The sequence below is a fragment of the Bordetella sp. genome (assembly GCF_057362025.1).
Genome location: NZ_JBMQQZ010000002.1, coordinates 55,713 through 169,588, shown reverse-complemented (window position 1 = coordinate 169,588; position 113,876 = coordinate 55,713). Strand labels below are relative to the sequence as shown.

Genomic DNA, 113,876 nt, shown 5'->3' with positions numbered 1-113,876 from the left:
CGCGTGCCGCGGCGATGCCGGCACCGGAGGTGAACGCATGGCCCAGGTCCGCGAGAACGCTTTCCAGGTGCGTCAGGTCGGTCAGAATCGTGTCATCGTCGAAGTCTCCCATCGTGCCGATGCGGATAACCCGACCGGACAATCGGTTCCGCGAGCCGGCGATCACCGTTCGATGGCGTTCGTACAGCGCCTTGACGATCGCCGCGCCATCCAATGCCTGCGGCACCGAAAGCGCGACAACGGTGCTGGACAGGTTGCGGCCCGTCCCGAAGATGGGAAGGTCGATGGCGGCCGCGCCATCGCGCAGGGCTGTCGACAGGCGGCGGTGACGGGCCAGTACCTGGGGCAGCCCTTCGGCGTGAATCATGTCCAGGGCCTCGAGCAGTCCATAGACGACGGGTACGGCGGGCGTGAACGGCGTTTCGCCTTTTTCCAGCGACGCCAGCGCGCGCTTGAAGCTCCAATAGAAAGCGGGAAGGTGGTCGCCGCGATCGATGACGTCCCAGGCCTTGGTACTGACGCTGGCCAGGCCCAGGCCGGGGGGGCACATCAAGGCTTTCTGCGATGCCGACACGACGACGTCGACGCCCCATTCATCCTGCTTCATCTCGGTACCGGCCAGCCCGCTGACCGAATCCGTGACGAGCAGCGTCGGCGTATCGCGCACGAGGGCGCCGAGCCGCGCGAGGTCGGCGGTAATGGCGGTCGAGCTTTCATTGTGGATGACGAATACGGCGCGGTAGGTCTTTTCGCGCAGGCGCTGCGCCACCGCGTCGATGTCGATGTCGCTGCCCCATGGCATATCCAGCCGATCGAAGCGAGCGCCGATTTCCTGCGCGATCGTGGCAAAGCGTTCGCCGAACTGACCATGCGAAACGAACAGCAGTTCCGTGCCGGCGCTGGCGATATTGACGACCGCCGCTTCCATCATCCCGCTGCCGGAGGCGGCGAAAAAAAGAATGCGGTTGCGCGTGCCGAAGATGGGCTTGAGGCGTTCCTCGGCATCGGCGAGCATCGCCCGGAACTCCGGGCCGCGATGGTTGACGATGGGGCGTGCGGTAGCCTGCCGGATGCGTTCTGGTACGAAGGTTGGGCCGGGCAGGCGCAAGCGGTATTCCTCGGGAATCGCTACGGCCCGATTTGCAGCATGAGACACCCTGTGGAACCTCCCCTTGTCGCTCCACTGCATCCAATCATACAGTCGTACAGTGGCGCAAAGCATGTACGGTTTGCTGTTAATAGTCAATCCGGTGTATCGCGGTCGAAACAAAGCCCGGTCGCGAATCATTACGCCGAGCTGAAGCGGTCGCGCGGCAGCGCGATTGTCGCGATGTCGCGGCCAACGTCGGCCAAAGCACGCCGTGCCGGCGGTAAATGATCATGATGGCGCCGCTTTTGCCGATTGACGCGGGTACGGCTATTGCGTCGCGCGGGGAATAAAATCGCCCGTTTCGTCTACGACCCTGGCCGGCATCCCCATGACAGATACTTCCCGAATCCCCGATCGCGTCTCGCTTCCCGAATTGACCGTTCGCGGCGTCATACTCGGCGCGCTCATCACGGTGGTGTTCACGGCGTCGAACGTCTATCTGGGATTGAAAGTCGGCCTGACATTCTCTTCCGCCATCCCCGCCGCCGTGATCTCCATGTCGGTCCTGCGCCTGTTCCGCGATGCCAACATCCTGGAAAACAATATGGTGCAGACGCAGGCCTCGGCGGCGGGCACGTTGTCGTCCGTGATTTTCATCCTGCCCGCGCTGGTCATGATGGGCCACTGGCAAGGGTTCCCGTTCTGGCTCACCCTTGCGGTGTGCGCGGCGGGTGGCATGCTGGGTGTCATGTTCACGATCCCGCTGCGGCGCGTGATGGTGGTGCAGAGCGATCTGCCCTATCCCGAAGGCGTGGCGGCCGCGGAGATTCTGCGCGTGGGCGCGGCTGCATCGGCGGACACCCAGGCCAATGCCGGCGAAGCGGCCGCCGGCACGCCCGGTTCGCTGCGCGCGTCCGGCACCGGCATGGCGGACATCGCCACCGGCGGGGTGGTGGCCGCGGCGGTCAGTTTCGCCGCCGGCGGGCTACGTGTGCTGGGTGATGGGGTGAGCATCTGGTTCTCGGCCGGCGCGGCAATCTTCCGCATTCCCATGGGGTTCTCCACCGCCTTGCTGGGCGCGGGCTATTTGATCGGCATTGTCGCGGGGCTGGCGATGCTGACGGGGCTGATCATCGCCTGGGGAATCTCCGTGCCCGTATTGACGGCGCTGCATCCCATGCCGGCCGACGCCTCGGCGGCAAGCTACGCCACCAGCCTGTGGTCGTCGCAGGTGCGCTTCATCGGCGCCGGCGTGATCGGCGTGGGTGCCGTCTGGACGCTCGCTACGCTGGCCGCGCCGATGGCGCGCGGTCTGAAAGCGACCTTCTCCAGCCTGGGTGCGGCGGGAGCGCACGGCGTCGGACCGGCGCCACGCACGGACCGGGACCTGCCCGGCTTCTGGATCGCGGCGATCAGCCTGATCATGGTGGTGGTACTGCTGTTGACCTTTCATGCCTTCCTGTCTGGCGCGCCGCTGGTGGCCGGGCTGACGTGGCGGCTGGTGATCTACGCCGTTATCTTCGCCTTTGTCTTCGGCTTGCTGGTCGCGGCCGCCTGCGGTTATATGGCCGGGCTGGTGGGGTCGTCGACCAGTCCCATTTCGGGCGTCGGCATCGTGGCCATCGTGCTGGTGTCGCTGCTGATATTGGCCATCGGCAACCGCGATGGCTTGCTTGCGACCGAGTCGGGCCGGCAGCTTGCCATCGCCGTGGCTATTTTCACGACTTCGGCGGTGATCGCGGTGGCCTCGATTTCGAACGACAACCTGCAGGATCTGAAGACGGGCTGGCTGGTGGGTGCCACGCCCTGGCGGCAGCAAGTCGCGTTGCTGATCGGCTGCGTGGCCGGCGCCGTCGTGATCTCGCCGGTGCTTGAACTGCTGTACAACGCCTATGGCTTCGCCGATGCCCTGCCGCGCGCCGGCATGGACCCTTCGCAGGTCCTGTCCGCCCCCCAGGCCACGCTTATGCTGGCCATCGTGCGAGGCATATTCACGCACCAGTTGAACTGGGGCATGATCGTGATCGGCATGGGCATCGGCATCGCCCTGATCGTCGTGGACAGCATTCTGAAACGCACCTGCAAGGTGGCGCGCATGCCGGTCCTGGCCGTGGGTATCGGCATCTACCTGCCGCCCACCGTCAGCGCGCCGCTGGTGCTGGGCGCCGTGCTCGCGTGGCTGGTCGGCCGCGCGCTGCAGCGCCGCCGGGCCGCCGGGCGGGCGGACGATCAAGCCATTGCCGCCGCCGAACGCCGCGGCGTGCTGATCGCCTCGGGGTTGATTGTCGGCGAAAGCCTGATAGGCGTCGTCATGGCGGTGGTGATCGGCGCCAGCGGCAAGGAGGCGCCGCTGGCCATCGTCGGCGCGGGTTTTGCGCCCATCGCTTCATGGCTGGGCCTGGCCGTGTTCCTGGCCGTGGCGTGGCTGTTCGCACGACGTGTCGTGGCGGCCGTGTAGCCATCCGGTCCGTCTTGTGCGGACAGCGTCACGGTGCGGCGCGATAAGGCCGCCCCGCGGCCATGCGCGGCTAATCGTGATAGGCCAGGCGCAAGGGCAAGGCCTCGCGCTCTGCGAGCCTGCGATTGGCCTCTTCCACCAGTTCATTCTCGGCGGCGCGCAGGGCGGCGACACCCGTCAGCCCGGTGCCGCGCTCCACCCGTCGCAGGGCCTCGGCCGCGCAGAGGCACGCCACATAACGATGGCCGGTTTCCAGCCAGAACGTGGCACCGCCATCGACCATCGATATTTCCCAGATCGCCCCCATCGTGTCCTCCCGAGGTCCAGGGGTTAACATTGGACCCCGCACGCATCCGGTCCAAGGCATATGGGCTATCCGACAGCCCGATCCAGCGTTAGCAGGCCTTAGTCTAGGTGGCGTCATCCGGTGCCGGTATCCGGTCGATGCGCTAAGGCTCCCGCAGGATGATGCCGATGCCGTACGCCGCATGGCGCACGGCCCGCGTGGGCCGATATGCACGGCTGAACCTTATCCGATCCATGCGGACTAAGGCTCACGTCGGTTTTTATCTTTACTTCGTGGAATTTATGAAGAAGCTTATTGTCGTTTTGTGGTCCGTTCTCGCCGTTTGCACGATGGGCGCTGCCTGGGCGGCCGCTCCTGCCGCCACGCCCGCCGCGGGTTCCGCCGCCGCGACGCAGCCCGCCGCCGCCGGACAGGGCGCAGCGACTCCCGCACCGCCGGCGCCGGAAGCGCCGACACCCGATGCCAAGTCGTGGCTGCTTCTGGACGCCACCAGCGGCCAGATCATCGCATCGCAGAATCCGGACGAACGCGTAGAGCCCGCTTCGCTGACCAAGATCATGACGTCCTATCTGATCTTCCAGGCGCTGCGCGACAAGACGCTGGATCTCAAGCAGCAGGTGACCATTTCCACGAACGCATGGAAGGTCGCGCCGGGCAGCTCCAAGATGTTCCTGGAACCGGGTATGCATGTCAGCATCGACGACTTGCTGTCGGGCCTGCTGATTCAGTCGGGCAACGATGCGGCCGTTGCGCTGGCCGAGGCCGCCGCGGGGTCTGAAGGCGCCTTCGTTCAGCGCATGAACGAAATGGCCGAACGCATGGGGCTGAAATCCACTCATTTCAACAGCCCCCACGGTCTGCCCGATCCACAGACATATTCCACCGCGCGCGATCTCGCAACGCTGACCGCCCGCGTGATCCGCGACTTCCCCGATCTTTACGTGCGCTACGATCACGTGAAGTCGTTCCGATTCAACAACATCACGCAGCCCAATCGCAACCGCCTGCTATGGAGCGATCCATCGGTGGATGGCGGCAAGACCGGCCATACCGAGGCGGCGGGCTATTGCATGATCGCTTCGGCCGTACGTCCCGGTGCCACCGGCCAGCGGCGGCTCATCGCCGTCGTCATGGGCACACCCTCCGACAAGGCCCGCACGACAACGACAGGGATGCTCTTGAACTGGGGGTTCCAGAACTACGAAACCGTCAAGCTTTACGCCAAGGGGCAGTCGGTCGGCAATCCGAGGGTCTGGAAAGGCCAGCAATCGCAGGTGCTGGCGGGCTTCGACCGCGACATCTACGCCACGGTTCCTCGCGCCTGGGTGCCGCGCCTGCGGAAAGTCATCACGCAGCAGGGGCCGCTGGTGGCGCCGCTTGCGCTGGACAGCCAGATCGGCACCGTCGACCTGCAGGTCGATGGCCGAACCATCCAGAGCTATCCCATCCTGGCCCTGCGGCCGGTGGAGCGAGGCGGCATGCTGTCGCGCGGCTGGGACAGCATGCGGCTGTGGGTGTATGGATTGATGAACGAGCAACCCCCGGCGTGACGCCGCCCGCCTGCGGTTGACGTTATGCCAGAAGTTCTTGGCACAACGTCAGCCCATGCGACATGTATGAGCATCTTGCTGGCTTTTCGTTAGCCTCGCTCCCGATCATGATTCTCTTCTTTACAGGCACAAAAGAGAGAACCATGACAAGAATGATCGATGTTCCGGCGATGGCCACCCTGATGCGCAAGGTCGGCGTCGCCCCGTTCATGCGCGAACTCGCGCATCGCATACGCGCGGACTATCTGCGCTGGACGGAATTCGAAAAATCCGCGCGGCTGGCGTCGCATTCCGCGGTGGGCGTGATCGAGCTGATGCCGGTTTCCCACGCCGCGCGCTATGCCTTCAAGTACGTTAACGGGCATCCCGGCAACACTGCGCTGGGCTTGCCCACGGTCATGGCGTTCGGCGTGTTGGCCGACGTGGCGACCGGTTATCCCCTGCTGATGTCGGAGCTGACCCTGACCACGGCAATGCGTACCGCAGCCACGTCGGTCGTCGCCGCGGCCGCGCTGGCGCGCCCGCAAGCACGCGTCATGGCGCTGATAGGGAACGGCGCGCAGAGCGAATTCCAGGCGATTGCCTTTCACGACATGCTGGGGATCGAAGAGGTCCGCCTGTTTGACATCGATGGCCGGGCCACCGCCAAGTTGCAGCGCAACCTGGCGCATGCCGCGCCTGCCATGCATGTCGTCGTAGCCCCGAGCACGGCCGCGGCGGTGCGCGGTGCCGATATCGTAACAACGGCAACGGCGGACAAGGCCTACGCGACCATCCTGACGCCGGACATGATAGGGCCGGGCATGCACCTGAATGCCGTGGGAGGGGATTGTCCCGGCAAGACGGAAATACATCCCGACATCCTGCGGCAAGCGCGCGTCGTCGTCGAATACGAGCCGCAATCTCGCATCGAAGGCGATATCCAGCAGCTGCCCGCGGATTTTCCGGTCACCGAACTGTGGCGGGTGCTCAATGGAGAGCAGCCTGGGCGCGAGTCGCCGGATCAGGTCACTCTCTTTGACTCCGTGGGCTTCGCTTTGGAAGACTACTCCGCGCTGTGCCTCGTCGCTGACCTGGCGCAACGGCACGGCGTGGGCGTCGATCAGCCCTTGATCCCATCGGGCGGAGATCCCAAGGACCTGTATGCGCTGGCGCTGGGCGAAGGCGACGCGGCCTTGCGTACCGCGGCATAGCGCGCCACTCTCGGGGCCCGCGCGTCCCGGGGCGGTGCGCAGCCCCGCGGCAAGGCGGCCGGAAGGGTCGCTTATCGGCAGTCCGGGTATTTATTTGTACACGGCCAGCAGCAGATTCGTTTCCGAGTTCGCGATGCCCTTGACGCGGCGAAGATCGCGCAGCACGCGGTCGAACGTTGCCAGGTCCTGGACCCGGATCTCCGCCACCAGATCCCAGCGTCCACTGGTCGAATGCACCTGCACGATCTCCGGCAGGCGACGCAGTGCCGACAACACGGCGTCGGTTTCATTTCCCCGCACTTCGATCAAGGTCATGGCCCGCACGCCGTCGTTCTCGGTTTCGCTGCGCAGGCGAACCGTGAATCCCAGGATCGTCCCGCCTCGTACGAGCCGGTCTATGCGGTTATGGATCGTCCCGCGCGACACCGACAGTTTCTTGGCCAGCGTGGCGGTGGTCAGCCGGCCATTGTCGCGCAGCAGGGCGATGAGACGGCGGTCCAGATCGTCTAGGGCTTCTTGCATGGGGAAGGGCGGGAATGTTGCCGTTGGGGGGCTGCGCTACTGTAGCACCGCAATGTTCGTTCGACCTTTCGCCGCGATCGCGCTAGAATCGTTGATAGATCAATTATTGATACGTCCACGAAATGGCCCCCCGCGCTCCTTCTACTCCCCATTCCGCAGGCCAGGTATTGCCGTTCCGCCAATCCCTGATGGCCATGCTGGGCATGTGCTTCGTCGTCATGATGGTTGCCATCGACCAGACGGTCGTAGGCACCGCCTTGCCTACCGTCGTTGCCGAGTTGAAGGGCTTCGACCTGTATGCCTGGGTCGCTACCTCGTACCTGCTGACCTCCGTCATCACGGTGCCCATCTTCGGGCGCCTGGGGGATTACTACGGACGCAAGCCTTTCGTCGTGTCGGCCATCGTCGTCTTCACGGCGGCATCGGCCTTGTGCGGCGCGGCCGACAGCATGCTCTTCCTGGTTGTTGCCCGCGCGCTGCAGGGCATCGGCGGCGGCATGCTCGTCGGTACCGCCTTCGCCTGCATTCCGGATCTGTTCCCGGATTCCTATGTACGTCTGCGCTGGCAAGTCATGTTCAGTTCCGCCTTTGGCATCGCCAACGCCGTCGGCCCTTCGCTGGGCGGTTTCCTGACCGAATACTACGGCTGGCGTTCGGTGTTTTACGTCAACATTCCGGTGGGGCTGTTGGGCCTGTGGTTCGTGTGCCGCCATCTGCCGCACCTGCGGCACAGCGATCCCACCAGGAAAATCCGCCTGGACTGGCCGGGCGCGCTGCTTATCGCGCTGGCGCTGGGCGGGCTGCAATTGCTGGTGGAGCTGCTGCCCGGCAAGGGCATCGATAGCTTCACCATCGGCCTGGCCATCGCCAGCGTCATTGCCTTCGGTGTCCTGTATTGGTGGGAACGGCGCTGCGAGCAGCCCTTGCTTCCTTTCGACATGTTCCGCAATGCCAGCCTGGCGCCGTTGTTCATGCTGGCCTTGCTGGTCGGCGTGTCGATGTTCTCGCTGCTGTTCTACGCGCCCCTCCTGCTGCAGGGCGGCTTCGGGCTGTCGCCCAAGGATGCCGGGCTCCTTATCACCCCCATGGTGGTCTGCATTACCGTCGGCAGCATTACGAACGGCCGCATCGTTACCCGCATCAAGAACCCGAACAACATGCTCTATGTCGGTTTCCTGCTGATGTGCCTGGCTACGGCGGGCATCATTTCCACGCACAACTACACGCCGGGCTGGCTGATCGCTACGTATATGCTGGCGGCTGGCCTGGGCCTGGGTTTCATCATGCCGAACCTGACGGTGTTCGCGCAGGAAACCGCCGGACGCGAGCACCTGGGTATCGCCACCGCCCTGCTGCAATCGTTGCGCATGGTGGGCGGCATGGTGGGCACGGCGGTGGTGGGAACCATGGTCAACCACAGCTACATCAGCGGCGTGCGGGCATCCCTGGATAGCAGCCAGGCGCTGCGTTGGCTGGATATCCTGGACGACCCGCAGATACTGGTCAACCCCGCCGCGCAGGCGCAGTTTCTCCAGCAGGTAGCCGCGATCGGCCGCGATGGCGCATCGTATCTGGAAGCTGCGCGCGTTTCGTTGGTCGGTGCGATCCACGACGGGCAGATCATCGTGTTGGCGATCGCCATCCTATCGCTATGGTTCGTCCGGCGTGTGCCGCCGGTGCGGCTTACCCGTCGAAGCAAAGTGGCCAGCGCGCCCGCGGAGTAAGCCATGCCCAAGGAGCAACAAGGCCTGCATACCGTGCAGATGCTGGGGCAGGCCTATCGCACCATGATGGCGGCGTTCGAGGCCAATGTAGGCCACGCATTGCCGCGCTGGCGCATCCTGCTCGCGCTGCACGAGGCGGGCGGCCTGTCGCAGAAGGTGCTGGCGGAGCGCTGCCGGCTGGATCCCGCCTCGCTGACGCGACAACTCCAGGCGATGGAAAGCCTGGGCTGGATCAGCCGCGCCATCGACGAACAGGACAACCGTCTCATCAACGCGATGCTGACGCCGCAGGGCAAGCGCGTGGTCGCCGAGGCGCTGCCGCGCCGCGCGGCCTTTTTCGACCACGCCATGCAAGGCCTGTCGGCGGAGCAGATCAAGGTCTGCCACGAGGTGCTGGCGGTTCTCGAGGAAAATTTCAAGGCGGCACAGCAGCGCGTCGCCAGCTGAATGGCCGCGGTTCGAGGGGGGCGGTGCGCGTCTCGCGGTGCAGGACGTCCCGAGAGCCGTCGGCCGGGTCGCATGGGCCGGCGGGCCGCATGGGCCGCGCGCAGCAGTTGTGCGGCCGGCTCGCGCAGCCCATGCGTCCCGCCGGCCCGTGGACGGCCCTGCCGCCGCACGCTTATACCGTGGCCACCGGAGTGACGGGAGAGCCCACCGCACCGGGCAGTCGCAGCGGTGGCGCGGTCAACAGGAAGCGCGAGCGTCCATGCGCGCGTAGCCACTCCGCCAATTCTTCCAGGTACCAGAGCTCCGCCAGCGGAACGCCCAGCTTGAACAGGCAGTGATGGTGCAGCGGCAGGATGGAGCGGCCCGGTCCGGCGGTGCGCGCGGGGTGGGCTTCCACCGCATAGTTGTCCGCGCAGATTGCCGCGATGCCGGATGCGCCGATCCAGTCCAGCAGGGCGGTATCCGCGCCATCCAGCACGGCGCCGGCCTGTTCCAGCGCCGCCTGATCCGGTTTGCCGGCCATGCGCACGATGGCTCCGGCAAATCCCGTGCGCAGCACCAGCATATCGCCCGGTTCCACCGACACTTCCTGTTCACGCATGACTTCCTGCAGCACCGTGTTGTCCACCAGCGTGCGTCTGCGGCCCAGCGCATGGGCCAGGTCCACCATGACGCCGCGGCCCTGCATGCCCTTGCGCGCATAGGTATCAATCGCCAGGCGGCGCGCGCAAGAGCCGCCTGGCGGGCAGCAATCGCGTACCGCCGCGGGATCGTCCCCGCCGAGGATGTCGACGCCCGCCTCGAAACCGTTGTAATAGACCAGGCGCTCGTTGCCGTCTCCCTGGGTATCGAACAGCGCGCCGACATGGCTCAAGCCATCCCATTGCGTCGAATACTGCAGCGTCAACATCACCCGGTCGTCGTTCAGCACGTCAACGGCGGTCGCGTCCTCGCGCCGCACGGCAAAGTTCATGTTGGGGTGTCCATTCCTGTCCGTGGGGGATAGCACCGGCGGGTGACGGCGGGGATTCAGCACATTGCCGCCCGGCAGATCGAGCGGCAGCGACAGGCAGAATACTTTGCCGACGCGTACTTCCCGTACGGCCTGTAATACCTTTTCCTCGGTCAGAAGATTCAGGCGGCCGAGCTCGTCGTCAGCGCCATAGTCGCCCCAGGTAGAACCGGCGGGCCTGCGATTCCAACGTTGCATATGCGTTGTCTCCTCGCGCTGTTTTATCGTTATAGGCTCGTACTATAGTACGCATTTGCGCCCATTTTCGTACGCATTTGCGTCCATTTCAGGGCTCGGGCACGCGCGCCGGCAACTGCGGCCGCACGGTCGGCATAGGGCGTGAAGCTGTCCTATGCCTCTCCGCGCATAGGGCCGTCGGTATATTCGACCGGCGCCTGTTTCGAGTCGGTTCGAAGCGGGGCTGACGGGCATGACCGGCACCTGGGCGCTGCAGCTTGTCCGCGCGCTTTCAGGGTTCCATGGCCCTGTGAGTGAGTGACCGCGGCGTCTCCTTCTTCGCCGTCGCGCGCGTCTCCCATATATTGAAAAAATATAAAAAAACGCCGGGCTTCGGGCCTGCGTCGGCCCCAACCGCAGGTTCAACCGGTAGGTGCGGTTCGTCGGAAGCGCGCGGCGTTTTCTCCTGTCTCCAGGACGGCGCTATATGGCGCCCACCAGCAAAAGAACAATGACGATGATCAATACCAGCCCCAGCCCGCCGCTGGGATAGTAGCCCCAGGCCCGGCTGTGGGGCCAGGTCGGCAGCGCTCCGATCAGGAGCAGGATCAGAATGATCAACAGTATGGTTCCCAGGGTCATGTCATTCTCCTTATTCGCTTGGGTGGCCAACCAACCCGTGTGGCAATGCGCCATTCGCATCACGGTTGAGTAAGGAGCAAAAATCGGACCCGATCCCGGGAACATCAAGCACGGGGCCCTAAGCACTATCCGTCAAGAAAGCAAATCATCCATTCGCCCGGTGTTGCCCAAATACGTCGCTACGCCAAAGTCGTTACACACTGACATATGGTGCTTCGATACGATAAGTGGACCTTGCACGGAGATCGACATGACATACGATAACAACGCATTCAACGATCGGGCCGCGCATGTGATCTGGTTCGAAACCTCAGCCGGGGCGCGCAGGATCAAGGCGGGCGTTTCCTGGGAAGTGCTGCGCGACCGTTTCGGCGCGGGTGCCGAGGAAGAAGATCTATTGATTGCCTATCGCGGAAACAGCCGCATGCTGCATGCTCTGGCGCAGCGCAAATTCCTGGAAAGCCACCCCTTGCCCGTCATGCTGGGACAGTCGGACTTTTCGGGCGAGGGTTGGCGCGGCCGCTAGCGAGAGGGCGGCCGCGCTGCCGCGTGCCTAATGCTTGCTGCCCACTATGCGCCCGAGGGTTCGTATCGCCGTCTGAAAATCGCTGTTCATGGGGTGGGCGCAGCTGATACGCAAAAAGTGCTCGTAGCGGTCCGAATTGGAAAACATGCGGCCCGGCGCCACCCGGATGCCGTCTTCCAGGGCCAGCTCGAAGACGTCTTTCGACGAGCGTCCATCCGGCATTTCCACCCATAGCAGCATGCCACCGCGCGGCACGCTCAAACGCGTACCGCGCGGGAAATGCTCCGCGATGGCGCGGGCCATGCCCTCGCGCTGGCTTTTCAGCCGGCGTCGTAGACGCATCAGATGGCGGTCGTAGCCTTTGGACTGCAACACCTCCGCGATGGCGATCTGCGAGGTCGCGGTATTCGGCCGGCTTTGCACGAACTTCAGCATGGCCAGCCGTGCCTTCCAACGGCCGCCGATCATCCAGCCCATGCGCGATCCGGGTGCCAGCGTTTTTTGCATGGACGCGCAGTAGATGACATTGCCATCGCGGTCCCACGCCTTGGCCGCGCGCAACGGTTCGTCGCCATCGGCCAGCGCGCCATAGGTGTCGTCTTCGATCAGCGGAATGGCTTGCCGTTCGCAAAGCGCCACCAGGCGTGCTTTGTCTTCATCGGGCATGATGCTGCCCAAGGGGTTGTGCAAGTTCGGCACCACGACGACCGCCTTGATGTCCGCATGGGTCTGGAAGGCCAGGTCCAGCGCTTCGATCGACAGTCCGCGTTGCGGGCTGGTGGGAATTTCCAGTGCGCGCATTCCAAGGCTGCCGATTACTTGCAGCAAGCCGAAGTACGCCGGCGACTCCACGGCGATGGTATCGCCGGGGCCCGCCACCGCCCTCAGTGCGATATTGAGCGCCTCGATACAGCCATTGGTCACGATGATGTCGTCCGGACTGGCGCTGATTCCCGCATCCAGAGCCCGCCGTGCCAAAGTCGCGCGCAGATAGGGATGGCCCTGTTGCGGCGGAGGTCGGGTCATCGCTTCCGGATACCGCCGCACTGCACGCAGCATTGCCTGCTTCAGGGCGTCTACCGGATAGGCGTCAGGCGGTGCCACGGAATTGGCCAGGTCGATCCGCGGTGGATGCATCGCGCTCTTGGCGATGAAGTCCGATACGCGGTCATGAATGCCGACATAGGAAGCGGCATCCAGTACTTGGCGCGTGTCCGGTTCATCGACGGGTAACAGCTTGCCTCGTTGGTTTTTGAGTACGAAATAGCCTGACCGGGGGCGGGCTTCGATCAGCCCGTCATCCTCCAGGCTGCGGCAAGCCTGCAATGCCGTGCTGATACTTACCTGGTGTAGCCGGACCAGCGTTCGCACGGATGGCATGCGCGTCGAGGGGGCGAGAACTCCAGAATAGATGGCTTGCCGGTAATGTTCGGCCAAACGTTGATACAGAGGCTGTTCCATTGCGCAATCATTGCGTATGCCAGCCGGGACGGAATAGGCACAGTTGAGGTGGAATCCGACAGTAACAGAAATGCTTGATGTCAGCTGCTGCCATATACAAATACCGGCCCTGTGTCTGGGAGGCCTTGCAGGCGAGGTCTAAGCTGCACAACGTTCTGCTACACATGTTGGAGATAATCGTGAAAATGGACCGGTCGGCCTGGGATATTTCGCTTTCATGCGGTGAAACACGCGTGGTTTATATGCCACCGCGGGCGTTGATTCTGGGTGTCAAAGGACAGGCGACAGTCGTCGAGCGCGTGGACGGATTGGGCGATGCCAGTTTCAGCCTGTGCATCCCGCTGCGCGGAGGCGAAACTCATGTCCTGGCATATGGCGGTCAGATATTGGTGCGCGCCACGCAGTCGTCCAGCCTGCGGGTGCTGCCACCCCAGCCTTATTTCGCGGCCTGGTGGACGCGTTGCGCCCGGCTGGCGAAGGTGCTGCAGCACAGTGCTGCAGCGTTGAACCGCCGCTTGCACGGCGTCTAGTGCCTCAGGCGCCGGAGCTTTCGACAATATCCCGGGCCACGGCTTCCGCCACTTCGATGCCGTCGATGGCCGCGGAATAAATGCCGCCGGCGTAGCCCGCCCCTTCGCCCGCCGGGTACAGTCCGACGGTATTGATGCTCTGGTAGTCGTCGTCCTTGCGCTTGATGCGCAGTGGCGAAGACGTCCGCGTTTCAACGCCCGTCAGCACGGCGTCGGCCATTGCGTATCCCTTGATCTTCCGGTCGAACGCCGGAAGCGCTTCGCGGATCGCTTCGATGGCATAGTCGGGGAGTGCGGTCGATAGGTCAGTGGGTGTGACGCCCGGCGTATAGGAGGGCAGTACCTTGCCAAGCCCGGTCGACGGCCGGCGTGCGAGGAAGTCTTCCACCCGCTGGGCCGGCGCCAGATACCCACCGCCACCCAATTCGAACGCGCGCGATTCCCAATGCCGCTGGAAGTCGATGCCGGCCAGCGGCCCGCCGGGATAATCTTCCGGCGCGATGCCGACCACGATGCCCGCATTGGCATTGCGTTCGGCTCGGGAGTATTGGCTCATGCCGTTGGTGACGACGCGGTTGGGCTCGGAAGTGGCCGCGACCACGGTGCCGCCTGGGCACATGCAGAAGCTGTACACCGATCGGCCATTGCGGCAGTGATGCACGAGTTTGTAGTCCGCCGCGCCCAGCACCGGGTGGCGCACGTACTTGCCGAAGCGGCTGCGATCGATAAGGCTTTGAGGATGCTCGATGCGGAATCCGATGGAAAAGGGCTTGGCTTCCACGTAGACGCCGCGCTGGTGCAGCATCTGGAAGGTGTCCCGCGCGCTGTGCCCGATCGCCAGCACCAGATGCGTACAGGGCAGATACTCACCGCCCGCCAGTTTCAGTCCGCGCACGCGACCGCCATCCAGGTCCAGGTCTTCCACACGACTCTGGAAGCGGATCTCGCCGCCCAGGGCCTCGATGGAAGCCCGCATTTTTTCCACCATGCTGACCAGGCGGAAGGTGCCGATATGCGGTTTGCTGACGTAGAGGATTTCCTCGGGCGCGCCGGCGAGCACGAATTCGTCCAGCACCTTGCGGCCCAGATAGCGCGGATCCTTGATCTGGCTATAGAGCTTGCCGTCCGAAAAGGTGCCCGCGCCTCCTTCGCCAAATTGCACATTGGATTCGGGGTTCAGCACCTGCTTGCGCCACAGTCCGAAGGTGTCCTTGGTCCTTTCCCGAACCGACTTTCCTCTTTCCAGGATGATCGGACGAAAGCCCATTTGCGCCAGGATCAGTCCGGCAAACAGTCCGCAGGGTCCCATGCCCACCACCACCGGGCGTGCCGCCTGCGGCGCCATGCGCGCATCGGCCACGAATCTGTACCGCATATCAGGCGTCGGGACGACATGCGGATCGCCGGCAAAGCGCGTACGCACGGCCGCTTCATCGTGCACTTCCACGTCGACCGTATACACCAGCTGGATATTGTCCCGTTTACGCGCGTCGTAGCCGCGGCGGTAGACGTGGAAGGAAATCAGGTCGGCGGGTGGGATGTCCAGGCGGGCGGCGAGGGCCTGGGAGAGTGCCGCTTCGGGATGGTCCAGCGGCAGCTTGACTTCAGAGATACGTAGCATGATGGGGCAATCCGGCGCCGCTTATGGCGCATCGATGCGATCGCCCGGCTGGGCGCGCAGGCGGCAGTTTAGCAAGCTGCCTGGCGCCCTCGCTTGTCGCGCTTGCCTATGCCGGGGGCGGCGTCTTCGCCTGGGGCGCCGGCGGGGAGTCGGGCGGGTCCCCAGGTGTGGGCGGTTCGTGCGGCAGCGGTGGCTCGCCGGGGGCCGGTTCACGATGAGGCGCATCGGCCATGTGCTCGGTAAGTTCCTCGGCGATGTTGGAGGAACTCGGGGTGCGAGGGTTCAGTGTGTTGGGCGCGACGGACATGGCGATTCCCCTGGGACAAAGGATTTGCGGAGGTGCAAGCGGCATACCCATCCGGCCAGGGCCGTAATCGGACAGCCGAAAGGGATGGGCACGTCAATTGCTGGGCAGGGCCGTCCGGGCGGCGCGCGTCGTCGGGGAACCGGAAATTTTCATTCAATCCGACCCATAAAAGGAAAGACCGATGAAGAACAAAGTCATTCTCGCCATGCTTCTCGCCATTGCCACCTTGTCGGCCGGTTGCAATACCGTTTCCGGTGCCGGCAAGGATATCGAGCGGGGAGGCGAAAAGATCCAGGGTGCCGCGGACCGGCATAACAATTGATCGACGCATATATCACGCCACCCATACGCCGCGCGCCGTCGGGGGCGCGGCCCCATCGTTTTGATTCAAGGCCAACTGGAGGCAACAATAATGTTCAAAAGCATGCCCTCGCTGACCCCGGACCAATTCCGCTGGCTGAAAGAACTGCGTTCCCGCGCCTCGCTGGTGGGGTTCGAAGTGCCGGAGCCCGTACGGGGACAACTGGAGGCGCTGAACTACATCGAGGAGCGTGACGGCAAGTCGACCGTGACCCGCCCCGGCGCGGCGGCCCTGGGCGCATACCGGGAGCCGCTCCGTTCCTGAAGGTTTGGGGCGGTGATGCATAATCCTGAGGTTGAGCAGCACAACCTGGAGTGGGTATGCCCCGATGCCGTCTTTCCTTGCTTGCCGCGCTGATTTGCCTGGGCGGATGTGCCTCGGGTATCGAGCCCGGCGGTAATTTCCCCAGTGTGACCTTCGATGTCACCACGCCTTACGACGCGGCGTATCGACGCGCCGCCGAATTCGCCCGCGTCTGCCATACGGCGCCCGAACACCCCTACGGCGTCGAATACCGGGCCAGCGAAACGCTGGACGACAAGTTCGCCGTGGGCCGGATCGTCGTTTTCAAGGTGCCGGAACCGCGGGTGCATCTGGAGGAGATCGCGACCAAGCCCATGGCCAAAACAAATTCCACGGTGACTGTCACCGTGCTCGGACAAGCGCCGTGGGACTCGGGCGAACTGGCCGCCGCCAAGCAATCCATCCAGAGCGCCACACCGGTCTGTCGTGCCGCCGGCAAGGGGTGACGGGATGGGTGGCGGGCGCTAGCGCGATGTATCCTCCGGGCGCTTTTCCGACAGGTCGGCGGGATCGTTCCCGTATACGTCGTCTTCGGGGCGCGGGATACCGGGATCTCCAGGGTCGGAGAGGGCCCGTCCGTCGCGCGGCATGCCGGCGACGGTGGGAGATTTGTCGGGCACCGGCAGGATGCGGGTACCCAGGCGGGCTTTTTCGTCCGCGTCGGGGGGCGTAGACCGGACATCCGTTCCGGTTGGGCGTGCTTCAGGCATGGTGGGGCTCCGGCATGGGCTGGCGACGATGCAAACTTTGCTTGCCGATGCGGCAAATTTTGCAGGGCGCCGACTCAGAAAATATTCGAATCGCGGACGCGCTTTTTGTAGGGGGCGGGCTTGGTGTTATCCGCCCAGCTCGAGCCGCTGGCGGTATCTTCGACGGGCTGGCTGGCATTGCGCGCTTCGTCGGCGGCAGGGTCCTGGCGAGGGCGCGGCAGGTTCGGGACATCGACCGGTGAGTCCGGCGGAAACACCTTGGCCTGGGAACCGGCCTGCGCCCGGCGCGGCGTACCGCTTTCCGCCGCTCGGCGTGGAAACGACTTTTCCATGTTGCGCTCCTGATGATGTAAACCTCCGGCTGCAAGACGCGTTCCCGCCGCGGAAAATCCCCGCTATGCTTGCGTCTGCTGTCGTTTACCGCATGGAACCATGGATCACATAGATCAGCCGCGCTCTTCCAACGCCTATCAGGCACTCACTTTCCATGCGTTGTCGGGTTTCCGCTTCCTGGGATGGATCAACGGCATCGCCGCATTGCTGCTGCTGGCCTTTTCGCTGGGGATCGTCGGTGGCGATGTGGATCCGCCCGATCTGCGGCAACCGATATCCGCGTATGCGCTGGGTTTGGCTGCCTGCGCGACCGGCGTGCTGTTTTCCTACCTCGCGCACTTCAGCGTATTCCGCCAGATTGCGGCGGGGCGGGTGGGCAAGGGGCATTGGCTTCCCATGATCCTGTCCGCGCTGGCTTACTTCGCCAGCGTCGCGGCTTTCGTCATGGGATGCTGGGGCGCGGCGACCGCTGCCGCCAATGCACCGCAGAATGATGTGTCCTATCGCGCCGACGCCGCGGTGGCCGTGCCATCGCTGACCCTGCGCGGCCAGCCTCATTCGGGCAGATAGCCGGCGATCAGTTTTTCGGCGGCGTCGGTCAACGCTGCCGACGGCCCATCGTTATCGCCCGCGAAAATCTGGGCCGACACGAAGCAGCCTTCCAGCAGCAGCAGCAGGGCATCGCCCAGCGTGTCTGCGTCCTTGGCGCCCGCCGAGGCGGCCAATTCCCGCAGGCGGGCCCGCAATGCCCGCTTGTTGGCTTCGGCGATGGCGCGGCCGGGATGCACGGCCGCGTCGCCGGGATACTCCACGACGGCATTGGTCAGTGCGCAACCCCGGTAGCCGGGTGTCTTGACGCGCTGAGCGACATGACGAAAGTAAGCCAGCAACTGCGCCCGCGGATTGCCGGCGTAGGGCTCGATCGCATTGTCGAAGCGCTGAAAGAACGCCGCGTCGTAGTCCTTCAGGTAGGAAGCTGCCAGATCATCCTTGGAGCCGAAACTGCGGTATAGCGTGGGTTTGGTCGCGCCTGCGCGCGTGACGATTTCATCCACGCCGACCGCGCGGATGCCCTCGCGATAGAACAGTTCGCGCGCGGAACGGCGGATGCGTTCGGCCGCGCGCGGCTGCTTGCCGCCGATGGCGGCTTCTTCGGGCGCGGGCACAGGACGGGTGGGGAGAGTCATAGTAAATCTGCTTGACAATGTTACCGAGCGGTACGTAAGATTCGGCACTCAGAAACGTACCGGTAAGTAACATGACTATAGCTCGTTCCCGGCCTTTTGGACAGAAGTATGCGTTCGTCGTGGTCGCCATGGCCTTTGTCGCCCTGTTGGTGGGCGCCGGCCAGCGGGCGGCCCCCGGCGTTCTGATCGTGCCCCTGGAGCAGGCGTTCGGCTGGGGGCGGGACGTGACCTCGCTGTCGGCCGCGATCGGCATCTTCCTTTACGGGCTGGTCGGTCCCTTCGCCGCCGCGCTGATGCAGAGTTTCGGCGTGCGGCGCACCCTGATCTGCGCGTTGGTGCTGATGTCCGCGGCCAGCGGCGCCAGCGTGTGGATGACCGAGCCCTGGCACCTGGTGCTGTCCTGGGGCGTGGTGTCCGGCCTGGCCACGGGATGCGTGGCGGTCGTGTTCGGGGCCACGGTGATCAATCGCTGGTTCGTCAAGCATCGGGGCCTGATGATGGGCATCCTGACGGCCAGCACCGCGACGGGCACACTGATTTTCCTGCCCGGTATGGCGGCACTGGCCGAAGCCGGCGGGTGGCAGCCGGTTGTCATTACGATCGCGGCAGTATGCCTGGCGCTGGTACCCCTGGCGTGGTGGCTGATGCCGGAGCGGCCCTCCGATATCGGCCTGGTCCCTTACGGTGCGGACCCGGACCATGTGGCGCCTCCCGCCGTGAACGCCAATCCGCTGAAAGCCGCTTTCGGCGCATTGAACCGCGCAGTCGGTAACCGGAATTTCTGGTTCCTCTTCGCCACCTTCTTTATTTGCGGATTCACGACCAACGGTCTGATCGGTACCCATTTCATCGCGCTGTGCAGCGACCAGGGCATTGCCGAAGTGCGGGCGGCGGGGCTGCTGGCGATGATGGGGCTGTTCGATCTGGTCGGGACGACGGCATCGGGCTGGTTGACGGACCGCTACGACCCACGCAAGCTGTTGTTCATGTACTACGGCCTGCGCGGCATTTCCCTGATCTTCCTGCCGTTCTCCGACTTCTCCATATACAGCCTGGGTATTTTCGCGGTGTTCTACGGGCTGGACTGGATCGCCACCGTGCCGCCGACCCTGAAGCTGGCGGTGGAAAGCTTCGGCGAGCGGGATGCGCCCATCGTATTCGGCTGGATCGTCGCCGGGCACCAACTGGGGGCCGCCAGCGCCGCCTTCATGGCGGGGGCATTGCGCCAGGCGCAAGGAAGCTACTTCCTGGCGTTCATCATTTCCGGGGCCACGGGGATCGTGGCTGCGGTTATCGCTTTGCAGGTACGTAAAACCAGAGCACCGGCCGTCGTCGCGCCGGTTTGATATACGCAAAAGGTCTGGACGAGGGCGGGCTGTGTGCGTAATATACGCAAAGCGTATATATGCGAGGTCGTCATGTCCATTTCCCAGCAAGCTTTTCTGCGCGATGCGATGCGTCGCCTCAACTTGACCCGCGACGTGTTCGCCGCCCGGATAGGGGTCAAGCGGCGTGCCTTGGACACCTGGTTGCTGCCGGAGGGGTCCCAGGAATTCCGGGCAATGCCCGAGGTCGTCGAGCGATTCGTGACGGAGATCGTACAGAACGGCGATTTGCGCGAAAAGTATACGCAAAGCACCCAGAACGGACCGTTGCGCGACCGCATCAGCGTCGAAGGCAAGCATCAACTGTTATCCGTGGACCAGTTTTCGCGCGAATCCGTGGAGGACCTGTTCCGTATCGCCGACATGATGCAACCCATTGCGCGCCGGCAAAAGGTATCTCGCGTGCTGGAAGGCGCTGTGCTCGGCAATCTGTTTTTCGAGGCCAGTACCCGCACACGGGTCAGTTTCGGCTCGGCATTCTGCCGGCTGGGCGGCTCGGTGTGCGATACGACGGGCTTCACATTTTCGTCCATGGCCAAGGGCGAATCGATCTACGATACCAGCCGCGTGATGAGCGGCTACGTCGATGCAATGGTTATCCGCCATCCCGAAAAGGGCTCGGTGGCGGAGTTTGCCCGCGCGACAAATATCCCGGTCGTCAATGGCGGTGACGGCCCCGGCGAGCATCCCAGCCAGGCCCTGCTGGACCTGTACACCATCCTGACCGAGTTCTCGCGCCTGGGGAAATTGCTGGACGGCGCCCATATCGCGATGGTGGGCGACCTCAAGTACGGGCGTACCGTGCATTCGCTCATCAAGCTGCTGGCCCTGTACCGCGGCGTGAAGTTCACCCTGATTTCGCCGCCCGGGCTGGAAATGCCGGGCTACATTATCGAGCAGGCGGCCAAGCACGATAACGTCATCGAACAAAAGCAGTCGTTGGCGGAGGGGCTGCCCGGCGCGGATGTGATCTACGCGACGCGGGTGCAGAAGGAGCGCTTCGCCGATGAAGCGCAGGAAGGCTACGCGCCGGATTTCCAGATCAACCGCGCCATCATCGACACGTATTGCGGACCCGAAACGATCGTGATGCATCCGCTGCCGCGCGATAGCCGCCCCGGCGCCAATGACCTCAGCGTGGACCTGAATCATGACCCCCGTCTGGCGATCTTCCGCCAGACGGACAACGGCATTCCGATCCGTATGGCGATATTCGCGGTGCTGCTGGGCGTGGAGGGACTGGTCCAGCATTCCCTGCGCGACGTCACGTGGCGGCATCCCTCCCATGTCGGGCCGGACGATTCGGCCTTCCACGGACTGGATTGATTTCCGGCGCCCGGGGCACCCCGGGCGCGGCGGCGGTCAGTCGCGTTTTTCGCCGCCCAGGGCGTCCACGAGTTCGGTCATCAGCTTGGCAAGTTCGCCTGTCATCAGTGCCATGTCGCTGTCGAATTTCTCGTCATCGTTCTGGGCCATGCTATCGCTGTTTTCCTTCAGCACGTCCAACGGAGCGATGCGCTTGACGTCCAGCGATTCGGTCAGTACGAAAGAGACACGGTCGGCCCAGGTCATTGCCAGCCGGGTGCATTGCTTGCCGGACTGGATGTGCCGTCGCACGTCGTCGGCATCGATGGTGTGCTTGACATAGCGGATGGCGGCGCGGCTTTCACCCGAGGCGCGCAGTTCCGTATCCTGGTCGATGCTGAAATTGGCGGGGGCTTCGTCTTCCGCCAGCCATCCCGTCATTGCCGCCGCCGGCGATTGCACGACGTACAGGCTTTCCAGCGGAAATGGGTCGATCGACTTGGCCAGCAGGCCCAGCACTTCGTCCGCCTTGGCCGAGGCAGCCGCATCGATCACCAGCCAGCGGTTGGCCGGATCGATCCAGACGCGCGTATCGCGGTAGATGCTGAAGGCTTTGGGCAGGAGTTCGTCGGTGACCCGCTCCTTGATTTCCTTCATTTGCTTGCGGCCCGGCTTGTAGCCCTGCTGCTCTTCGATTTCCTGGGCCCGCGCCTTCGCGACCTGATTGACGACGGTGGCGGGCAGCAGCTTCTTTTCGGCGCGCAGGGTCAGCAGCATCTGGCCGTTGACGGTATGCACCAGCCCGCCGTTTTCACGTGTCGGTATCCAACCCAGGCTTTGCATTTCCAGCGTATTGCTGCCCTGGTAGGCGAACTTGGCCAGGGCTTGCTCCAGCGGGTCGTCCTTCAGGGCCCAGGACGGGGAAAGGCGGTAGATCTTTAGATTCTTGAACCACATGAGCGTCGGGCAAAAGCGACGATTCTATACGACCCGCCCATCCAGGGGGGCTACGCGCGGGAGCGACACGTTCTGTCACGGACAGTCGCCGTGCTCTGGAGTATCGTCCGCCGCAGCGCAAGCAAGAGGTTGCGATAACACATCGTGGGAGACCTATGAAACCTGTCACTTTCATCGGCGCCATCCTGGTCGTCTTGGGCGTGGTTGCGCTCGTATACCAGGGGTTCAGCTATAAATCCGAGGACACCATCGTGCAGATCGGGTCCGTGAAGGCCACGGCCGAGACCACCAAGTCGGTACCGATACCGCAATGGGCGGGCATCGCGGCGATCGTGGTGGGCGTTGTGGCGATCGGCGTGGGGATGCGGCGCTAGGCCTGTCATGCTCGGCTGGCATGCCGTTTGCGGTTTTCACGGGTCTTTACGCCGGCAAGGGGATTTCCCATGGCAGAACTCGTGGCATCAGGCACATCCGGCAAGCGCCCGGCAAAGCGGGCGCGGCGCCGGGCTACCGTGAGCGCGCGGGGCGCCGCAACGCAGGCGGCGCACAAGGCGCAAGTCCTGGGTATCGATATCACGCATCCCGATCGCGAGCTTTTCAACGATCCCGTGGTAACCAAGCTCGATCTGGCGCAGTATTACGAGTCGGTCGCCACATCCATCATGCCGCATCTGGCGGACCGGCGCGTTGCCCTGTTGCGCTGTCCGGATGGGGCGGCGGGCGAATGCTTCTTCCAGAAGCATATGGGCGAACACCTGCCGGCTGGCGTCGAACACGATGGCGACATGCTGGTCATCCGGGACATCGCCGGGGTGATCGGGCTGGTGCAGCGCGGCGTGATCGAATTCCATACCTGGGGCGCCCAGGCGCCTGGCTCGGACAAACCGGACAGATTGACGTTCGACCTCGACCCGGATCCGGGCATGGGGTGGCGCCAGGTCGCCGACGCGACGCGCATGCTGCGCGGAGTGCTGCGCGACCTGGGCCTGCAACCTTTCTTGAAAACAACCGGCGGCAAGGGCCTGCATGTGGTGGTGCCGGTGCGGGCGACGCTGGGCTGGGATGAGGTGCGGGGCTTCTGTAAAGGAATCGCCCAGCAGCTCGAGGACATGCAGCCGGAGATTTTCGTTGCCAGTATGTCCAAGGCCAAGCGGGCCGATCGCATCTTCGTCGACTATCTGCGCAATAGCGATGGCGCAACCGCGGTCGCGGCGTTTTCCGCGCGTGCTCGCCTGGGCGCGCCGGTGTCCATGCCCATCCCCTGGGACGCCCTCGATGCGTCCGGCGATCCGCGCGGCGATACGTTCAACGTGCGCAATGTGCCGGCCCGGATACGGGCCTGGGGAGACGATCCCTGGACGGGTTACGACGGTGCGCGCAAGGCACTGACGCGGGCGATGCGCGAGAAGTTCACCCCGGCGGCGTAGCGGGGCATGCACAGCCGAAAAAAAGGCCCGACTGTGGAAGTCGGGCCGGTACGGGAGCACACGATGTCGCGCTGTTTAAGGCTCGCGGGGAGCGCGGCATCGGTGTCAGAAGGCGACCCTGCAATCGCCAGACAGGGGGATCGATCGTCCGGAGATCGCGCGCAAGGCCGTGATCTGAGCGGCCAGTCTAGTCTTCGGGCTCTGACATCGTCCTGAATCTGGAACGTCTCCGCGCGCGTGGCGCGGCAGGGCATTCTCCGCGCATTTCCGCCCGCGCATCCGGGGCGCGCCGGCGTGCGAGGATTGGTGCCTCGCAGTATGCGCGGCTTCATCTGCAGAACTGCGACTCCTTTCAAAAAAAAGCCCCCGATGAGGGAGCTTTGTGAAAGGCCGGTCGGGTGCAGCGTCCCGGCCGGCAGGGGCTGGGCGGACTACATGTCCTTGTTCAGATCGACGTCCTTGGTTTCGCGTACGAACAGCGTGCCAATGACCAGAGTCATCGCCGCGATGATGATCGGATACCAGAGGCCGTCATAGATGTTCCCGGTGGCGGCCACGATCGCGAAGGCCAGGGGCGGCAGGAATCCGCCGAACCAGCCGTTGCCGATGTGGTACGGCAGGCTCATCGACGTATAGCGGATCCGCGTCGGGAACATCTCGACGAGCATTGCCGCGATCGGGCCGTAGACCATGGTGACGTAGATTACAAGTATGGTCAGAAGCACGACCACCATGACGTCGTTGGATTGCGCGCGATCCGCGGCCGCGGGATAGCCGTGGCCGCGAATGGCCGCCGTCAGCGATTTGTCGAGTTCGGCCGCCCGCGCCTTGAAGTCGGCCGGCGGCATCGTCTTGCCGTCGAAGGACTGGAACTCGTCCGTACCGATACGAACCTTGGCGACCGCGCCCGCCGGCGCCGCCTCGTTCTTGTAGTTCACTGAATTGCGCGCCAGGAAGGATTTGACGATGTCGCAACTGCTCGTGAACGACGTGGTGCCGACCGGGTTGAACTGGAACGAGCACGTGGCCGGATCGGCGATTACCGTCACCGGCGCGGAGGCCTGCGCTTTTTCAAGGGCGGGGTTGGCGAAGTGCGTCAGGCCCTGGAAGATCGGGAAGTATGTCACCGCCGCGATCAGGCATCCCGCCATGATGATCGGTTTGCGGCCGATGCGGTCGGACAGGGCGCCGAAGATCACGAAGAAGGGCGTGCCGATCAGCAACGCCACGGCGATCATAATGTTGGCGGTATTGGCATCCACCTTCAGCGTTTGCGTCAGGAAGAACAGCGCATAGAACTGGCCGGTGTACCAGACCACGGCCTGGCCGGCGGTCAGGCCCAGCAGCGCCAGGATCACGATCTTCAGGTTCTTCCATTGTCCGAACGATTCGCTGATGGGGGCCTTGGATCCCTTGCCCTCCGCCTTCATCCGCTGGAAGGTGGGCGATTCGCTGAGTTGCAAGCGTATCCACACCGAAATCGCCAGCAGTACGAAAGAGAGCAGGAAGGGCGCGCGCCACCAGCCCCACGCATCGCGGAAGGCGGTTTCTCCGGAGTAGGATCGTACGCCCAGGATCACCAGCAGCGACAGGAACAGACCGAGCGTCGCGGTGGTCTGGATCCAACTGGTGTAGAAGCCCCGGCGTCCCATCGGCGCGTGCTCGGCCACATAGGTGGCCGCGCCTCCGTATTCGCCACCCAGCGCCAGGCCTTGCAGCAGGCGCAGGATGATCAGCAGTGCGGGTGCCGCGATACCGATCGAGCCGTAGGTGGGCAACACGCCAACCAGGAAGGTCGACAGGCCCATGATGACGATCGTGACGAGGAAGGTGTACTTGCGGCCGACCAGATCGCCCAGGCGGCCGAATACCAGCGCGCCGAAGGGCCGGACGGCGAAGCCGGCGGCGAAGGCGAGGAGGGCGAAAATGAATCCGGCCGTGGGATTGACGCCGGAAAAGAAGTGCATGGCAATGATCGGTGCCAGCGAGCCATAGAGATAGAAGTCATACCATTCGAAAACGGTGCCCAGCGACGAGGCGAAAATCACCTTGCGTTCGTTGCGGGTCATCGGAGTCGTGGCCGTGACGGCGCCCGGGCGCGGCATGGAAGCTGTGCTCATGATTGTCTCCTCAGGGATGGCCGGCGGTTGTCCCGCCGTGCTCGGTATGTGCAGGCCCGCCCGCGGTAGCGGAGCGGCTGACCGCCACGGTAGGCAAGAACGCTGACGGGGGTCTGACGTTTTCCTGACGCAGACCGCGATTTATGTTTCTAATTGTAAATTCTTGGGGAACCGCACACTGATTCTCAGTCCCCGCTGGCTGCTGCCCGGCGAAGGGTTGTCGGCGAGTTCCAGTGTCGCGCCATGCTTTTGCGCGATTTCCCGCACGATGGCCAGGCCCAGGCCGCTGCCCTCGGCCGGCGTGCCCAATACCCGGTAGAAGCGGTCGAAAACGCGTTCCCGCTCGTCCGGCGGGATGCCCGGGCCGGAATCCTCGACCTCCAGCAGTGCGGCGGCGGGCAAGGCGCGCACCCGCACGGTTACCCGACCGCCGCGCGGTGTGTAGCGCAACGCATTGTCCACCAGATTGTTCAGCAGCTCGGCCAGCAGGATCGCGTTGCCCGCGATGGGCACCGGCCGGCCCGCCTCCTCGAATCCCAGGTCAATGCCGATCGCCAGGGCCTGCGGCGCCCACACGATGGTTTGCTCCCTCGCAAGGCCGTTCAGGTCGGTCGCCGTCATGCCTATTGTTGCCGGGTTTTCGGCCCGCGCGAGCAGCAGCAGCTGGTTGACCAGGCGCGTGGCGCGTTCGGACCCTACCACCAACTGGCGCAGGCTGGTCTGCATTTCGTCCGGGCTGGCATCGCGCAGGGCCAGTTCCGCCTGCGTCCGCAGGCCCGCCAGCGGTGTCTTCAACTGGTGCGCCGCGTCGGCAACGAAGCGGCGCTGCGTCTGAACGGTCGCCGACAGGCGTTCCAGCAAATCGTTGATCGCCGCTACCAGGGGTGCGATTTCGCTTGGCGTCGCACGTTCATCGATGGGCGATAGATCGTCGGGCCTGCGTGCCCGCAGGCGTTGTTGCAGGGCATTCAGGGGCGCCACCCCGCGCGAGAGCCCGAACCATACCAGCAGGACCGCGATGGGCAGCACGATGAATTGCGGAATGATGACGCCTTTGATGATGTCGTTGGCCAACTGCGCGCGCCGTTCGGCGGTTTCCGCGACGATAAGCAGGAGCGGGGTGTCCCTCGCCGCACCCGCGTCGACCCGGGTATAGGCCAGGCGGATGGCGAAGCCGCGCAGCGTGCTGTCCTCGTAGCGCACGGCGCCGGGCGCCGCGACGTCCACGCCCTTGGGCCGCGGTAGCTCGCGGTCGCCGCCCAGATAGCGGCCGTGCCCGTCCAGCGCGAGCCAGAAAACGCTGTCCGTGTCGTTGCCGCGCAGCATGCCGCGCACCGGGTCCGTCATGTCCAGCACCGTTTTGCCGTCGACGGTATGGACCTGTCGCGCGAGTACGCGCAAGTGGCCGGCAAGCGCGCGGTCATAGGGCACATCGGCGATATTCTGTGCGACCACGTAGGTGATCGCCACGCTCATGGGCCATAGCAGGAACAACGGCGCCAGCATCCAATCGAGGATCTCGCCCAGCAGCGAGCGCCGGGGCAGAGCGAAGGACGGGCCGCGCGTGCCATTGCGGAGGATATCCAGCGCCTCCTGATTCAATGGCGGGACGCGGGGTGTTTCAGTGTGCGAGTTCGCCCGCGCCATGATCCCGTTCCAGGCAATAGCCCAGGCCACGCACGGTCATGATCCGGACGCCGGTCGGCTCCAGTTTCTTGCGCAAGCGGTGCACGTAGACTTCGATGGCGTTGGTGCTGACTTCGTCGCCCCATTCGCACAGATGGTCCACCAGCTGATTCTTGCTTACCATCCGTCCGCTGCGCATGAGCAGGATTTCGAGCAGGCCGACTTCGCGGGCGGACAGGTCCAGCGGCTGATCGTCCACCGAGGCCACCCGGCCCGCCTGGTCGAAGACCAGCCGGCCGTGGCGGATCAGGCTGGCGCCGCCGCCCGCGCCGCGGCGCGTCAGCGCCCGCACGCGGGCCTCCAGCTCGGACAGGGCGAATGGCTTGGCCATGTAGTCGTCCGCCCCCAGGTCCAGCCCCTTGACGCGCTGCTCGATGCTATCGGCGGCGGTTAGAATAAGCACCGGAAGTTGGGCGTTGCGCGCGCGCAGCCGTCTCAGGACTTCCAGCCCGGCCAGTTGCGGCAATCCCAGGTCCAGAATCAGCAGGTCGAAGGCCTGGGCGGCCAGTGCCAGGTCGGCGGCCATGCCGTCGCGGACGGCATCGACGGCATAGCCGTTGTGTCGCAGCGAACGGGATAGTCCGTCGGCAAGAATGCTGTCGTCTTCGGCGATAAGTATGCGCATGGGACCAGGCTCTCTCGTGGATCGTTATGGTTTCTTGAGCTGAGCGCGTCCGTTCGTGCCGGGTTGCGGCCGTGACGGTTTTCCGTTGTGGTGTTCTGGTATGCCGGATGGTTTCCGGACTGTCTCCGCTCTCCTGGGCCGATTCTGTCACGCCCGTTCGCGCTTGCCCACACGGGATAACGCGGAAAAATTTGTCATACTGTTTTTTTGTACAGTATAATCCGATGCCATAATCCGGCCGATATGGTTAACGCACATGGCAAACCAGGCGTCGATCGCAAGACACTGGCCACCATATTTTCCATTCGCTAGAAACCGCCAGACAGGACATTTCATGGACGACAAAACCAGCAAGGCAGCCGCCTCGGAAAAAGCCAAGGCGCTCGCCGCGGCCCTATCGCAGATCGAAAAGCAGTTCGGCAAGGGTTCGATCATGCGGTATGGCGACAACGAGGTCGAGCATGACATCCAGGTGGTGTCCACGGGGTCGCTGGGCCTGGATATCGCCCTGGGCGTGGGTGGACTGCCGCGCGGCCGGGTAATCGAGATCTACGGGCCGGAATCGTCGGGCAAGACCACGCTGACGCTGCAGGTCATCGCCGAAATGCAAAAAATCGGCGGCACGTGCGCGTTCGTCGATGCCGAACACGCGCTGGACGTGCAATACGCCGCCAAGCTCGGCGTCAACCTGACCGACCTGCTCATCTCCCAACCGGACACGGGCGAGCAGGCCCTCGAAATCACCGATGCACTGGTCCGTTCGGGCTCGGTCGACCTCATTGTCATCGACTCGGTCGCCGCGCTCGTGCCCAAGGCCGAAATCGAAGGCGAAATGGGCGATTCGTTGCCCGGCCTGCAAGCCCGCCTGATGAGCCAGGCGCTGCGCAAGCTGACCGCCACCATCAAGCGTACGAACTGCATGGTCATCTTCATCAACCAGATCCGGATGAAGATTGGCGTGATGTTCGGCAATCCGGAAACCACCACCGGCGGCAATGCGTTGAAGTTCTATTCCTCCGTGCGGCTGGATATCCGCCGCATCGGCTCGATCAAGAAAGGGGAAGAGGTCGTCGGCAACGAAACGCGCGTCAAGGTCGTCAAGAACAAAGTGTCCCCGCCCTTCAAGCAGGCGGAATTCGACATCATGTACGGCAGCGGCATTTCACGCGAAGGTGAAATCATCGACCTGGGTGTGCAGGCCGGCATCGTGGACAAATCCGGCGCGTGGTACAGCTACAAGGGCGACCGCATCGGCCAGGGTAAGGACAACGTTCGCGAATACCTGAAAGAACATCGCGAAATGGCCCTGGAGATCGAAAATCGCATACGCGAGAACCAGGGCATTGTCAGCCGCGCCAATACCTTTGCCGAAAGCGGGGCCGAAGAGGACTAACCGCTGATGATTTCCGGTCGCCGCGGCGCGAGGTTCGGCAATCTCTCTTCCGACGGTTCCGCGGACGATCCCTTCCGTGTCGGCGACCGGGCCGAGCAAAAGCGCGGGCCCACGCTGAAAGCTCGTGCGGTGGGCTATCTATCCCGCCGTGAATACGCGCGCAGCGAGCTGGCGCGCAAGCTCAGCCCGTATGCGGATGACGCCGCTGCCTTGGATGCCTTGCTGGACGAGCTGGAACGGGAAGGCTGGCTATCCACCCGGCGTTTTGCCGAAAGCCTGGTGCATCGCCGCGCCGAACGTCAGGGCTCGGCGCGCATTGTGCAGGAATTGCGCCAGCACGGCGTCGACGAAACCCAGATAGGCGAGCTTCGAGACGGCCTGCGCGCGACGGAATACGACCGCGCCGTGGCAGTATGGAACAAGCGTTTCGGCGAGCGGCCGGCCGATCGTGCCGCGTACGCCAAGCAGGCGCGTTTTCTTGCGGCGCGTGGCTTTGCGCACGATGTCATCCGTCGGGTACTGGGCGACGACCAGGACGAATGACAGGCGCCTGCCGGGGCATGCCGGCTGTCTTCACCGGTGGTTTCCCCGAATAGCCACGGATCAGGGGGCGTCGACCCCGCGACTACGCATGGCGCAGGTCTGGGCTGTGTCGCTATTCTGCGCGCGTTTCGCCCGCCCATGCTCCAGCCGCTTTGATTCCGGTCAGGGTACGGAAACTCACATCCCTGGCGATAGTCAGGAAATCCTTGATGAACGGGGCATCCGCATCCTCGTTTCGGATTGCGGCGTACAGCGTTCGCCATACGCCTTGCGGGCCCAAGCGACACACCCGTAGCCAGCCCTTGTCCAGATACTCGGTCAAGGCCCAATTCGGCAGCGCCGCAACCCCGCGGTTGCTGGCAATCAATTGGGCGATGATGGGTGTCAGTTCCGCCTTGCGCACGGCCGCGGGTTCCACGTCGGCAGGGTCAAGGAAGGCCGTGAAGACGTCCAGGCGCTGGCGATCGACAGGATAGGTGATCAAGGTCTGGTCGGCCAACTGTTCCGGCCGGATATAGCGCTGCGATGCCAGGGGATGGGCTTCGGACACGGCCAGTACCAGTTCGTAGCCGAACAGCGGGACATAATCGATGGCGTCCAGCGCCTGGGGATCCGAGGTAATCACCAGATCCAGGTCGCCACGCAGCAGCGCGGGCAAGGGCGCGAAGGAAAACGCGGCGGACAGATCCAGTGCCACTTCGGGCCATTGCGCCCGGAATGCATCGAGGGCCGGCATCAGCCACTGGAAACAGGAGTGGCATTCGATCGCCAGGTGCAGGCGGCCGGTCCTGCCGGCGGCCAGGCGTTGCAGTTCCCGTTCCGTGGCGCGCAGCCGCGGCAGGATATCGTCGGCCAGTGCCAGTACGCGCAGGCCCGCCGTGGTCAGGCGAGCTGGTCGCGTCCTGCGGTTCAACAGGGGGGTGCCGAGCCGGGACTCCAGTTCGCGCAACTGATGAGACAGGGCGGACTGCGTGAGGTGCAGCCGGTCGGCGGCTTCCTGAAGACTGCCCCCGTCGCGGATTGCGGCAAGGGTTTCCAGATGGCGGATTTCGAGCATGTCGGGGCCGAAGAGAGGCAAACGCGTGCGTGGCGTTCAATGAAAATCGATGGGGCCGTGGTAACCGGCACTATGGGATCCTTGGCCCAAGCAACCATTCTATATGAATTTTTTTCATGAAATCGATGCAAACATTGATTTTGATTCAAAGTTAAACGCGCGCACAATGCCCGGACTTGAACATTCTTTGTTGGATTCCGGATTTCCATGACTATCATTCATAATCTTGGCTTCCCTCGTATCGGGGCCCAGCGCGAATTGAAACGCGCGGTCGAGTCCTATTGGGCCGGCAAGTCGTCGCTGGAGAGCCTGCAGGAAATCGGGCGCGAATTACGCGCCCGGCATTGGAAGGCGCAGGCCGATGCGGGCGTGGATCTGATTCCGGTCGGCGACTTCGCGTGGTACGACCACGTGCTGGAATGGACCACATTGCTGGGTGCGGTTCCGGCGCGCTTCGGGCAGCCAGCCGATGCACCGGTCGGCCTGGATACATTGTTTCGCATGGGGCGCGGCCGCGCGCCCACCGGTACCCCCGCCGCGGCTTGCGAGATGACGAAGTGGTTCGATACCAACTACCACTACATCGTCCCTGAACTGACGCCGGGACAGTCGTTCCGCGTCGCGCGCGAGTCGCTGTTCGACCAGATACGCGAAGCCCTGGAGTCGGGCTATCGGGTCAAGCCCGTGATTCCCGGTCCTTTGACCTGGTTGTGGCTGGGCAAGGGGGATGCCTATGCCGGCCCGGGCGATGCCGCGAAGCTGGACCTGCTGGCGGCCCTGCTACCCGTCTACACCCAGGTCCTGCGGAAGATCGCCGAGCTGGGTGTCGAGTGGGTACAGATCGACGAGCCCATCCTGGCGCTGGATTTGCCCGCGGCATGGCGCGCAGCCTATGCCGAGACCTATACGCGGTTGTCCGGCGCCCCGGTGAAAGTGTTGGTGGCGACTTACTTCGACGGCTTGCGGAACAACCTGGCCACCGCGGCCGGCTTGCCGGTGGCGGGGCTGCACGTGGACCTCGTTCGCGCTCCGGAGCAGCTTGTGCCGCTGCTGCAGGTCATCGGTTCGAAGGTACTGTCGGCCGGTATCGTCAATGGCCGCAATATCTGGCGCACGGATCTGGACGCGGCGTTGCGCGCATTGGCGCCCGCCAAGGCCGCACTGGGCGACCGGCTCTGGGTCGCTCCGTCCTGCTCGCTGCTGCACGTGCCGGTGGACCTGGGTTTCGAGACCGAGCTCGATGACGAGCTCAAGAGCTGGCTGTCTTTCGCGGTGCAGAAGCTGGACGAAGTGCGTACATTGGCGCGCGCGCTGGATGACGCTCGGGATCCTGTGGTACAGGAAGCACTGCGGACGCAGCGCGCCGCGCTGGCCAACCGCGCCCAATCCCCGCGCATCCACAATCCCGCCGTCGCGCGCCGCATGGCAGCTGCCGACGACGTGCGGCGCGACCGTGCGCCGTTCGTGCAACGCATCGCCCATCAGCAGGAGAAGCTTCGCCTGCCCGCATTTCCCACCACGACGATAGGCTCTTTCCCGCAGACGGCGGAGATCCGGGCTCTGCGGCGGGATTGGAAGGCCGGCGCGATCAGCGATTCGGCCTATGAAACCGCGATCCGGAAGGAAATCGAGTCGGTCATCCGCTTCCAGGAAAATGTTGGCCTGGACGTCCTGGTGCATGGAGAGCCGGAACGCAACGATATGGTCGAGTATTTCGGCGAACTGCTGGCCGGCTTTGCCTTCACGCGCAACGGCTGGGTGCAGAGCTATGGCTCGCGTTGCGTCAAACCGCCCGTGATCTTCGGCGACGTGGCGCGCCCCGCGCCGATGACGGTGGGGTGGTCCTCGTACGCGCAATCCCTGACGGACAAGCCCGTGAAGGGCATGCTGACGGGGCCGGTGACGATCCTGCAATGGTCTTTCGTCCGCGACGACCAGCCGCGAGAACAAACCTGCCGTCAATTGGCGCTGGCATTGCGCGACGAAGTCGTCGACCTGGAAAAAGCGGGCATCCGCGTGATCCAGATCGACGAACCGGCCATCCGCGAGGGCCTGCCGCTGCGCCGCGCCGACTGGCCGGCCTACCTGGGCTGGGCGGTGGATTGCTTCCGCCTGTCGACCGGAGGCGTGCAGGAGGATACACAGATCCATACCCATATGTGTTATGCGGAGTTCAACGACATCATCGAATCGATCGCCGCGATGGATGCCGACGTCATCACCATCGAGACCTCCCGGTCGAACATGGAGCTGCTCAAGGCTTTCGAGGATTTCCGCTATCCCAACGACATCGGGCCGGGCGTATACGACATCCATTCGCCCAACGTCCCGGACGTGGAATGGATGGTGCAATTGATGGAAAAGGCCGCGGGCCGCCTGCCCAAAGAGCGCCTTTGGGTGAATCCGGACTGCGGCCTGAAGACGCGGGCATGGCCGGAAACCGAAGCCGCGCTGGTCAGCATGGTCGACGCTGCGCGCCAACTGCGCGCCCAGGTCTGACCGGCCCTGCGGGCGTGGTGGGGCCGGTCTCCCCCCGGGAACCGGCCCCGGTTTTTTGATAATGGGCCGTGCGCTATACTTTGAAGGTTTTGTTGCCTTGCAGCAACCTTAGCTGACCACGCATGCCCCTGCCGCCACCGGAAGTCTCCCGTACCCCCCTGCATACGCGCTCGATACGCGTGCAGGGCTATGTGCGCGAGGACGGTCTGTGGGACATCGAGGCCGAGCTCATCGATGTCAAGGCCTACGACTTCGTCAAGCACGAAGGCGATACGTTGCATGCCGGCCAGCCGGTGCATCATATGCATCTGCGTATCACCATCGATTCCGACTACACGATCGTGGCGGCGCAGGCGGTCTACGATGCCGCGCCCTATGGCGGGCACTGCACGAGTATCGAGGACGCCTATCGGGACTTGGTCGGCATGAACCTGGTCCGGGGCTTTCGCCAGCAGGTCAAGACGCGTTTCGGACGTGTGGCCGGCTGTACGCACATGAGCGAACTCGCGCTGGTGCTGCCCACGGCCGCGGTGCAAACCATGGCCGGACGGCGCCGTGAAAACCCCGATCCCAGCAAGCGGCCCTTCCAGCTGGATGGCTGCCATGCGCTCAGTACCGACGGACCCGTGGTCCTCAAGTACTACCCCAAGTGGCATACCGGGGCAGTCCCGGACGAGGATGCCGCTTCTGATTCCTCTCTTTTTTCTCATACGACCTGACAGGTAACACATGAAAATCCACGAGTATCAAGGCAAGGAACTGCTGAAGAAATTTGGCGTGACCGTGCCGCGCGGTATTCCCGCCTTCACCGTTGACGAAGCCGTAAGCGCGGCGGAAAAACTGGGCGGACCTGTCTGGGTCGTGAAGGCGCAGATCCACGCCGGTGGCCGCGGCAAGGGTGGCGGCGTGAAGCTGGCCCGCTCGATCGAAGAGGTCCGCAAGCTCTCCAGCGAAATCCTCGGCATGCAGCTGGTCACGCACCAGACCGGTCCGCAGGGTCAGAAGGTGAACCGCCTGTACATCGAAGAAGGCGCGGATATCCAGAAGGAATACTACGTTTCGCTGGTGACCGACCGCGCGACCCAGAAAGTCGCCTTGATCGCGTCGAGCGAAGGCGGCATGGACATCGAGGAAGTCGCGCATTCGTCGCCCGAGAAAATCGTCACCGAATACATCGATCCGCTGGTCGGCCTGACCGCCGAGCAGGGCAAGAAGGTGGCCGATGCCATCGGCATGCCCGCCGATTCGACCGCCCAGACGGTGGACCTGTTCCAGAAGCTCTACAAGTGCTACATGGAAACGGACGCGTCCCTGGTCGAAATCAATCCCCTGAACCGCGACAGCAAAGGCAACATCATCGCCCTGGACGCCAAGTTCAACTTCGACTCGAACGCGTTGTTCCGTCATCCTGAAATCGTCGCCTACCGCGACCTGGATGAAGAAGATCCGGCCGAAATCGAAGCCAGCAAGTTCGACCTGGCCTACATCCAGCTGGACGGCAACATCGGCTGCCTGGTGAACGGCGCTGGCCTGGCGATGGCCACGATGGACACCATCAAGCTGTTCGGCGGCGAGCCGGCCAACTTCCTGGACGTCGGCGGCGGCGCCACGGCGGAAAAAGTGACCGAAGCGTTCAAGATCATGCTCAAGAACAAGAGCGTGAAGGCCATCCTGGTCAATATCTTCGGCGGCATCATGCGCTGCGACGTGATCGCCGAGGGCGTGATCACCGCGTGCAAGGCCGTCAATCTGAACGTTCCGTTGGTGGTCCGCATGAAGGGCACCAACGAAGAACTCGGCAAGAAGATGCTGGCCGATTCCGGACTGCCCATTATCAGCGCCGACACCATGGCCGAAGCGGCCACCAAGGTCGTTGCCGCCGTCAAATAAGAAGTTATTGCCAAGGATTCACAAATGTCGATCTTGATCAACAAGGACACTAAAGTCATCACCCAAGGCATCACGGGCAAGACGGGTCAGTTCCATACCCGTATGTGCCGCGACTACGCCAACGGCAAAGCCGCCTTCGTGGCTGGCGTGAACCCCAAGAAGGCGGGCGAGGACTTCGAAGGCATTCCCATCTACGCTTCGGTCAAGGACGCCAAGGCGGCCACTGGCGCGACCGTGTCGGTCATCTACGTGCCGCCCGCGGGCGCTGCGGCCGCGATCTGGGAAGCCGTGGAAGCCGAACTGGACCTGGCGATCTGCATCACCGAGGGCATCCCGGTTCGCGACATGCTGGAAGTGCGCAACCGCATGAAGCAAAAGGGCAGCAAGACCTTGCTGCTGGGACCCAACTGCCCCGGCCTGATCACGCCCGATGAAATCAAAATCGGCATCATGCCCGGACACATCCACCGTAAAGGCCGTGTCGGCATCGTCAGCCGTTCCGGCACGCTCACCTACGAAGCCGTCGCCCAGGTGACGGAACTCGGGCTGGGGCAGTCCAGCGCCGTCGGCATCGGTGGCGACCCGATCAACGGCCTGAAGCATATCGACGTGTTGAAGCTGTTCAATGACGATCCCGACACCGACGCCGTCATCATGATTGGCGAAATCGGCGGTCCGGACGAAGTCGCCGCTGCCGAGTGGGCCAAGGACAACATGAAGAAGCCGGTGGTTGGCTTCATCGCGGGTGTCACGGCACCTCCCGGAAAGCGCATGGGCCACGCCGGCGCGCTGATTTCCGGCGGAGCCGATACGGCCGACGCGAAGCTGGAAGTCATGGAAGCCTGCGGCATCCGGACGACGCGCAATCCGTCCGAGATGGGCAAGCTGCTGAAGTCGGTGCTGTAATCGCCTCCCGGCCATAGCGCCGGGGCGCGCATCGGCGCCGCACCCCGGCGCCGGATGCAGTCAGAAGCCCGCCCTATGGCGGGCTTTTTCACGCCAGCCTTTTTTATTGCGCTTCGCTCGCCACCGTACGGAGGGATATTCGGTTCAGGGCTCGGACAATGTTCAGTTAACGGTCAGTTTTAATTCAGTTTTAATTCAGCTTTATTTCAGTTTAAAGTCAGCATACAGCTTCGTTTCGGTGCCCAGTATCGGTTAATGCTCGAAAGAAGAATGGGCGCGCTTCCCGCCAGTATTCAGAAATTAGTCAGATAAAAGAAAGCTATATGAAAGATTGTCGGTTTTCAGCTCAGCTGTATGTCATCAAGCTGACAAAAAACCTGCGGTTTTCCCTCAGAAATCCAACAAACAGCTGAACGTTTTGTCTATGCCTCGATATAATGTTCGACGTCCCCCGCGATAAATAAACTTAGCGCCACGCGATTTTCCCGATCGCTGCGCAGGGATGGGGTTCGGCTTTTCAAACCATTGAGGGATCGAGGAACGAGGGGTATGGAATTAACACAAGCCGCTTTCTGGCTCGCGCTTCTGCAAATTATCTGGGTCAATATCCTTCTGTCCGGGGATAACGCCGTCGTCATCGCGCTGGCGGCCCGTTCGCTACCGCCCACCCAGCAGAAGAAAGCCATCGTCATCGGTTCGGCCGCCGCCATCATCATGCGGATCGTGCTGACGCTGGTGGCCGCCAAACTCCTGTTGCTGCCCTGGCTGAAACTGATAGGCGCGGTTCTGCTGGTCTATATCGGCGTGTCTTTGCTGATGCCGGAAGACGAGGACGACGGTGATGCCAAGTCCCACGGCAATCTGCTTTCCGCCATTCGCACCATCATGATCGCAGACCTGGTGATGAGCCTGGATAACGTGGTGGCGGTTGCCGCCGCCGCCATGGGCGACACCACGCTGCTGGTCGTGGGTCTGGCCATCAGTATTCCGCTGGTTATCTTCGGCAGCACGCTGCTGCTGAAGGTCATCGAGCGCTTCCCGCTGATCGTATGGGTGGGAGCCGCGCTGCTGGGCTTCATCGCCGGCGAACTGCTGGTGGGCGATCCGGCGCTGCACGAATCGGTGGTGCGGCTCGACGCCGCGCTGGGGACGACCGAGCACAACCTTGCCCTGATGGCGGGTGCCTGCGGCGCGATTCTGGTGCTATTGCTGGGCAAGATCATGATTGCCCGGCGCCATCCTGACAAAAATCTTAAACAGTCGGAGCAAATCTGACGAAAAGCTGAATTACAATCCCCTGACAGGGCCGATGCCCGCCGCCTGCGGAAAGCTGGTGCGCGGGCTGCTTATTTGCTCCAATCGGCTTGAATGAAAACCATGTTGTGGGGGTTGTGACGTGCTTGAATTCTTCCAGACGCTCAGTTGGGCGGCCGTTTTCCAGATCATCCTGATCGATATCCTGTTGGGCGGCGACAACGCCGTGGTCATCGCGCTGGCCTGCCGCAACCTGGCGCCCAAGCAGCGGATGCAGGGCATCCTGTGGGGTACCGCCGGCGCCATCCTGCTGCGCGTCGTGCTGATTGCCTTCGCCCTGACCCTGCTGAACATTCCTTTCCTGAAGGTCGTAGGAGGCCTGCTGCTGCTGTGGATCGGCGTCAAGCTGCTGCTCCCCGAAGAGGACGGACACGACAAGATCCAGGGCAGCGCGTCCATCGCTTCCGCGGTCAAAACCATCATCGTCGCGGATTTCGTCATGAGCCTGGACAACGTCATCGCCATTGCCGGCGCCGCGCAGAATGCCGATCCCAGCCATCAGATCGGGCTTGTGGTGTTCGGCCTGCTGGTCAGCGTGCCGATCATCATCTGGGGTTCCACCCTGGTGCTCAAGCTCATCGACCGCTATCCCGTGGTGGTTATGTTCGGTGCCGGTCTGCTGGGCTGGATCGCGGGCGGCATGGTTATTACCGACGTTGTTGTCGAAGGTCAATTCGGGCCGCAGCCGGCTATGGTTAAATTGGGCGCTGAAATAGCCGGCGCGCTGTTCGTCGTTCTTTTGGGACGGTGGCTGGCAAGCCGCAAGGTCGTCTCCAAGGAATCCGTGCATGAGTCTGCTTAAAACTGGCAAATCCCAGCAATCCGAAACGGGCCTGAGCCTGCTCCAAGGCCTGTTTATCCTCGCCGTGCTGGGGATTATCGTGACCGTGGTGGCCGCCCATTTCGCCTGAGCATCCGCCTGTGTCCCAACCTAGCCGTTTGATCATTGCCACCCGGGCGAGTCGCCTGGCACTGTGGCAGACCGAGCACGTGCGGGACCGCCTGCTGGCTCTGTATCCGCACTGTGCGGTGGAGCTCCTGACGTTGACCACGCGAGGCGATCAGATCCTGGATCGGACGCTTTCCAAGGTCGGCGGCAAGGGCTTGTTCGTCAAGGAGCTGGAAAACGCCCTCCTGGATGGGCGGGCCGATCTGGCGGTGCATTCGCTCAAGGATGTGCCGATCGATCTGCACGTCTCCTTCGAGCTGTGCGCCATGCTCGAGCGCGCGGATCCCCGCGATGCCTTCGTATCCAACCGGTACGCGGCACTCCGGGATCTGCCCGAGGGGGCCGTGGTCGGCACTTCCAGCCTGCGCCGCGAATCCCAGATTCGCGCGCGCTACCCGCACCTCGTGGTGCGCCCCCTGCGCGGCAATCTGGATACGCGACTCGCCAAACTGGATGCCGGCGACTATGACGCCATCGTATTGGCGGCTGCCGGGCTCGAACGCCTGGGGCTGGCGCAGCGCATCCGCGCCGTCCTGGACGTCGAGGAAAGCCTGCCAGCCGCGGGGCAGGGGGCATTGGGCATCGAAATCCGCGCCGATCGCGATGACGCCCGCGCATGGCTGGCGCCGCTGGCCTCGGCGCGCACCACAGCCTGCGTGACCGCTGAAAGGACGGTGTCGCGCACGCTCGGCGGCTCCTGCCAGGTGCCCCTGGCCGCCTACGCCACGAGCGACGGCACCAGCCTGCATCTGAGAGCGCTGGTCGCGTCGGTCGACGGCGCGCGGGTGCTGCACGCCGAAGGCTCCGGCCCGACGACGCAAGCCGAGGCCATAGGCGCGGCAGTGGCCCGGGAATTGTTGGACAAGGGCGCTTCTTCGCTCCTGGCCGAACTGTCGGCGCACGACTGAGCCACCTCGCGGAGCGCGCCTGATGCCGAACGAGGCCCAGACGGCAATACTGACGCGTCCCGTGGGGCGTAACGAAGCACTGGCCACCCGCTTGCATGCGGCCGGCTGGCAGGTCCGGATGTGGCCGGCGCTCAGTATCGAGCCGCTCGTCGCGGGGCCGGAGGGTATACCCCTGCCCGGCGATTTCGATCTGGCGGTGTTCGTCAGCGGCAACGCCGCGGCGCAATACCTGGAGCAACTGAGGGCGCTCGGCATGGCGGCCTGGCCCTCGTCCTGTGTTGCCGCGGCCGTGGGACCCGCGACGGCCGCCCGCCTGCGGCAATCCGGCCAGTTGGACGCCCAGTGCGCTATCGTCCATCCTGGCGCCGAGGCGCCACGCCACGATTCCGAAGCCTTGTGGGCGCTGTTGGCTGCGCGCGGCCCCCTTCCGCGCCGGGTGCTGCTGGTACGGGGTACCGCCGGCCGCGATTGGCTGGCGGAGCAGCTTCATGGCCACGGGGCTTCGGTGCGGCTGCATGCGGTCTACCGGCGCGTACCGGCGCGCTGGGAGGCCGATGCGCTGGCGCAGGTGGGTCGCTGGGCGGCGGATGCGCATTATCCTACCTGGCTGCTGACCAGCGGCGAGAGTATCGATGCGGTAAGGGCGAACGTGGCGCGTGCAGGCGCCGAACCCTGGTGGGATGCCTGTCGTTTTATCGTCACCCATCCGCGTCTGGTCGACCGGCTCGCGCTTTACGATGCCTCCGCCAGACGGGCGGTACGGGTTTGCGCACCGGCAGAGGATGCCATCTTTAATGCTTTTGTTTCGGCTTGAGTCATCGTTTCGCATTTGTACCGAATACAATCGCCCCATGACAGAAAAGACTCCTGCCACCGATCCGGCCGCGGCGCCGGTCGTCTCCAATAATTCGACTTCGGCCGACATGAAATCCGCTGGCCCGAAGAACGCCGCGTCCAGTCCTCCGTCGCCCCGCGCGGCGCGCAAAGGCGGGGCTTCCCCGCTGGTCGCAACCCTCGTTGTCGTCGTCCTGCTGGCGCTGGTCCTCGTGGCCGCCCTATGGATGCAGCGACAGCAGTTCCTGGCGGCGGGCCGCGAAATCGCCACCCGGCTGGATGCGCTGAACAGCGCATTGAACCAGACGCGATCGGAGACGCGGCAGGCCCTGGCCCTGGCGCAAGTACAGAGCGACAAGGTCGCCGCGCTGGAAGCCACGGTGCAGGAAACACAAAGCCAATACACGTCCCTGGAACAGGCATGGCAGGACTTCAACGACAACGTCAGCGATGACGTCCTGATCAACGATGTCGAACGGTTGCTGACGATCGCCGATCAGCAGTTGCGGCTTGGCGGAAGCGTAAGCAATGCCATCGTCGCCATGGAAACGGCGCAATCGCGCTTGGCGCGGGCGGGGCGGCCACGCTATGCCAGCCTTCAGCAGACCATCAACGGCGACCTGGATCGCCTGCGCGCGGTCAAGACCATCGACGTTCCCGTCCAGGCGGGCCGTATCGAACGCCTGGTCGCCCTGGTGGGCAAGGCGCCTCTTCTGGTGCCCGATGCCGTGACGGCCGGCGCCGGATCGGCGGCGCCCGCGGATGCGCCGGCGGCCGCCAGCCCCGCGCCCGCCGCCGTAGGGCCAGATCTGCCGCCGGATGCCGCTTGGTGGCAGCGCTGGCGCGCGGAGATCGCCTCCTGGCCTGCCCGCGCCGGCGGCGCCCTGGCGCACGAGCTGGGAGACCTGGTGCGTGTGCAGCGCGTGGACGAGCCTGCCGCCTTGCTGCTGTCCACGGAGCAGGCGGAACAACTGCGTTCCACGCTGCGCCAGCGCTTGCTGACGGTGCAATTGGCGCTGCTGATGCGTCAGCCCGTTATCTGGAAGAACGAACTGGATACCGTGAGCCGCACGTTGGATACCTATTACGACCGCCGTTCGCCCGATACCCTGGCCGCGCTCGGCCTGGTGCGTGAGCTGGCGCAGATCCAGATCGCGACACCCATGCCGGACCTGTCGGACAGTCTGAGCGCCATCGCGGCGCTGCGCGCGGACAGTTCGGGCACCATCAAAGGGCGGGACTAAACCATGCGCGCCTGGTTCTGGACGCTATTGCTGGCGGTTGTCGCGGTTGCCGTGGCGGTGGTCCTGCGGGCCCACCCCGGCAATGTATTGCTGCTGGTCTGGCCGTTTCGCGTGGAGCTCTCGCTGACCCTCGCGGTGTTGCTGTCGATCGCGCTGTTCGTGGCCATTTACGTGGGACTGCGGCTGCTGGCGTGGCTGCTGGCCATCCCCGAACGCATGCGCGCCTGGCGCGGGCGCCGCGCCCAGGCGCGCGACCACGAATTGCTCGAGCGCGGGTGGATCGGCTTGCTGGAAGGCCGCTATTCGCATGCCGAGAAGGACCTCGCCAAGCTGCTCGATCAGACCAAAGGCCGCAATCGCCGTGTGCTGGCCGCCTTATCGGCGGCACGCGCCGCGCAGGGCCTGGGCGAATTCGTGCGGCGAGACGTCATGCTGGACCGGGCGCGGGAAGCCGCGGGTAGCGAGCCGGGCCTCATCGAGGCCGTGGCCACCGTTACCGCCGACCTGCTGCTGGAGCAGGGGCAGCCGGCCCGCGCCCTGGAAGTGCTGGCTCCGTTGCAGGACGGAGGCGCGCGGCATCTGAATACGATGCGCCTGCTGCTGCGCGCCGAGCGCGCGCTTGGCCATCACGAGCAGGTGTTTACCCTGGCGCGGGCGCTGTCGCGCCGTGGCGCCATGGCACGCGACGAAGCTCTTCGCGTCATCGGCGTATCGGGGGCTGCACGCCTGCGTGCCGCCATTGACGGCGATACGTGGCGTCCCATCTGGAAGGATCTCAAGGCGGAAGAACGCCTGCTGCCCGATATTGCCCTGGCCGGAGCGGCCGCCTTCGAAGCGGCCGGCGAGGCAAACGAGGCGGCGCGCATACTCGAGGCCGCCATTGCGCACGGCTTCGATGCGCGGCTGTTGGCGGCCTATTCGCGCTGTGATGCATCCCAGGTGCCGCGACGCCTGGAGCGTGCCGAGAAATGGCTGCAGCAGCGTCCGACCGATCCGGAAGTGCTGTGCGCACTTGGCATGCTGTGCCTCACTGGGCAACTGTGGGGGCAGGGCGAGCGCTATCTGAGGCGAGCCGTGGAACGTCGCCCCGACGCCCGCACGCACGCCTTGTTGGGCAGCCTGTATGACCGCCTGGATCGCCAGAACGACGCCGTGCGACATTGGCGCCTGGCCACGGCGGCAGGGATTGCGCTGCCGGTGCTGGCCGCCGACGAAGCTTTGCCGGCGGCCGACATGCATGGCGATCCCTCGCGCGTGGATCCCGAAAGCGGATTCCTGTCGGACGCCGCGGAAGCCCCCGCGCCCGCAAGCATCTACGTCCACGAGGCGCTGCCCGTGGAGGCGCCGGCCGCCGATTACGTCCTCGACCCGGATGCGCGGGGCCATGCGCATCCGGCGCAAATCGAGCCTGCGCCGTCGTCGCCGTCGCCCGTGGCAAGACCCGCCGAAGCGCCCATCGATGTCGAGGATTACTTCGATAGCGCGCCGATCCCCGTTGCCGGGCTGGATGAAGAAGAACCCGAGCCGCCGGCCTCGACGCCATCCCGCCGCGATAATGGCCCAGGCGATGCGCCGGCCAAGTCCGGCGGCCACGGCAAGTCCTGAATTTTTTCCTTCAAGAAGGCTGAACCATGAGTCTCGATCGTGTCCCTCCCGGCCCCAAGCTGCCGGATGAATTTAATGTCATCATCGAAATTCCCATGAACGCGGATCCCGTGAAGTACGAGGTCGACAAGGATACGGGCGCCGTGTTCGTCGATCGCTTCATGCTGACCGCCATGCACTATCCGTGCAACTATGGCTATATTCCGCAGACCCTGTCCGAGGACGGCGATCCGGCGGATGTTCTGGTGGTTACGCCGTTTCCCATCCAGATCGGCTCGGTGATCCGCTGCCGTGCGTTGGGCGTGCTCGAAATGGATGACGAATCGGGAGGCGATGCCAAGCTGCTGGCCGTGCCTGTCGACAAGCTTTACCCGCCTTACCGCCACATCAAGTCGTACCAGGATCTGCCTGAAGAAGATATCGCCCGCATCCAGCACTTCTTCGAGCACTACAAGGATCTGGAAAAGGGCAAGTGGGTCAAGGTGAAAGGCTGGAAAGGCGTCGATGCCGCGCACGAGGAAATCACGCGCAGCGCGGAGCGCCACGCGAAAGGCGCCAAATAAGCACCCGGCAGGTCCCGCGGAGGTGCGGAGGGGCTGGCGATGCCGGCCCCTTTTCCATTGCCGCGAATGGCCGGGGACGCCGGTGGCGCGCCGGCGGACGCCTGCCGGGAGGCTTTCGGTTCGCTGAATAGCCGAGGAGGCTGGACATCCGGACGCCGGAAGGGGTTAGCACCTGCTGTCCAAGCGGCGCGAAACGATTACACTCGCGCATGATTATTTCAGCACCGGTCGCCCGGTTGCGTCTTCCACGAGGTCAACAGCATGGACTATGTTTTGCCCCCTCAGCCCGTCGTCGCCGTTCCGGTAGCGGGCAGCGCCGCCTTATTTCCGGTTCGCCGCGTGTATTGCGTTGGCCGCAATTACGCCGAGCATGCCAAAGAAATGGGCTTTACCGGCCGCGAGGATCCGTTCTTTTTCTGCAAGCCCGCCGATGCCATCATCGCGGTGCGCGACGGTGAAACCGGGAAGATGCCCTATCCGTCCAAGACGTCGAACCTGCACTACGAAATGGAGCTGGTCGTGGCGATCGGCAAGGCGGGCAAGGACATTCCGGTCGAGAAGGCCAACGAGCATATCTGGGGTTACGCCCTGGGCCTGGACATGACGCGCCGCGATTTGCAGGGCGAAGCCAAAAAGCTGGGACGCCCGTGGGAAGTGGGCAAGGGCTTCGATCAATCCGCGCCGCTGGGCCCGATCCATCCCGTCAGCAAGACGGGTATCCTGGAAAAAGCGGACATCTGGCTGGATGTGAACGGTTCCCGCAAGCAGGGCAGCAACATCAGCGAGCTGATCTGGAACATTCCGGAAAGCATTGCCTATCTGTCCGGCTTGTTCGAGCTGCAACCCGGCGACCTGATCTTCACCGGCACGCCGGAAGGTGTCGGCCCGGTCGTCAGGAACGACGTAATGGTGGGTGGTGTCGCGGGCCTGGGCGAACTGCGTGTCCAGGTAGTGTGAACGACCGGTGCCGCGACGGGCACGGTCAAATCAAGGAGATCAAACCATGCGCTCGAAAATGATGCTGACGACATTGGTGGTCTTTGCAATGGTCCTGGCAGGATGCAATACGGTCGCCGGCGCCGGCAAGGATCTGCAGCGCGCGGGCAATGCCATCACCAACGCCGCGGAAAAGTAGAACGCGCGTCGCTCATCATGGCCAGCACGCCGCCCTCAAGGGCGGCGTTTTGCTTTCTCGCGCAGTGTGATGGTTTGATCCAGCTCGGCATGTACGAATTGGCGCGGCGTCCTGCCTTGCGCAAACTGGATGCCTACCAGTTCTACGGAGGCACCCATGCGCAAACATCGTCGGCGGCAGCTCGGCCAGGGAATGACCGAGTACATTATCGTGGTCGCGCTGGTCGCGGTGGCGGCCATTGCGGTGTACCAGTTGTTCGGCCAGGTCGTGCGTTCGCAGACCGCGGCGATGGCCCGGGAACTGGCGGGAGAAAGCGGCGCCGAACAATCGCGCGCGGCGCAGGCTGCCGCAGGCAAGGCGGCTGCCCAGGCCAAGGCCAAATCGCTGAAATCGTTTACCGGTAATGCCGGAGCCGCTCAATGAAGCGGTGTTGCCGGGCGCGGGGGCAAGCCCTGCCGCTGGCCCTGGGCCTGGCCGGTCTGGGCGCCCTGTCTCTGGTCCTGCTGTACAACCTGGGGCAGACCATCGCGGCGCGGGTTCGGCTGACCCATGCGGCTGACGCCGCCGCATACAGCGGCGCGTTGGTGCAAGCGCGCGCGCTGAACCTGCTCGCCTACATCAATCGCGCCCAGATCGGGCACCAGGTGGCGATGGCGCATCTGGTCACCCTGGCGACGTGGACGCAGTTCGGATACGCGGAGCGACAGCGCGTCCTGCGCGGCAATCCGCCTGCCAGAGTCATTGCGATGCTGTTCGGAGCGGCTCATGGGCAGGCTTATGCAAGCGCATACTCGGCGGCGAATGCGGATGCCCTGGTCGCGCGCTTCGCGCAGGCCTATCAGCGCCATGACACTACCGTTCATCGCGTGCTGGCGGCTTCCGCGCGGGAAACGCTGGCGCATTTGCCCGACAGCCGCTCGCTTGCCATGCGTGCGGTGGTCCAGGCGAATTACCCGGAATTCCCGGTAACCGTCGCAATGGGCGCCGACCGCGCTTCACGCGCAGCCCTGCGCCTTGACCTGGGGGCCGACGACTGGCCCGGTTTCGTCCGGACGCATGCGGGCAATCGCGCGGGTGCCCTGCGGTCCACGGTGCTCGCGGCGGTGGGCCGCTACGGTTTTCTTGGGCCGCGCAACACGGATGCACGCAACGGCTGGCCGGTCAGTTTCCGCTGCCCCGCATGGCGACATGAATTGCGGCGACGCGGCGGTACGCAGCTGGGGGCGGATGGCCTGTGGCGTTCCATCGACACACAGTCGTTTCACAAGCTTCGATCCAACAAGTACATAGGCTGCTACTACCGTGAGTACGCAATGGGTTGGGGCAAGGCTGATGTACGAAGATCCGGTACGTCGGCGCGGGAACGTCCCGGCGTCGATGCGCCGGATGATTTCTCGCGCCAGGATTTCTGGCGATGGGTGCGTCAGCATACGTCCTGGGACATCGTCAACGGCGTATCGAATCCGCTGGCCTACGCCTACTCCCTGCGCGATCGTGCGCGTTGGCACGGCGCCGGTTTGCCGTTCTACGCCGAGGTGCCCGCGCGGCGTGCCGGGCGCGCCGCGAGATTTTCGCTGACACTGCGACAACCCGCCCCTTTGCTCGCGGCCGGCGATATGCGTGGAATGTTCCCGGCACCCAGAGGCCGCTTCTCGTATGCGGGCCTCGCCGAGGAAGACGATATGACGGTGACGAGCGCTGCCGAAACCTATTTTGCCCGGCCCACGGCTCGCGGCGATGGCGCGGCGGAACTTGCCACCTTGTTCCGGCCTTATTGGCAGGCAAGGTTGGCTGGGCTGCCGGAACGCGCGGCTGCAAATCCATACACGGGCGAGGCCTCAGCGACGAAGGTACGCCTCAGGTCCGAAGCAAAGGTGCGCCATGTTGAGTAAGGCACAGCAGGGGCAGGCAGTGGTGGAGTCTCTCGCTGGACTGGCGCTTCTGGGCTTGCTGGGTACCGCCGTCATAAGCGTGGGGCGCCTTCAGTGGCATGGCATGGAGGCAGCCCATGCCGCGCGTGTCCAGGCATTCCGCTATGCAGTGGGCGATCGCCGCGATGACGGCGGCCGGGGCCTGTCCGACAGGCGTCAGGTGGCTTCGGCGAACGCCGGGCCTGTGCGCATGCATGTCTCGCGCGCCGCGCATGCGGCGAACTTCCCCGGTCCGGGCGGGGCCCGGGTGGCCGCCTTGCGTAAAGAACTGGATGTGGAAGACCGTGGCATGGTGCGCGTCGACGCGGCAGTGCGCGTCCACCCGCATCGCCAGCACGGCGATGGATGGGTCTTGCGCCGCCACGCGGCCATCCTGGCGGATGCCGGTCATGCGACCGCCGATTCGCATGCGCAGGAACGTATTGCTTCGTCGCGCACGGCGTGGCGGGACGCCGTGCGCTTCAGCCACGTGCCGGCACGGCGGGCGAAATCGACCCTGCAGCGTATCGATCGTGCCTGGGGACGTCCCACGCCCGATCTGGATTGGCTGATGCCGTGGTCGGATCTCGTGCCTGCCGATAGGCTCGATCGCGCCGCGAAGATGGACGGGCGGTTGCCGTGATACGAGTTCGCGTGTTCCTGTGCCTGGCGGTTGCGGGTCTTGCGACAGTCGCATTGCACATCCCCCATGCGGCGGCCCGGGCGCTGCCCGCCGCGGCAATCGTGGCGCCGCCGCCTTTGCCTCCGGGCGGCAGCTATGTGCCGCTGGGCGACGGCATGCGCATCCAAGGTCTGCCTGTGTTCGTCTGGCTGTTGGACGCCCCCGGGTCGATCCGCGATATTGCACTCTGGCTGACAGCACGGCAGCCGGCGCTGCGGGACATCTGGGTCGCTCCCGGAGCGGTCGTGGTGGCAGGCGCCGCCGAGGGGATGCATCGGGCGGCTCGCCTGATCGATGCCGGGGGAGGGAGGACGCAAGGCTCTATCTCGGTGCTACCGGTGGATGCCGGTGCGGCCTCCGTCCTCCGCGCCAGCCCTGCCGTGACGCCAGGCTCCGCTGGCTCTCATGGCGATGCCGCGGCCGCTGCGAATCCTGCGGACGCGGCCGCAGGGATCGACGGCAGCCGAGATTTGGGGGAAGCGGGCTTCGAGTGGCCGGTACCAGGAGGGCAATTGCATTTCGAATTCCGCTCCCGGGATGACGGCGCATCGGTCATCGAACAGGTATGGACACACGGCCTGGCTCCCGCGCCGCTGCGTCAGAAACTTTCCCACGCGCTGGCCGCCGGCGGGTGGCGCGCTGGCGGTCGGGCTGCGCGGCCGGCCTCTGCCGAGGCGCTCCAGGAGGCGCATTCCTGGTCGCGAGGCCGCATCACGTTGTCCACGGTCATCGTTCCGCTGGACCAGGGCAGCGGCATCACGGCCGTCGTTCGTATCGGGGGATAGCGGATATGTTCAAGCGAATTCCCCAACGCTGGGTGATGGCGGCTGTAACGGTCGCGGCCGGCTTGCTGGCGGCATGGGCCGCGCGGCAACATATACAAAGTCGCATCGCGCAAATCGAAGCCGAGGCGCGTGTCGTTACCGTTCCACGCCTGGTCGCCGCTTATGACCTGGCGGCCGGTACCCGGCTGGAGGAAGCCTACGTGGCCATCCGGGATATCCCGTCCGAATGGTCCTCCAGCGACGCCCTGGCGCCGGAAGACTTCGCCGAGCATACCTACAGCGTGCTGGCATATTCCCTGCGTCGGGGCGATCCCATCCTTCGTTCGCACCTGGCACCCATGAAAGCCGCCCCCTTGTCGTCGCGCGTGCCGACCGGGCGTCGGGCCATCACGATCCCGGTAGACGATATCAACTCCCTTTCCGGGATGTTGCAGGCGGGAGACTTGCTGGACCTCTACGTCTCTTTCGATCACGGGCGCCGCCAGATAACGGCTCCCTTGCTTCAAGGCGTGCTGGTCCTGGCCACAGGTGGCGAGGGTGATGCCGAGGACACCGCCAAGGCATTTTCGACCATCACCCTGGACGCCGGACCGGAGGATGCCGTGAAGCTCGTCGCGGCAAGGCAGGCGGGGCGCATCACCGCGATCCTGCGCCATCATCGCGACGCGGACATTAATGGCACGGCAGCCCGTGGGGATCTGGCCGCACTGCTGGGTATCGACGGTGACGCCCAGGCGCGCCCACGCGCCGTGACCGTGCTGTACGGCGACCGGCCTTATCCTGACGGTAGCGGTATGCAAGAGGACGGCGACAGGAGTGAAGTGGATTCGGGCCTGTTCGATGCCGCCGTGCCCGGCGAAACGGTCAGCGCGGGCCGATCCAGGCCGGGCGCGGTGGCCAAGCCCGATCGTCGCGCGCGGGTGCGTCCGTGATGCGGCCGGTGCGCAAGTGGCGGGTCTGGTGGCCGGTCATCGCCGTGATCTGCGCAATGGAATTGTGGCTGGCTCCGGCATCCGCCGGCGGCGCCACGATACTGGAGATGCAGGTCGGCGAGACGCGCGTGCTGACGCATCCCGGCGTCAGCCGCGTTGCGGTCGGCCACGGCGAAGTCCTGCAGGCGGTCCCGGCGGATGCCGCGGAAGTCATCGTATTCGCTCGCGCCGAAGGAGAGACGTCCCTTCACGTATGGGCCCGCAAAAAGCGCATGGCGTATACCGTGCGTGTCGCCCCCGCGCGATCGCGCAGCATGCGCGCCGAGGTCGACGCCTTGCTGGCGCGGATTCCAGGCGCACGCGGCGAAGCGGTTGGCGATCAGATTGTCATCGAGGGCAACGATTTGTCGGATGCCGATCATGCACGGATCGCCGCCTTGGCGCAGCGCTATCCTCAGGTGCTCGACTTCACCGGAAAGGTGGGGTGGGACCGCATGGTCCTGCTCGATGTCAAGGTGGTGGAGTTGCCACGTTCGCGCCTGACCGAACTGGGCGTGCGCTGGGATGGCACGACGCAGGGCGGTCTGACGGCGGGCTGGGCGCTCGATGCCGCGGCGTCCGGGCGGCTTGCCGAACGGCCCGGCGAATCGCCGGTTTCCACCGCGCTGCGCGCGGCGCCGGGTGTCGGTTACGCCGGCATGAACATGTTGCTGTCGTCGCGCTTGAACCTGCTTGCGCAGAGCGGCGAGGCTGTCGTCCTGGCGCAGCCGCAGTTGCTGGCCCGCAGCGGCTCGACCGCGGAGTTCCTCGCGGGTGGCGAAGTGCCGTATGCCACGGTGGACAAGGACGGCAATGCCTCCACACTGTTCAAGCCCTATGGCGTGTCTCTGCGGATTACCCCGACGATCGCATCCAGCGGTACCGTGCGCTCGCGCATCGAGGTGGAGGCGAGCGCGGTCGACGCGTCGGTGACGGCCAACGGCGGGCCGGCGCTCAAGACCCGCCGCGCTTCGACGGAGTTCAACGTGCGGTCCGGCCGCACCTTGGTGATTGGCGGATTCCTTTCGCGGGAGCGCAATGTGGAAACCAATGGCCTGCCCGGCCTGCGGGATATCCCGCTGCTCGGCGCCTTGTTCGGTGCCCGGCGGGAACATTACAAGGAAACCGAGCTGGCCATATTCGTGACGCCGGTCGTGGTTTCGGAAGACCATGCAACCATGCGGTCCACCACTTTGCGCGCGCGCGGTCAACTGCACGAGGCCTTTCCCGGATCCCCCAGGATGCTGATGTCCGAGCCGGCCGCCCCTGCCGTCCCCGTCGATGGCGCCTGGGATCCCTATCGTGGGGCGGGCTCGCAATGGGCACCGGCGTCGCCGGGAGGCGGGACCAATCAATACGACTTCAAGGATTGAATCGTGCTGGAAATAGAGCTGCAATTCGAGGATGGCGCGCATCGTATCGTCCGCGTCGAACCTCCCGTCATTCTGGGGCGCGGGCCGCACTGCGGGATTCGCGTGCGGCACTGGCGGGTGGGGCGGGAACATGCCCGGCTGGTCCTGTCCGGGCAGGATGTGATGATCGAGGATGCCGGTACCTTGTCTGGCACGCTGGTCAACGGCAAGCGGATCGCACGGTACGGGCCGCTGACATCGAACGACGAGGTCCTTGTCGGCCCTTGCCTGATGAAAGTGCGGCGCGAACCTTTTCTGGCCATGACGCGCATGCCTGCCGCACGGCAGTCCCTCGTGCTGGCCGCGCCTTCCGAGCCGTCCTTGCCGGGCACGCCCAGCGTGCCGTTTGGCGGCGCGGCGATGTCGTCGGTACGGATGGCGGAACCGGCGCTGCGGGATGCGGCCCACGCGTCAGACTTCTACGTCGACGCCGGGATGCGGGTGGCGGTCGATTTGCTGCCGCATCGCCAGCGACTGCAATCGGCTTTGCTGGATGCGCTCGATCTAAGGCGTCGGGATGTAGCGAAAATGAGCGATAGCCTATTGCGCAGCGAGGCGGCCGATCGCCTGCTCGCCATCATCCGCGCGGACACCGAGATTCCCGATGGCATCGATCGCGATGCTCTGATGAATGATGTCCTGGATGAAGCGCTGGGCTTGGGGCCACTGTCGCCGTTGCTGGACGATCCCGGCATCACTGAAATCATGGTGAACCGCCACGACGAAATCTATGTGGAGCGCGAAGGCAAGCTGTCGCGTCACGCGGCCGTATTCAGCAGCGAACAGGCAGTGTTGCGTGTGCTCGAGCGTATCGTTGCGCCCGTGGGACGCCGTATCGACGAAAGCTCGCCCATGGTGGATGCCCGGCTGGCCGACGGGTCTCGCGTGAACGCGGTGGTCGCCCCCGTGGCGTTAAAGGGAGCGAGCCTGACGATACGCAAGTTTCCAAAGCATGCGCTGGCGATGTGCGATCTCGTATCGCGAGGGGCTTTGGATTCCTCCATGGCGGAGTTCCTCGACCGATGTGTCCGCGAACGAGTCAACATCGTCGTCTCGGGGGGGACGGGGTCGGGTAAAACGACATTGCTGAATATTCTGTCCAATGCCATTCCGCAGGGTGAACGCATTATCACCATCGAGGATGCGGCGGAGCTGCGCCTGCGACATGCGCACGTGGTCGCCCTGGAGGCGCGTCCCGCCAACATCGAAGGGCGCGGCCACGTCGCCATCCGCGATCTTGTACGCAACGCGCTGCGCATGCGCCCCGATCGCATCGTGGTGGGCGAATGCCGGGGGGCGGAGGCATTCGATATGCTGGCCGCCATGAACACAGGGCACGAAGGCTCGTTGACGACATTGCACGCGAACAGTCCCCGCGATGCGCTGAGCCGCCTGGAGACGATGATCCTGATGGCGGGCATGGAATTGCCCTTGGCAGCGGTGCGGGAACATATCGCGTCCAGCATTCATCTGATCGTGCAGCAAGCACGGATGCACGATGGAAAGAGGCTGATTACGGCCATTGTGGAGGTCACCGGCATGGAAGGCGGCCGTATCCAGACTCAGCCGCTCTTTGTGCACGGCGGGGACCCGATGCGTGGCGGTTTCTCCGGTTGCGGCACGATGCCCAGCTTCGCCGACGCGTGGCGCGAGGCCGGCCGGCCGCTCGATCCCCTGCTGTTTACGACACATACGCCGGCGGCAACAGGGGCTCCTTATGCCGGGGCCGGGCGCGACGGCGCATTCCCGGGGTGGCGGGAATGATATGGCTGGCGGCGCTGGCCGCCACCTGTTGCGTCATGCTTGCATGCTGGGCCGCCCATGGCTGGTTTGTCGGTGCCTGGTCCCGCTATCGAAGGGTGTATACCGACGAGGCAGGCGCGAGGCTGGAAGAGGTCTTCCTGTTTGTCGATCCTGGCCAGTTGTTGGCGGCGAACCTGGCGTTTTGTTCCGCCGTCGCACTGGCGGCCTACGCCGCGAGCGGCAGCGGCGCGGTCGCGATGCTGGCGGGCCTGCTGCCCATCAGGGCGCCATACACCGTTATCGCGTTGCTCAGGCGCCGGCGCCAGCTGCGCTTCGACGCACAACTGCCGGACATGCTGCTGGCACTAGGTTCGAGTCTGCGCGCGGGGGCGGGCCTGGCGAGTGCCCTGCGCCAGCTGGTCGATCATTGCGAGCCACCGCTGTCGCAGGAGTTCGGGCTGATCCTGCGAGAGCAGCGCCTGGGCGTCTCGTTCGATCAAGCGCTGTTGAACCTGCACAAACGCATGCCTACCGAAGCCGCAACCCTGGTCGTGGCCGCCCTGCGTATCGCCGCGCATACCGGCGGCAATCTGGCGGAGGCGCTGGAGCGGATCGCGGGCGTGGTGTCGGCCCGACTGCAACTGCAGGGGCGTATTCGTACCCTGACCGCCCAGGGCCGGCTGCAGGCCTGGATCGTCGGTGCATTGACGCCCATCCTCGCCGTCGTGCTGACCTGGCTGGATCCCGCTTCGATGTCGGCGTTATGGCACACCCAGGCAGGGTGGGGGGCGCTGGGGATCATCGCGGTCCTGGAAGCGGCGGGTGTCGTATGGATACGGCGCATCGTCAACATCGATATTTGACGCACGGAGTCACGCACGGCTTCGGTGGCCGGGCGGGGGGAGGAGTATGCAAATCCTGGCTATCCTGATGGCGGCGTTGTTCGTCGTCGGCGCACTGGCCGTGTCACGGCCGTTGATCCGGCCAGTGGGACGTGAGCATCCTGTCGCGGGCCGGCTGCCGGCCGCCTGGCGCATTGCGTGGCCGTACCTCGATATCATGGCGCCGCTGGCCGCGTCCATGTTGACCTGGCGCCTGCGTGCGCGCCTGGATGCGCACCTGCTGCACGCGGCCCTGGCGCCGCCGTTGACGGCCGGACACATCGTCGCGGCCCAGTGGGCCTGCGCCGTCGTGGGCGCGACCAGCGCCATGGCGCTCTTCCTGGGGCTGGCCGAGCGGCCGGCAGGCGGCGCAGTTCTCGCGGCGTGTGCCCTGGGCGTCATGGCGGGCCGCCTGGTGCCGCGTCTGTGGCTGCGCGCCGAGATCCGTCATCGCCGCGCCCGGATGGCGCGCGAGTTACCGTTCCTGCTTGATATGACCACGCTCTGCGTCGAATCGGGATTGAACCTGCAGGGAGCCCTGCGCCAGGCCGCCGAACAAGGCCCGGCCGGACCGCTGCGCGATGAACTTCTGCGCGCTCTGGGCGATATGCGGTCGGGCCTGCCGCGCGTGCAGGCGCTGAAAGCCTGGGCGGACCGCGTGGATCTGGCCGGCGCGCGGTCCATGACGGCGGCGCTGGCCCAGGCCGACGCGTCAGGAATGAGCCTTGGGCCCATCCTGCGCGCCCAATCCGACCGGCGCCGGGCTGAGCGATTCAATTACGCCGAGAAACTTGCCATGCAGGCGCCGGTCAAGATGCTATTCCCGCTGATCTGCTGCATTTTTCCCTGCACCTTCATCGTGCTGGCCTTCCCCATCGCGGTCCAGTTCTGGCAGGTGCTGCAGTGACGCGAAGGCAGGCCAAGGTGCGTGTGCTGCAGGCAGGTGGCTGGCCTGGCCGCTTGCGCGGCCTGCTGTGCCGGCGCAGGCTGCGGCCCGGGCTTGCCCTGTGGCTGGCACCCTGCCGCGCGGTGCATACGTTCGGGATGCGCTATCCGCTGGATGTCGTGTTCCTGGACGCTGGCGGACGCGCGGTCTCCGTCGTCCGCGGGCTGCGCCCCTGGCGGGTGGCCTTATGCCTGCGTGCCGTGTCCGTCGTCGAGCTGGAAGCTGGCGTTGTTGATTTCGAAAACGGAGGTATAGGCCGGGTAGAAACTGCTGTACAGAATGCCGAACGCCGCAATGTTCACGGGCACCTGCACCGTATTGACCAGCGTCTGGGAAACATCCAGCGAGACCAGCATGCTGGCGCAGAAATCGATGCCCAGGAAGACCGCCGCCCACGTCAGGCCATAGACCAGGAACGCCCACTTGTTGCGCCAGCAGGCGATACCGGAAAAAAACAGGGCCTGTGGCAGCTTGATGTTGTGCCAGGCAACCAGCACAGGGGCATGCCAGAACAGGGCGCCGATGATGACGTAGAGCGCACCGAACAGTAGCAGGGCGGTGTGCAGAGTCTCGAAGAAGGGGACGTAATCGTTCGTCACGGACGCGGCCCGTATGCCTTCCACCAATTCGCTGGAAAACGGCACGAAGGCGATCAGTCCGGCCACCATGCAAAGGCCCGCGTACAGGCCGCCAAGAATAAGCAGCTTCTTGAGGACCCCGGGCTTCTGCAGCGGTTTGAGCCACATGGACGGCAGCATGGTGCGGTCGGCTTCGATGTGCTTGCATGCCGACAGCGTCATCAGGGTGATGCAAGGCATCAGCGTGGTGTAGAAGAGCGGCCCGATGGGCACCGTGAACATCGCGAACAGCAGCAACAGGCTGATGACGAGGGACCAGGTGAATAGCGCCAGCGGTTGACGCATGAACAGCCGGAACCCGTCTCGCGCCCATTGCCAGCCGGCCGTTGCAGGTAAGGATGCTGCTTGCATGTCAGTTCGCTATGCTGCCAGATGGGGGATCATATTGAATTATGGAGCCAGGTCGCTTCAGGGCAAGGTCGGCGGCGCATCGCGGTGGCGCGAGAGCAACACTCGCTCGAAATGCCGCGGATCGTGCGGCTTCAATGTCTGGGCGGGCCTGGGCAGGTAAAAGTCGTACAGGCGGGATAGCCAGAAGCGCAAGGCGGCGGCCCGGAGCATGGCTGGCCACGCTTGCCTTTCCTCCTCGGTGAAGGAACGTTCCGCAGCATAGGCCTGTAACCAGCTTTGGGCCAGTTCCGGGACAATCTGACCGGTTTCGCGCACGATGCACCAATCGTTGATGCTGACCGCAACGTCGAAAAGCCAAGTGTCGCAGCCGGCAAAATAGAAGTCGATGAACCCTCCCATGAGGGGGGTTTCGAAGGTACCGGCGAACAGCACGTTGTCCCGGAACAGGTCACAATGCGCCGGCCCGCTGGGCAATGCCTGCCACGCCGGGCTTGCCGCCGCCGCGATCTGCTCGTCCAGGGTTTTTTGCAGCAGGTCCTGCTGCGCGGCATCGAGAAAGGGACGTACCTTGGGCGCGGTTTCGCGCCACCAGGGCAGGCCACGCAGGTTGGGCAGGCGCAGCGGCAGGTCGCGCGCGGCGATGTGGGCGCGCGCCAGCGTGCGGCCCGTCAGCGCGCAGTGCAGGGGGCCCGGTGCAGGTTCGTAGCCGCCGGGCAATCGCGTGACGATGGCGCAGGGCTTGCCATGCATGTCCACGATGCGGGCGCCGTCGCGACGCGTCTGCGGCTGGGGCACGGGCACGCCGCGTTCGGCCAACTGGTGCATCAGCTCGATATAGAACGGCAGCTGTTCCCGCGTCAGCACTTCGAATACCGTCAATACATACTCGCCGGCCGTGGTGGTCAGGAAATAGTTCGTGTTTTCGATGCCGGCCGTGATGCCCTGGAGGGATACGAGTTCGCCCAGGTCGAACTGCGTCAGCAGGGTGCGGGCATCGTCGTCGGTGACAGTTGTGAATACGGCCATGTGGATACGGCAAAGGTTGTCGGGCATCGGGCGTCCGCGCCGGGCGGCGGCGCAATTTTAGACTACCCCGGGCCTCCACCCGGCAGAGCGGCTAAAATGGCCGCTATTCCTCCACTTGGTTCTCTGGCCGTGCTTCCCTCCGATTGGCGCCTGTGCGTCGCGCCCATGATCGATGTTACCGATCGCCATTGCCGTTTCTTCCATCGGCTGCTGGCGCCGCACGCACGGCTGTACACCGAGATGATCACTACGGGGGCATTGCTGCACGGCGACGTTGCGCGGCATCTGGATTTCGATACGGTGGAGCACCCCGTGGCTCTGCAACTGGGCGGAAGCGAGCCGGATGCGCTGGCACAAGCGGCCCGCCTGGGCGAGCGGTGGGGCTATGATGAAATCAACCTGAACTGCGGCTGTCCTTCCGAACGGGTGCAGCGTGGCGCGTTCGGGGCATGCCTGATGGCCGAGCCGGATCTGGTGGCCGATTGCGTCAAGGCGATGCGGGATGCGGTCGACGTCCCGGTCACCGTCAAGCATCGGCTGGGCCTGGACTACGACGAGTCATATGCATTCGTTCGCGATTTCGTGGGCAGACTTTATGATGCCGGCTGCCGTGTCTTCATCGTGCACGCGCGCAATGCGGTATTGAAGGGCCTGTCACCGAAGGACAATCGCGAAATCCCGCCTTTGCGCTATGACGCGGCCGCCATGCTCAAACGTGACTTTCCCGATTGCGTGGTGGTGCTGAACGGCGGGCTGGGCGATGCCGAAGCCGCCGAGCAGGCCGTTCGGCAATTCGACGGCGTCATGCTGGGGCGGGCGGCCTGGCATACGCCGCGGGTTCTTTCGGAACTGTCGCTGCGGTTCTGGCCCTCCACGCGTCTGCCGGGCGACGCGCAGGTAGTCGATGCAATGATGGACTACGCCACCCAGGCGGTCTCCCGCGGCGTGCCGCTGCGAGTCATCGTGCGCCCCTTGCTTGGGCTGGTCAACGGCCAGGCAGGCGCCCGCCGGTGGCGCCGCATGCTGTCGGATGCGGCGGCCTTGAAGTCCGACGACCCAGGGCTGATCTACGAAGCGTGGCGCAGCGTGCACCATTCTGCCTCTCGACACGTTGAAACCTTGGAACTGGACTAGGCCCTGTTTTGGCGCCGGAAGGCGCTGCAGGGCGCGGGCAGGCATTGAGAGGCGCCGGAAAATTCGCCGTCCGTTTCACTGCCCGATATCGACAGGGGCCAGGCGGCCCAGGGCGCCTGGCCCATATCGACCGGGGCCGGGGTGTCCACGGCCCCGGTCGTGCTTACATTTCCTTGGAGGAGGCGCCTTCCTCGTCCATCGGCCAGTCGCGGATGTACGCCTTCAACATGTTGTTTTCAAAACGCTGGGCGTTCACGATGGCCTGCGCCATATCGTAAAACGAGATCACGCCCATCAGCACTTTGCCGTCCATCACCGGGATATAGCGCGCATGCTTTTCCAGCATCAGGCGCTGCACTTCCTCCGCGCTGGTATTGGGCGTCACGCTGACCGGCGCGTCGTCCATGATGGCGCGGATCGTGGTGTTGCCCAACGTACCATTGTTGCGGCTCAGGTGCTGGATGATTTCACGGAACGTCAGCATGCCGACCAACATGCTCGATTCCATGATGACGAGTGAGCCGATGTCCTGGATGCCCATGGTTTCCACCGCCTTGATGACGGGGGTGTCCGGCGTGGCCGTATAGAGCGTGTCGCCCTTGACCCGAAGAATTTCGCTGACCTTCAACATGATGATCCTCCATGGGCGCACGCCCAGTCTTATTTTTTGACGGCTTCGATCTTCAGGATGTCAGCCGAGCCATTGCCGATATTTTGCGCTTCCTGCATGAGATCTTCCAGCGTTGGCGCGACTTCGGTGGTGAGAATGGCACGGGCGACCCGCAGGATTTCAGGCGCTTCCCGCAATCGCCGCTGGTTCCGATCCAGGAGGAAACGGTCGAAAAGAGGAGGCAGCGCCGCGCGGCGGGGATCGCAGGCAAGGATCCAGCGCTGTTCCTGGGTTCGCACCACCATGCCCAGGTCGGACAGGGCTTCGAGCACCGCATTCAGTTCGTCGTGATGAAGATGCAGGTCGACGGCAAGGTTGCTGGCGCTGCGGCCGGGCGGATTGCTGCCCATGTTGCGGTACAGGCAGCGCAGTACCTCCACGGCGTCCACGAAGGCGGCCCCGGTTTCGCGGTTGATGTCCCAGCGGCCGACCCGGATCATGGGCAGGCTGGCCGCGACCGTAGCGCCGAACAGGACGGCCAGCCAGGATAGATAGATCCATAGCAGGAAGATCGGCAACGTGGCGAAGGCGCCGTAAATGACGGTATAAGTCGGGAATCGCGTCAGGTAATAGGCGAACGCCGCCTTCATCAGCTCCAGCACGATGGCGGTGCCGAAGCCGCCGGCCAGCGCGTCCATCCAGAAGACATGGCGGTTCGGCACCACGATGAATAGTGCCGCGAAGCCCAGGCCGGTCAGTAAAAGGGGCAGGAAGGACACCGCCAGGCCGATGATGTCGGGGACTTCGCGCACCAGCCCCAGGGATTCCCGCGCCAGGAAGGATGTGCCCCATAGGCTGGCGCCGGCGACGACCGGCCCCAGTGTCAGGACCGCCCAGTACATCAGCGCCCGCTGCGACAGCGGCCGTTGCCGCGTAACGTGCCAAATATCGTTGAAGGTCTTGTCGATCGTCATGATCAGCAGGATCGACGTCACCAGCAGCAGGCCGCCGCCTATCGCCGTCAGGCGGCTGGCCTGGCGCGCGAACTGGTTCAGGTAATTCATGATGTTGTCCGACACCGCCGGCGGCATCAGGCTGTGCGTGAGGAAGTCCTCCAGCGCGATGCGGAATTCCTGGAACACGGGAAAGGCAGTGAACAGCGAAAGCACCACGGCCAGCATGGGGACGATCGCCAGCACGGTGGTAAACGTCAGGCTCGAGGCCACCTGCAGCAGTTGTTCCTCCCCCGCGCGTTGCGAGGCAAAGCGCAAGACCTTTACCACCCGGCTTACCCATGAGGCGCGGTGGTTCTGGGATTCCGGCGCCGAGTCCGCGGCGGCCGTATCGACGGGCGGTTTCATGCGGCGATAATAGCAGTATGGATATTGAACTCAACCGTAACCTTCGCCTGACTTGCGTCGCGACGCTGCTGTGCCTGACGCTGCTGTGCGTATTGTGGGAAACCGTGCTGGCGCCGGTGCGGCCGGGGGGCTCCTGGCTCTTCCTGAAGGCATTGCCGCTGGCGTTTCCACTCAGAGGCATATTGCGCGGGAATCTATATACCTACCAGTGGGCCTCCATGCTGATCCTGCTGTATGTCATGGAAGGGGCGGTGCGGGCGCTGTCGGATACCCTTTCGCTTTCAGCGATGCTGGCCGGCGTGGAACTTGCGTTGGCCCTGACGTTTTTCGCCTGCGCGATCCTTTATGTGCGGCCCGCCAAACAAGCCGCGCGCCGCCGCCGGTCGTCCGCAACCTGAACATCCATTACGGTAGGAATCATGTCGGCTGTCTCCGGAGCTTCCCTGATCGCGCCACGCGCCGCCTCGTTGGCCGAATTGTCGATCAGCAATTCCTTCGCCGCGTTGCCCCCGGTTTTCTATACGCGCCTGGCGCCACAGGGCCTGAACGCGCCGCGCCTGCTGCATGCCAACGAGCAGGCTGCCGAGCTGATCGGCCTTGCCCCTGAAGTCCTGCGGACAGACACGTTCCTGGACGTATTCTCCGGCCGGGCGCCATTACCCGGCGGCGATACGCTGGCGGCGGTCTATAGCGGCCACCAGTTCGGTATCTGGGCGGGCCAGCTGGGCGACGGCCGCGCGCATCTGCTGGGCGAGGTCGAAGGTCCCGGCGGTAACTGGGAGTTGCAGCTTAAAGGCGCCGGGATGACCCCGTACTCCCGAATGGGAGACGGGCGCGCGGTGCTGCGTTCGTCCGTCCGCGAATATCTTGCCAGCGAGGCCATGCACGGCCTGCGCATTCCGACGACGCGCGCGCTGGCCCTCATCGTGTCCGACGATCGGGTCATGCGCGAAACCGTGGAAACCGCGGCGATCGTGACTCGCATGTCGCCCAGTTTCGTGCGTTTCGGGTCCTTCGAGCACTGGGCCGCGCGCCGCGAACCGGCCATGGTGCAAACGCTGGCGGACTACGTCATCGATCGCTTCTATCCGGAATGCCGGCACCCCGTGCCGGGCGCGGAAGAGGGCGCGCAGGCGCCCCTGGTGCGTTTGCTGGACGCCGTCGTCGCGCGCACGGCCAGGCTGATGGCCGACTGGCAATCCGTGGGCTTCTGCCACGGCGTCATGAACACGGACAATATGTCCATACTGGGTCTCACCCTGGACTACGGCCCGTACGGGTTTATGGACGGTTTTCGCCTGGACCATGTGTGCAACCATTCGGATACTGAAGGGCGCTATGCCTGGAACCGGCAGCCTTCGGTGGCCCTGTGGAATCTTTATCGCCTGGCCGGCAGCCTGAACAGCGTGGTCCAGGACGCGGATGCCTTGAAGGCCGTCCTGGACCGGTATGAAGGCGCTTTTACCCAGGCGTTTCATGAGCGCATGGCAGCCAAACTGGGCCTGGAGTCCTGGCGCCCGGACGACGAAGGCCTGCTCGATGACCTGCTCAAGCTCATGCACGAGCAGCGCGCGGATTTCCCCTTGGCCTTCCGCCGCCTGTCCGGCGCCGTGCGAGGTGACCTCCAGCCTTTTCTCGACCTTTTCATCGACCGGGAAGCCGCCCGGGACTGGCTGGGCCGCCTTCAGCGGCGCCATGAAGCGGAGCCGTGCGATGCCCGATCGCGCGCGGACGCGATGGACCGCGTCAATCCGCTATACGTCCTGCGCAACCATCTCGCGGAACTCGCGATACGCGCGGCGGCCCGGGGCGATGCCAGCGTCATCGAGGAGCTGCTGCGCGTACTGAGGAATCCTTATACCGAACAGCCGGAATTTGCCCGCTACGCCGGCCTGCCGCCGGACTGGGCCAGTGATCTGGAAGTCAGCTGCTCATCCTGAAACGCAGCATTGGCGCGACGGAAAACTGCCCAATCTGGTCCGCTGAGCAAGAGCAATGTATCGATTGTTGCAATGTGTGGAAATTTGGTGCATTCTCCCTCGGTGGGAAAGTACGGCAAATATGGGAGAGGAACCCTCATATTTACCGTATTTTGGCGCCGCTTTCGCATTGTTACCAATGCTAGAATTGCGCCGCTGCGAACCAATGTCATTCCTTACGCAGCGGTCAGGCCCACTGGGCTTGACGGTCCAGGGCCGATTTCCGGGGAAATATCGTGCAAACGCAAGCAGCAGACGGCGTGTTATGTATCGGTCTGTTAGAAGATGATGCGGACTTTCGAGAAGAACTCAAGCTGGGCCTGGGCGGCTACGGTTTCCGGGTGAACTTCGCGTGCGCCAGCGCCCCGGAATTCTATCGTCATATGGAAAGCCAGCCCTGCGATGTGGTTATCCTGGACGCCAACGTGCAAGGGGCGGAGGACGGCTTCTCGGTAGCGACGCGACTGCGCGCTTTGCATGCCGTGGGCATCGTCATGCTGACCGGCCGGGGTGCGCTGGAAGACCGCGTGCGCGGCCTGGAAGGCGGTGCCGACATCTATATCACCAAGCCGGTCGACCTGCTCGAATTGAGTTCGGTCATCCGCAGTCTTGCGCGCCGGATGCGGTTGTCGCGCAGTCCCGTTCCCCAGGCGGTGGCCGACCGCGGCGCCCAGAACTGGAGTTTGCAGGACGGCGGCTGGATTCTGGTTTCCCCCGACGGCAGCAGCCTGCACCTGAGCGCGCAGGAACGCGTCTTCCTGAACGCCTTGATCGACGCGAGCGGCAATGTCGTCAGCCGGCAGGCGCTCTCAGAGCTGTTCAGCCCGGCCAATCCGAGCGAGTTCGAACTGCGGCGCATCGACGTGCTGGTCAGCCGGCTGCGTGCAAAAGCTCAGTCCAGCGGCATGAAACTGCCCGTGCTGTCGGTACGCGGCCAAGGCTACGTGTTCGCGGCTTAGCGGACTTTACTGACCGGCAGCGCGATGGTGAAACGCGCGCCGTTCCCGGGTTCGCTATCGACTGTCAGCGTGCCGCCCTGGCGCTCGCAGATTTTGCGTACCAGGAAAAGCCCCAGGCCCAGTCCCTTGGTTTCGCGGTGCGCGGCGCGGCGGAAATGCGGGTCGAAAATCCGCGCCTGGTCTTCCTTTTCGATACCGGGCCCGCGGTCGGCGACCGTGATCCACGCCGTCCTTTCCCCAGGCGCCGTCAATGTGCCCACCTGGATCATGATCGGTTGGTCCGCCGGCGAGTATTTGACGGCGTTATGGATCAGATTGCGCAGCACTACCCCGGTAAGGGGGCCGTCGCACCAGGCCGGCGCCGGCGTCGGCGCTTCCAGCTGCAGCCGGTGTGCCACATCGGTTTGGATCGATGCCACGACATCGGCGGCCAGGCGGGCCAGGTCCACTACCTCGTGCCGGGGAGCCACGGCTTCGTCGTAGGCGCTCTCCTGGACGAGCAACTGGTCCATCAGCTCGCTGATCTTTCCCACCGCCCGTCCAATGCGCTGCAGACGGCTGTCGATTTCTTCCCCGCTGCCCTCCAGTACCATTTCGAGCGATTGAACCGCCGCGCTGATGGTCGCTACCGGCGAACGCATTTCATGAGAAAGTAGCGCGTTCATCTGGCGTTGCCGTTCCAGTACCTCATTCAGCATGGACAGACGGGCTTCGATTTCCCGTTGGCCGGAAGCCAGCGCGGCGGGCGTGGCGCCGGGCTGTCCGCGAAAGGCGGCACGATTCCCCTGCGCCGGTCCGGTATTTCCCATGGACAGGCGCCGGCCCGGCGTGGCGGCCAGGACCAGCAAGACCATGACTCCGATGGCGCCGGACAAGACGGCGAGGGCGGCCAGTGCCGGAGGCAGGCTGGCGGCATCCAGGCCGGCACGAGACGCCAGTGTGTTGCCCGCCGCCGCGATACCGCAGGATACGATGGCGGCAACCCATGCCGCCAGGCGAAAGATTCCCGCCCAAATCGCCGCGCGGCGCCGGCGCAGGGCGCTTGCCGCCATCCAGAGCACCGCGCTGGCGCCCAGCCCAAGGCACGCCGCCGATACGCCAGCCTGCGCGTTGCCCGGCACCCAGGCCGCGAGCGCACCCGACAGCAGGAGGGGGCGGGTGCCCTGCGACAACAGCAGCAATAACGCCGCGAGGATGGGGAAGCCGGTCCGGCGCCGCGCCGCGGCAAGCACGATAACGACAAGGACGGCAGCGCCCAGGCCGGCCAGGCTGGCCTTGTAGGAGTTCAATAGCGCGCCAGTGGCGATCGGATACCAGAGATCGGGATTCATTCAGACAGCAGTTGAGCCGATGCGCCGCGCGCATGGCGTGGCGTGGGAACGTGAGGGTGCCCCGGCGATACGTTGCGCGGAAGTATAGCGGCATGCCCATTGAAGCGCGCCGCAAAGGGGCGATATCCGCACCGCGAAGGTGCGACAACGCCACATCCGACGATCGGGCGTTGCGGGCTCAGGCGGCCAGCGCTTCGTCGGAATAGCCCACCGCGGCGATGCCGACGCGCTCCAGAAACGCCGCGGTCTGCGCATCGGCGGGGCCGTCCGCGTAGACTTCGACGCCCAGTCCCTGGGCGGTTTGGCGCACGGAAGCTGCCAAGTGCTGACTGCCAGGGCTACGCGCCAGGGCATCGACGAAGGCCTCTCCCAATTTGACATACGCGATGGGCAGCTCGTGCAGGCGAGTCATGGCGCCGAAGTCATCGGCCAGTTGGCGCACGCCAACTCGCGCGCCGGCGTCGCAAGCCACCTCGCACAGACCTCGCACGTTGACGAAGTTCTCCACCAGGCCGCGCGCTTCTATTTCGAACACCAGGCGCGCGGCCTGCGCGGGCCGGTCGCGCAGCATTTGTCCCAGGCGGCACAGGAAATTCGATTGTCCGAGCGAGGGCAAGGCCACGGTGATGGCCAGCGTGCCACTATGCGAGACCAGCCAGTCCAGGGCAAGCCGGACCGCCTGGATGTCGCACTCGGACGACATACCCAGGCGAATCGAGGCCGGCATGAAAACATGCGCCGGCGTGGGCGTTTGCGCGTCGGCATCGTGCAGCATCAGTGTGGCTTCCGCGCGCAGCGTTTCTCCGTCCGGGCCCTGCAATGCGCGGGTGGCCAGCGAAAAGCGATGCTGTTCGAGCGCCATGACCAGCGTGTCGCGCCATTGCAGCTCGCCGGCCGCTTCCGATGCACCGGGCGCTCCGGCGCGTACAGGGACGTCGGTGTTCGCGCTTTCCGCCCGCATCAGTGCGTGATCGATCAGGGCCAGCAGTTCGCTAGCGTGGTTGCCGCGCGAATAGGGCGCTACCGCCAGCGCCCACCGGCACCATTGGTTCTCGCCCAGGGAAACACGGAGGGCGCGCAGTTCCTGGCGTAGCTGTTCGGCCAGGACCTCGGCCTGGGCAGCCGGTACGCCATGCAGAAGCAGGGCGAAGTCCGAGCCGTTCAACCGCGCCAGCAGGAAGGCCGGAATATGGCGGCGCCCCAGCTTCTGGTCCAGCCGCAAGGCGACGGAACGCAGCCATTGGTCCGTGAAGTCGCGTGGCATATGGCGGTTGATGGCGGCCAGATCGCGCTGGCGGAACATCAGGACATGGCCGGATTCCCCTTGCGATTGCGGTAGCCCGCTGTTCAACGCGCGCCGCAGTTCGTTGAAGAAGTACTTGCGATTGGGCGGCCGCGTGACCGCGTCCAGGTTCAGCTCCAGCTGCAGGGACTCGATGCGGGCGTTGGCCTCTTCGGCGGTCATGCGCAGCCGTTTGCGCGCTTCGGCCAGGGCATCGGCGACGTCCGCAACTTCGCGCCATGCCGGCAGCGCGGCAGGCGGTTCCGGATTGCCGTCCGCCAGCGCGCGCACCTGGGCGCTGATGCCCTGCAACAGCCGCTTCCGCAACCACTGTACGAGTCCGCCGATATAAAGCAGCCAGCCCAGCCCCACGCAGAGCACCAGCACGGCCAGGTCGACGGAATGTTGCCACAGCGCGCGCAGGGCCGAGCTATCGTCGGCAACGACCGTGACGGTGCCTTGCCCGCCGTGGGCGCCCTGGAATGTCCGTGTCGCCGCATGGGATGGCGGGGCGAAAAGCGAAACGAACCAGTCGGGCGCTGCCGCGTTCCCGCCTTGCTTGCGATAGCTGATATCCAGCCCGCCCTTTACGTCGATCCGCCGGTAGCCGCCGCTGGAGAAAACATCCGCTGCCAGCGCGCGCCACGTAGTTTCGTCGGGGGCGGGATCGCGCGCATAGGCCATGGCCAGAGTGGCCGCCGCGGTTTCTCCACGGGCGTGCAGATCTTCGCCAAGGTAGCGGCGGGCCGTCTGGATGTTCAACATCTGCGACCCGACCAGGAGCAGAACCGTGACCACGGCGACGCTGGCGAGCAATTGGCGCAATAAGGACATAGGCGGGGCGGCTGCTTGTTCCATCGTTCGAGGGGCAGGCCTGGACCGGCCACCGTACCGCGTGCCCGGAATAGGCGCGCATAGTGTATGGCGTTTTGGCGACTTGCTGGCGCGCACGTCCGCCGCGGGGTGGCGGCCCGACGCATCCTGCGCGCAAGAAAGGGGGGGCGGCCGTCTCGACGGCGCCCTTATTGGGCGATTTCTTCGCGCTCGCGGCCGTAGATTTCGACGCGGTTGCGGCTGCCGCTTTTTGCCCGGTACAGCGCCATGTCGGCGCGCATCAGCAGCGTATCCAGCGATACCCCGGGTTCGTGCATCGCCAGGCCCAGTGAGATCGTCATGCTGAGCGGGCCGCCCTCCAGCAGGCCTATCTTCATGCCCGCCACGGCCTGGCGCAGCCGTTCCGCTGCGACCAGCGCGGCCGGCAGGTCGGTGTGGGGCATCAGGACGGCGAATTCCTCGCCGCCGAAGCGGCCGATGATGTCGCTGTCCCGCAGGGTATTGGTGATGGTGTCCGTCACGCGGCGGATCGCCTGATCCCCCACGTGATGGCCGTAGCGGTCGTTGATCGATTTGAAGTGATCGATATCGATCAGCAAGGCCGCCAGCGGGTGTGGGTAGCGCCGGCATTGCAATATCTGCGCCTCGGCGGTCTCCATGAAGGCGCGGCGGTTCTTCAGCCCGGTCAATGGGTCTGTATTCGCCAGCCAGACCAGCTGGCGCGTGCGATGGGCGACGGCCGACTCCAGGCGGGCATTGGCCTGCGCCATGCGCTGGTTGAAGTGGCGCGCATGGCGATTCAATACGAGCAGCCATATCGCCAGGATCCCGCTGCAGGCCAGCAGGCCGACGAAGGCCCACTGCAGTCGCCTGAAACCGTCTGCGACCGCCGTATTGTGCTGGCTGGTATCGCCGCGTTGCGCCTGGTGCACGGCGCCGCCCAGGCGGTCCGCCAGTTGCCGGGCTTCCTCGGCGTGATCGGCCAGGTCCCGCGCCGCCGCCTGTATGCGTGCGGCATTGCCGGTTTCCGCGGCCTCGCGCCAGGTCCTCAAGCGGTCGTCCAGCATCTGTACGTCGACCCGGGCTCCCGGCAGCGAGCGGACCAGGGCAACCCCTGGGGCGCTTTCCGCCGTCCCGGGGTCGACGAAGGTGGACAACGCCTGCAGGTTCTGGACGAAGGCGCGGGAGTCGCCGCCGCGCACGGTATTCTGGGCGTCGGCGATGAGGCGGTTCATTTGTGAAACCAGCCGGTAGCTGTACAGTCCGATATCGGCCCCCGCCGGCTGGGACACCGCTCGCGACTGCGCGAACAGCGTCGCGCCGGTCACCAAGGCCAGCAGGGCCATCGCAACCAGCAGCGCGATCAGGGCAACCGCCAGCCCGCGCCGCCGGGGAGACGGCGGGACGGCGTGCCAGGTCTCGTCCTGCGGGAGGTCGGACTCTTTGGCGGTCGCGGCTGGGGGAGGCGTCATGTTCGCGCTGGACAAGGCGGGACGTTCAGCCCAATACGGGCCGCGGCTCCGCTCGACGTACCCGCCGGTACAAGCCTGCGGTCAGGGCTGTGCGCGATGCTATATCTGGCTGCGCGGGCAAACGATCGTACATGCGGTCTCTCTCCTGCCTGGATGGTGAGCGCAGCGTAACGAAACGACTCGGCACCGGCCTATGGAGCTGTCCGGTTATGGGGAGCTACGCGTGCGAAAAGACATGGATGCGGGACGTTAGAGGGCGCAACGAAAGCCGCCTGATACAAAAAGCATCCGAGATTTTCAGCGGGTTAACATTTTGGATGCGGGGACCTGATGCATCAACAACGAAGAATCGCGTTGCGTTGCGGAACATCGGTGATTTATTGCTGTACGTCTCGTTGTGTGCAAGTTCTAACGCTCTTTAACCGCTTCAGTGCTCCGATACCGGCGCAGATTGCGGGAGTGTCATAATCACATCCGGCCTTTCCGCTTTCAGCCCACCGCGCTCCATCAGAAGACTATGTCCGGCAATACTATAGGCAAACTTTTCACTGTCACCAATTTCGGCGAATCGCACGGTCCGGCGGTCGGTTGCGTGATCGACGGCTGCCCGCCCGGAATGCCGCTCGCGCCGGAGGACATCCAGGCCGAACTGGATCGCCGCCGCCCGGGCACTTCCCGTCACGTTACGCAGCGCCAGGAAGCGGATCAGGTGGAAATCCTTTCGGGCGTTTTCGAAGGGGCGACCACGGGCACGCCCATCGGGCTGCTGATACGCAACACCGATGCACGCAGCAAGGACTACGCGAACCTGGTCGATACGTTCCGGCCCGGGCATGCGGACTATACCTATTTCCGCAAATACGGCGTGCGCGACCCCCGCGGGGGCGGACGCTCTTCCGCGCGGTTGACGGCGCCCACCGTCGCTGCCGGCGCGGTGGCGAAGAAATGGCTGGCCACGACCCACGGGGTGCGCATTCGCGGTTACATGAGCCAGCTGGGCCCGATTCCGATTCCTTTCGAAAGCTGGGACGCCGTGCCCGATAATCCCTTTTACGCACCCAACGCCGGCATCGTCCCGCGACTGGAAGCCTTCATGGACGAGTTGCGCCGCGACGGCGACTCGGTGGGGGCGCGCATCGAGGTCGTGGCCGAGAACGCCCCGGCTGGCTGGGGGGAGCCTCTGTACGACCGCCTCGACGCCGATATCGCCCACGCCATGATGGGACTGAACGCCGTCAAAGGCGTCTCCATAGGCGCCGGCTTCGAGAGCGTGACGCAGCGCGGCTCCGAGCATGGCGACGAGATCGTCCCGGAAGGTTTTCTCAGCAATCACGCCGGGGGCGTGTTGGGCGGCATCTCCACCGGACAGGACATCACGGTTTCGCTGGCGATCAAGCCGACCTCCAGTATTCGCGTCGAACGCCGGTCCGTGGACCGTGCCGGAAAGGCCACGACCGTGCAGACCTTGGGGCGGCACGACCCCTGCGTCGGCATCCGCGCCACGCCCATCGCCGAGGCGCTGCTGGCCTTGGTTTTGATGGACCACGCCTTGCGGCACCGAGGGCAGTGCGGCTGACCGAAACCCGGCGGCCGGGGCCGCGATAACGATAATCGAGGAGACCAGACATGATTCTTCACAAAAATCATGGACGTCGGGGGCTGGCCCTCATGTTCAGCGCCGGCCTGTTCGCGGTGTCCTTATTGGCGGGCTGTGCCAGCGTGCACACCACCCAGGGCGGCGCGGTTGGCGTCGAGCGTACGCAATATATGTCCAGCCTGGTTTCGTCGCAGGATCTGCAGCAGGAAGCCGACCAGCAATACGCCACGATCCTCACCCAGGCCAAGGCAAAGAACCTGCTGGACGTCGATCCGCGCCAGGTTGCCCGGGTTCGGGGGATCGCCCAGCGCCTGATCGCGCAGGTGGGAGTGTTCCGTCCCGACGCCTCGTCCTGGGCGTGGGAAGTCCACGTACTTTCCACTCAGGAAATCAACGCGTGGTGCATGCCGGGCGGCAAGATCGCGGTCTATACCGGCCTGCTTGTCCAGATACAGCCGACCGACGATGAACTGGCGGCGGTCATGGGCCACGAGATTTCCCATGCGCTGCGCGAGCATGCGCGCGAACGGGTTTCCCAGCAAATGGCCACCAGCGTCGGCTTGTCCGTGCTGTCGGTGGTGACGGGTTCTTCGGCCGTTTCGGACCTGGGCGGAAAGCTGTCCGACGTCATGTTCACCTTGCCGAACAGCCGTACCCACGAGGCGGAAGCAGACCGCATGGGCGTGGAGCTGGCGGCGCGGGCGGGTTACGACCCTGCCGCCGCGATCTCGCTGTGGCGCAAGATGGCCCAGGCGTCGCAGGGCAAGGAGCAGCCGGAAATCCTTTCGACCCACCCCTCCGCCGAATCCCGCATCACGGATTTGCAGGCTGCGGTGCAGCAGGTCATGCCCCTGTACCAGCAGGCCAAGTCCGCGAAATAGCGTCGCGCGGAGGGTCAGCATGGTACTGAAAGTACTAGTATAAATGCTCCCGTTGTACTAGCTTGAACCGGCGCGCATAATCCGGATTCCGGTCGGACGCTGCATCAGGCCCTGTCTGGCTGTTTCCCTGTTAGGTGAGTTTTCATGGCCCAAACCCTTTACGACAAACTGTGGGACGCGCATGTCGTCCACCAGGAATCCGACGGCACCTGTTTGCTCTATATCGACCGGCACCTGCTGCACGAAGTCACGAGCCCCCAGGCCTTCGAAGGCCTGACGCTGGCGGACCGCAAGCCGTGGCGCCTCGATGCCAACCTGGCCGTGGCCGACCACAACGTGCCGACCATCAACCGCGCCCAGGGCATCAGCGACCCCATCTCGCGCCTGCAGGTCGATACGCTGGACGATAACTGCGCCAAGTACGGCGTTATCGAATTCAAGATGAACGATCTGCGCCAGGGCATCGTCCACGTCATCGGGCCCGAGCAGGGCGCGACGCTGCCGGGCATGACGGTCGTCTGCGGCGACTCGCACACCAGTACCCACGGCGCCGTGGGCGCGCTGGCTTTCGGCATCGGCACATCCGAAGTGGAGCACGTACTGGCCACGCAGACGTTGCTGATGAAGAAAAGCAAGAGCATGCTGATCAAGGTGGAAGGCGACCTGCCTTTCGGCTGTACGGCCAAGGATCTGGTCCTGCATGTCATCGGGGTCATCGGTACGGCCGGCGGTACCGGCCATGCCATCGAGTTCGGTGGTTCGACGATGCGCTCGCTGTCGGTCGAAGGGCGCATGACGGTGTGCAATATGGCCATCGAAGCCGGCGCGCGATCGGGCATGGTCGCGGTCGACGACAAGACCATCGAATACTTCCGCGGGCGTCCTTTTGCGCCGGTCGGTCCCCTGTGGGACCAGGCCGTGCAGTACTGGCGCACCCTGCATTCCGATCCGGGCGCGACGTTCGACCGCGTGGTCGAAATCGACGCGCGGCAGATCAAACCCCAGGTAACTTGGGGCACGTCGCCTGAAATGGTGTTGTCGGTCGATAGCCGCGTGCCGGATCCGGACCGTGAAAAAGACGATGTGCGCCGCAGCGGCATGGAGCGTGCCCTGGACTACATGGGGCTGAAACCCAACACGCCGATCAGCGATATCCGCGTCGACCGCGTCTTCATCGGCTCGTGCACGAATTCGCGTATCGAGGATCTGCGCGCGGCCGCCGCGGTTGCGCGCGGCAAGCGCGTGGCTTCCAACGTCAAGCAGGCGATGGTGGTGCCTGGCTCCGGCCTGGTCAAGCAGCAGGCCGAGCGCGAAGGACTGGACAAAATCTTCCGCGAAGCGGGATTCGAGTGGCGCGAGCCGGGCTGTTCGATGTGCCTCGCGATGAATGCCGACCGGCTGGAGCCCGGCGAGCGCTGCGCGTCCACCTCCAACCGCAATTTCGAAGGCAGGCAGGGGCAGGGCGGCCGCACGCATTTGGTCAGTCCCGCCATGGCGGCCGCGGCGGCGATCGCCGGCCATTTCGTTGACGTCAGGAATTTCCGCTAAAGATCATGCAAGCATTCACGCACCATGAGGGCCTGGTGGCCCCGCTCGACCGCGAAAACGTCGACACCGACCTGATCATCCCCAAGCAATTCCTGAAGTCCATCAAGCGATCGGGCTTCGGCCCCAATCTGTTCGACGAGGTCCGCTACCTGGATCACGGCGAACCCGGGATGGACAACAGCAAGCGCCCGCTGAATCCGGATTTCGTACTGAACCAGCCGCGCTACCAGGGCGCCTCGATCCTGTTGGGACGCAAGAATTTCGGCTGTGGCTCCAGCCGCGAACACGCGCCGTGGGCCCTGCAGCAGTACGGTTTTCGCGCCATCATCGCGCCCTCGTACGCCGACATTTTCTTCAACAACAGCTTCAAGAACGGCTTGCTGCCGATCGTCCTGTCGGAACTGGACGTCGCGCGCCTGTTCGATGAAGTCAGGGCGTTTCCCGGCTACAAGCTGCGGATCGACCTGGAACAGCAGGTCGTGCTGACGCCGGAAGGCCGCGGCATTCCCTTCGAGATTGAAGCGTTCCGCAAGTATTGCCTGGTCAATGGCTACGACGACATTGCGCTGACCTTGCGGCAGTCCGACAAGATCCGCGCCTTCGAGGCCGAGCGCTTGGCGCGTCATCCCTGGCTGCAAGCCCGGACGTTGGTGTAAGGCCGGCCAGCCGTATCGAATTCTTTTTGGATGCATTGATGACACACAAAATTGCGGTCCTTCCCGGCGATGGTATCGGCCCTGAAATCGTCGAGCAGGCGTTGCGCGTCCTGGGCGCGCTCAAACTTGATCTGGCCGTGGAGCAAGCGGCCGTCGGCGGCGCCGCCTTCGATAAGTTCGAGCACCCGCTGCCACCCGCCACGTTGCAGCTGGCGCAGTCGGCGCGCGCCGTCCTCTTCGGTGCCGTCGGCGACTGGAAGTACGACAGCTTGCCGCGCGAATTCCGGCCCGAGCAGGCCATCCTGGGCCTGCGCAAGTCGCTCGCCCTGTTCGCCAACCTGCGGCCGGCCATTCTGTATCCCGAACTGGCCAACGCGTCCTCGCTGAAGCCCGAGGTGGTGTCCGGCCTGGATATCCTGATCGTGCGTGAACTGACGGGCGATATCTATTTCGGCAGTCCGCGCGGCGTGCGCAGCGCGCCGGACGGCAATTTCGCCGGCGAACGCGAAGGCTACGACACCATGCGCTACAGCGAGCCGGAAGTCCGCCGCATCGCGCGCATCGGCTTCGAGGCCGCGCGCAAGCGCAATCGCAAGCTTTGCAGCGTGGATAAAGCCAACGTGCTGGAAACCTCGCAATTCTGGCGCGAGATCGTCACGGAGGTGGCGCGCGAGTATCCCGACGTCGCGCTGTCCCATATGTACGTCGACAACGCCGCCATGCAATTGGTGCGGGCGCCCCGCGACTTCGATGTCATCGTCACCGGGAATTTGTTCGGCGACATCCTGTCCGATGAAGCCGCCATGCTGACCGGGTCGATCGGCATGTTGCCATCGGCGTCGCTGAACGCCAGCGGCCAGGGCCTGTACGAACCCAGCCACGGTTCGGCACCGGACATTGCCGGCAAGGGCATCGCCAATCCCCTGGCGACCATCCTGTCCGCGGCGATGATGTTGCGCTACTCGCTGGATATGCCGGCGCAGGCCGATCGCATCGAAACCGCCGTGCGCGCCGTGCTGGCGCAGGGCCTGCGCACCGCCGACATCCACGAACCCGGCACGACCAAGGTCGGAACGGCCGAAATGGGCGATGCGGTGTTGAAGGCGCTGGCGTCGTAAATAGCCGTCATCCCGTATCGGGGACACCCTCGGCCTTCCCCAAAAAGGGAGGCGAGGGCGTGCTTTCTGATAAATTGTCGTTTTTGTACAGCCAAAAGTGCATTTTCGGACGCTTTTAGCTGTTTTCTCCTTTTTCTCTGTTTATTCCTGACATCAAGAGCGTACGAAATGAGCAATGCAGTGGGCCTCGTCGGTTGGCGTGGCATGGTCGGATCGGTACTGATGCAACGCATGCGCGAAGAAAACGACTTCGCGCTGTTCGAACCGGTCTTCTTCTCGACTAGCAACGCTGGCGCGGCGGCTCCCAAATGGGCCGAAGGCGCGGGTGCCCTGCAGGATGCCTACGATATCGATGCGCTGAAGAAACTTCCCATTATCGTGACGGCCCAAGGCGGCGACTACACCAGCGCCGTCTACCCGAAACTGCGCGGTGCGGGCTGGACCGGTCTGTGGATCGACGCTGCCAGCACCCTGCGCATGGCAGACGATGCCATCATCGTGCTGGACCCGGTCAACCGTCCGGTCATCGATGCGGCGCTCAAGCGCGGCGTGCGCAACTATATCGGCGGCAACTGCACGGTCAGCTGCATGCTCATGGGCCTGGCCGGATTGTTCAACAACGATCTGGTCGAGTGGATGACCTCCATGACGTACCAGGCGGCGTCCGGCGGCGGCGCGCAGCATATGCGCGAACTGCTTACGCAGTTCGGGCTCTTGAATCAGTCGGTCAAGTCCCTGCTGGACGATCCTGCCTCTGCCATCCTGGACATCGATCGTGGCGTGCTTGGCAAGCAAAAGGACGCGAGCCTGCCGCGCGAGCAGTTCGGCGTGCCGCTGGCGGGCAACCTCATTCCCTGGATCGACAAGGACCTGGGCAATGGCGTTTCCCGCGAGGAATGGAAAGGCGAGGCGGAAACCAACAAGATCCTCGGTCGCGGCGAAGGTTTCGGTACGCCTGCCACGCCGGTGGACGGACTGTGCGTGCGTATCGGCGCGATGCGCTGTCACAGCCAGGCCCTGACGATCAAGCTCAAGCGCGACGTGCCCCTGGATGAAATCAACGACATCATCGCCAGCGGCACGCAATGGGCCAAGGTCGTGCCGAATACCAAGGAAGCCACCGTCGAGGCCCTGACGCCGGTCGCCGTTACGGGGACCCTGGATATTCCGGTGGGACGCTTGCGCAAGCTTTCCATGGGGTCCGAGTACCTGGGTGCCTTCACCGTCGGTGACCAACTGCTTTGGGGGGCCGCGGAACCGCTGCGCCGCATGTTGCGCATTGCTCTTGCCGAAGCCTGACCGCACGAGCCGCCGCGCCGCTGGCGGCGCGCGGCCATCAAGGGCACCCACGGTGCCCTTGTCGTTTCGGGAAATCCGTAGGTAAGTTACACTTTTAATCGCGGCACTGCCCGCTTTTGCGGAAAACAGGCTTATGACGCTACGCTCGCTGCGCCCTCCGTCCATTTCGAGCCGATACGCAACGCGCCTTGCGATCGCACTCACGTTGGGGGGCGCGGTCAGCGCCCCCGCCTATGCGCTTCAGCTCGCGCACAGCCGTATCGTTTCGGCGGCGGATGCACCCTTGCAGGTTCTGGTCGGCATCGCCGAACTCACCCCGGATGAACAGCGAACGCTGATGGTGTCGCTGGCGGATCCTTCCGCCTGGCAGGCCGCCGGCGTGACGCCTCCCGTACCGTTATCCAGCATCACCCTGCGCCTGGAAGGCGGCAGTACGCCGGCACGCAGGTTCGTGCGCATTTCTTCCCCCGAAGCCGCCAAGAGTCCGGTTGTGGATCTGCTGCTGAACCTGACCACGAGCGAAGGCCAGCGACTGGTCCAGGTCAGCGTGATGCAGAGCGCCGGTGGTTTCCCGGGTTTGCTGTCGCAGGCGCAGGTCGGCACCCGCCCGCGGGGCGCCGGCGCGGTGAAGGTACGGCCGGGCGACACGCTGTACGGCATCGCGCAGAGCAATGCCGTGGCCAACGCGACGCTCTACCAGATGCTGGTCGCGCTGTGGCGCGCCAATCCTAACGCCTTCATCCAGAACAATATGAACCTCGTGAAGGCGGGCGCGACGCTGGTCGTGCCCGACGCCGCGACGGTGCGCGCCATCGATCCCGCCGAGGCGCGTCGCATCTTCCTCCAGCAGCAAGAGGCCTACGCCCGCTACCGCGCCAGCCTGGCCGGCGCGGCGGCACGGGGCGCTCCAGCATCGGGGTCGACGACCTCGGGCCAGGTCAGCGGCCCGCAGTCGACCGTCACGCCCGAAACCCCGCCACTGGACCGGCTGCGCCTGTCCAGCGGAACGGATCAGGGCGGACCGGAGGCCCAGGCACAGGCGCAGGCCGATGCCCAGACGTCGATGGCCAAGGCCACCGAGGACGCTCAGCAGCGGGTCGATCAATTGGAACGCAACGTCAAGGACCTGAACGATGCGCTGACCGCCCGCACAGCCGAACAGGGCAAGGGCGGCTCCGCGCAGGGTGCCGGTGCCTCGGCCGGCGCCGGCAACCAGAGTGGCGGATTGGCGTTGCCCGGCCTGGGTGGCGCGGCGGGTACGGCATCGCCCGGCGCCGGGAATGATGGACGCGCCGCGACCCGATCGGGAGCAGCTCAGCAAGCCGCTGGTGCTGAACGCTCCGGCGGCGCAGCAGCGACGCAGCCGGGTGGCGCAAGCCGGGCTGGCGGTCCGGCTCAGTCGGGCGGTCCGGCTCAGCCGGGCGGAGCGGCACAGGTGGGTGGAGCAGGTCAGGCAGGTGGCGCGGCTCAGGCGGGTGGCGCGGCTCAGTCGGGCGATGCCGCCCAGGCTGGCAATGCGGCCCAGACGGGCGGTGCGGCACAGTCGGCTGGCGCGGCACCGGCCGCGGGGGCAACCCAACCCGGCGGCGGTGCGTCCGGCAACGCTTCGACGAAGCCTGGTATCGCCGGCGACGCATCTACGCTGGGCGGAACGACGGGTACCAGTGGAACGCCCGGCTCGTCGGCGTCCGCCGCGGGCGGAGCTTCTGCCCAGACGGGCGGCAACGGCGCAGGCGGTACCGGCATTTCCCCGGCGGGCGGCGGCAGCGCGGCGTCGCCTTCCGGCGCAACCGGTCAAGGTCAATCGGATGCCGCCGCAGCAGGCGGTTCCGCCATCACGTCCGCCGCCGGCAAGGCCCCGGTGGACGAAGCGGGCGCCAACGGCAAGATGCAGGATAAGGGCTCCGGCCTGCCTTCCTGGCTGTCGGATAATCTGCTGATCATCCTGACGGCCGTGCTCGCCGTCATCGCATTCGTCATTGCCTGGCTGCTGCGCCGCGCGGCCGTGCGGCGGGATGATGACCAGGACGACCTCGACGACGAACTTTATATGTCGGAGATCGACCCGGGCGCCATCGACAGGCGCCTGGACGGCATCAATCTGGACCTGGACGAGCCACATGCCGAAGGCGACCGGCCGCGGCCGGGCCCTGTGCGGACCTGAGCGATGCCCCGTCTGGCCTTGGGCCTGGCATACGATGGATCGGTCTGGCAGGGTTGGCAGACACAGCCGCATCGCCAGACCGTACAGGACACGCTGGAGTCCGCCCTGCGGCAGTTTCTTGCCACGCCGGTCGGCACCGTTTGCGCGGGCCGCACCGACGCGGGCGTGCACGCCGCCATGCAGGTCATCCACCTGGACAGCGATGTCCAGCGGCGTGCCGAGTCCTGGGTGCGGGGCCTGAACGCGCTATTGCCGCCCAGTATCGCCGTGCGCTGGGCACAGCCTGTGCCCGATACCTTCCACGCGCGCTTTTCGGCTGCCGCCCGTACCTATACCTATTTGTTGTGGAACGATCGCGTCCGCTCCGCGTTGTGGGCGGGCCGCGCGGGCTGGTGCTTCCAGCCGCTGGACGTGGACGCCATGCGCGCCGCCGCCGCCGCGCTCGTCGGCGAGCACGACTTCAGCAGTTTCCGTTCGTCCCAATGCCAGGCACGGCATCCGGTACGCACGCTGCAGCAGCTCGATATCGCGGCGCAGGGACGCTTCCTGGTATTCACCTTGCGTGCCAACGCTTTCCTGCATCACATGGTACGCAACATCATGGGCGCGCTGCTTCAGGTCGGGCAGGGCAGGCGGCCGGCATCATGGATGAGCGATCTGTTGGCGGCGCGCGACCGCACGCAAGGTGCTCCGACCTTCATGCCGGACGGCCTTTATTTGTCCGCCATCGACTATGCGCCGGAATTCGGCCTGGACGATCTGGACGGACGAAGACATCTGCTTGCACCGCTCGCCTGAGCGCGACCTTGGCGGTAATGCGTCTCGGCGGAAGTGCATCCCAGCGGAGACGCGTCTTCGCTGTAGCGCGTCTCGGCCAGGATCCGCCTCAAGGCGCTAAACTGTCTGCTTGCCACGCTCGGTCAACCCGCGCCATTTCCATTTTGCATTATGCGTACACGCGTCAAAATCTGCGGCATGACCCGCCCTGAAGACATCGCCGCCGCCGTAGAGGCGGGTGCCGATGCGGTCGGCCTGATTTTTTATCCCAAGAGCAAGCGCTACGTATCCCTGGAGCTCGCGGCGCGGCTGCGGCGCGCGGTGCCGGCGTTTGTCGACGTGGTCGCGCTTTTCGTCAACGCGGACGACGACGCGGTAAAACAAGTGATGGAGGTCGTCGGCCCCGACCTGCTCCAGTTTCATGGCGATGAAACCCCGGATGCCTGCCAGCGTTATGGTCGCCGCTATATGAAGGCCTTTCGCGTAGGCGGGCCCGGCGCCGACACGTCGAGGCAGCTGGCGCGGACCTGTGCAGCCTATCGTGGCGCCGCGGGATGGCTGTTCGACAGCTATTCCGCCGGCTACGGCGGCAGCGGCCTGTCCTTCGAGCACACCTTGCTGCAAGACGTGCGGGCCGATGGCCAAGGCGCGCCGCTGATCCTGTCCGGCGGCCTGTCACCCGATAATGTCCAGCCCGCCGTCGCGGCGCTACGTCCTTACGCCGTGGACGTCAGCAGCGGCGTCGAGGATGCGCCCGGCATCAAATCCGCCGCGCGTATTCGCGCCTTCCTGCAGGCGGTGCAGCGTGCCGACGCCGAAGTCGCCAAAGACCTGGACGATGCCGCGGGTGTCCGGATGACTCCCGTCACGACACCGACGGGCGCATAGGCTCTACGAGGTCTGGCTGCGACAACAGCGGCCGGCGCATGGGCCGAGAAGTTCGACTACGATGACGCCGACCGGCACATAGGCTACGGCGTCGCACCGGCGAGGGAAACCCGGATTGCCCGATCCACGGAGAGGGCGGTCGTGTTGACTATCGGAGGCTAACGTCCATGCTGACTGTCTGGGGCCGCCGGACATCGTCCAACGTCCAGGCGCTGATGTGGTGTATCGGTGAGCTGGGGTTGCCCTATCGCCGCCATGACGTTGGCCATCGCTATGGCGGCAACGACACGCCGGCGTTTCTGCAAATGAATCCCAACGGCACCGTACCGGTGTTGCGGGATGGCGATGGCGACCCGATTTGGGAGACTGGCGCGATCCTCCGCTACCTGGCGACACGGTATGGCGCGGACAGCTTCTGGCCGCGCGATCTGATTACCCGTACCCACGTCGACAAATGGGCGGAATGGGCCAAACTGAATATCGCGCTCAACTTCACGGGCCCAGTGTTCTGGCATGTCGTACGCACCGCGCCCCAAGACCGGAACCCGGCCCTGCTTGCACAGGCTTTGGATGTGCTGGGCTGCAAGCTCGATATCGCCGAACAGCGCCTGGCCTCGCATCCCTTCCTGGCGGGCGAAGCCTTCACGCCGGCCGACATCCAACTGGGCCATGTCTTGTATCGCTACTTCAGCGTGGACATTCCCCGGTTCGATCGGCCTGCCCTGCGTCGCTACTACGATGGACTGACCGAGCGGCCGGCATACCGGGAACACGTGATGGTGTCGTATGAAGAACTGGCGGCACGACCATGACCCGCGATGGCGCTTTCCCATCGGACTCCGATCACATGCTGCGCCTTCTTCGCGATTTGACTCAGCTTATAAATTCCCTATATAATTTTTTTCTTTGCAGGCGGTTAGCTCAGCTGGTTAGAGCGCTACGTTGACATCGTAGAGGTCGTTGGTTCGATTCCAATACCGCCTACCACCGAATACCCCAGGCAGCGCCAAGCGCTGCCCAGAAAGCACTCCCAGAAAACCCGCGTAAGCCTTGAGCTCGCGGGTTTTTTTGCGTCCAAACCGCCCAAGCAAGCCACTGGGCTGGATATGAGCGGCTACGGCAGTGCTATAGGGTCGGTTCCTCGCGTTCTACCGGGGCCGGCGAAGGCGCGGAATATAACTGATGAAAGTACGTGTTCCGGACGCGTCTGGACCATTTCAAATAGGGGACCCAGATCAGACTTCCGAGAGAGGCGCCGACCGTGGAGCCGAGTGTCCGTGCATCGAAGATCTCGAACAAGGTCACTTTAAGAAAGATCAACTGGGCGACGATGATGGCTGCGATGCCGATAGGGCCAAGGACCCAAAACGCAATGATGGCGGCATGCACCGATTCGGGCCTGTGTTTGACCCAAAGTAAACGGCCCGCGCGGATGCCGATGAACGCGGATGCGATGACTATCGCCCAACATGTCATCTTGTAGTTGGACCAAGCGCTGATCCCACGTATCGCCGGATACTGCGCTTCGGTCTGCGCAAAGCCGCTCATAAGTTCTCTCATGGAGATGAACGGTCCTACAAACAACGCAAAAATCGGAAAGTACAACCATCCACCGACGCCAATCGGGCCTGTGTTGTCTCTGGATCCCGTCCTGCGCCAGAACATCAGATCACGCGCTCGGATCAGGCCGTCGCGTTCGCCGTTATTGCTGGCGAAGCCGGCGGTTATCCAGGCAATCCCCTGAAGAACTACAAATGCGATGGCGCCGAAAAAGAAAACGGGCCAGCCATCGCTGCGACTCGCAAGTCCGCTCAAAATCCCCAGCGCCAAGCAAACCCATGCGACTGCGGACAGGGTCTTAACGATCCGCCGCATTCCTTCCTTCGCGTCCACGATTGCTCCCCTCCCTGCTAATCCGGTTTAAGGTTGTTTGAAGGTTCTGTAATGGCCGACTTGGACCTCACGAATAAGGCGCCGGCCCTTTTGTTACCAACCGAACGGGTTTCCGCGCTTGGTGCCGGGAGTCCCCGTATAGGGATTGGTGTTGCCCTTGGTGGACCAGTTGTTGTTCAGCGAATTGTCTGGCATGGAACGCTGATGCGGCGCCACGTACGTACCATTGTTGCGGCTGTATCCCTGGACTCCAGTCGAGTAGGGATTCGACCCGCTCCCATAGCTTGGCATGGACGATCTTGGCGTCGAATAAACCGACGGAGGGTATGTCCGTCCGCCGAATGATCCATACCCGCCTGACGCGAATGCACCCTGTGCGAATACCGCGAGTGATAGCGCCACCCCAAACTTTAGAACCTTCATCCTTGCGCTCCTCATCGGGGCCTCTTCATTTTTGCCCCACTTTGTATGCAAATAGATTCAATTAGATACCTCAGAATTGTTTTGTCATATGTGAGTGAAAAGTTTACCCCTCTTTCTGCAGACGTGGCAGCGTTCCCGCACCGGGTGTGTCTCACTCAGCCGGCATAGCCGTTAAGCCCGTCCTCCCAGGTGTCGCCGGTGCCGCTGGCCTATGCCGATGTGACGCCTACAATCCATCAGGAAAGCCGGTTTGGCGCTAGTTTGAACAGCGGCTTGGCTGGTCCTGTCTGATGCTCTTTGCCTCGACCGCCGGCCCGCTCGGTATGCAACCCCTATCAATATGGAAGTCCCACCATGAAGCACCTTCGATCTGTCTTGTCGCTGGCTTTTCTCTCCGCGTTTTGCGTGTCGACAGCCTCCTGCGCCGATGTGCCGTCCAGGCGCTACGGCACGCAGGACTCGGGCGTGCCCGCTCCGGCGAGTCCCCAGGCGGACAGTGCCCCCGGGGCGCCCCCGCTGACGATCCAGTCGGGCGAGGGCGAGAAACTGAATCTCCCGTGGTTTGTCAGGGACATCCAGGACTGGGTTAACCAAGATAGCACCGCGCCGGGCGCCGGCCGCCCAGCACCCAACTGGTGAAGTCGAAAAAAGGTGCACGCCGCCGTTACGAACCAAAACAGCTGACGTGGGAACGCGACCCTAAACTCTGCGTCCGTCTCAACCCTAAAGCGCAATCCTCATGAAACTGCTTATCGGTTTGCTGTTTGTCGCCACCACGCTTAGCGCCTGTGCCGTCTACACCCCAAGCGGGGCCGTGGTCGTCGATCCTCATGGCGGTGGAGGCGGAGGCGGTGGTTTCTGTCCGCCCGGGCAGGCGAAGAAAGGGAATTGCTGAACGCCAACCACTCATTTCCGGATAGCGAATAGGTCCGCTTTTTAGTGAGCCACCCTTCGGCACGCGCGGCCCCCTGTTCAGAATCGCAAGTCTACGTCCCGCGATAATCCGCTCCGGCGATAATCCGCTCCGGCGGTCGATATCGCGGGCGTTTTTCACTGTCCGGAAGTGAGAGGCTTATCCGTGCATCGTTCGGCGCAGCGCGCGCGCTTTACCCTGGGGCATACGGTGTACCTGCTGCTGGCTGTCGCGCTGCCGTTCCTGTTGGCGATACCGGTGATCCACCATCAGGCCCAACGGCGTGCCCAGGACCAACTGCGCATCGTCGAAAACCTGGTTATCTCCCAGTCCGAAAATATCGTCGCGCATGCCATCGATGTTGCCTCCGAGAGCGACCCGCTGGCGGGCAAGCCATGCAAGGACATCGCCGATACCTTGCGGGAAGCCGGTTCGCTGCGCCCGTACTTCCGCACCCTGGCGGTCATAGACCGGAACACGCTTTATTGTTCATCGGTCAGCGGCGCGTTGGACAGGCCGCTGGCTCAAGTCGTACCTGGCATGATCAGGTTGCCGGCAGGCGTGACGATCTCCACCGTACCGGGAACGCCCCTGGTCCCGAACCGGGCGGCCTTATTCATTTTTCTGGGCATCGGCGACGGACGGGGCGTGCTGGCCAGCGTGGACGGTCAATACCTGCATGATTTGATTGCCGCCGTCGATCAGGAAGGACATTACGCCGTCCAGCTGCGTATAGGTACCGGCTATGCGCTGAATGCTTCGGGGATACACGACTGGGGCGCCTGGGTTCCACAGGACGATGGTGGCATCACGGTGACCAGGCGATCCGCGCTCTATCCCATCGAGGCTAGGGCGACGCTGAGCGGCGCCCGGCTAGTGGCGTATCACCATGCCTTGTGGCTGCAGTACGTTCCTTTCCTGGCCATCGCGTCCGCGTTGCTGGCCTATCTGACGCACCGCCTGAATACGCGGCGTATCGCCATGGCAACCGAGCTTCGGCGTGGCATGCGGCGCAGTGAATTCTGTGTGCTGTACCAACCTATCGTGGATCTGGCTACCGGCGCCTGCGTGGGAGCCGAAGCCTTGCTCCGATGGCGCCATCCCATCTACGGTACCGTACAACCCGAGTTGTTCTACCCTTTGGTCGGCGAAAGCGCATTGGCGATGCGCCTGACACGCCACCTGCTTTGCCTGATACAGCGCGACCTGGGGACTGCGGCGTTGCCGGCCGGTTTTTACCTGAACATCAACCTGAACGCCGAACATCTTTGCCGGCGCGAACTCGTGGGCGATGTCGAGCGCTTCCTGCACGGTTTCAAAGCGGCCAGTCCTCGGCTGATATTCGAACTGACGGAGCGCAAGGGCTTTCCCGATACGGCGGCGGTGTTGGGCAATATGCGCGCCTTGCGGGCCATCGGCGTCGCGTTCGCCATCGATGACTTCGGTACCGGTCACAGCTCGCTGGCCTGCCTGGAGAAGATCACCGTCGATTATCTGAAGATCGCAAAGGGCTTCGTGTCGGTGATCGACACCGATGCCGTCAATGCGCCCGTGCTGGAGCTGATCATCTCCCTGGGCGGCCGATTGGGCGTGGCCCTGATCGGGGAAGGCATCGAAACCGAAACCCAGGCCGCGTATCTGCGCGCGAAAGGTGTCACCCTGGCGCAGGGCGGCCTGTTTTCGCCGCCCGTTCCGGCGATCTCTCTACTGGCGGGCTTGTAGCCTGCGGTAAAGGGTACGGCGGCGCTCAATCCGGGTGCGTGGCGCGGTCCATGGCGGACTCGAGCGTTCTCAGGTGATCGAGAGCGGCGAGTTCGATATCGCGCGAATCCGGTGGCAACCCTTGCTTGATGGCGTGTTCCAGGGGGCGCAGGATCGCGGCGGCCTGTTCAGGCTCTCCGGTCAGGAACGCCACCGACCCCTGGAGGCGGTGAGCAAGTTCGGCGGCTCGTTCGCAAGCGTGGCCGGCGAGGGCGTACCGCAGCGCCGCGCAGTCTTCCCGCAGAATCTCCAGCGCGCGCTGAAGGAATTGGCGGCGCTCTCCGGGAGAGGGGTAGAGCTCTGTCAAGGTATGAAGGTCAAGCTGCAGCGGCATGGGTGCTTATTCGTCCGGTGGCGTAGTGTCGACGGCAGGCAGATAGCCCGTGCGGCGCAGGGCGTCCTGCAGTTTGGCGCGCGTGGTGGGCTTGGGTACGTAGTCGTCCATGCCGGCGGCCAGGCAGGCGCGAGCATCCGATTGCGTGGCGTTGGCGCTGAATCCGATCAGGATCGTGCGTGGCCAGCCATGGATCATTTCATGCGTGCGGACACGTCTTGCCAGTTCGTACCCATCCAGCCTGGGCATGTGGCAATCCACCAGCATGGCTTTGGGGCGCCTGGCCAGCCACGCGGCAAGGCCGGCTTCGCCGTCCTCGGCCGAATTGGCATGTATTCCCAGCAAGGCGAGCTGCCGGAGGGTGATGTCGCGATTGATTTCGTTGTCTTCAACCAGTAGTACGTCGGCCGTGAGGTCCGGCAGCCGCGTTTCGTCATAAGGTTCGCGGTCCCGCAGCGTCGGCTTGACCCCGGGCGTATGAGGTGGGAAGGTCACGCTGCCATCGATCGGCGCGATATCGCGGACCGGTGTCCACAGCGTTTCCAGGGCGCGCAGGAAGGGATAAACCGAATGCATGGGACCGCAACGCGCGGTGGCGGTGGCCACCCAGAAACCGTCGCCGCCGTCGGTCAGGATGCGTATATCGGCGGGCGAGTCGGGCGCCAGGGTGCGAATGCGCGACTTGCGGCACCACGCGCGCAGCATGGGAAGCATCTTTGTATTGGCGATATGCAGGCTGGCCGTGCGTTCCGGGTAGCAGGGCCAGGTGAAGGCATGGGCGTCCCAGTGGGCGGGTATGCGCACGCAGGCGGACGTGCCTACCCCGCGCCGGCTGCGTATGGCGATCAGGCCGCCCATGCGCTCCACCAGATGCTTGACGATCGACAAGCCCAGCCCCGTGCCGCCGTGGCGCCTTGTCGTGGAGGTGTCTTCCTGGTGGAAGGGCGAGAAGAGCCGGCGCTGGTACTCTTCCGACATGCCCGCACCGGTATCGCAAACCGTGATCTCGATTTCGTCGCCGCTGCGGGCGAGCCGGCGCCGCGCCGATAGCGTGACGGCCCCGCGGTCCGTGAATGCAATGGCGTTGCTGAGAAGGTTTGCGACAACCTGGCTTATTCGGATTTCGTCGCCGAACAGCCGCCTGTCGAAGTGCGGCATGACAGCCACCGTCAGGGTCAGGCCTTTGCGGCGCGCCAGGGGCAGATAGAGTTCGGCCATGTTTTCCATGGCGCGGTAGAAATCGTAGGGAGCGTTGCAAAGTGGCAAGGCTCCCGATTCGATCTTGGCGTAATCCAGAATGTCGTTGATGACGCGCAGGAGCAGGCGCGCCGACTGCATGGCGGTGCCCAGATAACGCTGTTGCTCCGCGCTTAGTTGCGTATCCTGGAGAATATCCAGGACACCGATGACTCCGTTCATCGGTGTCCTGATCTCATGACTGACCGTGGCCAGGAATGCCGATTTGGCGGAGTCCGCCGCTTCGGCGCGTTCCCGGGCGAGAATGGCTTCGGCGCGGGCTTTTTCCGCGGTGTGCCGCACGATGCGCATGCGCCGCTGACTCCATAGCAAAATTCCTATGGAAAAGAGAGTCAGCAGGGCGGCAAGCACAGCCAGGAGTATCGGGATGCTTCTATCCGGCATCACTGGCGAAAATTCATCATGGAAGATTCAGTCGCCGATCGACTGTTCGAATTTTTCTTTCAGGTACAGCGCCAGGGCAAGATCGTCGGCCAGCTCCAGTTTTTTCATCGCCCGGCGCTTATGGGTGCTGATGGTCTTTTTGCTGCGCAGAAGCTTGGCCGCGATCTGCGTGACCGAAAGCCCCAGCGCGATATTGCGCAGGATTTCCAGTTCCGCATTGGTGAGCCGTTCTTCCGGCCGCTTCGGACGACAGTCGCGGACGTGGCCGTCGCTGCAGGAGTAGAACGCCCGCGGCGTGTTGACGGCCAGCCGGATCATGTCCGCGAGGAAGGGCAGGCGTTCGCCCTTCGGTACGTAGCCGTTGGCGCCGGCCTTGAACGCCGCGTATTCGGTATCCATGATCTTGCCAGCGGAAAACGTGATGATGATCAGTTCCGGATGCAGGCGCCGGATGCGCTTGATGAAATGAATGCCTTCCCACGGTTGGCGGGGCAGGTAGAAATCGACGATGACGACGTCGCAGGGCACTTTCTTGAGGCTTTCGAGAAACCTTACCGCGGAGGTTTCGGTATGGACGACCTCGAAATCGGCCTGGTGCTGGAGGAACGAAGCCATGCCCAGTGCAATGACGGGATGGTCGTCCAGCACGGATACGCGGATCCTGTGGCGCGGACGGGAGGTTAGCAGGTATCGCCGCACGGAGGGTTCGCCGGATATCAGCATTTGCGAGGCGGCGGGAGGCGGGGATGGAAGGCTGGGAGCGAGCGGCATGCATTTCCTTGCTTGCAGGGCGCGCGCCGGCCGCGGGCGCGGCGCGGCGGCTTGCCAGTGCACAAAAGCGGGACACTGGCGGCGGGTCGTTACGCAGTTTATGGAGAGCATTCCCATATCAGCCATTCCTTGGACGAAAATAAGACCGGCCTGAGGATTGGGGATACAGACGTTTTCATGGCCGGTATAGGTGCGCTCTCCGTAACGCGTAACGGGGTTTTGATCCCGAAGAGTGATACAATCGGAAAATTCCACGGCGGGATAGTCTCGGCGGAACATGTCTTGCCGCCCACATGCCCGATACCATGCGAAGTTGCCATGGTTTGTCGCCCTGCCACGTACCGAACCGGATAGTCATGCACGCGCAATACCCCGTCCCGGCAGCACGAACGCCGACGCGAACCGCGACCTGGAGTCATCGCCCGTTACCGCGTTGAACGCCGTTTCGTGTTTCGCCCGTCAGGCGGGATCGCAGCAGCAAGCACAATCACCAAAAACGCGGCCGCAAGCCGCGTTTTTACTTTCAGGAAAACTCAGATGGTACAAATCACCTTGCCCGACGGTTCCCGACGCGAATTCCCGGGCCCTGTCACGGTCGCGGAAGTCGCCCAGTCCATCGGGGCCGGACTGGCGCGCGCGGCCCTGGGCGGGAAGGTGGCGGTCGATGGCGAACCCGCCCGCCTGGTCGACACGAGTTTTCGCATCGATCGCGATGCGCGCCTGGGAATCGTCACGGCCAAGGATGCCGAAGGCCTGGACCTGATCCGGCATTCCACGGCGCACTTGCTGGCTTATGCCGTCAAAAGCCTTTTTCCGGACGCCCAGGTCACGATAGGCCCGGTCATCGATAACGGCTTCTATTACGATTTTTCGTACAAGCGTCCGTTTACGCCCGAGGATCTCGAAGCCATCGAGAAGAAAATGGCCGAGCTGGCCAAAAAGGACGAGCCGGTCACGCGGGAGGAGTGGAAGCGCGACGACGCCGTCGCATTCTTCAATAGCATCGGCGAAAAGTACAAAGCCGAAATCATTGCCTCCATTCCGTCCAACGAGACCATCAGCCTGTATCGCGAGGGCGATTTCATCGACCTCTGCCGCGGACCGCACGTGCCTTCGACGGGCAAGCTGAAAGTCTTCAAGCTGATGAAGGTGGCGGGCGCCTACTGGCGCGGCGACAGCAAGAACGAGATGCTGCAGCGCATCTACGGTACGGCCTGGGCCACCAAGGAAGAGCAGGACGCCTATCTGCACATGCTTGAGGAAGCGGAAAAGCGCGACCATCGCAAGCTGGGCCGCGAGCTCGACCTGTTCCACTTCCAGGACGAGGCGCCGGGATTGATCTTCTGGCATCCCAAGGGCTGGCAACTGTGGCAGCAGGTAGAGCAATACATGCGCGCGGTCTATCGGGACAATGGCTACGACGAGGTCAAGGCCCCGCAGATCCTCGATCTTTCGCTATGGAAGAAAACCGGGCACTGGGACAACTATCGTGAAAACATGTTCACGACGGAGTCCGAAAACCGCGTCTATGGCTTGAAACCGATGAATTGCCCCGGCCACGTGCAGATTTTCAACGCCGGGCTGCATTCCTATCGCGACCTGCCCCTGCGCTATGGTGAATTCGGCCAGTGCCATCGGAACGAGCCGTCGGGTTCCCTGCACGGCATGATGCGGGTGCGCGGGTTTACGCAGGATGATGGGCACATCTTCTGCACCGAAGGGCAGATGCAGGATGAATGCGCGGCTTTCACGGCCCTGCTGCAGAAGGTCTATCGCGATTTCGGCTTCGAGCAAGTGCTGTACAAGGTGGCCACCCGCCCGGAAAAGCGCATCGGCGACGACGCAACCTGGGATGCGGCGGAGCAAGCCTTGATGGACAGCCTGAAGCGCACCGGCTGCGAGTTCGAAATTTCGCCGGGCGAGGGCGCCTTCTATGGCCCCAAAATCGAATACACGCTGAAGGACGCGATCGGCCGCCACTGGCAATGCGGCACGCTGCAGGTGGATTTCTCCATGCCTGTGCGACTGGGAGCCGAATACGTCGACGCGGATGACCAGCGTCGCCCGCCGGTCATGCTGCACCGCGCGATCCTGGGTTCGCTCGAGCGTTTCATCGGTATGCTGATCGAAAATCATGCGGGCGCGATGCCGGCCTGGCTGGCGCCGGTGCAGGCCGTGGTGTGCTGTATTTCCGAGCCATCTGCGGACTATGCGGCGCAAATCACGCAAACCCTGAAAAAACAAGGCTTTAGAGTTGTATCCGATTTGCGTGGGGAAAAAATCACTTATAAAATTAGAGAGCACAGCCTGCAAAAGGTCCCGTATATCCTTGTCGTGGGTGACAAAGAACGGGAAGCCGGGTCGGTGGCCGTCCGCGCGCGCGGGGGGCAGGACCTGGGTACACTCGGATTGGACGACTTTGTCGCCCGCCTGACGGACGAAGTCACGCAACGCCGCGATATCGGACGCCCCGAGCAGGTTTCGTAAACGTTTTAGGAGTCGTCAACATCGCCACTGAAAAAGCCAACCGCATCAACGGTGAAATTCGTGTTCCCGAGGTGCGTCTGATAGGTCTGGACGGAGAACAGCTCGGTATCGTCAAAACGCCCGATGCATTCCGTCTCGCCGAACAAGCCGACGTCGACCTGGTGGAAATCGCGCCCAATGCCGAGCCGCCGGTCTGCCGCCTGATGGATTACGGCAAGTTCAAGTACCAGGAACAGAAGCGCCAGTCGGAGGCGCGTGCCAAACAGAAGGTCATCCAGGTCAAGGAAGTGAAATTCCGCCCGGCGACCGACGAAGGCGACTACCAGGTCAAGCTGCGCAATCTGCGGCGCTTCCTCGAAGAAGGGGACAAGGCCAAAGTGACGCTGCGTTTCCGCGGCCGCGAAATGGCGCACCAGGAACTGGGTATGCGGGTGCTTGAACGAGTGCGCGACGACCTGACGGAGTTGGCCATGGTCGAATCCATGCCCAAACTCGAAGGCCGCCAGATGATAATGGTGTTGGCGCCGCGCAAGAAAGCGACGCAGGGTAAGGAAGCGGCGGGCGCCTGAAGGCCAGCCAGTCCGTCGTCAATTCGCCGCCCTCCTGACGGAGGGCGGCGCACGTTCCGGGTGTCGCGATGCATGTCCTCTTCATTATCGATCCCTTGCCGCTGCTGAAGGCGTACAAGGATAGTTCCGTTGCCATGATGCGGGCGCTGACGGCCCGGGGCCATACGCTCAGCGTGGCGCTGCAAGGCGACCTGTACATCGAGGCGGGCCAGGTGCTGGCCAGATCGACGCCGATCTCATTGGTGGCCGAGGCCGACCTGCACAAACACGATTGGTGGCGTGAAGCCGGCGCGGCCGTCGAACAGCCGCTGTCGGCATTCGGTGCGGTGCTGATGCGCAAGGACCCACCGTTCGATATGGAATACGTCTACGCGACCCATATGCTGGAATACGCGCAGACACAGGGTGCCAAGGTGTTCAACCAGGGGGGCGCCATCCGCAACCATCCGGAAAAGCTGGCGATCACCGAGTTCACGGAATTCACCGCGCCCACGCTCGTGACGCGCGACATGGGGCGCATCAAGGTTTTTCATGCGCGGCATGGCGATGTCATCGTCAAGCCGCTGGACGGCATGGGGGGCACGGGCATTTTCCGCTTGCGCCAGGAAGAACCCAATCTGAACGCGATCCTGGAAACCCTGACGGATGACGGGACGCGGACCATCATGGCGCAGCGTTATATCCCGGATATCGTCAAGGGCGACAAGCGCATCCTTTTGATAGGCGGAGAGGCGGTACCCTATGCACTCGCGCGCATCCCGCTGGCCGGCGAGACGCGGGGCAACCTGGCCGCTGGCGGCCGCGGGGTGGCGCAACCGTTGTCCGAGCGCGATCGCCAACTGGCGGAAGCGGTAGGCCCTCATCTGGCCGCGCGTGGTCTGTTGCTGGTGGGATTGGACGTGATCGGCGACTACGTGACGGAAATCAATGTCACCAGCCCGACCTGTTTCGTCGAAATCACCCAGCAGACCGGCTTCGACGTGCCCGGCATGTTCGTCGATGCGCTGGAACGCGCCGTCGCCGCATAAGCGCGAACGCCATGACCGGCATCGTCATCGTCGTCCATACGCCGCTCGGTTCGGCGATGATGGATTGTGCCAGCCACGTAATGGGCAAGGTCAAGGAAGTGGCTGTGCACGATATCCAGGCCGACGATATGCCCGAAGCCAAGATCCCCGGCGTGGTGGCCGATATCCTGCGTCTGGGCCAGGATGGCAACGGGGTACTGGTACTGACCGATCTGGTCGGCGCGACGCCGGCGAATATCGCCAAGCAGGCCGTCATCGAGGCGCAGGCGCAAGGGGTCCAGTGCGCCGTGCTGGCCGGCCTGAATACCCCCATGTTGCTGCGGGCCTTGACCTATCGCACCCTGCCGCTCAGCGAAACCCGCGAAAAGGCCTTGGCAGGCGGAGTACAGGGAGTCTTGCGTGTAGACTGAGGGGAAATTTATCCTATCATGTCACCTGGTATCTTCAGCCCCATCGCCAGCGGTTCCGCGCCCGACTTCCCCTATGCCTATTTCCGAAATCACGATCAGCAATAAACTGGGCCTGCACGCGCGCGCGGCGGCCAAGCTTACCCAGCTGGCAAGCAAGTTCAATAGCGATATCTATATTTCCCGAGGCGCGCAGCGCGTGAACGCGAAGAGCATCATGGGCGTCATGATGCTGGCCGCGGGCCTGGGCGTGACGGTGAAGCTGGATGCGTCAGGTCCCGATGCGGACCACGCGCTGAAGGAAATCGAATCCTTGTTCGACAGTAAATTCGGTGAGCACGAATAACTCGATCCTCGTGCAAAGCTTGCCCGAACCCGCGCGGACGCGGGTCCGGCGGGCTGCCGCGAGGCAAAAGGGCGATACCGGGCAGCCCAACACCGTCATCTGCCTGTACGGCCAGGGTGTGGCTCGCGGCTACGCCATCGGCCGCGCGGTGGTCATGGGCGCGGCGGCCCTGGAAGTGGCCCACTATCGCATTGCGCCGGAGGATGTACAGGCGGAATGCGAACGCCTGACGGCGGCGCTGACGGAGGCGCAGGCGGATCTGCAGCAAATGGCGGACACGCTGCCGGACGACGCGCCGCGCGAGCTGGGGGCCATGCTCAACGTGCACCGGCTGCTGCTGGCCGATCCGCTGCTGGCCGAGCAGGCCTTGGCGCTGATCCGGGAGCGCCACTACAACGCCGAGTGGGCGCTGACCATGCAAGGCCAATTGCTGGGTGAGCAGTTCGATGCCATGGAGGACGAGTACCTGCGCGAACGCGGCGCGGACGTCCGACAGGTCATCGAGCGGGCGCTGCACGTACTGGCCGGCACGTCCGGCATACGCGATCCCGACGAGCTGGACGGCGACGACCCGCTGGTCGTGGTCGCGCACGATATTTCGCCGGCCGATATGCTGCGCTTGCGCGGCGGCCGCTTCCTGGCCTTCGTCACGGACCTGGGCGGTGCCACCTCGCACACGGCTATCGTAGCGCGCAGCATGGGTGTGCCCGCCGTGGTGGCGCTGGGCAACGTTCGCGAACTGGTACGCGATGGCGATATGCTGGTGGTCGACGGCGCAACGGGCGCGGTGATCGTCAATCCTTCGCCGGCCATCTTGGACGAATATCGCGAGCGGCAGCGCGTCTACGCCGGCGAACGGGCGGAACTGGCGCTGCTGCGCGACGAACCCGCTATCACCCTGGACGGAATAGGCATCGTCCTGCATGCCAATATCGAACTGCCCGACGAGGCGCCGGCTGCGCTGGCGGCGGGGGCCGAAGGCATTGGCCTGTTTCGCAGCGAGTTCCTGTTCATGGGGCGCCCGGGCCTTCCCAGCGAGGAAGAGCAGTACGAGGCGTATTCCTATGTGGTGAGGGTCATGGCCGGGCGGCCTGTCACGATACGCACGCTCGATATCGGGGCCGACAAGACCCTGGACGACGAAGCCACGGTCGCCACCAACCCGGCGCTGGGCCTGCGCGCAATCCGCTATTGCCTGGCGCATCCCGAGATGTTCAGCACGCAGTTGCGCGCCATCCTGCGGGCCTCCGCGCATGGGCCGGTGCGGGTCCTCATCCCCATGATCGCGCACATGCACGAGGTCGAGGCCACCCGCCTGGCCCTGGACGCGGCGCGGCGCGAGCTCGATGCCCGTGGCCAGCCCTACGCGCCCCATATCGAATTGGGCGCGATGGTAGAGGTGCCGGCGATCGCCATCGCCATCGAGCCCTTCGCCCAGGCCCTGGATTTCCTGTCCATCGGCACGAACGACCTGATCCAATACACCCTGGCCATCGATCGTGGCGATGGCCAGGTCGCATCCTTGTACGACCCGCTGCATCCGGCCGTGCTGCGGCTGGTTGCGCATACGATCAACGCCGGCGAGCGTGCCGGCAAGCCCGTTGCGGTCTGCGGGGAAATGGCGGGCGACGCCAGCCTGACAAGGCTGTTGCTCGGCCTGGGCTTGACGGAGTTCTCCATGCATTCCCAGCAGCTGCTGGACGTCAAGCGGGAAGTCCGCCGTGCGCATTCGAACGCGCTGCGCGTGAAAGTCGCCGCGGTGCTGAACCGCGCGTTGCCGGTGGATCTCGAAACCCTCAATCAGCCTCAGCCCTGATCTCGAAACCTTAATCAGCCCTGAGCGTGCGCCGGCGCGGCCGGCGGATACAGATGGCAGGCGACAAGGGCCGGCCCATGCTGCAACAAGGGTGGCCTTTCCTGCGCGCAGACGGACATGGCGTGTCCGCAACGGGGATGGAAAGGGCAGCCCGGGGGCGGGTTGACCGGATCCGGAAACGACAGGCCCAGGCCGGTGTCGGGGATGCCCAGGCCGGGCTCCGGCGTCAGGACCGAGGCCAGCAGCGCCTGCGTATACGGGTGGCGGGGCTCTCGGAAGATCCGTGCCGAGGGGCCGGATTCGACGATTCTTCCCAGGTACATCACGGCAACTTCGGTGGCGATATGCTCGACCACGGCCAGGTTGTGGCTGATGAAGATATAGGTCAGGTCGAATTCCCGGCGCAGATCCATGAGCAGGTTCATGATCTGCGCCTGCACGGAGACGTCGAGGGCCGACGTGGGCTCATCGCAAATCACGACTTCCGGCCGCATCACGAGCGCGCGCGCGATCGCGACACGCTGGCGTTGTCCGCCGGACAGCTGCCCGGGGGTGTTGTTGGCGAACCGGGCGGGCAGGCCGACGCGCTCCAGCATATCGATCGCCTTGCGCTGCCGCGGGTTGTCCATGCCATGCACCTCCAGGGGCAGCGAGACAATGGAGGCGATGGTGCGGCGCGGATTGAGCGACGAATAGGGATCCTGGAACACGGGCTGGATACGCCGCGCCAGGCGCCGCCTGGGCATGTCGCGGATATCTTCGTCGTCCAGCGTGATGGCACCGCTGCTGGGCGGCGTCAACCCGAGCAGCATGCGTGCCAGCGTCGACTTGCCGCATCCGGATTCGCCGACGATACCCAGGACGCCACCGCGGGCGACGGACAGGTCGATGCCGTTGACCGCGTGCAGGGTGCGCCTGGGCTTGAACATGCCGGCGCGGACGGAGAAGCTGCGGGTAAGGCCTTGGGCCTGGATGAGTGGCGTCATGGGGTTACGAGGGCGTTTCGGCGTGGCGGATGCAGCGCCAGGCGTGCTGGTCGATGTTGTGGATCGGCACGTTGTGGGCACAGGCCGGCGCGGCATAGGGGCAGCGGTCCCGGAAGGCGCAGCCGTGCAGGTTGCCGGTCAGGGCCGGCACGACGCCCGGTATCGTTCCCAGCGGTTCGCCGGGCGGTGTGCGGCCGGGCACCGGAATGCAGGCGAGCAGCCCCTGGGTGTAGGGATGGCTGGGCTGCGCGAAGATCGCCCGCACCGGGCCTTCTTCCACGATGTGGCCGGCATACATGACGGCGACCTTGCGGGCGATGCGGGCGACCACGCCAAGGTCGTGCGTGATCAGCACCATGGCGATGCCCAGTTCGGCCTGCAGGTCGGCCAGCAATCGCAGGATCTGCGCCTGGATGGTGACATCCAGTGCGGTACTGGGTTCGTCGGCGATCAGCAGATCCGGCCCGCACATCAAGGCCATGGCGATCATCACGCGCTGGCGCAACCCGCCGGAAAGCTGGTGCGGATACTGGCCGAGGCGTTCGCCGGCCGCGGCGATGCCGACCTTTTCCAGAAGCTCGACGGCGCGGTCGCGCGCCTGCGAGGCACCGGCATGGCGGTGGAAAATAAAGTGCTCGGTCAACTGGTCGCCGATGGTGTAGGCGGGGTTGAGCGCGGTCATGGGTTCCTGGAAGACCATGGCCATCCTGTTGCCGCGCAAGGTGTTCAGTTGGCGGGCAGGCATGGCCGCGATGTCCTGGTCGAGCACGGCGAGGCGCCGCGCCCGCCGGCGTGCCGCCTTGGGCAGCAGGCCCATGATGGCCAGCGAGGTCATGGACTTGCCGCAGCCGGACTCGCCGACCAGGCACAGGGTCTCGCCGCGGGCGACCTGGAACGAGACATCGCGCACCGCGTGCAGCGGGCCGCGCGCGGTGTCGATATCCACATGCAGGCCCTGCACGTCCAGCACGATATCGGGATGGGCGGCCATGTCAGCTCCGGTCGTCTGGCGTCAGCAGCTGGTGCAGGCCATCGCCGGCCAGGTTGATCGCGAAGATCAGCAGGGCCAGCGCGCTGCCCGGGATGGCAATCAGCCAGAACGAAAAGAACATATAGGCCTTGGCTTCCGAAATCATCAGGCCCCACGACGGCGTCGGCGGCTGTACGCCCAGTCCCAGGAAAGAGAGCGCGGCTTCCAGCAGGATGGCGCTGGCCGCTTCCAGGGTGGCGATGACGATCAGGTGGGGAACGACATTGGGCAGGACTTCGCCGCGCACGATGCGCCAGGTCGACGCCCCGGCCGCCTGGGCCGCCGCGACGTACTCCAGCGCACGGACCTGCTGGGTGGCGCTGCGCATCACGACCGCGTAGCGATCCCATTTCAACAGGCCCAGCACCAGGATGATCACCCACAGCGATCCGCCCAGGATGGCTACCGTGGCCAGCGCCACCAGGATGACGGGCATGGCCAGGCGGGTCGAGACCAGGAAGGAAACCGCCATGTCGACCTTGCCTCCGAAGTAGCCCGCCGCCATGCCGATGGCGGTGCCGATGATGCCGGAGATGCCCGCCACGCAGATGCCGATCAACAGCGAAATGCGGGCGCCGTAGAACAGGCGCGACAGATAGTCTCGCCCCAGCGGGTCGGTGCCGAAGGGGTGCGCCCATGAGCCCTTGGCATACCAGACCGGCGGTATGTTGCGCGCGGTCAGGTTTTGCGCGTAGGGGTCGTGCGGCGCGAGCCAGGGCGCCAGCAGCGCGACCAGCACGATGGCCAGGAGAATACCGCCGCCGATCAGCAGGGCGGCGTTGCGGCGCCGTCGCCGGCCCGGTGCGGCTCCGGCGGCATCGACCAGGGTGGGCGGGACCTGTGCCGCGATGGGAAGCGTAGGCGTTGCCATGGTCACGACACCCGGATACGCGGGTCGAGCCAGGCGTTGGCCACGTCGGCGGCCAGCGTCAGCAGGACGTAGATGACGGACAACAGCAGCACGATCAGCTGCATGACGGGGAAGTCCTTGAACGTGATGCTCTGGTAGGCCAGGTAGCCCAGGCCGTCGAGCGCGAAGATGGTTTCGATCACGACCGAGCCGCCCAGCAGGTAGCCGAGCTGCACGGCGGCCAGCGCGACGACCGGAACGATGGCATTGCGCAGTGCGTGCTTGAAAATAACCTTGCCGGCCGGCAGGCCCTTGGCGCGCGCCGTACGGATGTAATCCGCGTCCAGGACCTCGATCATTCCGGCGCGGATAAGGCGCATGAAGGCCGGCGCCACGTAATAGCCCAGGGCGATGGAAGGCATGATGAAATGCTTCCAGGTACCGCTGCCCGATACCGGAAGCACGCGCAGGGTCAGCGAAAACAGCATGATCAGCAGCAGCGCGAAGAAGAAGTTCGGCAGTGCCTGGCCCAGCACCGCCAGCGCCAGGCAGATGCGGTCAATGATGCTGTGCTTGTACAGGGCCGCCAGTACGCCGAAGGGCACGGAAATCAGCAGCGCTACGCCCAGCGAGTACAGGCCCAGCAGCAGCGTGGTCTTGAGCTTGGACAGGATGAGCGGCCCCGCGTCGGTCTTGAAATACACCGAGGTACCGAAATGGCCGCGCAGGATATCCCACAGCCAGCTCAGGTATTGCACGGCGATGGGACGGTCCAGGCCGTAGGCCTTGCGGATCATGTCGATATCGGCCTGCCGCGCGCCTTCGCCGGCCAGCGCAACGGCGGGATCGCCGGACAGGTGCAGCAGCAGGAAAGCCAGGATGGAAACGGTCAGTGCCACCAGTATGGCCAGTCCCAGCCGACGGATCGTGAAGCCAAGCATATCGTTTCCCCATCGTGCGGATCGCGGGCGACCCGGATCGCCCCGGGCCGCGTCGGCACGCCTGTCGCGGCGCTACTTCCAGCTCATCTCCCAGAAACGGACCAGCTCGTCCGGATAGGGCTTGAAGTTCACATCCTGGCTGGCGACGTAATAGACGGGCAGCGACCACAGCGGTACGGCATAGGCGTGCTGCGCGATCAGGTCCAGCGCCTTGCGGTAGGCGTCGTCGCGCCGGGTCGGGTCGATGGTGCGGTCGCCTTCGTCCAGCAGCGCCTTGACCTGCGGATCGCGGTTGATGTCGTCCGATCCGAAAGCGAAGTACACCGGCGTCGAGGCCGACACGTCATTCACCAGGTTCGAACCCCAGGTCTGGTGCGTCAGCGAGGCCTTGCCGGCGCGGATCATGTCCCGCATCGCGGCGTACTGCAGGAAATTGAGCTTGGCGCGGATTCCCACCGCGCGCAGGTAATTGATGATGGCCTCGGTCTGGTTGCGCTCGCGATAGGCCACGATGTCGATGTCGAAGCCATTGGGGTAGCCCGCCTCGGCCAGCAGCTTCTTCGCCTGGGCCGGGTCGTAGTTGTAGACGGGCGCGCCCTTATCCGTGCAGCCGACCTGCGAGGGCGTGCAGATGGTGTTGAGGATCTTCGCGTCGCCGCCGACGATGTTCTTGATGATGGACTCGCGATCGATGGCGTGGGCGATCGCCTTGCGCACGCGCTCGTCCTTCAGTTGCGGGGCGGGCGTATTGGGCAAGGTGTTCATCTGCATGAACACGATGCGCATCGTGTTGCCGCTGACGACCTGGAGATTGGGCATGCCGGCGATCTGCTCGGCCTGGTCCTTGGGCACGCTCATGATGAAGTCTTCCTGGCCGGAAAGGACTTCCGCCATTTGCGTCTGGCGATCCGGAATGAAGCGGATCACGACCTTGCCGATTTTGGGTTGTGGCTTGGGCGAATCCTTGAAGTAATCGGCGTTGCGCACCAGCGTGATGGACTTGCCTGGCTGGTAATCGACGACCTTGTAGGGGCCCGAGCCCACCGGCTTGGCATTCATGCCGGCGGGGCCGACCTCCTTGTAGTACTTCGCGGGGTGGATGGCCACGGTGGTGGACAGGTATTCCTTGGCGGCCGGGAAAGGTGCCTTGGTATGGATGCGCACGGTGTACTGGTCGATTTTTTCGACGTGGTCTATCCATTGCACGTTCTGCTGCGTCGTGGCTTTGTTCTTGGGGTCGGCCACGAAGTTCAGGGTATAGACCACCGAATCGGCGTCGAAATGTTCGCCGTTATGGAACGTGACGTCTTTGCGCAGCTTGAACTCCAGTGTCTTATCGTCGATCTGCTTCCAGCTTTCGGCGAGTTGGCCCTTGTATTCGTTGGTGAGGGGATCGCGGTAGAGCAGGGTGTCCCACACGTTGGCGGCGATGATGACGCCGATGCGCACGTTATTGAAATACGGATCGACGCTTTCGGGAGCCTGGTCGTAGGCCATGCGCAGCGTATCGTCCTGCTTCCCCGCCCAGGCGGCGGACGCGGCACTCAGGGCGAGGACGGCGGCGATCGCCGCGATGGACCGGCGCAGCGGCGCGATGGAAGGTGTGGAAGGCGGGACAACAGGAACAGCGCGACGAACGGGCATTTTGGCTCCTATCTGGACCACGAACGGTTGCGGCGAGATGCCGCGGTGCTGCGCGTATCGATTGACTTGCTGCGTGTCCCTTGCCCGCTCGCCTTGCGGGCGGCCGCGGGCATGGGGGAATGCCCTAAAGCACCATGTCAGGACTATGGGATAGAGTGGTGCGGCCGCGGCAATGGCATGTGCCGCGGATTCATGGGCATCGGCATGCCGGCTGTCTTTGTATAACAGAGCGTACGCCAGCCCCATCCATGTTTTCCCTGAACGCGGTCCATGCGCCGCGCCTTTCGATCATCGCTCCGCGGATATCTTTATGAACAACGCGCTCATGCAGGAAGCCATACAGTTTGCCGACGAACACGAATCCGCGTGGGACCGCACGGTCGACGGCGTGTGGGGAGTCCATCAGAACGATCCGCCGCCGTGGAACCGCCTGCTCGGACCGGTGCACGACCGGGGGCCCGTATCGGGCACGGTGGTCGTCGACGGCAGGACGCTGGCGTCCTGGGGCGAGCCGCGGCGGGCGGACCTGACCTTCAGCGTCGCCAAGATGTACCTGGCTTTGCTGGCCGGTGTGGCGCACGACAGGGGCTTGCTGCCCGACGTGGACGAGCCCGTGCGCACGCGCGTGCCGGGCATCGGTTTCGACGATGGGCAGAATGCCGCCATCACCTGGCGGCAGCTTTTGCAGCAGACCAGCGAATGGGAGGGCGAGCGATTCGGCGTGCCGGACCAGGTGGATCGCTATCGAGCGGTCACGTTCGGCGAACCGCCGGACGGCAAGAAAGGCGATGCGCGGCCGCTGCGCAAGCCCGGGACGTACTGGGAATACAACGACGTGCGCATCAACCAACTGTCGTTCGCGCTGCTGCATCTGTTTCGCCGGCCATTGCCGGACATTTTCCGGGAGGCCATTACACGTCCGATCGGTGCCAGCGAAGACTGGCAATGGGTGGGCTATGACAATGCCTGGGTGGAGATCGATGGCCAGCGCATGCAATCGGTCCCGGGCGGGTCGCATTGGGGCGGGGGCATGTCCATCAGCAGCGTGGATCAGGCATTGATCGGCCGCCTGCTGCTGGACGAGGGCATGGCCAACGGCAGGCAGGTATTGTCGGCGGAATGGATACGGGCCATGCGCACGCCATGCGCCATCGCACCGTACTACGGTTTCCTGATCTGGCTGAACCACGAACGGAAGGTCTTCCCCAGCGTGCCCGCGTCGAGCTTCTTCGGGGTGGGCGCGGGCAGCTCCTTTACCTGGGTGGAACCGGAGCGCCGCATGGTGGTGGTGGTGCGCTGGCTGAATTCCGCACACGCGGATGCATTCTTCGGCAAGGTGCTGCGGGCCGTCGACGCGGCATGAGCGTGGACGTCCGCCAGGCGCGCCTTGAATGCCCGGGCCGAATCGGTATCGATTCCGCGACGGTCGGGGTTCGCGGTGAAGGGGTGCCCGACCGTCCTGCCGGTCACGTAGCGGGGAACCATATCCTCGATCCATCGGGCCATTTCGATGATGGCGTCATGGAGCTGGCGCGCGGCGCGGTTGTCCATGCCGCCGCTGCGCAACGCCGCGCAGTCGCGACGCGAGCGTTTACGGACTATCAAGAAAACAAAATCAATGCAGTGCGATCAGCGCGCGGCACAGGCGTAGCGGAGCGGGTCGGTGGCTGACCAGCAACAGGCCTTGGCCGGTATCCCGTAGCCTTTGTTCCAGCGCGTCGATCAGGGCGCGCTCGGTGGGCGCGTCCAGTCCTTCGGTCGGTTCGTCCAGGAGCAGCCACGGCGCCGGCCGCAGCAGAGCGCGCGCCAGCGAGAGGCGCCGGCATTCGCCTCCGGACAGCGCGACGCCGCCGTCGCCGACCCAGGTAAGCAGTCCGTTCGGCATGGCGCGCACGCGTGCGTCCAGCTGCGCGTCCGCCAGCGCGCGCCAGAGGATACTCTCGTCCGCGAGCGGCGCGGCCAGCCGCAGATTGTCCGCGATCGTGCCGGTGAGGATCCGGGCTTCCTGGGGCGCGTAGGCAAAGCAGGATCGAGCCCAGCCCATGGCGCCGCCCTCCACGGCTCGTCCGCCGACACGGAATTTTCCCGCTTCGGCCACACGCAAACCCAACAGGCTCTCCAGCATGGCAGTCTTGCCGCAGCCCGACGGACCGACGATGCCGACGCGGTCGCCCGGTCGGAAGTGCCTGCCGTCGATTTCCAGTGCGGGGCTTTCGCCAGATGTCATGACGCCTGCGTCCCGTGCCGGCGATGCGGCCGTGTCGCCGGGCGCCTGCGTCGCGACGGCTGCTCCGGATCGCGGGCAGGACGGGGCTCGGCCCATCGCGGCGTCCAGGCGCGCGGTGGCTTCTTGCAGCGCGCCTTGCTGCTGCGCGGCCTGCAGCATGGGGGCGACGCCTTCCATCGCGGCCAGCGACGCCAGTACGGCCAGCGCCATCGAGGGCAATGTCGCGGCAGCGGCCACGGCCGCGACGGCGAGCACCGTCGCGGCGGTGATGCCCGCGTGCAGGGCCGCCATATCGGCTTCCGCCTGATGGCGGCGCAGGACGGCTGCGCCGAGCTCGGCGTCGCGCGCCATGATGGCGTCCACCGCGCGCGGCACCAGCCCGAAGCAACGCAGCTCCGCCGTGGCCGGCAGGTATGCCCCGACGACCTGCTTCAACGCGCCCGAGGCGCGCAGCGCATCGCGCCCGGCCGCGTCGCACCCCCGCCGCGCCAGGCGGCGTCCGATGATGAGTTGGGATGCCATGCCGGTTGCGAAGATCGCGGGGGCCCAGGGAGAGACCAGCGCCAGGACGGCCACCGCCGTGCCCATGGCGGTAGCCGCCACCCAAGGTGCCGGCCGCCGTACGAAGGCGGCTTCGACGGCAGCGACGTCCTGCACCAAGCGGGCCGAGGCTTCTCCGCTGGATAGCGCGAGCGCGTCCCGTGGCTGCGCGGCCGCGATGCCCGCGAACAGCGCGGGGCGCAGTTCGGCAAGCGCGGCGAGGGCGGCGCGATGCCCGAACAGCCGTTCGCCGTAGCGGCCCGCGGTCCTCAATATCGCCAGGCCACGCATGCCGGCGCTGGGCAGCAGGTAGTTGAAGGCCTGGACGGCCGCGGGCCCGGCGCTGCCGGCGAGCGCGGCCCCGGCGAGGAACCAGCCCGACAGGCCCAGCAGCAGCGTGGCGCCGCTGGCCGCGATCGCCCCGCATGCCGCCGCCAGGGCCAGTTCGCCGCGCCGCCGGCTGGCCTGAATGTGCAGGAACCGTTCCACCGGGGAGCCGTGCCGTTGTTGCGCCGGATCTTCCACGACGACATCGCGGCGTGCCGGCATTCCGGCAGGGAAACGCGTGGACAGGTTCATGCCAGCCTCACCGTGTGCGATGCCGCCGCCGCCAGCGCGTCGGAATGGGTTGCCGCGATCACGGTGCGGCCACGGGCCGTCTCGCCGATCAGCCGCACCATCGCTTTCTCGGCGGCGCTGTCCAGGTCCGCCGTGGGTTCATCCAGCAGCAGCAGGGGTGCGGGTTTCAGCAGTGCGCGTGCCAGCGCCAGGCGGCGCCGCTCGCCGCCGGACAGTCCCGATCCCCGTTCGTTCAGCACGGTGTCGCCGCCGTTCGAGCGTCGCCGCAGCGCCGGCCCGAGGCCGACGCGCATCGCCATGGCGAGCGCAGCTTCGCGTGTTATGCCGGGGGCGGCGGCCATCAGGTTCTCCAGTATGGTGCCCGGCAGGAAAACAGGCGCCTGGCCCGCCCAGGAAATGCCTTCCGGGCCGGTTGCCTGGATCGCGCCATGCCCGTTGCCGATGGCGATGTCGCCGGATTTGAGGGGAGCTCGTCCCATCAGGGCTGCCAGCAATGTGGTCTTGCCGGTTCCGGTCGGCCCCTGGATGACGGTAAGCGCGCCGGCCGGCGCGTCCAGGTCGACCGGGCCGATGTCGAGGTCGCCGGCGGCGACGATGGCGGCACGGTAATGCACGGCCGGCGCGGCCAGGTCGGCCGGGTGCGAGCGAAACCTTGCATCGGCATTGCCTTGCGGCTGCTCGGCCAGGGGCGCGGACAACGCTTGCCACAGCGGCTGCAACCGGCTGGCGGCGGCCTCGCCGAGCTGTTTCTCGTGATAGGCGGCCGCCACCCGCCGCAACGGCGCATAGAACTCCGGTGCCAGGGCCAGCGCATAGAACGCCGCCGGAAAGTCCAGCGCTTCCGGCGGTTTGAAGGGCAGCAGGCCCAGCAGCGAGAAGCCGCAGTACACGGCTACCAGAGCAACGGAAATCGCGGAGAAGAACTCCAGCGCGGCTGAAGAGATGAACGCGATGCGGAGCACGTTCAAGGTGCGGCGGCTGACATCCCGAGCGGCGGTGCCGACGCGCGCGGTTTCGGCCGCCTCGGCCTGGAAAGCGAGGATAACGGGGAGGGCGCGCACGCGATCGACGAAGTGGCCGGACAGGCGTGCCAGGGCCTCGAATTGCCGCGTGGCCTCCATGCTGGCGGCGCCGCCCGCCAACGCCATGACGGCCGCGAACGGGACCAGCGTCGCCAGCAGGATGGCGGCGGCCACCGGACTGGCCGGGGCCACCGCGGCCGCAATCAGCAGCGGGCCGATGCGCGCCTCCAGTTCCGCGGGGCGGTAGCGGCTGAAGTAGCCGTCCAGCGCTTCGATCTCGTCGACGATGGCGGACATGGCCACGCCGGTGGCGGTACCGGGCAGTGTGTCGGCCAGCGCCGCGCTGGCGGTCTGGCGGCGCAGCCGCGACTTGATGTGGAATGCCTGCCACGCCGCGGCGCGCGCGATTGCCCGCGATAGCCATATCCGCCCCCCGGTGGCGGCCGCCAGGCCCAGCAGCGCGCCGGCTGACGCGGCCTGGACGAGGACTTCGGTCAATGCCAGTGCCCATGCCGCCACGCAGCCCGTGTACAGGGCCGTGAGCAGGGCCACGCGGCGGCTGGCGCGGACATCGCCGCGCGCAAGCCCTCGCAGGCTGGCGGCGGTGGCGGCACGGGCGGCGGGCGCCGGCGGAGCGGCATGGCGGGATTCAGCGGACATCGACGTGCACTCGGGGACGGGGCGTTAACAGGCCCTAGCAGTGTGCCCGCGTATTTTCGCGCCTCGTTTGAGCTAAGTCATGGAGCGGGCCGAAAGCCGGCCCTACGATGTCGCCGTTACGTATTCAAGGCCGATCCCATGGACGTAGTCGAACTGTCCCGCCTGCAATTCGCCCTGACGGCGATGTACCACTTCCTTTTCGTCCCGCTGACGCTGGGCCTGTCCTTTATCTTGGTCATCATGGAGAGCATCTATGTGATGACCGACAAGCCCATCTGGCGGACGGTCACCCGCTTCTGGGCCACCATCTTCGGCATCAACTTCGTCCTGGGTGTGGCGACCGGCCTGACTATGGAATTCGAGTTCGGCACCAATTGGTCGTATTACTCGCATTACGTGGGCGATATCTTCGGGGCGCCGCTGGCCATCGAGGGGCTGATGGCCTTCTTCCTGGAGGCCACCTTTGTCGGACTGATGTTCTTCGGCTGGGAGCGCCTGAGCAAGCGCGGCCATCTGTTCGTGACTTTCATGGTGGCCCTGGGCTCCAATCTGTCGGCATTGTGGATTCTTATCGCCAACGGTTGGATGCAGAACCCGGTGGGCGCCATCTTCAATCCGGACACCATGCGCATGGAGGTCAGCAGCTTCCGCGAAGTGCTGTTCAATCCGGTTGCCCAGGCCAAGTTCGTGCATACCGTCAGCGCCGGCTACGCCACCGCATCGGTGTTCGTGCTGGGCATATCCGCATGGATGCTGCTGCGCGGGAAATGGCGGGGCGTCGCTCAGCGTTCCTTCGCCGTGGCGGCATCCTTCGGGCTCGCATCCGCGCTCTCGGTGGTGGTGCTGGGCGACGAAAGCGGCTATGCGCTGACAGATAATCAGAAAATGAAGCTGGCCGCGCTGGAGGCCATGTGGGAAACCGAGCCGGCACCCGCGGCCTTCACTGCCTTCGGTATCCCCAGCCTGGCGGACCGCAAAACCTATGCGGAGGTGCAGATCCCCTACGTGCTGGGATTGATCGCCACGCGTTCCATCGACCGGCCCGTGGCCGGCATATTCGAGCTGGTCGCCGTCGCGCAGTCGCGTATCGAAAGCGGCGTGCAGGCCTACGATGCCCTGGAGCGCCTGAAGCGGGATCCCGGCGACACCGCCGCGCGAGCGCAGTTCGAACGGCACCGGCACGATCTGGGGTACGGCCTGCTGCTCAAACGCTACGTCGACGACCCGCGCAAGGCCGACGCCGCCACCATCGAGAAGGCCTCGTGGGACACCGTGCCCAATGTGCCGGTCATGTTTTGGGTCTTCCGCATTATGGCCCTGATCGGTTTCCTGCAGATCGCGGTATTCGGTGTGGCGTGCGTCATGGCGGCGCGCAGGCGTTTCGATGCGCGCTGGCTGTTGCGCACCGCCGTATTGATCATGCCCTTGCCGTGGATCGCGGCCGAAGCGGGCTGGGTTCTGGCTGAACTGGGCCGCCAGCCCTGGGCGGTGGATGGCGTGCTGCCGACCTTCCTGGGTGTCTCGAGCCTGACCGTTGCCCAATTGTGGACCACGATCGTCGGTTTCACGCTGTTGTACGGCGCGCTGGCCGTCGTCGAGGTCGGCCTGATCGTGCGCACCGTCAAGCGCGGTCCCTATGGCCATTACGAGCCGACGCCACGGGCGCCGGACGCGACCGGAGGCCTGGCGGCCGCGGAATAAGGAAACGGATATGGAAATTCCCCTCGATTACCCGACCCTGCGCGTCATCTGGTGGGCGCTGATGGGTGTGCTGCTGATAGGTTTTGCGCTGACCGACGGATACGATCTGGGTGTTGCGGCGCTGCTGCCCTTCGTCGCCCGCGACGACCGGGAGAGACGCATGGCGATCAATGCCATCGCTCCCACGTGGGAAGGCAACCAGGTGTGGTTCATCCTGGGCGGCGGCGCGATCTTCGCGGCCTGGCCTTTCGTCTACGCCGTCAGCTTTTCCGGTTTCTACCTGGCCATGTTCCTGGTGCTGGCCGCGTTGATCCTGCGGCCGGTCGGATTCAAGTACCGTTCGAAGCGGACGGCGCCCGCCTGGCGCAGCGGCTGGGACTGGGCGCTGTTCGTGGGCGGCCTGGTTCCTGCGCTGGTCTTCGGCGTTGCCGTGGGCAACGTGCTGCTGGGTGTGCCGTTCCGTCTGGACGGCGACCTGCGCGCCACGTACGAAGGCGCCTTCCTGGGCCTGTTCACGCCGTTTTCGCTGCTTTGCGGCCTGCTGTCCGTGGCCATGCTCGTCACCCATGGCGCCGCCTGGCTGACGATGAAGGTCGAGCACGGCGCGGTCCGCGACAGGGCGCGCCGCATCGGTTCGTTCGCCGCGCTGCTGGCGATCCTTCTCTTCGCCGCGGGGTACGTCTTCGCCGCGCATGGCGGCCTGGGCTATCGCCTGGAAGGACTCGCCGATCCGGCGGGCCCCTCCAATCCGCTGCGTGCCGGCGCGCTTGCCGCTCCCGGCGCCTGGCTGGACAACTTCCGTGTCTATCCGTGGATGCTCGTGGCGCCCGTCCTGGGCTTCGCCGGCGCGCTGCTGGCGCTGATCGGCATCAGGAGCGGCCGGGAATGGGCTGCCTTTGCCGGTTCGTCGCTGTCGGCGGCGGGCATCATCGCCACCGTGGGCCTGTCCATGTTCCCGTTCATCCTGCCCAGCAGCGTGGACCCGCGATCCAGCCTGACGGTATGGAACGCGTCCTCCAGCCATATGACGCTGTTCATCATGCTGGTCGTGACGGTGGTGTTCCTGCCTATCGTGCTGCTGTATACGGCATGGGCGTTCAAGGTGATGTGGGGACGGTCCACGATCAAGGCGCTGTCCACCGATCCGGACCTTTACTGAAACAGGGAGCGAGGCATGTGGTATTTCGCGTGGGTGCTGGGGCTGGGCCTGGCGGTGTGTTTCGGCATCCTGAATGGAATCTGGCTGGAGTATCACCAGCTCGACGGCGCCGAGACGGGGCGGGAAGAGTAAAGCCGTCCCCCCCCCGGGAACGGCTCGATGGGATCCCGGGTTCACACCGCGTCCGGCGCGAGCCGCGCGGCGAGTCGGCCGGCTTGTCAGCGTTTGCCGGCCGTTTTTGCCGCGCGTTTTCGTCCGCCCAGGGGGGGCCGGCGCGAGGCTTTCGCAGACGGATGGATGACCATTGTGTCTTCCGGCGTCAATACCCGGCCTTCCTGCGAGCGAAGCTCCAGCGTCTGGACTGGGCCACCCGTCGCCTTGTCGACGAGAACGGCGTGCGCTTCGTCCGGTTCGAAGAAATACGCGTCGCCCCATTGACGCAGGGCGACCAGCAGCGTGAACAGGCCGCGTCCTTTTTCCGTTAGCACGTAGTCCTGGTATGCACTGGCCGCCCGCAGGCGTCCCTCGTGCTGTCCATGATGGTTGCAATGTAAAACCACGCTCGAGGTAGCGCAACCGGTTGTGGTTTGAAGTCAGATTGGCCGCAGTCACATCCATCGGCAGAAATGCCGCGATGAACGGATACGCAGATCGGGCGCGATCGCGACCGCGACTGCGTACTTTTTTGGACGGGCCTGAACGAGCTTGTCCGTTGCGGCGCCGGCCAAAAGAAAAGGGCGCTCCGCCGGGAGCGCCCTTTTCACTTCGGGATTGCCTTATACGAGGCGATTCATGCGATCAGCTGTGATAAGCGGATTCGCCGTGGCAGGTCGTGTCCAGGCCCTCGCGTTCGACGTCTTCCGGCACACGCAGGCCGCACACCATGTCGGCGATCTTATAGGCGATCCAGGCGACGACGCCGGACCACACCAGCGTCAGTACGACGCCTTCGAACTGCACCCACAGCTGGCCGCCGATCTCGCCGGCCGTCTTCAGGCCGGGGCCGCCCAGCACCTGCGCATTGAACACGCCGGTCAGCAGCGCGCCGGTGATACCTCCCACGCCGTGCACGCCGAACACGTCCAGCGCATCGTCGGCCTTGAGCAGGCGCTTGAGGCCGTTGACGCCCCACACGCAGATGACGCCGCCCGCGATGCCGATGATGAAGGCGCCGACCATGCCGACCAGTCCCGCGGCGGGTGTAATCGCCACCAGGCCGGCGACGGCGCCGGAGGCCGCACCCAGCATGGAAGGCTTGCCCTTCAGCGCCCATTCCGTGAACAGCCATGCCAGCACGGCGGCGGCGGTGGCGATCATCGTGTTGAAGAAGGCCAGCGTGGCCTGCTCGTTGGACATCAGCGCGGAACCCGCATTGAAGCCGAACCAGCCGGTCCACAGCAGCGAAGCGCCGATCATCACCATGGGAAGGTTGTGCGGCTGCATGGACTCGCGTCCGTAGCCCACGCGTTTGCCGATGACATAGGCGCCGACCAGGCCGGCGATACCGGCGTTGATGTGCACCACGGTGCCGCCCGCGAAGTCCAGGGCGCCCTTGGCGTTCATCAGGCCGGGCACGGTGGGCGAAGCGAACCACACCATGTGCGCGATGGGCACGTAGGCGAAGGTAAACCAGATAACGGTGAACAGCAGCACCGCGGAAAAGCGCGCGCGCTCGGCGAAGCTACCGACGATCAGGGCGCAGGTAATGCCGGCGAACGTCGCCTGGAAGGACGCGAACAGGATTTCGGTCAGCGATCCCGTCATGGCGTACTTGCCGTCGGCGGGGGAGAACATGCCCGAGAAAAAGACGCGGGAGAAGCCACCAAAGTAGGCGTTGCCTTCGGTGAAGGCAAGCGAATAGCCGTAGACGAACCACAACACCAGGCCAACGACGAAAGTCCCCATCACCTGCATCAGGACCGACAATACATTCTTGCTGCGTACCAGTCCGCCGTAGAACAGGGCGAGGCCGGGCACTGCCATCATCAACACCAGCAGTGTCGAGACCAGCATCCACGAGATATCTGCTTTATCCATTTGTTATGGCTCCAGTAGCGTCCTTATTGGTGTTTACAGTGCTGCTTCGCCGGCTTCGCCCGTACGGATACGAATAACCTGTTCGAGCGCGGCGACAAAGATCTTGCCGTCGCCGATTTTTCCGGTACGCGCGGCTTGTTCGATGGTTTCGATGGCTTGTTCGACCAGGCTGTCCGGCACGGCGGCTTCGACGCGCAGCTTGGGCAGGAAGTCCACGGCATATTCAGCGCCGCGATAGAGTTCGGTGTGGCCTTTCTGCCGGCCGAAGCCCTTGACTTCCGTTACCGTCAGTCCCTGGACACCGATTCCGGACAAAGCCACACGCACCTCGTCGAGCTTGAAGGGCTTGATGATGGCGATGATGAGTTTCATGGCTGGTTCCTCTCTTGGTTGCACGTTGGCCCTGCGTGTAAAGCAAATTCGGTGCCACTTTTTTAGGCCTGGGCAGACGGTGTTTTGCCGACGGCGCGTGCGCGCATGCCGCCCAGAGGCACCGAATTGGTGCGCACCGTATGGAGGCGTGCTCGTTCGTGGTGCATTTCGGGGTGCGTGCAAGCGCGGGCTAGCCTCGCTGCGGGGGGGGTTATGTAGCAAATTGCTGCGGCATCACCGGCCGAAGGCGGTGTTCCGGGCGGCATTGCTCACACAGGTAACACTCTGCGACCGGGCGCCCATAGGGGTTCCGGGCGGATACGCTTCCGCCCGACATTCGCGCCCCGACGCCCGACGCTCTACACTGACGCTTATCGACGGATTCGGTGTGAGGAAGCCATGAATGCCACGCAATGGATGGAAGACCTGCAGAAAAACATTTCGGACCTGATCGCCCGCAGCCCCGCGGCCGACCTGGAACGCAATGTGCGCGCCATGATGGCCCAGGGATTTTCGCGGCTGGACCTGGTGACCCGTGAAGAATTCGATGTGCAGGCGGAGCTGCTCGCCCGCACCGTGGCCCGGGCCGACCAGCTGGCCGCCCAGGTAAGCGCGTTGGAAGCGCGCATCAATGCGCTCGAAGCCGAGCAGGGAAAGAAGACGTCCTCCTCCATCCAGGAGTAGGGCTGGCGCCTACGGCTTTCAGCAAGCCCGCGGGGCGCGCGGCGCGGTATTCGCCGGTTCCCCTGCTTCGGACGGCGATCCCGCATGGGTTTCGGCCAGGCGCGTCAGGAATTGCCGCGTGAGGAATTCCAGCAGCGTGCGCCCGGACGCCGACAGGGTGTGTTCGGATCGATAGGCAATCAGGATGCGCTTGTTGGCCCATGCGTCCGACAGGGGCACCGCGACGATGTTCAGAATGTCCTGATACATATCGGCCAGCTGCTTCAGCACGAAGGAAATCCCCAATCCGGCGTGCACCATGCGGCACAATGCATCGAAGCTATTGACGCGTATCTTCATGCGAATATCCCTGCCGATCAGCGCGGCCTGTTGCGCCAGTTTGGTGTTATAGGCGCTTTCCGCGTGCAGCTCGATCAGGCGCTCGTCCAGGACGTCGGCGAAACTCAGCGTGGGCAGCCGCGCCTTGCAGCCCCGAGGCGAAACGGCCCAGCGCCGTGCCCATGTGTTGCAGTTCCGCGAGTGCCGCCGCGGCGTGGTGCAGCACGGTTTCTGCCGCCGCGGTCGGCCTAATGCCGCACGGCGAACGATAGAGCAGAGGGACGCCCACGGCTTTTCCAGGTCCGAGGGCGGGCCATGGTCGCCCGCATGGAAACAGCTGGGCAGCCCATGTATTCGTACGCCGCATCAGGACGTCCGCTCGCGATCGACATCGACATTCACAGGAATCATCATGGAAAACTCTATAGCTGCCCAGGAGGGCGGCAAGCGTGTGGATCCCGCGCGCATGCGCGAACTTGCCGCCTCCGTCTATGAAAGCGCGGGCGTACCGGCCGACGATGCCATGCTCGCCGCCGATACCCTGGTGCAGGCCGACCTGTGGGGCCACCAATCGCACGGCATGTTGCGCCTGGGCTGGTACTACGCGCGGCTGCGATCCGGCGCGATGAAGGCCGTGACGCAAACGCATATCGCAGTGGATGCCGGCGCGGTCGCCGTCATGGACGGCGGCGATGGCGTGGGCCAGGTCGTGGCGCGCCGCGCGGTGGACGAGGCCGTGGGACGTGCGCGCAAGCATGGCGTGGGCGTCGTCTCCATCCGTAATTCGAATCACTTCGGCACCTGCATGTACTACACGCGCATCGGCGCGGAGCAGGGTTGCGTCATGATGCTGATGAGCAACGCGGGGCCCAATATGGCGCCCTGGGGCGGGCTGAAGAAGAAGATCGGCACCAACCCGTGGTCCATCGCCGCGCCGGGCGGCAGCCATCCGCCGGTGGTCATGGATATGGCCAATTCCGGGGTCGCGCGCGGCAAGATCTACCTCGCCAACAAGCGGCGCGAGCCGATTCCCGCGCATTGGGCGATCGATGCCCAGGGCAATCCGACCACCGATCCGAAGGCGGCGCTGGAAGGATTCATTCTGCCCATGGCCGGACACAAGGGCTATGTGATGGGCGTCATGGTCGACGTATTGTCCGGCGTGCTGTCCGGCAGCGAGTTCCTGGACCGTGTCCACGGTCCCTATGACCCCGTCAATCGCAGCGGCGCGGGTCACCTGATGATTGCCTTGAACGTGGCGGCCTTCCAGCCCATGGAAGAATTCAACCGCCGCATCGACGCCTATATCGCATCGCTGAAGGATGTCCCGGTTGCGCCGGGACATCGCCAGGTCTATTACCCCGGCGAAATGGAGGTACAGGCCGACGCGGAGAACCGCGCGCGCGGTCTGGCGCTTCCCGCCGATACGATGGCCGACGTCGAACGCGTTGCGCGCGAGGCCGGCGTGCCGTTCCCGTTTTGACCCAGAAAATGGAGCAGACATCATGAACTGCAGATTCGTCATACAGGCCGGTATCGCGCTGTGCGCGCAGGCGTGGACCGGCCAGGCCGTCATTGTCGAAAAGGGCCGGCGGCTGCGGGTCACCTGCTGTATGTCGCGCGGCCTGGGCCCGGGGCAATGCCGGATTCATCCCGCCCGGGCGATCCGCCCCATGGGTTCTATGCATACTGCGCTTTTGTTTTCGAGGAAAGCGCGCCCATGAGTCTTGCCGTTTTGAACAGCCGGGCGTTGATCGGGCTGCGTGCGGTGCCCGTGCGCGTGGAAACCCATCTGGCGCCTGGCTTGCCGTCTTTCACGGTGGTGGGACTGGCTGACGTGGCGGTACGCGAAAGCCGTGAACGGGTGCGCGCGGCCATCCAGAACAGCGGTTTCGAATTTCCTGCCGGCCGCCTGACCGTCAGCCTGTCGCCGGCGGATCTGCGCAAGGAGTCCGCGCGTTTCGATCTGCCGATCGCCGTGGGCGTTCTGCTGGCGTCCGGGCAAATCGCCATGCCGGAACTGCGGGACCGGTCCGGGCCGACATGCCTGTCCGGCCTGGTCCTGGCCGGCGAGCTTTCCCTGACCGGTGTGCTGGTGCCGGTCGCGGCGCCGCTGGCCATCGCCCTGGGCGTGGTCGGCGAGCAGCCCGACGCGACCTTGGTGCTGCCGTCCGCCAGCGCGGCCCAGGCTGCCCATGTGGAAGGCCTGCGAGTGTTGTCGGCGCGCACGCTCGCTGACGTGGTCGGACATCTTTGCGCCACCGAGACGCTGCCGCGCGCCGCGCCGGCGCCTTGGCCGCCGGCGCCCGACGGGCCCTGCCTGTCCGATGTGCGCGGGCAGGGCGGTGCCCGCCGCGCGCTGGAGCTCGCGGCAGCCGGTGGCCACAGCCTGTTGATGGTGGGGCCGCCGGGTGCCGGCAAAAGCATGCTCGCGCATCGGCTTCCGGGACTGCTGCCGAGGTTGTCACATGGCCAGGCTCTGGAGGTAGCCGCCATCGCGGGGCTAGCGGCGGGCGATGCCCTATTCAGCGCGCGGCCGCCGTTCCGGGCGCCGCATCATTGCGCGACTGCCGCCGCCCTTGTGGGCGGCGGGGCACGGCCGCGTCCGGGCGAAATCAGCCTCGCCCATCACGGCGTGCTGTTTCTGGACGAACTGCCGGAGTTCGACCGACGCGCCCTGGAGGCATTGCGCGAACCGTTGGAATCGGGACGGGTGTCGATCGCCCGCGCCGCGCATACCCTGGAGTACCCGGCCCGCTTCCAGCTGATCGCAGCCATGAATCCCTGCCCGTGCGGCTGGCGCGGCCATCCGCGCATCCCATGTCGCTGCACGCCGGAGCAGGCGGACCGCTACCGCTCCCGGCTATCCGGTCCCTTATTGGACCGCATCGACCTGCAGATCGAATTGCCGCCACCGGACCCGGACTGGATGGACGCGCCGGCGGGCGAAGAATCCGCCGCGGTGCGGGCACGCGTGCTGGCGTGTCGCGAGCTGCAGCTGGGCCGGCAGGGAAAACTGAACGCATGCCTGGACGCGCGCGAACTGGATACGCATTGCGTGCTGTCCGAAGAGGCACGCGGGTTGTTCAGGCGCGCGATGGTCAGCCTGAATGCGTCCGGCCGGGCGGCGCATCGCGTGCTCAGGGTCGCGCGGACGGCGGCGGATCTGCAAGGCGCGCGGCGGGTGGAGGCCTGCCATATTGCGGAAGGCGTTCAGCTGCGGCAACCGCTTTGATCCGCGAACCGTCGTCCGTTCCATCGCATTGGCTGTGGGCCGTTTTCTTACGAGGGGTACGGTTTTCCGGCCCCGGCGCTATGTGCCTCTTATGGTGACAGGGTGTATGGCCAGGAGGTGATTCGAGAATCCATTTCCAGCTTCCGCGCGCCAGGTGGCCCAAAGCCGCAGGTCGCTGTCGGTCTCCATGGCCAACCAATTGCGAGCCGCCAGAATCCGCGACCGGTGTCCAGGAAACAGCATCATTTCCACCGTGTATTCCGAGTCGATGTCCTGTTTATGATTTGCCGCTTCGTTCAAGTATGCGAGGAACGCCTTTTCGAAAAGTCCCGTTAATGTGGGATGCACTACGCCCGAGGCCGTGAGCTGATGGACCCGCAGGCAATTCGTTCCGGGGGTCGCGTCGTTGCGTGCAACGTAACCCCAAGCGGCAACATGAACATCGCCGGAAACAAGCGTGACCCTGAGCTGGCGCAGGCATGCAGCTTCTATCAGGTTCCGGAATAGGCGCTTTCGTTCTCCGTCGTGGCTGTCGTGACTCCAGTGATCCTTCAGATCATCGGCATTGCTTTCCTTCACGTGTTCCGAGCCTGTCAGGTCGAATACATTTTCAGCGAGCGTGAGCTTTGGGTGGACTGCCGGAACACTGGATAGAACAAGGACATGGTGGCATCCGCGACGCCCCGTGTCCCGAAGCCACGTCAACATCGACTGCCATGAAGCAGGGCCGAGGATTTGGGTAAACGAGCGCTCGGTCCGCAGGTCCATGACGACGATCTCTATCGGCCCGACCGCGTGCGTGTAAGAGAACCCTGGTTGCATTGGCAGGAACGGCAGCATCAATGGATCGCCCTTTTTGCGTACCTTTTCCCAGTCGACGTTCTCGAAATCCGGATCGTCGGTTGCGCTCAACGGAGTGCGTTCCACGAGAGGTGGAAGGTCATCGATCGAATGCTGCAACTGAAAAACCCAAAACGTGCGCCTGGCTGCTCGAAACAGTGCTTGAAATACATCCGAGCTCTGCATCGCCGCACTGTAGGAACCCCATCCATCGAAGATGTCATGGTCATCCCACATCATGATGGTGGGAATGGAGGCGAGCGCGCCGGGGCATTCGGAAAGGCGTTGTTCCTGGCTCCATCCCTTCAATCTCTGCGGCAGCCACCGCTCGACATAGCGTTTGATGTAATAGCCTTCAACCTCGTCATGCGCCCCCTGCGGCAGCGTGTGATGCACTTGCTCGTCCCTCGATAGCCCAAGCCAATACTTCAGCGCGTCGATGTCTTCCCAGATGGAGTCCATATAAATCTGATCTCCACCCATCAGCAGCAAATGGAAGCGTTGCCAGCCATGGACATGCGTTCGCGACTCATGCCAACGCTGCTCCTTATCGAGCCGGTACTCCTTTTCTGGATCCCGGAAGAAGACGTCATGATTGGCGAGCAGGTCCTGCCACACAAA

Annotated in this window: 105 protein-coding genes, 1 tRNA gene and 2 pseudogenes (2 of these 108 cut by a window edge); 70 read left to right on the top strand and 38 right to left on the bottom strand. The window is 64.6% G+C overall.

Annotation, left to right across the window (positions count from 1 at the left end):
* Positions 1–1,108 carry the 5' portion of a pyridoxal-phosphate-dependent aminotransferase family protein gene (locus ACO1P8_RS00870; RefSeq protein ID WP_486294046.1) on the bottom strand. 47 nt of this gene lie to the left of the window's left edge, so the window shows 1,108 of its 1,155 coding nt (coding positions 1–1,108); it begins with the start codon at positions 1,106–1,108; its stop codon lies beyond the left edge, outside the window.
* A gap of 370 nt (positions 1,109–1,478) precedes the next feature.
* Here ACO1P8_RS00870 and ACO1P8_RS00865 point away from each other — a divergent pair, with 370 nt between their 5' ends.
* The gene (locus ACO1P8_RS00865; protein WP_486294045.1) at positions 1,479–3,548 is read left to right on the top strand and encodes an OPT family oligopeptide transporter; all 2,070 of its coding nucleotides are present in this window, start codon (positions 1,479–1,481) and stop codon (positions 3,546–3,548) included.
* 70 nt (positions 3,549–3,618) lie between these two features.
* Here the strand turns inward: ACO1P8_RS00865 and ACO1P8_RS00860 are convergent, their stop codons facing one another.
* Positions 3,619–3,855 carry a hypothetical protein gene (locus ACO1P8_RS00860; protein WP_486294044.1) on the bottom strand — a complete coding sequence of 79 codons (237 nt, stop codon included), beginning with the start codon at positions 3,853–3,855 and terminating at the stop codon, positions 3,619–3,621.
* A gap of 329 nt (positions 3,856–4,184) precedes the next feature.
* Here ACO1P8_RS00860 and ACO1P8_RS00855 point away from each other — a divergent pair, with 329 nt between their 5' ends.
* Positions 4,185–5,405 carry a D-alanyl-D-alanine carboxypeptidase family protein gene (locus ACO1P8_RS00855; protein ID WP_486294111.1) on the top strand — a complete coding sequence of 407 codons (1,221 nt, stop codon included), beginning with the start codon at positions 4,185–4,187 and terminating at the stop codon, positions 5,403–5,405.
* A gap of 143 nt (positions 5,406–5,548) precedes the next feature.
* A complete protein-coding gene (locus ACO1P8_RS00850) occupies positions 5,549–6,598 on the top strand; it encodes an ornithine cyclodeaminase (protein ID WP_486294043.1) in 1,050 nt (349 codons plus the stop codon).
* A gap of 90 nt (positions 6,599–6,688) precedes the next feature.
* On the opposite strand, the gene ACO1P8_RS00845 is transcribed toward ACO1P8_RS00850, so the two are convergent.
* A complete protein-coding gene (locus ACO1P8_RS00845; RefSeq protein ID WP_094841284.1) occupies positions 6,689–7,120 on the bottom strand; it encodes an Lrp/AsnC family transcriptional regulator in 432 nt (143 codons plus the stop codon).
* A 122-nt stretch (positions 7,121–7,242) separates the two neighbouring features.
* Between ACO1P8_RS00845 and ACO1P8_RS00840 the strand changes: the two genes are divergently transcribed.
* A complete protein-coding gene (locus tag ACO1P8_RS00840) occupies positions 7,243–8,844 on the top strand; it encodes an MDR family MFS transporter (RefSeq protein ID WP_486294042.1) in 1,602 nt (533 codons plus the stop codon).
* 3 nt (positions 8,845–8,847) lie between these two features.
* Positions 8,848–9,291, top strand: coding sequence for a MarR family winged helix-turn-helix transcriptional regulator (locus tag ACO1P8_RS00835; protein ID WP_486294041.1), 444 nt, complete (start codon positions 8,848–8,850; stop codon positions 9,289–9,291).
* A 172-nt stretch (positions 9,292–9,463) separates the two neighbouring features.
* Here the strand turns inward: ACO1P8_RS00835 and ACO1P8_RS00830 are convergent, their stop codons facing one another.
* Both ACO1P8_RS00830 and ACO1P8_RS00825 read right to left on the bottom strand, forming a co-directional pair.
* Entirely contained in the window at positions 9,464–10,501 is a 1,038-nt protein-coding gene (locus tag ACO1P8_RS00830) for a cyclase family protein (protein ID WP_486294040.1), read from the bottom strand.
* A gap of 462 nt (positions 10,502–10,963) precedes the next feature.
* Positions 10,964–11,122 (bottom strand): DUF3309 family protein, encoded by a 159-nt coding sequence (locus tag ACO1P8_RS00825; RefSeq protein ID WP_094841288.1) that lies wholly within the window; start codon positions 11,120–11,122, stop codon positions 10,964–10,966.
* A gap of 250 nt (positions 11,123–11,372) precedes the next feature.
* Between ACO1P8_RS00825 and ACO1P8_RS00820 the strand changes: the two genes are divergently transcribed.
* Positions 11,373–11,648, top strand: coding sequence for a DUF1488 family protein (locus ACO1P8_RS00820; protein WP_094841289.1), 276 nt, complete (start codon positions 11,373–11,375; stop codon positions 11,646–11,648).
* Positions 11,649–11,675: 27 nt separating this feature from the next.
* Here the strand turns inward: ACO1P8_RS00820 and ACO1P8_RS00815 are convergent, their stop codons facing one another.
* Positions 11,676–13,109: an aminotransferase-like domain-containing protein gene (locus ACO1P8_RS00815; RefSeq protein WP_486294039.1), complete on the bottom strand. Its 1,434-nt coding sequence runs from the start codon at positions 13,107–13,109 to the stop codon at positions 11,676–11,678.
* 179 nt (positions 13,110–13,288) lie between these two features.
* On the opposite strand from ACO1P8_RS00815, the gene ACO1P8_RS00810 reads away from it, so the two are divergent.
* Positions 13,289–13,639 carry a hypothetical protein gene (locus tag ACO1P8_RS00810; protein ID WP_486294038.1) on the top strand — a complete coding sequence of 117 codons (351 nt, stop codon included), beginning with the start codon at positions 13,289–13,291 and terminating at the stop codon, positions 13,637–13,639.
* 4 nt (positions 13,640–13,643) lie between these two features.
* Here the strand turns inward: ACO1P8_RS00810 and ACO1P8_RS00805 are convergent, their stop codons facing one another.
* On the bottom strand, positions 13,644–15,260 hold the full coding sequence (locus ACO1P8_RS00805; RefSeq protein WP_486294037.1) for an NAD(P)/FAD-dependent oxidoreductase: 1,617 nt from the start codon (positions 15,258–15,260) through the stop codon (positions 13,644–13,646).
* A gap of 488 nt (positions 15,261–15,748) precedes the next feature.
* Between ACO1P8_RS00805 and ACO1P8_RS00800 the strand changes: the two genes are divergently transcribed.
* The 3 genes from ACO1P8_RS00800 to ACO1P8_RS00790 all read left to right on the top strand — a co-directional run bounded on the left by ACO1P8_RS00800 (position 15,749) and on the right by ACO1P8_RS00790 (position 16,677).
* Positions 15,749–15,889: an entericidin A/B family lipoprotein gene (locus ACO1P8_RS00800; protein WP_094841293.1), complete on the top strand. Its 141-nt coding sequence runs from the start codon at positions 15,749–15,751 to the stop codon at positions 15,887–15,889.
* Positions 15,890–15,979: 90 nt separating this feature from the next.
* Positions 15,980–16,192: a hypothetical protein gene (locus tag ACO1P8_RS00795; protein ID WP_486294036.1), complete on the top strand. Its 213-nt coding sequence runs from the start codon at positions 15,980–15,982 to the stop codon at positions 16,190–16,192.
* A gap of 56 nt (positions 16,193–16,248) precedes the next feature.
* Positions 16,249–16,677 (top strand): BPTD_2524 family lipoprotein, encoded by a 429-nt coding sequence (locus tag ACO1P8_RS00790; RefSeq protein ID WP_486294035.1) that lies wholly within the window; start codon positions 16,249–16,251, stop codon positions 16,675–16,677.
* Between the two features lie 18 nt (positions 16,678–16,695).
* Here ACO1P8_RS00790 and ACO1P8_RS00785 read toward each other — a convergent pair whose 3' ends face one another.
* Positions 16,696–16,941 (bottom strand): hypothetical protein, encoded by a 246-nt coding sequence (locus tag ACO1P8_RS00785; protein WP_486294034.1) that lies wholly within the window; start codon positions 16,939–16,941, stop codon positions 16,696–16,698.
* 74 nt (positions 16,942–17,015) lie between these two features.
* Complete coding sequence (locus ACO1P8_RS00780) at positions 17,016–17,273, bottom strand: hypothetical protein (RefSeq protein WP_486294033.1); 258 nt, start codon at positions 17,271–17,273, stop codon at positions 17,016–17,018.
* 100 nt (positions 17,274–17,373) lie between these two features.
* Here ACO1P8_RS00780 and ACO1P8_RS00775 point away from each other — a divergent pair, with 100 nt between their 5' ends.
* A complete protein-coding gene (locus tag ACO1P8_RS00775) occupies positions 17,374–17,844 on the top strand; it encodes a hypothetical protein (protein WP_486294032.1) in 471 nt (156 codons plus the stop codon).
* Here ACO1P8_RS00775 and ACO1P8_RS00770 read toward each other — a convergent pair.
* Positions 17,829–18,461: a TetR/AcrR family transcriptional regulator gene (locus ACO1P8_RS00770; RefSeq protein ID WP_486294031.1), complete on the bottom strand. Its 633-nt coding sequence runs from the start codon at positions 18,459–18,461 to the stop codon at positions 17,829–17,831. The genes ACO1P8_RS00775 and ACO1P8_RS00770 overlap by 16 nt on opposite strands.
* 71 nt (positions 18,462–18,532) lie before the next feature.
* Here ACO1P8_RS00770 and ACO1P8_RS00765 point away from each other — a divergent pair, with 71 nt between their 5' ends.
* On the top strand, positions 18,533–19,807 hold the full coding sequence (locus ACO1P8_RS00765) for an MFS transporter (protein WP_486294030.1): 1,275 nt from the start codon (positions 18,533–18,535) through the stop codon (positions 19,805–19,807).
* A 72-nt stretch (positions 19,808–19,879) separates the two neighbouring features.
* Positions 19,880–21,172, top strand: a complete 1,293-nt coding sequence (locus ACO1P8_RS00760; protein WP_094841299.1) for an aspartate carbamoyltransferase — start codon at positions 19,880–19,882, stop codon at positions 21,170–21,172.
* A gap of 36 nt (positions 21,173–21,208) precedes the next feature.
* Here the strand turns inward: ACO1P8_RS00760 and ACO1P8_RS00755 are convergent, their stop codons facing one another.
* A complete protein-coding gene (locus ACO1P8_RS00755; RefSeq protein ID WP_486294029.1) occupies positions 21,209–22,108 on the bottom strand; it encodes a recombination-associated protein RdgC in 900 nt (299 codons plus the stop codon).
* Between the two features lie 155 nt (positions 22,109–22,263).
* Between ACO1P8_RS00755 and ACO1P8_RS00750 the strand changes: the two genes are divergently transcribed.
* Positions 22,264–22,482 (top strand): hypothetical protein, encoded by a 219-nt coding sequence (locus ACO1P8_RS00750; RefSeq protein ID WP_066634568.1) that lies wholly within the window; start codon positions 22,264–22,266, stop codon positions 22,480–22,482.
* A gap of 69 nt (positions 22,483–22,551) precedes the next feature.
* Positions 22,552–23,535, top strand: coding sequence for a non-homologous end-joining DNA ligase (ligD, locus tag ACO1P8_RS00745; protein ID WP_486294028.1), 984 nt, complete (start codon positions 22,552–22,554; stop codon positions 23,533–23,535).
* 431 nt (positions 23,536–23,966) lie between these two features.
* Here ligD and ACO1P8_RS00740 read toward each other — a convergent pair whose 3' ends face one another.
* From ACO1P8_RS00740 to ACO1P8_RS00730, 3 genes are all read right to left on the bottom strand, one after another.
* Positions 23,967–25,655 (bottom strand): MFS transporter, encoded by a 1,689-nt coding sequence (locus ACO1P8_RS00740; RefSeq protein WP_486294027.1) that lies wholly within the window; start codon positions 25,653–25,655, stop codon positions 23,967–23,969.
* A gap of 141 nt (positions 25,656–25,796) precedes the next feature.
* A complete protein-coding gene (locus ACO1P8_RS00735; RefSeq protein WP_486294110.1) occupies positions 25,797–27,161 on the bottom strand; it encodes a sensor histidine kinase N-terminal domain-containing protein in 1,365 nt (454 codons plus the stop codon).
* A 115-nt stretch (positions 27,162–27,276) separates the two neighbouring features.
* Positions 27,277–27,966: a response regulator gene (locus ACO1P8_RS00730; RefSeq protein ID WP_094841303.1), complete on the bottom strand. Its 690-nt coding sequence runs from the start codon at positions 27,964–27,966 to the stop codon at positions 27,277–27,279.
* Positions 27,967–28,300: 334 nt separating this feature from the next.
* Here ACO1P8_RS00730 and recA point away from each other — a divergent pair, with 334 nt between their 5' ends.
* Together recA and recX are read left to right on the top strand one after the other, a co-directional pair.
* Positions 28,301–29,359, top strand: a complete 1,059-nt coding sequence (gene recA, locus ACO1P8_RS00725; protein ID WP_486294026.1) for a recombinase RecA — start codon at positions 28,301–28,303, stop codon at positions 29,357–29,359.
* 6 nt (positions 29,360–29,365) lie between these two features.
* Positions 29,366–29,902 (top strand): recombination regulator RecX, encoded by a 537-nt coding sequence (gene recX / locus ACO1P8_RS00720; RefSeq protein ID WP_486294025.1) that lies wholly within the window; start codon positions 29,366–29,368, stop codon positions 29,900–29,902.
* Positions 29,903–30,014: 112 nt separating this feature from the next.
* Here recX and ACO1P8_RS00715 read toward each other — a convergent pair whose 3' ends face one another.
* Positions 30,015–30,959, bottom strand: coding sequence for a LysR family transcriptional regulator (locus tag ACO1P8_RS00715; RefSeq protein WP_486294024.1), 945 nt, complete (start codon positions 30,957–30,959; stop codon positions 30,015–30,017).
* Between the two features lie 207 nt (positions 30,960–31,166).
* Here ACO1P8_RS00715 and metE point away from each other — a divergent pair, with 207 nt between their 5' ends.
* The 24 genes and pseudogenes from metE to ACO1P8_RS00595 all read left to right on the top strand — a co-directional run.
* A complete protein-coding gene (metE, locus tag ACO1P8_RS00710; protein ID WP_486294023.1) occupies positions 31,167–33,458 on the top strand; it encodes a 5-methyltetrahydropteroyltriglutamate--homocysteine S-methyltransferase in 2,292 nt (763 codons plus the stop codon).
* Positions 33,459–33,580: 122 nt separating this feature from the next.
* A complete protein-coding gene (locus tag ACO1P8_RS00705; protein WP_486294022.1) occupies positions 33,581–34,177 on the top strand; it encodes a DUF2889 domain-containing protein in 597 nt (198 codons plus the stop codon).
* A 10-nt stretch (positions 34,178–34,187) separates the two neighbouring features.
* Entirely contained in the window at positions 34,188–35,348 is a 1,161-nt protein-coding gene (gene sucC / locus ACO1P8_RS00700; RefSeq protein ID WP_486294021.1) for an ADP-forming succinate--CoA ligase subunit beta, read from the top strand.
* Positions 35,349–35,372: 24 nt separating this feature from the next.
* A complete protein-coding gene (gene sucD / locus ACO1P8_RS00695; protein ID WP_486294020.1) occupies positions 35,373–36,254 on the top strand; it encodes a succinate--CoA ligase subunit alpha in 882 nt (293 codons plus the stop codon).
* A gap of 549 nt (positions 36,255–36,803) precedes the next feature.
* Positions 36,804–37,529 carry a TerC family protein gene (locus ACO1P8_RS00690; protein WP_486294019.1) on the top strand — a complete coding sequence of 242 codons (726 nt, stop codon included), beginning with the start codon at positions 36,804–36,806 and terminating at the stop codon, positions 37,527–37,529.
* A 121-nt stretch (positions 37,530–37,650) separates the two neighbouring features.
* Entirely contained in the window at positions 37,651–38,370 is a 720-nt protein-coding gene (locus tag ACO1P8_RS00685; RefSeq protein ID WP_486294018.1) for a TerC family protein, read from the top strand.
* Positions 38,357–38,479: a hypothetical protein gene (locus ACO1P8_RS00680; RefSeq protein WP_254926078.1), complete on the top strand. Its 123-nt coding sequence runs from the start codon at positions 38,357–38,359 to the stop codon at positions 38,477–38,479. Before ACO1P8_RS00685 ends, ACO1P8_RS00680 begins: the two co-directional genes overlap by 14 nt.
* 10 nt (positions 38,480–38,489) lie before the next feature.
* Entirely contained in the window at positions 38,490–39,425 is a 936-nt protein-coding gene (hemC, locus tag ACO1P8_RS00675) for a hydroxymethylbilane synthase (RefSeq protein WP_486294017.1), read from the top strand.
* A 22-nt stretch (positions 39,426–39,447) separates the two neighbouring features.
* Positions 39,448–40,239: a uroporphyrinogen-III synthase gene (locus ACO1P8_RS00670; RefSeq protein WP_486294016.1), complete on the top strand. Its 792-nt coding sequence runs from the start codon at positions 39,448–39,450 to the stop codon at positions 40,237–40,239.
* Between the two features lie 37 nt (positions 40,240–40,276).
* On the top strand, positions 40,277–41,503 hold the full coding sequence (locus tag ACO1P8_RS00665) for a uroporphyrinogen-III C-methyltransferase (RefSeq protein WP_486294015.1): 1,227 nt from the start codon (positions 40,277–40,279) through the stop codon (positions 41,501–41,503).
* Positions 41,504–41,506: 3 nt separating this feature from the next.
* Complete coding sequence (locus tag ACO1P8_RS00660) at positions 41,507–43,108, top strand: heme biosynthesis HemY N-terminal domain-containing protein (RefSeq protein ID WP_486294014.1); 1,602 nt, start codon at positions 41,507–41,509, stop codon at positions 43,106–43,108.
* 26 nt (positions 43,109–43,134) lie between these two features.
* Positions 43,135–43,671 carry an inorganic diphosphatase gene (ppa, locus tag ACO1P8_RS00655; RefSeq protein WP_486294013.1) on the top strand — a complete coding sequence of 179 codons (537 nt, stop codon included), beginning with the start codon at positions 43,135–43,137 and terminating at the stop codon, positions 43,669–43,671.
* 261 nt (positions 43,672–43,932) lie between these two features.
* Positions 43,933–44,628, top strand: coding sequence for a fumarylacetoacetate hydrolase family protein (locus ACO1P8_RS00650; protein ID WP_486294012.1), 696 nt, complete (start codon positions 43,933–43,935; stop codon positions 44,626–44,628).
* Positions 44,629–44,674: 46 nt separating this feature from the next.
* Positions 44,675–44,806, top strand: a complete 132-nt coding sequence (locus ACO1P8_RS00645; protein ID WP_066347456.1) for an entericidin A/B family lipoprotein — start codon at positions 44,675–44,677, stop codon at positions 44,804–44,806.
* Positions 44,807–44,962: 156 nt separating this feature from the next.
* Complete coding sequence (locus ACO1P8_RS00640; protein ID WP_094841319.1) at positions 44,963–45,229, top strand: hypothetical protein; 267 nt, start codon at positions 44,963–44,965, stop codon at positions 45,227–45,229.
* Entirely contained in the window at positions 45,226–46,698 is a 1,473-nt protein-coding gene (locus ACO1P8_RS00635; protein ID WP_486294011.1) for a hypothetical protein, read from the top strand. Before ACO1P8_RS00640 ends, ACO1P8_RS00635 begins: the two co-directional genes overlap by 4 nt.
* Entirely contained in the window at positions 46,688–47,359 is a 672-nt protein-coding gene (locus tag ACO1P8_RS00630) for a hypothetical protein (RefSeq protein WP_486294010.1), read from the top strand. Before ACO1P8_RS00635 ends, ACO1P8_RS00630 begins: the two co-directional genes overlap by 11 nt.
* 11 nt (positions 47,360–47,370) lie before the next feature.
* Positions 47,371–48,183: a hypothetical protein gene (locus ACO1P8_RS00625; protein ID WP_486294009.1), complete on the top strand. Its 813-nt coding sequence runs from the start codon at positions 47,371–47,373 to the stop codon at positions 48,181–48,183.
* Positions 48,184–48,188: 5 nt separating this feature from the next.
* On the top strand, positions 48,189–49,115 hold the full coding sequence (cpaB, locus tag ACO1P8_RS00620) for a Flp pilus assembly protein CpaB (protein ID WP_486294008.1): 927 nt from the start codon (positions 48,189–48,191) through the stop codon (positions 49,113–49,115).
* On the top strand, positions 49,115–50,527 hold the full coding sequence (locus tag ACO1P8_RS00615) for a type II and III secretion system protein family protein (protein WP_486294109.1): 1,413 nt from the start codon (positions 49,115–49,117) through the stop codon (positions 50,525–50,527). The genes cpaB and ACO1P8_RS00615 overlap by 1 nt, the downstream gene beginning before the upstream one ends.
* A gap of 3 nt (positions 50,528–50,530) precedes the next feature.
* Positions 50,531–52,330: a TadA family conjugal transfer-associated ATPase gene (locus ACO1P8_RS00610; protein WP_486294007.1), complete on the top strand. Its 1,800-nt coding sequence runs from the start codon at positions 50,531–50,533 to the stop codon at positions 52,328–52,330.
* The gene (locus tag ACO1P8_RS00605; protein ID WP_486294006.1) at positions 52,327–53,172 is read left to right on the top strand and encodes a type II secretion system F family protein; all 846 of its coding nucleotides are present in this window, start codon (positions 52,327–52,329) and stop codon (positions 53,170–53,172) included. Before ACO1P8_RS00610 ends, ACO1P8_RS00605 begins: the two co-directional genes overlap by 4 nt.
* 46 nt (positions 53,173–53,218) lie before the next feature.
* The gene (locus tag ACO1P8_RS00600; RefSeq protein WP_486294005.1) at positions 53,219–54,097 is read left to right on the top strand and encodes a type II secretion system F family protein; all 879 of its coding nucleotides are present in this window, start codon (positions 53,219–53,221) and stop codon (positions 54,095–54,097) included.
* Positions 54,094–54,312, top strand: a pseudogene (locus ACO1P8_RS00595) (DUF192 domain-containing protein); the annotation flags it as partial. The gene ACO1P8_RS00600 and the pseudogene ACO1P8_RS00595, both read left to right, overlap by 4 nt.
* Positions 54,313–54,321: 9 nt before the next feature.
* Here the strand turns inward: ACO1P8_RS00595 and ACO1P8_RS00590 are convergent.
* Positions 54,322–55,125, bottom strand: coding sequence for a BPSS1780 family membrane protein (locus ACO1P8_RS00590; protein WP_254926087.1), 804 nt, complete (start codon positions 55,123–55,125; stop codon positions 54,322–54,324).
* A 57-nt stretch (positions 55,126–55,182) separates the two neighbouring features.
* Positions 55,183–56,151 (bottom strand): homoserine kinase, encoded by a 969-nt coding sequence (locus tag ACO1P8_RS00585; RefSeq protein WP_486294108.1) that lies wholly within the window; start codon positions 56,149–56,151, stop codon positions 55,183–55,185.
* Between the two features lie 129 nt (positions 56,152–56,280).
* On the opposite strand from ACO1P8_RS00585, the gene dusA reads away from it, so the two are divergent.
* A complete protein-coding gene (gene dusA, locus ACO1P8_RS00580; RefSeq protein ID WP_486294004.1) occupies positions 56,281–57,285 on the top strand; it encodes a tRNA dihydrouridine(20/20a) synthase DusA in 1,005 nt (334 codons plus the stop codon).
* A 163-nt stretch (positions 57,286–57,448) separates the two neighbouring features.
* On the opposite strand, the gene ACO1P8_RS00575 is transcribed toward dusA, so the two are convergent.
* Entirely contained in the window at positions 57,449–57,916 is a 468-nt protein-coding gene (locus ACO1P8_RS00575; RefSeq protein ID WP_094841390.1) for a CBS domain-containing protein, read from the bottom strand.
* Positions 57,917–57,945: 29 nt separating this feature from the next.
* Positions 57,946–59,256, bottom strand: a complete 1,311-nt coding sequence (locus tag ACO1P8_RS00570) for a YihY family inner membrane protein (protein WP_486294003.1) — start codon at positions 59,254–59,256, stop codon at positions 57,946–57,948.
* A gap of 17 nt (positions 59,257–59,273) precedes the next feature.
* Here ACO1P8_RS00570 and ACO1P8_RS00565 point away from each other — a divergent pair, with 17 nt between their 5' ends.
* The 3 genes from ACO1P8_RS00565 (at position 59,274) to ACO1P8_RS00555 (ending at position 62,194) form a co-directional block, all read left to right on the top strand.
* Positions 59,274–59,654: a DUF2069 domain-containing protein gene (locus tag ACO1P8_RS00565; RefSeq protein WP_486294002.1), complete on the top strand. Its 381-nt coding sequence runs from the start codon at positions 59,274–59,276 to the stop codon at positions 59,652–59,654.
* A 21-nt stretch (positions 59,655–59,675) separates the two neighbouring features.
* A complete protein-coding gene (locus tag ACO1P8_RS00560; protein WP_486294001.1) occupies positions 59,676–61,196 on the top strand; it encodes a protein adenylyltransferase SelO in 1,521 nt (506 codons plus the stop codon).
* Positions 61,197–61,471: 275 nt separating this feature from the next.
* Positions 61,472–62,194 (top strand): response regulator transcription factor, encoded by a 723-nt coding sequence (locus ACO1P8_RS00555; protein ID WP_486294000.1) that lies wholly within the window; start codon positions 61,472–61,474, stop codon positions 62,192–62,194.
* Here the strand turns inward: ACO1P8_RS00555 and ACO1P8_RS00550 are convergent.
* From ACO1P8_RS00550 to ACO1P8_RS00540, 3 genes are all read right to left on the bottom strand, one after another.
* Positions 62,191–63,525 carry a sensor histidine kinase gene (locus tag ACO1P8_RS00550; RefSeq protein ID WP_486293999.1) on the bottom strand — a complete coding sequence of 445 codons (1,335 nt, stop codon included), beginning with the start codon at positions 63,523–63,525 and terminating at the stop codon, positions 62,191–62,193. The two genes, ACO1P8_RS00555 and ACO1P8_RS00550, sit on opposite strands and share 4 nt — an antisense overlap.
* Positions 63,526–63,703: 178 nt before the next feature.
* The gene (locus ACO1P8_RS00545) at positions 63,704–65,641 is read right to left on the bottom strand and encodes a bifunctional diguanylate cyclase/phosphodiesterase (protein WP_486293998.1); all 1,938 of its coding nucleotides are present in this window, start codon (positions 65,639–65,641) and stop codon (positions 63,704–63,706) included.
* 188 nt (positions 65,642–65,829) lie between these two features.
* The gene (locus ACO1P8_RS00540) at positions 65,830–67,113 is read right to left on the bottom strand and encodes a GGDEF domain-containing protein (RefSeq protein ID WP_486293997.1); all 1,284 of its coding nucleotides are present in this window, start codon (positions 67,111–67,113) and stop codon (positions 65,830–65,832) included.
* A 517-nt stretch (positions 67,114–67,630) separates the two neighbouring features.
* Between ACO1P8_RS00540 and aroC the strand changes: the two genes are divergently transcribed.
* The 11 genes from aroC to ACO1P8_RS00485 all read left to right on the top strand — a co-directional run bounded on the left by aroC (position 67,631) and on the right by ACO1P8_RS00485 (position 79,028).
* Positions 67,631–68,689: a chorismate synthase gene (gene aroC, locus ACO1P8_RS00535; protein WP_486293996.1), complete on the top strand. Its 1,059-nt coding sequence runs from the start codon at positions 67,631–67,633 to the stop codon at positions 68,687–68,689.
* Between the two features lie 92 nt (positions 68,690–68,781).
* On the top strand, positions 68,782–69,591 hold the full coding sequence (locus ACO1P8_RS00530) for a M48 family metallopeptidase (RefSeq protein ID WP_486294107.1): 810 nt from the start codon (positions 68,782–68,784) through the stop codon (positions 69,589–69,591).
* A 144-nt stretch (positions 69,592–69,735) separates the two neighbouring features.
* On the top strand, positions 69,736–71,139 hold the full coding sequence (leuC, locus tag ACO1P8_RS00525) for a 3-isopropylmalate dehydratase large subunit (protein ID WP_486293995.1): 1,404 nt from the start codon (positions 69,736–69,738) through the stop codon (positions 71,137–71,139).
* Positions 71,140–71,144: 5 nt separating this feature from the next.
* Positions 71,145–71,795 carry a 3-isopropylmalate dehydratase small subunit gene (gene leuD, locus ACO1P8_RS00520; RefSeq protein WP_486293994.1) on the top strand — a complete coding sequence of 217 codons (651 nt, stop codon included), beginning with the start codon at positions 71,145–71,147 and terminating at the stop codon, positions 71,793–71,795.
* A 38-nt stretch (positions 71,796–71,833) separates the two neighbouring features.
* A complete protein-coding gene (leuB, locus tag ACO1P8_RS00515; protein ID WP_486293993.1) occupies positions 71,834–72,913 on the top strand; it encodes a 3-isopropylmalate dehydrogenase in 1,080 nt (359 codons plus the stop codon).
* Between the two features lie 168 nt (positions 72,914–73,081).
* Positions 73,082–74,212, top strand: a complete 1,131-nt coding sequence (gene asd / locus ACO1P8_RS00510) for an aspartate-semialdehyde dehydrogenase (protein ID WP_486293992.1) — start codon at positions 73,082–73,084, stop codon at positions 74,210–74,212.
* Positions 74,213–74,345: 133 nt separating this feature from the next.
* Positions 74,346–76,376: a FimV/HubP family polar landmark protein gene (locus tag ACO1P8_RS00505; RefSeq protein WP_486293991.1), complete on the top strand. Its 2,031-nt coding sequence runs from the start codon at positions 74,346–74,348 to the stop codon at positions 76,374–76,376.
* Between the two features lie 3 nt (positions 76,377–76,379).
* On the top strand, positions 76,380–77,174 hold the full coding sequence (gene truA, locus ACO1P8_RS00500) for a tRNA pseudouridine(38-40) synthase TruA (protein WP_486293990.1): 795 nt from the start codon (positions 76,380–76,382) through the stop codon (positions 77,172–77,174).
* A 150-nt stretch (positions 77,175–77,324) separates the two neighbouring features.
* Positions 77,325–78,041 carry a phosphoribosylanthranilate isomerase gene (locus ACO1P8_RS00495; protein WP_486293989.1) on the top strand — a complete coding sequence of 239 codons (717 nt, stop codon included), beginning with the start codon at positions 77,325–77,327 and terminating at the stop codon, positions 78,039–78,041.
* Positions 78,042–78,208: 167 nt separating this feature from the next.
* Entirely contained in the window at positions 78,209–78,853 is a 645-nt protein-coding gene (locus ACO1P8_RS00490; RefSeq protein ID WP_486293988.1) for a glutathione S-transferase family protein, read from the top strand.
* A 98-nt stretch (positions 78,854–78,951) separates the two neighbouring features.
* A tRNA-Val gene (locus ACO1P8_RS00485) sits at positions 78,952–79,028 on the top strand.
* A gap of 138 nt (positions 79,029–79,166) precedes the next feature.
* On the opposite strand, the gene ACO1P8_RS00480 is transcribed toward ACO1P8_RS00485, so the two are convergent.
* On the bottom strand, positions 79,167–79,934 hold the full coding sequence (locus tag ACO1P8_RS00480) for a DUF2569 family protein (protein WP_486293987.1): 768 nt from the start codon (positions 79,932–79,934) through the stop codon (positions 79,167–79,169).
* A 1,501-nt stretch (positions 79,935–81,435) separates the two neighbouring features.
* On the opposite strand from ACO1P8_RS00480, the gene ACO1P8_RS00475 reads away from it, so the two are divergent.
* Complete coding sequence (locus ACO1P8_RS00475) at positions 81,436–82,992, top strand: EAL domain-containing protein (RefSeq protein ID WP_486293986.1); 1,557 nt, start codon at positions 81,436–81,438, stop codon at positions 82,990–82,992.
* Between the two features lie 25 nt (positions 82,993–83,017).
* Here the strand turns inward: ACO1P8_RS00475 and ACO1P8_RS00470 are convergent, their stop codons facing one another.
* From ACO1P8_RS00470 to ACO1P8_RS00460, 3 genes are all read right to left on the bottom strand, one after another.
* A complete protein-coding gene (locus ACO1P8_RS00470) occupies positions 83,018–83,365 on the bottom strand; it encodes a hypothetical protein (RefSeq protein WP_486293985.1) in 348 nt (115 codons plus the stop codon).
* Positions 83,366–83,371: 6 nt separating this feature from the next.
* The gene (locus ACO1P8_RS00465) at positions 83,372–84,913 is read right to left on the bottom strand and encodes an ATP-binding protein (RefSeq protein WP_486293984.1); all 1,542 of its coding nucleotides are present in this window, start codon (positions 84,911–84,913) and stop codon (positions 83,372–83,374) included.
* A 120-nt stretch (positions 84,914–85,033) separates the two neighbouring features.
* Entirely contained in the window at positions 85,034–85,729 is a 696-nt protein-coding gene (locus tag ACO1P8_RS00460) for a response regulator transcription factor (protein WP_094841415.1), read from the bottom strand.
* Between the two features lie 585 nt (positions 85,730–86,314).
* Here ACO1P8_RS00460 and thrS point away from each other — a divergent pair.
* From thrS to ptsP, 6 genes are all read left to right on the top strand, one after another.
* Positions 86,315–88,264, top strand: coding sequence for a threonine--tRNA ligase (gene thrS, locus ACO1P8_RS00455; protein ID WP_486293983.1), 1,950 nt, complete (start codon positions 86,315–86,317; stop codon positions 88,262–88,264).
* Positions 88,265–88,284: 20 nt separating this feature from the next.
* Entirely contained in the window at positions 88,285–88,833 is a 549-nt protein-coding gene (infC, locus tag ACO1P8_RS00450; RefSeq protein ID WP_486294106.1) for a translation initiation factor IF-3, read from the top strand.
* Between the two features lie 68 nt (positions 88,834–88,901).
* On the top strand, positions 88,902–89,861 hold the full coding sequence (gene gshB, locus ACO1P8_RS00445; RefSeq protein WP_486293982.1) for a glutathione synthase: 960 nt from the start codon (positions 88,902–88,904) through the stop codon (positions 89,859–89,861).
* 11 nt (positions 89,862–89,872) lie between these two features.
* Positions 89,873–90,271, top strand: a complete 399-nt coding sequence (locus ACO1P8_RS00440; RefSeq protein WP_094841419.1) for a PTS sugar transporter subunit IIA — start codon at positions 89,873–89,875, stop codon at positions 90,269–90,271.
* Between the two features lie 73 nt (positions 90,272–90,344).
* Positions 90,345–90,614 (top strand): HPr family phosphocarrier protein, encoded by a 270-nt coding sequence (locus ACO1P8_RS00435; protein WP_094841420.1) that lies wholly within the window; start codon positions 90,345–90,347, stop codon positions 90,612–90,614.
* Positions 90,615–90,717: 103 nt separating this feature from the next.
* Complete coding sequence (gene ptsP / locus ACO1P8_RS00430) at positions 90,718–92,430, top strand: phosphoenolpyruvate--protein phosphotransferase (RefSeq protein ID WP_486294105.1); 1,713 nt, start codon at positions 90,718–90,720, stop codon at positions 92,428–92,430.
* A 14-nt stretch (positions 92,431–92,444) separates the two neighbouring features.
* Here the strand turns inward: ptsP and ACO1P8_RS00425 are convergent, their stop codons facing one another.
* The 5 genes from ACO1P8_RS00425 to ACO1P8_RS00405 all read right to left on the bottom strand — a co-directional run bounded on the left by ACO1P8_RS00425 (position 92,445) and on the right by ACO1P8_RS00405 (position 97,881).
* Positions 92,445–93,416, bottom strand: a complete 972-nt coding sequence (locus tag ACO1P8_RS00425) for an ABC transporter ATP-binding protein (protein ID WP_486293981.1) — start codon at positions 93,414–93,416, stop codon at positions 92,445–92,447.
* 4 nt (positions 93,417–93,420) lie between these two features.
* Positions 93,421–94,407, bottom strand: coding sequence for an ABC transporter ATP-binding protein (locus tag ACO1P8_RS00420; protein WP_486293980.1), 987 nt, complete (start codon positions 94,405–94,407; stop codon positions 93,421–93,423).
* A gap of 1 nt (position 94,408) precedes the next feature.
* Entirely contained in the window at positions 94,409–95,317 is a 909-nt protein-coding gene (locus ACO1P8_RS00415) for an ABC transporter permease (protein ID WP_486293979.1), read from the bottom strand.
* A 2-nt stretch (positions 95,318–95,319) separates the two neighbouring features.
* Complete coding sequence (locus ACO1P8_RS00410; protein ID WP_486293978.1) at positions 95,320–96,237, bottom strand: ABC transporter permease; 918 nt, start codon at positions 96,235–96,237, stop codon at positions 95,320–95,322.
* Between the two features lie 72 nt (positions 96,238–96,309).
* A complete protein-coding gene (locus ACO1P8_RS00405) occupies positions 96,310–97,881 on the bottom strand; it encodes an ABC transporter substrate-binding protein (RefSeq protein ID WP_486293977.1) in 1,572 nt (523 codons plus the stop codon).
* Positions 97,882–98,191: 310 nt separating this feature from the next.
* On the opposite strand from ACO1P8_RS00405, the gene ACO1P8_RS00400 reads away from it, so the two are divergent.
* Positions 98,192–99,244 (top strand): serine hydrolase domain-containing protein, encoded by a 1,053-nt coding sequence (locus ACO1P8_RS00400; RefSeq protein ID WP_486293976.1) that lies wholly within the window; start codon positions 98,192–98,194, stop codon positions 99,242–99,244.
* Positions 99,245–99,496: 252 nt separating this feature from the next.
* Here ACO1P8_RS00400 and ACO1P8_RS00395 read toward each other — a convergent pair whose 3' ends face one another.
* Both ACO1P8_RS00395 and ACO1P8_RS00390 read right to left on the bottom strand, forming a co-directional pair.
* Positions 99,497–101,227, bottom strand: a complete 1,731-nt coding sequence (locus ACO1P8_RS00395; protein ID WP_486293975.1) for an ATP-binding cassette domain-containing protein — start codon at positions 101,225–101,227, stop codon at positions 99,497–99,499.
* Positions 101,224–102,909 (bottom strand): ATP-binding cassette domain-containing protein, encoded by a 1,686-nt coding sequence (locus tag ACO1P8_RS00390; protein WP_486293974.1) that lies wholly within the window; start codon positions 102,907–102,909, stop codon positions 101,224–101,226. The genes ACO1P8_RS00395 and ACO1P8_RS00390 overlap by 4 nt, the downstream gene beginning before the upstream one ends.
* A 138-nt stretch (positions 102,910–103,047) precedes the next feature.
* Between ACO1P8_RS00390 and ACO1P8_RS00385 the strand changes: the two genes are divergently transcribed.
* From ACO1P8_RS00385 to cydX, 3 genes are read left to right on the top strand one after another with little or no spacing between them, the layout of a single operon-like run.
* Positions 103,048–104,610, top strand: a complete 1,563-nt coding sequence (locus ACO1P8_RS00385) for a cytochrome ubiquinol oxidase subunit I (RefSeq protein ID WP_486293973.1) — start codon at positions 103,048–103,050, stop codon at positions 104,608–104,610.
* 10 nt (positions 104,611–104,620) lie between these two features.
* On the top strand, positions 104,621–105,769 hold the full coding sequence (gene cydB, locus ACO1P8_RS00380) for a cytochrome d ubiquinol oxidase subunit II (protein WP_486293972.1): 1,149 nt from the start codon (positions 104,621–104,623) through the stop codon (positions 105,767–105,769).
* A 15-nt stretch (positions 105,770–105,784) separates the two neighbouring features.
* Complete coding sequence (cydX, locus tag ACO1P8_RS00375; protein WP_094841432.1) at positions 105,785–105,901, top strand: cytochrome bd-I oxidase subunit CydX; 117 nt, start codon at positions 105,785–105,787, stop codon at positions 105,899–105,901.
* An 86-nt stretch (positions 105,902–105,987) separates the two neighbouring features.
* On the opposite strand, the pseudogene ACO1P8_RS00370 reads toward cydX, so the two are convergent.
* The 3 genes and pseudogenes from ACO1P8_RS00370 to ACO1P8_RS00360 form a co-directional block, all read right to left on the bottom strand.
* Positions 105,988–106,275: pseudogene (locus tag ACO1P8_RS00370) on the bottom strand (hypothetical protein); the annotation flags it as partial.
* 292 nt (positions 106,276–106,567) lie between these two features.
* The gene (gene amt, locus ACO1P8_RS00365; protein ID WP_486293971.1) at positions 106,568–107,806 is read right to left on the bottom strand and encodes an ammonium transporter; all 1,239 of its coding nucleotides are present in this window, start codon (positions 107,804–107,806) and stop codon (positions 106,568–106,570) included.
* Positions 107,807–107,839: 33 nt separating this feature from the next.
* Entirely contained in the window at positions 107,840–108,178 is a 339-nt protein-coding gene (locus tag ACO1P8_RS00360) for a P-II family nitrogen regulator (RefSeq protein ID WP_094841435.1), read from the bottom strand.
* Between the two features lie 399 nt (positions 108,179–108,577).
* Between ACO1P8_RS00360 and ACO1P8_RS00355 the strand changes: the two genes are divergently transcribed.
* On the top strand, positions 108,578–108,862 hold the full coding sequence (locus tag ACO1P8_RS00355) for an accessory factor UbiK family protein (protein ID WP_486293970.1): 285 nt from the start codon (positions 108,578–108,580) through the stop codon (positions 108,860–108,862).
* A gap of 18 nt (positions 108,863–108,880) precedes the next feature.
* Here the strand turns inward: ACO1P8_RS00355 and ACO1P8_RS00350 are convergent, their stop codons facing one another.
* Positions 108,881–109,450: a LysR substrate-binding domain-containing protein gene (locus tag ACO1P8_RS00350; protein ID WP_486294104.1), complete on the bottom strand. Its 570-nt coding sequence runs from the start codon at positions 109,448–109,450 to the stop codon at positions 108,881–108,883.
* A 142-nt stretch (positions 109,451–109,592) separates the two neighbouring features.
* Between ACO1P8_RS00350 and ACO1P8_RS00345 the strand changes: the two genes are divergently transcribed.
* Both ACO1P8_RS00345 and ACO1P8_RS00340 read left to right on the top strand, forming a co-directional pair.
* A complete protein-coding gene (locus tag ACO1P8_RS00345) occupies positions 109,593–110,663 on the top strand; it encodes an Ldh family oxidoreductase (RefSeq protein ID WP_486293969.1) in 1,071 nt (356 codons plus the stop codon).
* Positions 110,664–110,900: 237 nt separating this feature from the next.
* Entirely contained in the window at positions 110,901–112,415 is a 1,515-nt protein-coding gene (locus ACO1P8_RS00340) for a YifB family Mg chelatase-like AAA ATPase (RefSeq protein WP_486293968.1), read from the top strand.
* Positions 112,416–112,493: 78 nt separating this feature from the next.
* Here the strand turns inward: ACO1P8_RS00340 and ACO1P8_RS00335 are convergent, their stop codons facing one another.
* Positions 112,494–113,876, bottom strand: the 3' portion of a protein-coding gene (locus ACO1P8_RS00335) for an alkaline phosphatase D family protein (protein ID WP_486293967.1). 165 nt of this gene lie beyond the right edge of the window; the window shows 1,383 of its 1,548 coding nt (coding positions 166–1,548); its start codon lies beyond the right edge, outside the window; its stop codon occupies positions 112,494–112,496.

Bases quoted from the DNA above. Each gene is read 5' to 3' on its own strand.
- ACO1P8_RS00865 (WP_486294045.1), top strand. From the start codon at position 1,479: ATGACAGATACTTCCCGAATCCCCGATCGCGTCTCGCTTCCCGAATTG.
- ACO1P8_RS00860 (WP_486294044.1), bottom strand. From the start codon at position 3,855: ATGGGGGCGATCTGGGAAATATCGATGGTCGATGGCGGTGCCACGTTC.
- ACO1P8_RS00855 (WP_486294111.1), top strand. From the start codon at position 4,185: ATGGGCGCTGCCTGGGCGGCCGCTCCTGCCGCCACGCCCGCCGCGGGT.
- ACO1P8_RS00850 (WP_486294043.1), top strand. From the start codon at position 5,549: ATGACAAGAATGATCGATGTTCCGGCGATGGCCACCCTGATGCGCAAG.
- ACO1P8_RS00845 (WP_094841284.1), bottom strand. From the start codon at position 7,120: ATGCAAGAAGCCCTAGACGATCTGGACCGCCGTCTCATCGCCCTGCTG.
- ACO1P8_RS00840 (WP_486294042.1), top strand. From the start codon at position 7,243: ATGGCCCCCCGCGCTCCTTCTACTCCCCATTCCGCAGGCCAGGTATTG.
- ACO1P8_RS00835 (WP_486294041.1), top strand. From the start codon at position 8,848: ATGCCCAAGGAGCAACAAGGCCTGCATACCGTGCAGATGCTGGGGCAG.
- ACO1P8_RS00830 (WP_486294040.1), bottom strand. From the start codon at position 10,501: ATGCAACGTTGGAATCGCAGGCCCGCCGGTTCTACCTGGGGCGACTAT.
- ACO1P8_RS00825 (WP_094841288.1), bottom strand. From the start codon at position 11,122: ATGACCCTGGGAACCATACTGTTGATCATTCTGATCCTGCTCCTGATC.
- ACO1P8_RS00820 (WP_094841289.1), top strand. From the start codon at position 11,373: ATGACATACGATAACAACGCATTCAACGATCGGGCCGCGCATGTGATC.
- ACO1P8_RS00815 (WP_486294039.1), bottom strand. From the start codon at position 13,109: ATGGAACAGCCTCTGTATCAACGTTTGGCCGAACATTACCGGCAAGCC.
- ACO1P8_RS00805 (WP_486294037.1), bottom strand. From the start codon at position 15,260: ATGCTACGTATCTCTGAAGTCAAGCTGCCGCTGGACCATCCCGAAGCG.
- ACO1P8_RS00800 (WP_094841293.1), top strand. From the start codon at position 15,749: ATGAAGAACAAAGTCATTCTCGCCATGCTTCTCGCCATTGCCACCTTG.
- ACO1P8_RS00795 (WP_486294036.1), top strand. From the start codon at position 15,980: ATGTTCAAAAGCATGCCCTCGCTGACCCCGGACCAATTCCGCTGGCTG.
- ACO1P8_RS00790 (WP_486294035.1), top strand. From the start codon at position 16,249: ATGCCCCGATGCCGTCTTTCCTTGCTTGCCGCGCTGATTTGCCTGGGC.
- ACO1P8_RS00785 (WP_486294034.1), bottom strand. From the start codon at position 16,941: ATGCCTGAAGCACGCCCAACCGGAACGGATGTCCGGTCTACGCCCCCC.
- ACO1P8_RS00780 (WP_486294033.1), bottom strand. From the start codon at position 17,273: ATGGAAAAGTCGTTTCCACGCCGAGCGGCGGAAAGCGGTACGCCGCGC.
- ACO1P8_RS00775 (WP_486294032.1), top strand. From the start codon at position 17,374: ATGGATCACATAGATCAGCCGCGCTCTTCCAACGCCTATCAGGCACTC.
- ACO1P8_RS00770 (WP_486294031.1), bottom strand. From the start codon at position 18,461: ATGACTCTCCCCACCCGTCCTGTGCCCGCGCCCGAAGAAGCCGCCATC.
- ACO1P8_RS00765 (WP_486294030.1), top strand. From the start codon at position 18,533: ATGACTATAGCTCGTTCCCGGCCTTTTGGACAGAAGTATGCGTTCGTC.
- ACO1P8_RS00760 (WP_094841299.1), top strand. From the start codon at position 19,880: ATGTCCATTTCCCAGCAAGCTTTTCTGCGCGATGCGATGCGTCGCCTC.
- ACO1P8_RS00755 (WP_486294029.1), bottom strand. From the start codon at position 22,108: ATGTGGTTCAAGAATCTAAAGATCTACCGCCTTTCCCCGTCCTGGGCC.
- ACO1P8_RS00750 (WP_066634568.1), top strand. From the start codon at position 22,264: ATGAAACCTGTCACTTTCATCGGCGCCATCCTGGTCGTCTTGGGCGTG.
- ligD (WP_486294028.1), top strand. From the start codon at position 22,552: ATGGCAGAACTCGTGGCATCAGGCACATCCGGCAAGCGCCCGGCAAAG.
- ACO1P8_RS00740 (WP_486294027.1), bottom strand. From the start codon at position 25,655: ATGAGCACAGCTTCCATGCCGCGCCCGGGCGCCGTCACGGCCACGACT.
- ACO1P8_RS00735 (WP_486294110.1), bottom strand. From the start codon at position 27,161: ATGCTGGCGCCGTTGTTCCTGCTATGGCCCATGAGCGTGGCGATCACC.
- ACO1P8_RS00730 (WP_094841303.1), bottom strand. From the start codon at position 27,966: ATGCGCATACTTATCGCCGAAGACGACAGCATTCTTGCCGACGGACTA.
- recA (WP_486294026.1), top strand. From the start codon at position 28,301: ATGGACGACAAAACCAGCAAGGCAGCCGCCTCGGAAAAAGCCAAGGCG.
- recX (WP_486294025.1), top strand. From the start codon at position 29,366: ATGATTTCCGGTCGCCGCGGCGCGAGGTTCGGCAATCTCTCTTCCGAC.
- ACO1P8_RS00715 (WP_486294024.1), bottom strand. From the start codon at position 30,959: ATGCTCGAAATCCGCCATCTGGAAACCCTTGCCGCAATCCGCGACGGG.
- metE (WP_486294023.1), top strand. From the start codon at position 31,167: ATGACTATCATTCATAATCTTGGCTTCCCTCGTATCGGGGCCCAGCGC.
- ACO1P8_RS00705 (WP_486294022.1), top strand. From the start codon at position 33,581: ATGCCCCTGCCGCCACCGGAAGTCTCCCGTACCCCCCTGCATACGCGC.
- sucC (WP_486294021.1), top strand. From the start codon at position 34,188: ATGAAAATCCACGAGTATCAAGGCAAGGAACTGCTGAAGAAATTTGGC.
- sucD (WP_486294020.1), top strand. From the start codon at position 35,373: ATGTCGATCTTGATCAACAAGGACACTAAAGTCATCACCCAAGGCATC.
- ACO1P8_RS00690 (WP_486294019.1), top strand. From the start codon at position 36,804: ATGGAATTAACACAAGCCGCTTTCTGGCTCGCGCTTCTGCAAATTATC.
- ACO1P8_RS00680 (WP_254926078.1), top strand. From the start codon at position 38,357: ATGAGTCTGCTTAAAACTGGCAAATCCCAGCAATCCGAAACGGGCCTG.
- ACO1P8_RS00670 (WP_486294016.1), top strand. From the start codon at position 39,448: ATGCCGAACGAGGCCCAGACGGCAATACTGACGCGTCCCGTGGGGCGT.
- ACO1P8_RS00665 (WP_486294015.1), top strand. From the start codon at position 40,277: ATGACAGAAAAGACTCCTGCCACCGATCCGGCCGCGGCGCCGGTCGTC.
- ACO1P8_RS00660 (WP_486294014.1), top strand. From the start codon at position 41,507: ATGCGCGCCTGGTTCTGGACGCTATTGCTGGCGGTTGTCGCGGTTGCC.
- ppa (WP_486294013.1), top strand. From the start codon at position 43,135: ATGAGTCTCGATCGTGTCCCTCCCGGCCCCAAGCTGCCGGATGAATTT.
- ACO1P8_RS00650 (WP_486294012.1), top strand. From the start codon at position 43,933: ATGGACTATGTTTTGCCCCCTCAGCCCGTCGTCGCCGTTCCGGTAGCG.
- ACO1P8_RS00645 (WP_066347456.1), top strand. From the start codon at position 44,675: ATGCGCTCGAAAATGATGCTGACGACATTGGTGGTCTTTGCAATGGTC.
- ACO1P8_RS00640 (WP_094841319.1), top strand. From the start codon at position 44,963: ATGCGCAAACATCGTCGGCGGCAGCTCGGCCAGGGAATGACCGAGTAC.
- ACO1P8_RS00635 (WP_486294011.1), top strand. From the start codon at position 45,226: ATGAAGCGGTGTTGCCGGGCGCGGGGGCAAGCCCTGCCGCTGGCCCTG.
- ACO1P8_RS00630 (WP_486294010.1), top strand. From the start codon at position 46,688: ATGTTGAGTAAGGCACAGCAGGGGCAGGCAGTGGTGGAGTCTCTCGCT.
- cpaB (WP_486294008.1), top strand. From the start codon at position 48,189: ATGTTCAAGCGAATTCCCCAACGCTGGGTGATGGCGGCTGTAACGGTC.
- ACO1P8_RS00615 (WP_486294109.1), top strand. From the start codon at position 49,115: ATGCGGCCGGTGCGCAAGTGGCGGGTCTGGTGGCCGGTCATCGCCGTG.
- ACO1P8_RS00605 (WP_486294006.1), top strand. From the start codon at position 52,327: ATGATATGGCTGGCGGCGCTGGCCGCCACCTGTTGCGTCATGCTTGCA.
- ACO1P8_RS00600 (WP_486294005.1), top strand. From the start codon at position 53,219: ATGCAAATCCTGGCTATCCTGATGGCGGCGTTGTTCGTCGTCGGCGCA.
- ACO1P8_RS00590 (WP_254926087.1), bottom strand. From the start codon at position 55,125: ATGCAAGCAGCATCCTTACCTGCAACGGCCGGCTGGCAATGGGCGCGA.
- ACO1P8_RS00585 (WP_486294108.1), bottom strand. From the start codon at position 56,151: ATGGCCGTATTCACAACTGTCACCGACGACGATGCCCGCACCCTGCTG.
- ACO1P8_RS00575 (WP_094841390.1), bottom strand. From the start codon at position 57,916: ATGTTGAAGGTCAGCGAAATTCTTCGGGTCAAGGGCGACACGCTCTAT.
- ACO1P8_RS00570 (WP_486294003.1), bottom strand. From the start codon at position 59,256: ATGAAACCGCCCGTCGATACGGCCGCCGCGGACTCGGCGCCGGAATCC.
- ACO1P8_RS00565 (WP_486294002.1), top strand. From the start codon at position 59,274: ATGGATATTGAACTCAACCGTAACCTTCGCCTGACTTGCGTCGCGACG.
- ACO1P8_RS00560 (WP_486294001.1), top strand. From the start codon at position 59,676: ATGTCGGCTGTCTCCGGAGCTTCCCTGATCGCGCCACGCGCCGCCTCG.
- ACO1P8_RS00550 (WP_486293999.1), bottom strand. From the start codon at position 63,525: ATGAATCCCGATCTCTGGTATCCGATCGCCACTGGCGCGCTATTGAAC.
- ACO1P8_RS00545 (WP_486293998.1), bottom strand. From the start codon at position 65,641: ATGTCCTTATTGCGCCAATTGCTCGCCAGCGTCGCCGTGGTCACGGTT.
- ACO1P8_RS00540 (WP_486293997.1), bottom strand. From the start codon at position 67,113: ATGACGCCTCCCCCAGCCGCGACCGCCAAAGAGTCCGACCTCCCGCAG.
- aroC (WP_486293996.1), top strand. From the start codon at position 67,631: ATGTCCGGCAATACTATAGGCAAACTTTTCACTGTCACCAATTTCGGC.
- ACO1P8_RS00530 (WP_486294107.1), top strand. From the start codon at position 68,782: ATGTTCAGCGCCGGCCTGTTCGCGGTGTCCTTATTGGCGGGCTGTGCC.
- leuC (WP_486293995.1), top strand. From the start codon at position 69,736: ATGGCCCAAACCCTTTACGACAAACTGTGGGACGCGCATGTCGTCCAC.
- leuD (WP_486293994.1), top strand. From the start codon at position 71,145: ATGCAAGCATTCACGCACCATGAGGGCCTGGTGGCCCCGCTCGACCGC.
- leuB (WP_486293993.1), top strand. From the start codon at position 71,834: ATGACACACAAAATTGCGGTCCTTCCCGGCGATGGTATCGGCCCTGAA.
- asd (WP_486293992.1), top strand. From the start codon at position 73,082: ATGAGCAATGCAGTGGGCCTCGTCGGTTGGCGTGGCATGGTCGGATCG.
- ACO1P8_RS00505 (WP_486293991.1), top strand. From the start codon at position 74,346: ATGACGCTACGCTCGCTGCGCCCTCCGTCCATTTCGAGCCGATACGCA.
- truA (WP_486293990.1), top strand. From the start codon at position 76,380: ATGCCCCGTCTGGCCTTGGGCCTGGCATACGATGGATCGGTCTGGCAG.
- ACO1P8_RS00495 (WP_486293989.1), top strand. From the start codon at position 77,325: ATGCGTACACGCGTCAAAATCTGCGGCATGACCCGCCCTGAAGACATC.
- ACO1P8_RS00490 (WP_486293988.1), top strand. From the start codon at position 78,209: ATGCTGACTGTCTGGGGCCGCCGGACATCGTCCAACGTCCAGGCGCTG.
- ACO1P8_RS00470 (WP_486293985.1), bottom strand. From the start codon at position 83,365: ATGCCGCTGCAGCTTGACCTTCATACCTTGACAGAGCTCTACCCCTCT.
- ACO1P8_RS00465 (WP_486293984.1), bottom strand. From the start codon at position 84,913: ATGCGCATCGTGCGGCACACCGCGGAAAAAGCCCGCGCCGAAGCCATT.
- ACO1P8_RS00460 (WP_094841415.1), bottom strand. From the start codon at position 85,729: ATGCTGATATCCGGCGAACCCTCCGTGCGGCGATACCTGCTAACCTCC.
- thrS (WP_486293983.1), top strand. From the start codon at position 86,315: ATGGTACAAATCACCTTGCCCGACGGTTCCCGACGCGAATTCCCGGGC.
- gshB (WP_486293982.1), top strand. From the start codon at position 88,902: ATGCATGTCCTCTTCATTATCGATCCCTTGCCGCTGCTGAAGGCGTAC.
- ACO1P8_RS00440 (WP_094841419.1), top strand. From the start codon at position 89,873: ATGACCGGCATCGTCATCGTCGTCCATACGCCGCTCGGTTCGGCGATG.
- ACO1P8_RS00435 (WP_094841420.1), top strand. From the start codon at position 90,345: ATGCCTATTTCCGAAATCACGATCAGCAATAAACTGGGCCTGCACGCG.
- ACO1P8_RS00425 (WP_486293981.1), bottom strand. From the start codon at position 93,416: ATGACGCCACTCATCCAGGCCCAAGGCCTTACCCGCAGCTTCTCCGTC.
- ACO1P8_RS00420 (WP_486293980.1), bottom strand. From the start codon at position 94,407: ATGGCCGCCCATCCCGATATCGTGCTGGACGTGCAGGGCCTGCATGTG.
- ACO1P8_RS00415 (WP_486293979.1), bottom strand. From the start codon at position 95,317: ATGGCAACGCCTACGCTTCCCATCGCGGCACAGGTCCCGCCCACCCTG.
- ACO1P8_RS00410 (WP_486293978.1), bottom strand. From the start codon at position 96,237: ATGCTTGGCTTCACGATCCGTCGGCTGGGACTGGCCATACTGGTGGCA.
- ACO1P8_RS00405 (WP_486293977.1), bottom strand. From the start codon at position 97,881: ATGCCCGTTCGTCGCGCTGTTCCTGTTGTCCCGCCTTCCACACCTTCC.
- ACO1P8_RS00400 (WP_486293976.1), top strand. From the start codon at position 98,192: ATGAACAACGCGCTCATGCAGGAAGCCATACAGTTTGCCGACGAACAC.
- ACO1P8_RS00395 (WP_486293975.1), bottom strand. From the start codon at position 101,227: ATGAACCTGTCCACGCGTTTCCCTGCCGGAATGCCGGCACGCCGCGAT.
- ACO1P8_RS00390 (WP_486293974.1), bottom strand. From the start codon at position 102,909: ATGTCCGCTGAATCCCGCCATGCCGCTCCGCCGGCGCCCGCCGCCCGT.
- ACO1P8_RS00385 (WP_486293973.1), top strand. From the start codon at position 103,048: ATGGACGTAGTCGAACTGTCCCGCCTGCAATTCGCCCTGACGGCGATG.
- cydB (WP_486293972.1), top strand. From the start codon at position 104,621: ATGGAAATTCCCCTCGATTACCCGACCCTGCGCGTCATCTGGTGGGCG.
- cydX (WP_094841432.1), top strand. From the start codon at position 105,785: ATGTGGTATTTCGCGTGGGTGCTGGGGCTGGGCCTGGCGGTGTGTTTC.
- amt (WP_486293971.1), bottom strand. From the start codon at position 107,806: ATGGATAAAGCAGATATCTCGTGGATGCTGGTCTCGACACTGCTGGTG.
- ACO1P8_RS00360 (WP_094841435.1), bottom strand. From the start codon at position 108,178: ATGAAACTCATCATCGCCATCATCAAGCCCTTCAAGCTCGACGAGGTG.
- ACO1P8_RS00355 (WP_486293970.1), top strand. From the start codon at position 108,578: ATGAATGCCACGCAATGGATGGAAGACCTGCAGAAAAACATTTCGGAC.
- ACO1P8_RS00345 (WP_486293969.1), top strand. From the start codon at position 109,593: ATGGAAAACTCTATAGCTGCCCAGGAGGGCGGCAAGCGTGTGGATCCC.
- ACO1P8_RS00340 (WP_486293968.1), top strand. From the start codon at position 110,901: ATGAGTCTTGCCGTTTTGAACAGCCGGGCGTTGATCGGGCTGCGTGCG.